Genomic DNA, 113039 nt, shown 5'->3' with positions numbered 1-113039 from the left:
CTCGTCGCTGACGATGTGCAGCCCTTCGGCGACCGCCGCCTCGCACGCCTCGCGGACGAGCTCGGGCGGGGCGACGGTGGCCGTCGGGTCGTCCACCACGGACAGCAGCAGGAGCCGGGGGGTGCCGCCCTCGGCGCGCACCCTGCGGACGGTTTCGAGCAGGGCGTACGGATCAGGGACGCCGCCGCACTCCGCGGGGGTCGGCACGTGGTAGGCGGGCCTGCCGAGAAGGCGTGCCTGCGGCGTCCAGGAGGCGGGGCAGGGGCGCGGCATGAGGACGTCGCCGCCGTGCGCCGCGATCAGCGCCAGCAGCAGGGGCTGGGCGCCGGGCGCGGCGGCGACGGCGTCCGGCTCGGTGTGCAGACCTCGGCGCGCCCAGTAGGCACCGGCCGCCTCGCGCAGGACGCGGCCTCCGCCGGGCGGCTCGGGGTGGGTACGGCCGGCGGCGGCGGCGAGCACGGCGGCGAGCTCCGGCAGCACGGGGAGGCCGGGGTCGGGGGCGGGGGGACCGTACCGGACGGGGCCGTGGTCCTCCCGCCGGTCGTGCGCGCTCCGCTGCATCGGGCCTCCTCCGCCGCCGGTCCCTGTATCGCCCTCACGGCCCTTTATACGGAGGTTTCCTTCCAGCCGCCCGCGCACGCGTCGCCTGCCGGTGGCGCGGCTGTGCGCGTCCGTGTCCAGGTGAGCGGGGCGGTGGCCGAGCGAGGCTACCTGCGGGCGGGCGGTCAGAGGCGCCGGCAGCCGGACCGGCAGGCGATCGAGGACGGAGACCTCAGCCCGCGAACGCCGTGCCCGGCAGCCCGAGCCCCACGTCCGGGAGGACCAGCAACGACCCGGAGAGCGGATGCGGCGCCGCCAGCCCCGTGCGGGCCGTCGACACATACAGGTCACGCAGCCCGGGCCCGCCGAACGCGCAGGCGGTCGGCCGGCGCACCGGCAGGGCGTACGTCCGGTCCAGCCGCCCGTCGGGCGCGTACCGCCGGACCGCCGCCCCGTCCCAGAGGGCGACCCACACACCCCCCTCGGCGTCGACGGTCAGACCGTCCGGCACACCGGCCCCCGCCTCGATCCGGGCGAACGGGCGCCGGCGCACGGCCCGCTCCCCGAGGAAGTCCAGGACGTCGACGCGTCCCGTGGCCGAGTCGATGTAGTACATGAGCTGCCCGTCCGGGCTCCACCCCGTGCCGTTGCTGCACGCGACGACGCCCAGCGCGTCCCTCGCCGTGCCGTCCCCCGTGACCCGCCGCAGCTCTCCGCCGACCTCGTCCTCGTCGTAGCGCATGGTGCCCGCCCACAGCGCCCCGTCCGGCGCCACGGCCGCGTCGTTGCCCCGCCGCCCCGGTACGGGGTCGTGGACCAGCCAGGAGAAGGCACCCGCGGTGTCGTACAGCCCGATGCCGTCGCGCAGGTTCACCACGAGCCCGCCACCGGCGCGCGGCTTGGCCGCCCCCACGTGCTGCCCGGTCGCCATGACCGTGCGCCGGCCGGTGCCGGGGTCGTACGTGTGGACACGCGAGCCGAGTATGTCGACCCAGATCAGCCGGCCTGCCGCCGCGTCCCAGGTGGGTCCTTCGCCGAGCTCCGCCTGCTCGCGTACCGCTGTCTCGACGGTGTACGTCACGCCTCCCCCTTGTGGTGCCCGAGCCGCGCGGACAGCGCGTCGGCGCCCTTCGCCGCAAGCCGGGCCAGCTCCGCCTCGCGCTCCTCGCTCCAGCGGATCATCGGGACGGAGATGGAGAGCGCGGCGACGACACCGCCCGCCCGGTTGCGTACCGGGGCGGCCACGCAGCTCACGTCCGGGTTGGACTCGCGGTGCTCCACCGCGATGCCGCGCCTGCGGACGACGGCGAGCGCGGTGCGCAGCTCCGCGGCGTCGGTGAGGCTGTTCTCCGTCATCGCGACGAGTTCGCGGCCGTCGAGCCGGGCGTCGAGTTCGGCCTCGGGCAGCGCCGCGAGCAGAAGCTTGCCCACGGACGTGCAGTGCGCCGGCAGCTTGCGGCCGGCCGCCGAGACCATCCGGACGGCGTGCGTGGAGTCCACCTTGGCGATGTAGATGACCTCGGTGTCCTCCAGGATGGCCACGTGGACCGTCTCCCCGCAGCTCTCGGCGACCTCGCGGGCCACCTGCTGCCCCTCGGCGGCGAGGTCGAGCTGTTCGGCGTACCGGCTGCCGAGCTGGTACGTACGGACTCCGAGCCGGTAGCGGCCGGGCTGCTCCGGGACCGTCACCAGGTAGGAGCGGGCGGCGAGGGTGGTGAGCAGCTCGTGGACGGTGGTGCGCGGCAGCTGAAGCCTGCGTGTGACTTCGGGGGCCGAGAGGTTTCCGTCCCCCTGCAGGAAGAGTTCGAGTACATCCAGCGCCCGGGTCACCGCTGGGACGAGTCGTCCCATGTTCTCCCACCCCTTTCGTTTGTTCGACACTCCGGCCAATGACCGGAATCACGAACGCAGGCTAACGTCAGCCGACTTGCCGGGGCAACGGCGAGGACCGGGGGCGGCGCCGGGATCATGGGTGGTGCGCAGGGGTTCGTAGGAGTTCGCGGTGTTTCGCGCATCCGGTATCACCCTGTGCGCGCCTCTTGATTCGATACGGCCTGACAGGGTATTGGCTGTGCCATGCCGTCATCGAGAACCATCTCACCCCTTCGCTCGCCCGTCCGCCTGGCGGCCTGGCTACGGCAGTGCGATCTCACCCTGTTCGAGAGCGTGGCCGGCCGGCACTGGCCGGGCGCGGAGCCACTGCTGCCGCGGCTGAGCCGCAGTGCGAACCACGGGGTGCTGTGGTTCGGGGCCGCGGCCTGCATCGCGACGTTCGGCGGCAGCGCGCGGGCCCGCCGCGCCGCGCTGCGCGGAGTCGCCTCGCTGGCCGTCGCCTCGGCCACGATCAACACCGTGGGCAAGGGTGCCGTACGCAGGGAACGGCCGGTGCTCGACGCGGTTCCGGTGATACGGAGGCTGAAACAGCAGCCGTTCACCACGTCGTTCCCGTCCGGGCACGCGGCCTCCGCCGCCGCTTTCGCCACCGGTGTGGCCCTGGAGTCGAAGCGCTGGGGGGCGGTGGTCGCGCCTGTCGCGGCGGCGGTCATCGCCTCGCGGGTCTACACGGGGGTGCACTATCCGAGCGATGTGCTGGCCGGTGCGGCGCTCGGCGCCGGGGCCGCGTTCGCACTGCGCGGGGTCGTACCGACCCGGGGGCAGCTGCCCGCGCCCGGCAGACCACCGACTGAGGCACCTGTGCTGCCGACCGGACAGGGTCTGGTGCTCGTGGTCAACCGGGAGTCGGGGTCGGCGACGGCCGCCTCCGCTCTGATCAGGGACGCGCTGCCTCTGGCCGAACTGGTGGAGTGCGCGTCGGCCGATCTGTCCGGGGCCCTGGAGGACGCCGCCGAGCGGTGCGTGGCACTGGGGGTCTGCGGCGGTGACGGGACGATCAACCGGGCCGCCGCGGTCGCCGCGGCGCACGGGCTGCCGCTGGCGGTGTTCCCCGGGGGAACACTGAACCACTTCGCGTACGACCTGGGCATCGAGACGGTGCGGGACACCGCCGTCGCGCTCGCTTCGGGCAGCGCGGTCAGGGTGGACCTGGGGCGCATCCGGCCCGGGCCCGAGGGACCGGACGGACCCGACGGCTGTTTCGTCAACGCGTTCAGCCTCGGCGTCTACCCGGAGCTCGTACGGACCCGGGAGCACTGGGCGCCGCGCATCGGAGGCTGGCCGGCGGGCGTCCTCGCGGCGTTCGAGGCGCTGCGCGGCAAGAGCCCGCTGGAAGCGGAACTCCAGGGCCGCAGGCGGCGATTGTGGCTGGTGTTCGTCGGCAACGGCATGTTCCAGCGGATGGGCCCGATGCCGGGCCGCCGGCACAACCTGGCGGACGGCCTGCTGGACGTACGGGTGGTGCACGGTGGCCGCACTCCGGGGCTCCGGCTCCTGGCGGCGGCGGTCGCCGGACCGCTGACCCGGTCGCCCGTCCACGCGGCGGTCCGCAGGCGGCGCGTCCGGCTCTCCGGTCTCGCGCCGGGCACGCCGTACGCGTACGACGGTGAAGTGGCCCGGTCCGGGACGGAGTTGATGATCGACAAGTTGCCGGAGGCGCTCACGGTCTACTGCCCGATGACCGCCGCCTGACCACATGGCGAGATGGGGATCTCATTATTCGACATGGCGACGTACCGTCTTCCCACCTGCTGTCGCAGGCGTTTCGGAGAGAGGACGTGCGGTCATGTCGAAGGAGCCGGCCGTGTACACCCACGGCCACCACGAGTCCGTGCTGCGCTCGCACCGCTGGCGGACCGCGCTCAACTCGGCCTCCTACCTGATCGGTGAACTCCGCCCGGGTATGGCGGTGCTGGACGTCGGATGCGGCCCGGGCACCATCACGGCGGATCTGGCCGCCCTGGTCGCGCCCGGCCAGGTGACCGCGGTCGACACGGCGGACGACATCCTCGGGCAGGCCGCCGAGGTGGCCGCCGAACGCGGCCTGCACAACATCGAGTTCAGGTCGGCCGATGTGCACGCCCTGGACTTCCCCGACGACTTCTTCGACGTCGTGCACGCCCACCAGGTCCTCCAGCACGTCGGCGATCCCGTCCGGGCACTGAGCGAGATGCGGCGGGTGTGCAGGCCCGGAGGCGTCGTGGCGGCGCGGGACAGCGACTACGCCGCGATGACCTGGTTCCCCGAGGTCGAGGGCCTGGCGCAGTGGCAGGAGCTGTACGGGCGGGTGGCCCGGGGCAACGGCGGCGAGCCCGACGCGGGACGGCGACTGCTCTCCTGGGCCCGGAAGGCCGGCTTCACCGACATCACCCCGACCGCCGCCGCCTGGTGCTTCGCCACCCCGGAGAGCCGCGCCTGGTGGAGCGGCCTGTGGGCCGACCGTACGACGGACTCGGTGTACGCGAAGCTGACGGTGGGGGGCGGCCACGCGAGCGCCGGACAGCTGACGGCGATCGCCGCCGCGTGGCGCACCTGGGGCGAGCAGGGCGACGGGTGGTTCATGGTGCCCCACGGCGAGATCCTCTGCCGGGCCTGAGGGCCCGGCCGCGCGGGAATCGATCACATCAGGCGGGGCGGCCAACTACCCTCGTGGGCATGGAAATCCTCGGAACCACGCTGCGAGTCTGCGTCGACGACCTGGACGCGGCGGCGGCCTTCTACGAGGGCCTCACGGGCGCCCCTGCGCTGCGCTTCGAGCGTGGCGGGGTCTCGGTGGCCGCGATCGGCTGCTTTCTCCTGATGAGCGGCCCGGAGTCGGAGCTGGAGGTGCTGCGCAAGGTCTCGGCGACGATCGCGGTCAAGGACGTCGACGCGGCCCACGCGGCCCTGACCCGGGCCGGCGCCCGGATCGTCGCCGGCCCGGTGCCGACCCCCGCCGGACGCAACCTGATCGCACTGCACCCCGACGGCTCGGTCTTCGAGTACGTGGACCGCAATCCGGTCGCCTGACGGCCTCAGCCGAAGGCCCCGTTCACCCGGATGGATCATGTGACTCCTGGGAACGGCAGCGGGCGCTCAGCGCTGAGTGACAACGGCTTGTGACATCGAATTCTCCGGAAAGCTCGTTCATGAGAATGGCTTTACCGCGTCAACCCCTGAGTACATCGCGCTGGATCTGGTGAGCGACAGCGCGGCGCACCGACGCTGATGCGGTGGCGGTGACCTTCGAGGGAAGGTCAAGACCGCGGCTGATCTCGTCATACGCGGCCTGGTGCCCCCGGACAGCTCTGCCCGGCGCAGTCTCAGGTCCTCCTCGACGAGACGCCGCAGCTCGTCGATATTCCGGGGCGTGAAACGCTTCTTGCCCCGGGTGAGCGCGTTGACGTAGCGGGTACAGTGCGCGGCTTCGTCGAGAGTCTCAGAGATCTCCTCAGCGAGGCCCCACAGCCGGCCTTCAAGCCAGGGGATGTCGCGCTGATCGAGGGACACCTCCATCGGGGTCCGCAGCTCATCGGTCCTGTGCTTCGCCATCTGTTTGGAGACGGCGGGCTGGCTCATGTCGGTGAGCTGCGCGATGCGTTCCTGCGTCCAGCCGAAGCCTGCGAACACCTTGATCATTTCGGCGCGCAGCTTGCGCATCTCCTCGCCCGCACGGATGACCTCGTTCATGCCGGCGAGTATCCGCTCGGCTTGTTCCTCGGTCAGTACCTCGGGGATCCGTTGCGTGCTCTCTCCGTCTGCCACCACCCGGTTATACACCAGAGCACGTCTTTCATAACCTGGTTGTACTACCAGGTTATGGCTGACAGGATCCGTCTCATGCCCACCTTCCCCGCGCCTGACGGCACCCAGCTCTCATACCGCGTGATCAGTGAGGGCGACCCAGTCGTCTGCATCCCGGGAGGCCCTACCGACTCCGTCTACCTCGGCGACCTCGGCGGCCTGTCCGCATACCGCCAGCTGATCGTCCTGGACCTTCGCGGCACCGGCCGGTCCGCGAGTCCCCAGGACACCTCCTCCTACCGCTGCGATCGCCTGGTCGACGATGTCGAGGCGCTGCGCGGGCACCTCGGCCTTCCGCGGATGGATCTGCTCGGCCACTCCGCCGGCACGAACATCGCGACGCAGTACGCGGCTCGGCACCCGGAGAAGGTCAGCAAGCTCGCCCTCATCGGTCCCAGTCCCCGAGCTGTCGACGTAGCGATCACGGGAGGGACTCGGCGCGAGCTCGCGCAGCTCCGGATGAACGAGCCGTGGTTCCCGGCAGCGTTCGCCGCCCTGCAAGCGATCACTGAGGGCACGGGCAGCGACTGGGAAGCCATCGCGCCCTTCTTCTGGGGCCGGTGGGACGCCACGGCGCAGAAGCACCACGCAGCCAGCCGGCCGAGCAACCAGGAAGCTGTCACTCTCTTTGCGGCCGAGGGCGCCTTCACCCCGAAGAGCACGCGTGCGGCACTCGCCTCCTGCGAGGCTCCCGTTCTGCTGCTCACCGGAGAGTTCGATATGAACAGCCCGCCTGTGGCCGCGGCCGAGTTCGCGGAAGCGTTCCCTGATGCCACGCTCGCGGTGCAGCCGGGAGCAGGCCACTATCCGTGGCTCGACGACGCCGACTGGTTCGTGACGACCATGACGGCATTCCTCCGCAGATGAGGTGCCTCGAGTTCGACTCCCGCTCACGACCACGCCGTTTCCTGGCTCGCCTCCGAAGCCGGAACCGGGGCAGCCGGAGCCGTCGCCGGCCAGGGCGGCGCTCAGACCTCACCCATCCAGGCGGAGACCATCGCGACCGGCGGCGAGGGTGGCGACGGCGGGAGCGGCGGCGGCGCCGGCGGGAGCGCCCGCGCTCCTGCCAAGACCACCGCCGAGCCCGCCACTTCCCCATGGATCTCCGAGTACACGTACCACTCCGGCACCCAGCTCACGCGGCGCGGCGACAAGGGGCGGGGTGTCGACGGCCAGGTGGGTCCCCATACCTGGGGAGCACTGCGCGGTTCGACATGACCTCGCTTCGCGGCACGACGACAACGGCCGTCGGCCGAGCCCATCGGGTCACAGCAGGCAGTAGCCGCTCTGCGACGGCCCCACGGCGTTCACCTGGCCGACCCCGGTTTGCGTCCGGCCGGGTCCGAGCGGGTAGCTCAGGCTGCCGATCACGCAGTACGTCACGCTCGTGGCGTTGGTGACTTCCGCGACCGTGAGCGCGGGAGAGAACTTGGCCGTGTCTCCTTCCTTCACCAGCACGGGCTGGCCACTGCCGAACTGGGGCAGGAGACATACGTACCCCCTGGGGCAGGCGACGGCCGCCGCGCCCGCCTCGGCCGCGGCGGCGCTCCCGACAGCAGCCGTACCGAGTGTTACGGCCAACACCGCGCAGACGGCGGCGAATCGTTGTGTTCTGCTCCGCATGACTGGACCTCCACGGACCGGTTGAGAGAGCTGACAGGCGGGCTCATCCTTGCAGCGGAGGGAGGGACTCTGTACCCGGATATGCGCCATTCCGCCGCGCGCCGGGGTTCGGTGCGCACTCGCGCGACGACGTGAGGTCAACGGGAGGCCCGGGTTGCGGCCCGCAGGACGGACGCTCCCGCCGGTGTGAGGGTGTGCAGCACGGTCGGGCCGTTCCGGATGGTGGTGATGAGGCCCGCGTCGCGCAACGCGGTGGCGTGTCTGCTGGCGGAGGACGCCGAGACGCCTGCGGCACGGGCGATCTCGCCGGTCGTGGCGCCGGCGGACGCGGCGTACAGAGCGATCGCCCGGGCGCGCCCGAGCAGGGTGGTCAGGGACTGTCCGGGAGCCCCGGCGCCCACGGAGTTGTCCGTGGCGTATCCGGCGTCCGGCTCGTGGAGCAGTGAGTACCAGAGCACGGGCGGCAGTTCCGGGTCGGCGAAGGCGACCGGCTCAGCCCAGTTGAAGTACGAAGGGACGAGCGTGAGCCCACGGCCGTTCAGATACAGGTCCCGGTCCTCGGTCTGCCTGGGGTAGATCACCTCCAGGACGGGAGGACGCCAGCGCAGCATGGGCCCGAGTCCCGAGAGCATGCCCTCGACTCCGCCGGCCAGGAAACCACGGGCGCGCGCCGCCCGCTCGGCCTCGATCCGGGCCTGCGCCTGCTCCTCGTGAGGGGCGACAACCGTCTCGTAGTACGCGCGCACCATCACCACCAGCTCCTTGCGCGCTTCCAGCCGGGCCAGCTGCCCGCCCCACGAAGGCGCTCCGACGGTCCGGTTGAGGAGGGCCATCTCCTTCAGGACCCGTTGCGGAGATGTGGCCAGAATCAACTCCAGTCCCGCATCCAAGTCACCCACGGCACCGGCCGGAGTCAGAAAGTCCGGAAAATACGCGGCCCTTGGATACAAGGGCAGGAAGACACTCCGCAGGACACGCTCCAGCCCTTTCTCCCGCAGCTGATGCCGTGTCGTGCGATACCACCCGACGTACGCCCACCGCCCCTTACGCGACTGCAGTCGGTGGAGACTCGCGGCGACTTCCCAGAGCGGATCGAGAGCGGCGGCGAGCCTGGTTCTGGCCAGGTCCGCGTCACGGAAATGAATGCGGAGCATGTCGTTCTCCCTCGTTGAGCACGGCTTTTGCTCTACAGCGCAACAGCATTGGTTCAACACGGTCAGCTGGGCGATCGTAGGTCGCGGAAATCAATACGCGATAAACGGGGGTGCAACGGGCATGAGGCGCATGTTCAGTTCGGCCTGCGCGAGTGTCGTGATCGTCGCCGCCACCACCGCCGGCTGCACCGGGGCGGCGACGGCCGATCCGGCCGGAGCCGACCGTCCACACAACGCCGCCGAAGCAGGGCGCCAGGGCCGCGAGTTGACCGACCGCGAGGAGATCCTCGTACGGCGTGCCGAGCAACTGCTCGTGAAGGAGTGCATGGAGAAGGCGGGCTTCACGTACTGGGTGGGGGCGCTGCCGACGGTCGACGACCTGAGCGGCAACGGTTCCTTTCTGACCGACGTCGGCTGGGCGAAGAGAAACGGTTACGGAAGCCGGCTTCATGCGAAGGCCCAGAACATCCAGCGCGACGACCCGAACAGCGCGTACGCCAAGACGCTCTCGCAGGAGCAGGGCGTCCGGTACAGCGACGCGCTCCTTGGCTCGCCGTCGAGCGGGATGCTGACGGCCGAGCTGCCCGCCGGCGGCGCCGTCCAGACACCACGAGACAGCTGCCTGGCCGACGCCAAGGGCCGGCTGTACGGGGACTTCGAAACCTGGTTCCGAGCCGAGAAGACGGCCACGAACCTGACGCCCCTGTACGCGGCGGACCTCGTCAAGGACCAGCGTTTCACGGGCGCGGTCAAGGAGTGGTCGGCGTGCATGCGGGCGGCGGGCCACGACTACGCCGACCCGTCGCAAGCCCGCGAGAAGTTGCCGGAGCTCACCGAGGGCCTGAGCGAGGAGAAGGGGTACGCCGTCGAGGTCGACCTGGCGGTCGCCGAGGCCACCTGCGCCAACAAGACCCCTTTGACCAGGAGGGCACGCGCGCTCGAAACCGAGTACCGGAGAAAGCAACTCCCGCATCACGGCGACCACATCGCCATCTACCAGCGCATGAGCCTCGACGCACTCGCCCGGGCGGAGGCGATCACCGGCTCGACGGCCTGACCCGCACTCACCGCCCCGGGCCCAGGCATCCAGACTTCCGCGGCGCCACCGCCGCGGAACCGCAACACCGCACCCACACACAAGGAGTGATCCACCATGCGCAAGATACTGGCCACGGCCGCAACCCTCGGCCTCGCGGGCCTCGGAGCCATCGTCCCGGCAACGAGCGCGCACGCCTCCACCGCCTGCAACAACGCGTGGAACGCCACCGCCGCCGGCAACTTCGTCGCGTACAACGGCACCAACTGCGGCGGCGACCGCCTCGGCATCACGGAGGGCCAGGACCAGGACTGGGGCAACAGCACCGGCTCCTTCCAGGGCAGCGACACCAACCAGGCGACGTCCCTCATCCACAAGGGCACGACCACCATGCGCGTCCAGCTCTTCAACGGAACGGGGGATGACTGGGCGGGCGGCCACACCTGCCTCACCCAGGGCGAGAAGTACATGGACACTCTCGACAATCAGTACTTCACCAGCGGCGTCGAGGTGAACAACCAGATCAGCTCCCACCGGTGGATCTGGAGCGGGTGCGGCGCGACCCTCAACTCCTGACCCGGCCACCCACCCGCACGGCTGACCCGTGTGCCCACCCCGTGGCCCGCCGCCTCCCGGCGGGCCACGGGCAGCATGCGAGACAAGGAGAGACCATGCGCAAAATCCCCGCCGCGTTCGCGACGCTCGCCCTCGCGGCTCTCGGCATCATCGTCCCGGCGACCGGCGCTCGGGCTTCGGCCGCGTGCGACAACGCGTGGAACAGCACGGCGCCGGGCTACTTGCACATCTACGCGAACACCGACTGCACCGGGCTCCTCGCCAGGACCACGACCGACGACTCGGACTGGGGTGACGCCTCCGGGCCCGTCCGGGGCGTCGACCTCGGTGAGGCGGGGGCCGTGCTCCACAAGGGGTCCTACGGCATGGCCGTCAAGCTCTACCAGGGTCGCAACCACACCGGTGACCACGCGTGCCTGACTCGTTCGGAACCCGTGAGCGACGCGTCGGAGCCGAAGTTCCCCGACGGCCGTTCCGTGAGCTCCGTCCGCTCCCACCGGTGGGTGTGGGCATCGGAGTGCGCCATCTGAACCCTTCGGTACGGCTCGGCCCGTGCCCCCGTCCCCGTGACGCAGGCGGCTCAAACTGCGGGATGGGCCACGGGCCGAGCTTCCGCATGCCTCAGCCCAAGTTCCCGAGGAAAACAGTGATCACCAGAAATGGCGTCCGTCACCATGGAGAGGCGGTCCACCTGGGCCCAGTACATTCCCCTTGTTCCAGAGCGCGACAACGGCGGCGTGTTCATCGGGGAAAGGAGATCGTTCTCCTCGGGCTCGGAGACGACCTGCCGAAGAAATACAGCGGGAATTTTCTCGGATCACTGGTATGAAGCCGAGGGCATCCTGTCCTACTTCCTGGTCCGTCCCCACGGAATCATTTACGAGGGCCGGGGCCGCCGGAGGGGCGAGGCCAACGGCGGCCGCCTCATCATCGTCGGCGGTCGCGAACTCGGCCGGAACACCGCCTTCCACTCGATCCAGGGAATGCTGGGCACCCAGGACGAGCCGAAGGCCGCGATGCCGACATCGACAGCTCGTCTCCACCTGCGGTACGCATTCCCGTCCGCGGGGCCGGGGAGCTGATCCTTCCGCACAGCGCCCACGGCTGTCCCAGCGGCGGAACCCGACCCGGTCCCAGCGCGCGCCCCACGAGTCCCTGACCACGGCCGACCACGAGGCGCGTCCAAGCACGGACGCGGCGGGCGCCCGCACCTTGTCCGAGGAAGTGAGGGGTCCGGCCGGAAGCGCTCATCCGATGTCTTGCCGCCGGAGCTCAGCCCTCTGGTTTCTCCTTGTCGTACTGGCGCCGCACTCATAGGGTTCACCGCATGAGTCATCCGATCTCTGGCCGCGAGTCCTCACCTACGCATACCGCCGCCGGGCACACCCTCTGGTACGGCGTTCCCGCGACCGACTGGGAGCGTGAGGCGTTGCCGCTCGGCAACGGGGCCCTGGGCGTCATGGTGTTCGGCGGGGTGGCCCGCGAGCGGCTCCAGCTCAACGAGAAGTCGCTCTGGACCGGCGGCCCCGGGAGCAAGGAGGGATACGCCCACGGGAACTGGCCCGCGCCCCGGCCCGACGCGCTCGCCGAGGTGCGGCGGATCATCGACGAGGAGGGGGCGATGGACCCCGGCGAGGTGGCCCGGCGGCTCGGTAATCCGGCGTACGCGGACACGGACGGGATTCCCGGCTTCGGCAACTACCAGGACTTCGGCGAACTCGTTTTCGACGTGCCGGACGCTCCGGCCTCCCCCGCCGGTTACCGGCGCGGCCTCGACATCGCGCAGGCACTCGCCACGGTCTCCTACGGGGACGCGCGCGACGGCGGCGAGCGGAGACAGGAGCCGCGGCAGGGTGGCGGCGTCCGCACCCGCTTCAGCCGTGAGTACTTCGCCAGCCACCCCGCCCAGGTGGTCGCCGGCCGGCTCGCCGCCGACCGACCCGGCCAGGTGTCGTTCACGCTGGGCTTCGCCGCGGCGCGGAAGGGGGCCTCGGTGACGGCCCGGGGCGGACGGCTGCTGATCCGCGGCGTGCTCGACGACAACGGCCTGGTGTACGAGGGCCAGGTGCGGGTCCTCCACCACGGCGGCACCCTGACCTACGATGACGGCCGGATCACCGTGACCGGCGCGGACAGCGCGACGTTCGTCTTCTCCGCCGGGACCGACTACGCCGACAGCTGTCCCCGGTACCGCGGCGAGGACCCCCACGCACGCGTGACGGCCACCGTGGACAGGGCGGCGGCGCAGCCCTACGAGGAGCTGCGCGCCGCCCATGTCGAGGACCACCGCGCCCTGTTCGACCGGGTGCGGCTCGATCTGGGCGGGCGGATGCCTGACATCCCCACCGACCGGCTGCTCCACGCGTACGCGGGCGGCGAATCCCCCGGCTCCGCCGGCCCCGCGGACCGTACCGGCCCCGCCGACCTGGCGCTGGAGTCCCTCTACTTCGGCTACGGCCGGTATCTGCTGATCGCCTCCTCACGCCCGGGCTCGCTCCCCGCCAACCTCCAGGGCGTCTGGAACAACTCCAACACCCCTCCCTGGAGCGGGGACTACCACACCAACATCAACATCCAGATGAACTACTGGCCGGCCGAACCGACGAACCTCGCGGAGACCGCCGAGCCCTACCAGCGGTTCGTCGAGCGACTGCGCGAGCCGGGGCGCGGGACCGCCGCGACGATGTTCGGTACCGAGGGCTGGGTGGTCCACCAGAACACCAACCCCTTCGGCTTCACGGGGGTGCACGACTGGCCCACCTCCTTCTGGATGCCGGAGGCGAACGGCTGGCTGGTGCAACAGCTCTACGAGCACTACCTGTTCCACCTGGACGCGGAGTTCCTGCGCGTGCACGCCTATCCCGCGATGGAGGAGGCGGCCCGCTTCTGGCTGGCGAACCTGCACACCGATCCGCGCGACGGGACACGGGTGGTATCGCCCAGTTACTCGCCCGAGCAGGGCGCGTTCACCGCGAGCGCGTCGATCTCCCAGCAGATCGTGTCGGACCTGCTGACGAACACCCTGGAGGCCGCCGAAGTCCTGGGCGGGGACGAGGCGTTCCGTACGGAGCTGAGGGCGGCGCTCGGCGCACTGGACCCGGGTCTGCGGATCGGCTCCTGGGGCCAGCTCCAGGAGTGGAAGGCCGATCTCGACGACCCGGCCGACACCCACCGACACGCCTCGCACCTCTTCGCCCTGCATCCCGGCCGCCGGATCGAGCGCGGCTCGGCCCACGCGGAGGCGGCCCGCGTCTCGCTTGCGGCGCGCGGCGACGGCGGAACCGGCTGGTCCAAGGCGTGGAAGATCAACTTCTGGGCCCGGCTGGGGGACGGCGACCATGCGGCGAAGATGCTCGCCGAACAGCTCAGGTCCAGCACCCTGCCCAATCTCTGGGACACCCATCCGCCGTTCCAGATCGACGGCAACTTCGGTGCCACGGCCGGGATCGCGGAGATGCTCCTGCAGAGTCACAGCCGCGGCGGATTCGTGGACGTCCTGCCCGCGCTGCCCGCGCGGTGGGCGGAGCAGGGTTCGTACGAAGGGCTGCGCGCCCGGGGGACTTCACCGTGGGCGTGGACTGGCGGCACGGCGCGGCGACGGAGATCCGGATCGTGTCCGGCAGCGGGATGACGGCGAAGGTGCGGAGCCCGCTGTTCGACGGGCCGTTCCGCGTCCGGCGGGCGGACGGGCGGCCCGGCGGTCACACGGCGCGGGACGGTGTGCTGGTCCTGCCGACGGAGGCGGGCGGGGAGTACCGGATCACCGCGCGGACCGGGTGATCCCGTCCCCTTGCGGTGTCACTCCCGCGCGGCGGGCGGTGGCACGAACTCGCACCACACCGCCTTTCCCTCACCCCTGGGCTCCACACCCCAGCGGTCGGCGACCGCCTCGATCATCATCATCCCCCGCCCGGAGGTCGCCGCCTCGCCCGGTGTGCGGCGGTGGGGCCGGACGCTGGAGCGGTCGTTGACCCACAGCCGGATGCGCCGGTCCGGCTCCAGCAGTACCTCCAGGGTGACGACAGCGCCGCCCTCCGTGTGCAGGAGGACGTTGCCGAGCAGCTCACCCGCCGCCACCTCCACATCGTCGGCGAGCGTGCCGAGACCCCAGTGTTCGAGGCTGTGCCGCAGCACAGCGCGGGCCTCGGCCAGCCCTTCGGGATCGGCCTGGTGGACGTACTGGTGGATGCGCGGGGCCTGCGCCGTCCCCAGGTCCGGGGATCTGCGCAGGACGAGCAGGGCGATGTCGTCGCCCGACTTCGCCCGCCCCCACAGCCCTTCCGTCACGTGGTCGGCGAGGGCCTCCGCCGCGGCGGGCCCGGTGCGCACGGCCTCGGCCAGGGCGTCGAGTCCCACCTCGATGTCGAGGCCCGGTGTCTCCACGAGCCCGTCGGTGCACAGGAGGAGGGTCTCGCCGGGCACCAGGTCGAGACGGGTCTCGGGGTACTCGTCGTCACCGAACACCGTCGCGAGCCCCAGCGGGAGCCCGCCGCGCAGCCGGGGCCAGCCGATCCGGCCGTCGGTGTGCCGGACCATCGGCCCCAGGTGCCCGGCCCGGACCGCCTTCACGGCTCCCGATGCGAGGTCGACCTGCGCGTACGTACAGGTGGCGAAGCGCTCGGTGTCGAGCTCCGCCAGGAAGCGTGAGGCGCGGGCCAGCACGGTGGACGGGGTGTGGCCCTCGGCCGCGTACGCGCGCAGCGCTATCCGGAGCTGTCCCATGATGGCCGCGGCGTGGGTGTCGTGCCCCTGGACGTCTCCCACGACGAGTCCGATGCGCCCTCTGGGCAGCACGATCACGTCGTACCAGTCACCGCCCACGTCCCGGCCGCTCCACGCGGTCCGGTAGCGCACCGCGATCTCGGCGCCGTCCACGTCGGGGATGTGGCGCGGCAGCATCGAGGACTGGAGGTCGGTCGCGAACTTGCGCTCCTCGTCGAAGAGGATGGCCCGCTGGAGTGACTGCGCGACGATACCCGCGAGGCCGACGCACAGAGTGCGGTCCTCGGCGGAGAACTCGGTGCGCTCGCGGAAGAAGAGTCCCAGCCCGCCGATGGAGCGCGCCTGGGCCACCAGCGGCAGGAAGGCCGCCGCGTCGAGGCGGCGGCGCCTGATGTAGGGGCCCAGGCGCGGGAAACGGTCGGCGAGCTGGGGCAGCGAGGCCACGAAGCGCGGCTGCTGGGTGAGGACGGCCTCGGCGAGCGGCAGCGAGTGGTCGACGTCGTCGAGCGTGAGTTCGCTGAGGATGGACATCGGTTCGCCCGCGAGGCCGATGAGTTTGAGGTCGCTGCCCTCGACCAGCCCCAGGACGAGTCCGTCGGCGCCGAAGCGCTCCATTCCCCCGGCGCCGGTGAGTGCGGCGGTGACGTCCTCGACGGTCACCGCCTGGGACAGGGCGTCGGTGGTGCCCTGGACCATGGCGGTCATGCGCTGCCTGCCCGCTTCGAGCGGGCTGACCACGCTGAACTCGGCGAGGTCCGATAGGGCGTTCCGTACGATGCCGAGTATCCGGAACGGCACGCCCCGCTCGTCGCGGACGATGTGGCCGCGCACGTGGGTCCACTGGCGGAGGCCGTCACGGCGCCGGATCTGGAAGTAGCCGCCGTAGGACGACTGCCCGGCGTCCACGGCCTTGCCGAGCGCGGTCTCCAGCCGGGCGCACTCCTCGGGGGGCACGCGCCGGACCAGCGAATCGGCCATGCCGTCGAACTCGTCCGGGCGCAGGTCGAAGACGGCCAGCCCGCCCTCGTCGAGCACGAGCGTGGACCGTTCGAGATCCCAGTCGAACGTGCCCATGCGGTTGAGGGCCAGCCGTTTCTCCGCACCGATATCCGGTCGATCACGTGCTGCCATGCGTACGCTCCGCAGGGGCCGGTATCACCGTGGCTGCTCCTGTGCTGTCCTGAGCATAACTTCGCGGGAAGTTCCGCGCGCGGCCGCAGACAGGGGCCTCATGGCGTCCGCGGTCCCTTCCTGCGGCGGCGCGACGCGCGCGGCCTCGTCTGACCGCCCCGGCCGCGCGATACCTCCATACGGGTGACAGACCGGCGCGCGGGGCCGGTCAGCCCGCCGGGACCACCGGAAGTTCCAGCAACCCCGTGTCCTCGGGGGCGCTCGTGACGGTCACAGGCTTGACACCCCGGTTGCCGAAGTACGCCGTGTCGCTCGCCGCGATCACGAACTCCAGCCGGTGCCCCGCCCCGTACCGGTGCACGGTGCCCGGCAGTTCGACCGTGAAGGGGCGGGTGACGTCGGGGACCCGGACCGGGGCCGCCAGGCGGTTCACCAGTTCCCTGCTGCCGTCCGGCGCCACGTCGTAGACCTTGGCGAACAGGACCAGCTTGTCGGAGGCGTCGCCGCTGTGCTGCACGCGCTCCGTCGTCGGCGAGACCACCCTCAGGGTGGCCTTCGGGGCGCCGACGACGTCGAGGGGCGCGGTCAGGGGTGCGCTGGTCCAGCCGAGATAAGTGCCCTCGGTGTCGTACGGGGCGCGGTCGGACAGTCCGGTCAGGCCGGCGAGCGAACTCTCGGAGTGACTGGTGGGCACCAGGCGGTTGCTGTACCGGCGACTGCCCCAGGCGACCTCGGAGCGGGCGTCGACCAGTGTGCCGTCGCCGGAGAGGTACATCGTCCGGGAGAGGGCGGGCACGGCGTCCGCCGTGCCGTAACCGCTCCGCCAGCTCCGGTGGTAGGCGAAGGCCGGACCGGTGCCGGTGTTCTTCTTCCGGAGGTAGCGGTCGAACCGGGCGAGCACGCGCCGGCCGACGTAGCTGGTCTCCAGATTCCCTTCCGTCAGGTCCAGTTCGCCGGGCCCCTGGCCACCGCTGTGGCCCCAGGACTGCCAGATCATCTTCGTGGTGGTGCCCTGCGCCTTGAGGGTCCTGTACGTGGCGGTGGCCTCGTTCAGGTTGAACAGAGTGTCGGCCTGTCCCTGCACGAGGAGGGTCGGCGCTTTGACCCGGCCGAGGTAGGAGGCTGGGGAGACACCGCGCAGGTAGGCGAGCATCGCCTCCGTCCCGGCCTTCGGGTAGCGCCCGGAGTTCAGCAGCCTGATGGTGTCGCACGCCTTCGGCGCGAAGTGGAGGCAGGTGAGGTCGCTGAACCTGGACGGGTCGAGGCTCGCGCCGAGCAGCGTCTGCCCCTCCCCCATCAGGTAGAAGCCGTTGGTCCACTGCCACTTGAAGACACCGGGGGTGCCGGAGGAGGCGCCCTGGCGCGCACCGGTGTTGTTGGGGGCGAGCGCGTATCCCAGGTCGTTCCAGGTGATGAGCGGGACGAGGGCGTCGACCCGGCGGTCGACGGCCGCGGTCGCGAGCTGCACCGCCCCGCCGTACGAACCGCCGATCATGCCGACGCGCGGATCGCCGGCCCCGTCCTGGGTGACGTAGTCGGCCTCGGTCCCGTCGTCGGCCGCGCGGGACCCGGCCAGGAAGTCGAGGAGCCCGGCGGCCGCCTCTCCGTCGACGGCGGGGTCGTCGAGGGTGATGAGACAGCCCGACCTGCCGAAACCGAGTCCGGAGTAGACGAGACCGACGTACCCCCTCGCGGCGAACGCCTTGCCGATGGTGTCCGTGGACCCGTCGGACTTGCTGCCGCCGAAGCCGTTGGTGGCGAGGACGGCGGGGGCGGGATGTGCGGCGTCCACGCCCGTGGGGCGGTAGAGGTCGGCGTCGACGGTGCACGACCGGTCGCCCGCGCGGACGGTGAACTTCAGCGGGGTGACGGTGTACGGCTCCGCTTCGGCCCGGGCCGGGTTGGTGAGGACGAGGGGCACAGCCAGCGCCGCCCCCGCCGCGAGGGCGAACGGTCCGCGGAACCGGGAGACAGCACCTGACACCAAGACCTCCACGACGAAAGCCCCTACCGGCCCCGGTAAGTACCGGGGCCGCGCTCATGCTGTGACATCGCCGTAGCCGTGTCGACGCCGGGACCAGGCTTCCCCGCATCGTCCCCACTTCCGCACGCGCCGACGGAATTCACCCGTCCGGGGAGACCGCCCGAGGCAGTCAGACGAGTGCGGGCACCTCGGCGGTGAGCGTGCACCGGCCGCCGTCCGCCGGAGCGTCCAGCACGGCCGGCACACCGAGCGGAACGGTCAGCGCCGACCGGCTGTGGCCGAAGCCCAGTTCCTCGACCACCGGTACGCCCAAGCCGCCGAGCCGGTCGGCGAGTACGGCACGCACCTGCTCGTACGGCCCGCAGTCCACCCAGGAACCGCACGCCACTCCGGTGATCCCGTCGAGGGCTCCGGCACGCAGGAGCTGAGTGAGGATGCGGTCGATCCGGTACGGGTCCTCGCCCACGTCCTCGATCACCAGCAGCCCGCCGCCGGCCGCCCGCCGGGCGTGCGGAGCGCCCAGGCCGGTGGCGAGCAGGCTGACGCAGCCTCCGTACGTGACGCCCCGGGAACGGCCCGGGACCAGTGCGGCCGCCGAGTCCAGCCCCAGGGTGCGGACCGACTCCGGCTCGAAGAGGGTGGCGCGCAGGTGCTCCTGGGTCGGGAGGTCCTTGAGGAAGGTGTCGGTCGCCACCATCGGGCCGTGCAGGGTGGAGAGCCCCGTACGCACCGCGAACGCCTCGTGGAGCGCGGTGATGTCGCTGTAGCCGACGAACACCTTGGGTCCGGCCGCCCGCATGGCGCTCCAGTCCAGCAGGTCGACCATGCGGTGGGCCCCGTATCCCCCGCGGGCGCACAGTACGGCGGCCACGGACGGGTCGCACCAGGCGTCCTGGAGGTCCCGGGCGCGGTCCTCGTCCGTACCGGCCAGGTAGTCCAGCTCCGGGTGGGCGTCCAGGACGTGGGGAGCCACGACCGGCTCCAGCTCCCAGCTCCGCAGCAGGTCGAGCCCGGCGCCGAGCCGCTCGGCGGGCACGGGTCCGCTGGGGGCCACGACGGCGACCCGGGCACCGGGCCGCAGCCGGGCGGGCCGGGTGAGGGGCGTGAGCGTCACGTGTGCAGCTCCAGTCGTGGTACGTCAGTGCGGTCGATGCCGAATGTCTGGGCGTACAGGGAGAGTTCGGCCTCAAGCGCCCGGATCAGGGTGTCCGCGCGCCGGAACCCATGGCTCTCCCCCTCGAAGGCGAGATACGCGTGCGGGACGGCCCGGCCCTCCAGTTCGGCCAGGAACCGTACGCACTGCACGGGCGGGCAGATCACGTCGTCGAGGCCCTGGAGCAGCAGGAACGGGACGGTGAGCCGGTCGGTGCGGTGGATCGGCGACCGCTCGCGGTAGCGCTCGGGGACTTCGGCGAACGGACCGACGAGCGATTCCAGGTACTGCGACTCGAAGTCATGGGTCTCGTCGGTGGCCCAGCCCGCCAGGTCGAGAATGGGGTACAGGATCGTCCCGCAGGCGTAGACGTCGGTGCCGGTCAGGGAGGCGGCCGTGGTCCAGCCGCCGGCGCTGCCGCCGCGCACGGCGAGCCGGTCGCGGTCGGCCGCCCCCTCGGCGGCCAGTGCCTCGGCGACGGCGGCGCAGTCCTCGACGTCCACGACGCCCCACTGTTCGCGGAGCCGCTCGCGGTAGACGCGCCCGTAGCCGGTGGAACCGCCGTAGTTGACCTCGGCGACTCCGATGCCCCGGGACGTGAAGTAGGCGATCTCCAGGTCGAGTACGAGCGGGGCGTGCCCGGTGGGCCCGCCGTGCGCCCAGATCACGTAGGGCGGCTTCTCGTCCTCGGGACCGGTGTGGCCGGGGTGGTGCGGCGGGTGGACGTGGGCGTGGATCTCGCGGCCGTCGGGTCCCGTGAAGACGCGTTCGCACGGCTGGGAGTAGTACGCGGGGTCGACGGCGTCCCGGTGGTGCGCCCCGATGATCCGGGTGTGGCCGTCGGCGGTGTCCAGCTCGACCACCTGGTAGGCGGTACGGGGACCGGCGGCGATGCCGATGACCCGGGTGTCCTGCACCGCGAGCGTCTCGGCCCAGGCGGTCCAGGGGCCCGCCACGTCGGCGAGTTCGCCGGTCTCCGGGTCGAGCACACCGAGCCGGGTGGTGCCCTTGCCGTGGATGACGGCGATCAGCCCGTTGTCCAGGAGCCGGAACCAGCGCAGTCCGATCCGCCACATGGGGCCGCCGAACTCCTCGTTCCGGCCGCCGCACAGCCTGCTGCTCGGCGGGGCGGAGCCCGCCGGGGCATCAGGGCGGATGCGCTGGAGCTCCCACCAGCCGCCGGCGTCGGAGACGAACAGCAGCGAGCCGTCCCGGTCCCACTCGACCTGGCAGACGGACTCGTCGACGTCGCCGACGAGCGGGCGGACCCCGCTGAAGGTGTCCTTGTCGGTGATGTCGGCGACCATCACCACCGTGCCGTCCCACGGCATCCGGGGGTGGTCCCAGGCGATCCAGGCGGCCCGCCGCCCGTCGTACGAGACCTTCGGCCCGGTGACGAACCGGTGCCGGTCGTCGGAGAGCTCCCGTACGGCGTCGCGGTCGTCGGCCGCCGAGCCGTCCAGGGGTACCGCCACGATCGCCCGGCGCACATCGGTGGGCGCCTCGCCCGTGAACTCCTCCATGACGCACCAGACCTCGCCCTGCACGCCGCTCCCCGTGCGGACCGGGCGGAGCTGCGGGTCGGCCCAGCGCAGCCCGTCCCCGACCTCGGAGACGGGGGTGAGCGGCCAGGGATCGCGGGTCCCGTCCGGTTCGTACGCGTACAGCCGCTGGTCGTCGAAGTGCACGAAGACGATGAGCGGGCCGCCTTCGGAGCGCTCGGCCCCGGCCCAGGGCTGTCCGCCGTACTCGATGACGCGGCTCCGGGCGTTCCACGGGGCGGGCAGCGCCGTCGTGGTGGTGCCGTCCGCGCGGCGGCGCACCAGGGCGCGGCGGCCGTCTTCGGCCGGGCGCGGCTCCGTCCACCACACCTCGTCGCCGACGGTGCCGACGAACTCGGGGCGGCCGTCGTGCGAGGCGGCGAGTGCCGCGTCGATCGGTGAGGGCCAGCTTCCGTAGGGCGCTGTGGTGACCATGTGGTTCCCCCGTGTCGGGTCAGGCGGTGCGAAGGTAGTGGTCCAGGACGCGGACGCCGAAGTGCAGGGCGTCGACGGGTACGCGCTCGTCGACGCCGTGGAACATGGCCTGGTAGTCGAAGCCGACGGGCAGCTTCAGTGGCGAGAAGCCGTAGCCGGTGATGCCCAGGCGGGAGAACTGCTTGGCGTCCGTGCCGCCGGACATGCAGTAGGGCACGACGTGGCCGTCCGGGTCGAAGCGTTCGACGGCGGCGCGCAGCTTGGCGTACGTGGGTGAGTCGACCGGGGCCTGGAGCGGGATCTCGCGGTGGTGGAACTCCCAGGAGACACCGGGTCCAGTCAGCCGGTCCAGGGTCTCCTGGAACTCGTCCTCGCCGCCTGGCAGCATCCGGCCGTCGATGAAGGCGGTGGCGCGGCCCGGGATGACGTTGACCTTGTATCCGGCGTCCAGCATCGTCGGGTTGCTGCTGTTGCGCACGGTGGGCTCGACGAGCGCGGCGGCCGGGCCCAGCTTGCCCAGCAGTTCGTCGACGTCGAAGCCGGGGGCCTCGGTGTCGACGGGGATGCCGTGCAGGGCGGCGATCTCGGTGAGGGCGGCCCGGACGGTCGGGGTGAGCCGCACCGGCCACGGGTGCGAGCCGATCCGGGCGACGGCCGCGGCCAGGGTGGTGACGGCGTTGGCCCGGTTGACCTTGGAACCGTGTCCCGCCTTGCCCTCGGCGGTCAGCTTGAGCCAGCCGGTCCCGCGTTCGCCCGCGGCGATCGGGTAGAGGGACAGACCGTGCCCCGCGTGGAAGGTGAAGGCCCCGGACTCGCTGATGCCCTCGGTGCAGCCGTCGAAGAGGCCGGGGTGCCGGTCGACGAGGAAGCCGGAGCCGTCGTCCGCGCTGGCCTCCTCGTCGGCGGTGTACGCGATGACGATGTCGCGGCGGGGGCGGACGCCGGCGCGTGCCCAGGCGCGTACGACGGAGAGGACCATCGCGTCCATGTTCTTCATGTCGACGGCCCCGCGGCCCCAGACGACGCCGTCGCGGACCTCCCCGGAGAAGGGGTGCACGCTCCAGTCGGCGCTTTCGGCCGGTACGACGTCGAGGTGCCCGTGGACGAGGAGGGCGTCGGCTGACGGGTCCGTGCCCTCGATCCTGGCGACCACGTTGGTGCGCCCGGGCGTGCGCTCCAGGAGCGCGGGCTCCAGCCCGGCGGCCGCGAGCCGCTCGGCCACGTACTCCGCCGCCGGGCGCTCCCGGCAGCCGCCGTCACCCCGGTTGGTGGTGTCGATCCGGATCAGCTCGGAGGTGAACGTCACCGATTCGTCGAGTGCCTGCTGGTCCACGGGACCGAGCGGGCGGGTGGCCTCAGCCATATTGTTCCTCCACGGCGGACGACACGATGGTCGTCACCGCCTTGAACGTGCGAATACCTTCGTACATCGTGCCGCTCGTGTAGGCGACCCGCCGCTCGCCGCTGGGCGCGACGCCGGGTACGACGGTGGCGGCGGCGGCCAGATGCTCGGCGTCGAACTCCAGCTCCACCGTGAAGGAGCCGCCCGTCACGGGTGGCCGGCGCACGGCGAGTGCGGCTGCCTCCCTGGCCGCGGCCCTGATGTCGGCGGCGGTACGGGTGGGGGTGCGGCACACCGCCGCGTACCGCGACACGTAGTCCTTCACCGCGACCGTGCGGGCGGCGGGCGCGTATCCCCCGGCGTCGGCGCAGGTCAGGTCGTCCCCGGTGACGAGGACGACGGGCACCCCGTACTCGGCGGCGACATGGGCGTTGAGCAGCCCCTCGCTCGCGCGGACCCCGTTGAGCCACACCCCGGTGATGGAGTTGGCGAGGTAGGTGTGGGCGAGCACGCCCTCCGTACCGGCTCCGGTGTGGTAGCCGACGAAGGCGACGGCGTCCACGTCCCCGTGCTGGATGCCCTCGACCATGGAGAGGGACTTGTGCTTGCCGGTGAGCATCTGCACCCGCTCGTCGAGCCGCTCAAGGAGCAGGTTGCGCATGCTCCAGTGGGCCTCGTTGACGAGCACCTCGTCGGCGCCGCCGTCGTAGAAGCCGAGGGCGGCCGCGTTCACGTCGGAGGTGAACATGGGGCGGCACCGCTCCCACTGCGGGGTTCCGGGCAGCACGTCGGCGGGCCACGTCACTCCCGTGGCGCCCTCCATGTCCGCGCTGATGAGGATCTTCATCGGCGCAACGTTACGCGTCGCCGGGGAGCCGGGCCAGAACCACAGGAAGGTTTAATGGTTCAGTCCTGTGATCGTCTGCCCGGGCGGTGTGCCGGAGCGCGGCCGGGCGGCCACAGGGGAGCACGGCGCCGCTCGGGGCTGACTGGTCGCCGCGCGGAGATGACGGCCGTCGGCCCGCTCAGGCGCCGCGCCGGACGTGCGGGGGCGGCGGGGAAGCCGCCAGCGCCTGTTCCGTCCAGATGACCTTGCCGTCGTCGGTGTAGCGGGTGCCCCACCGGTCGGCGAACTGCGCGACGAGGAAGAGGCCGCGGCCTCCCTCGTCCGTGGTGGCCGCCTGGCGCAGATGGGGTGCGGTGCTGCTGTGGTCGGATACCTCGCAGATCAGCGCGCGGTCACGGATCAGCCGTACCCGGATGGGGCCGGCCGCGTGGCGGATGGCGTTGGTGACCAGTTCGCTCAGGATCAGCTCGGTGATGAAGGACTCCTCGGTCAGTCCCCACTCGGCGAGCTTGCGGGACACGTCGGCCCGTACGGCGGAGACCGCCGAGGGATCGGACCGGACGTCCCAGTCGGCCATGTCCGCCGCGTCGAGCCGGTGCGTGCGGCCGATGAGCAGCGCGATGTCGTCGCGGGCCGGGTCGCTCACCAGCGTACGGACGACGGCCTCGCAGGTCTGCTCGGGCGGGTCGGCCGCGTGGTCGGCGAGGGTGCGGCGCAGGAGCTCCAGACCTTCGTCGATGTCACGGCGGCGGTCCTCGACGAGGCCGTCCGTGTAGAGCACCAGTTCGCTGCCCTCGGGAGGATGACGTCGAGGGTCTCGAAGGGCAGGCCGCCGAGGCCGAGCGGCGGGCCGCCGGGTACGTCGGCGAGCTCGGCGGTGCCGTCGCGGTGGACGATCACCGGCTGGAGGTGTCCGGCCCTGGCCATGGTGCAGCGCCCCGAGGCGGGGTCGTAGATCGCGTAGAGGCAGGTGGCCCCGGTGACCGCCGCCTCGGTCGGGTCGAACGCCTCGCCCTGGTCGATGCGGGCGACCAGTTCGTCCAGGTGCCAGAGGATCTCGCCGGGCGGGACGTCCAGCGTGGAGAAGTTGTGGACGGCCGTGCGCAGCCGTCCCATGGTGGCGGCGGCGTGGAGTCCGTGGCCCACGACGTCGCCCACGACGAGCGCGACCCGTGCGCCCGGCAGCGGGATGATGTCGAACCAGTCGCCGCCGACGCCGCCTCGCCCGGCGTGGGCGGGCAGGTAGCGGTAGGCGACGTCGAGGGCGTTCTGTTCGGGGAGACCGTGCGGGAGCAGGCTGCGCTGGAGGGTCACGGCCATGGTGTGCTCGCGCGAGTAGCGGCGGGCGTTGTCGATGCTCACCGCGGCGCGGGCGACCAGTTCCTCGGCGAGGGAGAGGTCCTCCTCGTCGAAGGGGGCGGGGTTGGCCGAGCGCCAGAACATGGCCACGCCGAGGATGGCGCCGCGGGCCCGCAGGGGTACCGCGATCTTGGAGTGGACGCCGTTGTCGACGAGCCTGCGGGCCCGTACGGGGTTCTGCTCCTGCCACCCGGCGAAGTCGGCCAGATCCGTTTCGAGGACCGCCTCCCCCCGGCCCAGTCCGGAGCCCATGGGCGTGCTCGGTACGAAGCGGAGGGTGGAGCCGACCGGGTGCAGGCCCATGTCCTCCAGGCCGGCGCTGAGGGCCGTGCGCCGCATCTCGGTGCCCTCGCGGATGGCGGCCGGTTCCTCGCCCTGGAGCACGGACTCGACGACGTCGACGGTGGCGAGGTCGGCGAATCTGGTGGCGGCGAAGCCCGCCAGTTCCTCGCAGGTGCGCACCACGTCGAGGGTGGTGCCGATCTCGGCCCCGGCCTCGTAGAGCAGGTTGAGCCGCCCCCGTGCCACGTCGGCCCGGCCCGTCAGGGCGCGGAGTTCGGTGGTGTCGCGCAGGGTCGTCACACTGCCCGGCGGGCCGCCGTTGCGGTCCGTGGACCGCTGGTTGACGGCGAGCAGGCGCTCGCCGACCGGGTGCAGTTCGTCGGTCACGGTACGGCCCGAGTCGAGCAGCTCCGTGGTGACCGGGTCGAGGCCCAGTTCCGGGACCGTGCGCCCTTCCACGTCCGGCGGCAGGGCCAGCAGCCTGCGCGCCTCGTCGTTGGCGAGCAGGAGACGGCCGTCGCCGCCGACGATGACCACGCCCTCCCGTACGGCGTGCAGGACGGCGTCGTGGTGCTCGTACATGCGGGTCATCTCGGTGGGTCCGAGACCGTGTGTCTGGCGGCGCAGGCGCCTGCTGACGAGCGCGGTGCCGCCGGTGGCCAGGAGCAGGATTCCGGCGGCGGAGCCGAACAGCAGGGGGAACTGGCCCTCCGCGGCGCCGCTCACGCGTTCGAGGGTGACGCCCGCGGAGACCAGGCCCACGACGGTGCCGTCAGGGCCGACGACGGGCACCACGGCCTGTACGAGCGGCCCGATGGTTCCGGTGATCCGCTCGACGACGACGCCTCCGCGCAGGGCGGGCCCGACGTTGCCGACGAACTTCCTGCCGATGCGGTCGGGCAGCGGGTGGGTGTAGCGGATGCTGTCGGTGCCCATCACGACTATGAAGTCGACCCCGGAGCGCTCGCGAGCCCGCTCGGCTCGCGGCTGGAGCAGAGCGGTCGGGTCGGGGCTCTTCAGTGCGGCGGCGGTGCCCGGAGCACTGGCGAAGGTCTCGGCCACCGCGACCGACCGGTTGCGGGCCTCGGTCTCGCTGTCGGCACGGGACTGGAGCACGAGCGCGGCCACGGCTGCGGCGACCAGCAGCACCACGATCGCCACTTGCAGGAGGAAGACCTGACCGGCGACGGTCCGCATCCTGAGAACCGAGCGCGGGCGGCCGTAGCGGGCGGCCATGCCCCATCTTTACACGCTCCGCATCCGCCGGGCGAGCCGCCCGCCCGCGCAGGGGACACGCAGGCATTCCCGCGGTGGCGTGCCCCGGCGGAAACCGCGCGCCGGCCGGGCGTCGCGGACACCGGGCGTGTCGCCGGGTCCGCGACCGCCGCGACCGCGCCGGGACGGCCGGATGGCACACTGGCCGCCCCGCCTGCCGCCTGAAGGAGCCCCCGCAGTGCCGATCGCCCGCAAACTACGCCACGCGGTACGCCGCACTCTCGGCCCCCGGGTGGATCTCAGCCACCCGGCGCGTTCGCCGCTGGGCAGCTCGGTCGTCAACTGCGTGCTGTACGAGGACGGTGTCCGGCATCCGGCCGCGTGCCCGGCGCGGGAGGCGCTGCACCGGGTCCGCCGCTCCGGCCGGGGCTTCGTCTGGCTGGGGCTGCACGAGCCGTCCACCGATGAGTTCGCCGGGATCGCCGAACTGTTCGGGCTGCATCCGCTGGCCGTGGAGGACGCGGTGACGGCTCATCAGCGGCCGAAGGTGGAGCGGTACGAGGAGATGCTGTTCGCCGTCTTCAAGCCCTGCGGTTACGTCGAGCACGAGCAGCTCACCGCCACCAGCGAGGTGGTGGAGACGGGCGAGATCATGGTCTTCACGGGGACGGACTTCGTGATCACGGTGCGGCACGGCCGCCATGGTTCGCTCGGCCCGCTCAGAGAGGCGCTGGAGGCGGACCCGGACCAGCTGGCCAAGGGGCCCGCCGCCGTGCTGCACGCGATAGCCGACCAGGTGGTCGACAACTACCTGCTGGTCGCCGAGGCGGTGCAGCACGACATCGACGTGGTGGAGACCGCGGTCTTCAGCGCGGAGGCGGGCCGGGGCGACGCGGGCCGGATCTACCAGCTCAAGCGCGAACTGCTGGAGTTCAAGCGGGCGGTGGCGCCGCTGAGCCGGCCGCTCGAGCACCTGGCGACCCGGCCGCTCGCACCGGCGGGACCGGAGTTCCAGCCCTACTTCCGGGATGTCGCGGAGCATCTGGCCCGTACCACGGAGCAGATCACCTCCTGTGACGCCCTGCTCGACTCGGTGCTCCAGGCCCACCTGGCGCAGGTGACCGTCGCCCAGAACGAGGACATGCGCAAGATCACGGCGTGGGCCGCCATCATCGCCGTACCCACCATGGTGTGCGGGGTGTACGGCATGAACTTCGAGCACATGCCGGAGCTGCGGTGGACCTACGGGTATCCGTTCGTCCTCGGGCTCATGGCCACCGCCTGCTTCGTCATCCACCGCGGCTTCCGCCGCAACGGCTGGCTCTGACGGGAGACGTCAGCCCGCCGCGAGGATCTCCTCGATCCGGGCCAGCTCCTCGTCGGCGAAGTCCAGGTTCGCCACGGCGCCGACGCTGCTCTCCAGCTGGGCGACGCTGCTCGCGCCGACCACGGCGGAGGTGACCCGGCCGCCGCGCAGCACCCAGGCCAGGGCCAGCTGCGCCAGGGTCTGGCCGCGCTCCTTCGCCACCTGGTCCAGGGCGCCCAGCCGGCGCACCAGCTCAGGGGTGACGGCGTCCGGGGTGAGGAAGGGGCTGTCGCCCGCCGCCCGCGAACCCTCCGGGATTCCGCGCAGGTAGCGGTCGGAGAGGATGCCCTGCTCCAGCGGCGAGTAGGCGATCGAGCCGGTGCCCAGCTCGTCCAGCGCGCTCAGCAGCCCTTCCTCGGGGCGGCGGTCCAGCATCGAGTAGCGCGGCTGGTGGATGAGCAGCGGGGTGCCGAGCTCGCGCAGGATGCGGGCCGCCTCGCGGGTCTGCTCGGGCGAGTAGTTGGAGATGCCCGCGTACAGCGCCTTGCCCTGGCGCACCGCGGTGTCGAGGGCGCCCATCGTCTCTTCGAGCGGGGTCTCGGGGTCGGGCCGGTGGGAGTAGAAGATGTCGACGTAGTCGAGGCCGAGCCGGGTGAGGCTCTGGTCCAGCGAGGCGCGCAGGTACTTGCGCGAGCCCCACTCCCCGTACGGCCCCTCCCACATGCCGTAGCCCGCCTTGGTCGAGATGACGATCTCGTCCCGCAGGTGGGCGAAGTCCGTCTTCAGGGCGCGGCCCATGGTGACCTCGGCGGAGCCGGGGGGCGGCCCGTAGTTGTTGGCGAGGTCGAAGTGGGTGATGCCGAGGTCGAAGGCCCTGCGCAGGATGCGCCCCTGGTCCTCCGGATTCCGGTCGCCGCCGAAGTTGTGCCACAGCCCGAGGGAGAGCGCGGGGAGCAGCAGTCCGCTGCGCCCGGTGCGCCGGTAGGGCATGGCGGAGTAGCGGTCGGCCGACGGGAGGTACATACGCGGGCTCCAGGGGAGAGGTTCCGGGTGCGCGCCGGGCTCGGCGCGCGCCACCAGGCTGGCGCAGAACGATCCAGCAGTCCAACAGGAGATTGCGGTCGCATTCATCGCTTACATTTCTCAATCATGGAACTGCGTCAGCTGGAGCACTTCGTCGCCGTCGCCGAGGAGCAGCACTTCACCCGGGCCGCCGAGCGCCTCGCCGTGTCCCAGTCGGGGCTGTCGGCATCCGTGCGCGCTCTCGAGCACGAGCTGCGGACCCCGCTGTTCAGCCGGACGACGCGTTCGGTGCGGCTCACCGAGGCGGGGCGGGCACTCCTGGTGGAGGCGGAACGCACGCTGGCGGGGGCACAAGCGGCGAAGGACGCCGTCGACGCCGTACGGGGGCTGCTGCGCGGCACGCTGACCGTGGGGGTCGAGCAGTGTGTGGCGGGGGTGAGCCCCGCGCGGCTGCTGGCGGCCTTCCACCGGGCCCATCCGCACATGGAGATCCGGCTGCGGCAGGAGGGCACGACGAGCCTGCTGGACGGGGTGGCGGACGGGCGGCTCGACATCGCCTTCGCCGCGACGGTCAGTCCCCTGGAGTGGCGCGGTGAGCTGGTGCCGCTGGCCAGGGAGCCGATGGTCGTCCTGTGTGCTCCGGGCCACCGTTTCGCGCGGGAGGCGGCGGTGGCGTGGACGGAGCTGGCCGGTGAGTCGTTCATCGACTTCCATCCGGACTGGGGTCCTCGGCGTGCGGCGGACGAGGCGTTCGCGGCGGCGGGGGTGCGGCGCACGGTGGCCCTTGAGGTGAACGACGTGCACAGCCTCCTTGAACTGGTGCACGAGAGGCTGGGCATCGCGGTGGTTCCGCAGCACTTCGCCCGCAAGCCGGAGGCCCGGCGGCTGGTGGCCGTGGAGCCGGGCCCGCACCGGCCGGTGTACGAGAGTGTCGTGGTGCTCCCGCCCGCTGTGGTGATGAGTCCCGGGGCACGGGCCCTGATGACGCTGGTGGGAACGGACGGCCGCCGCTGACACCCCCGCTCAGCCCTCGTGGCCGAGCTGGAGGTCGCGTTCGGTGGGACCGCCGCCCGCCATCCGCAGGACCGTCGCCACCGGCGGGTACCCGGCGGCGATCACCGTGTACTCGCCGGCGGACAGGTCGACGAACCGGAAGGTCCCCTCGGGGCCGGTGGTGAGGGAATCGACCACGTTGCCCGCCGCGTCGAGCAGGGTGACCCGGGCGTCCTCGACGGGCCGTCCGCCGTTGGCGCGCACGGTGCCGCGCAGGACCGAGCCGCCCGCCAGCTCGATGTCCTGCCGGGTCTCGCGGGCCGCCCGCACGCTGACCGGGAGGGCGGCGGGGCGGAAGGCCGGGGCGCCGGCGGCGAGGGTGTACTCGCCCGCCACCAGCTCCGTGATCACATAGCCGCCCTCCCGGTCCGTGCGGGCGGTGGCCACGACCTCCCCGCGTACGTCGGTGAGGGTCACCGCGGCGTCGCGCACCGGGGTTCCGTCCGCCGTCAGGACCGTACCGGCGAGCCTCCCCGCGCCGCCCAGGACCACGTCGAGCTCCACGGGCCGGTCGCCCACGGTGACGCTGACCGCCTGCGGCTGGTGTCCGCCCGCCGCGGCGATCAGGACGTACGCACCGGGTCCCGGCACGCTCAGCGCGTACCGCCCGTCGTCCCCGCTCGCGCCCCGCCCTGCCTGCTGCCCGTGGCCGTCGACGAGGGTGAGGGCGGCACGCGGGACCTTGGTGCCGTCAGGGTGCCGCACGAGGCCGCCGACCGGCACAGCGGAGGCGGGACCGACCGTCACGGTCACCGAGTCGGTGCGGGCGGCGGGAACGGCCACCGGGACGGCTGCCGTGTCAGGGGTGGGGTGGGACACCAGCGGTTTCTCCTTGAGGAAGAAGGCGAGGACCAGGCCGAGCAGGAGGACCGGCACCAGGTACAGGAAGATGTGTGGCATCGCGTCGACGTACGCCTGGATGTAGGCGTCGCGCAGCGCGGGTTCCATGGCGTGGACCAGCTGCGGGGTGATCGACTCCGGGTCGGGGAGTCCGGTGCCGGACGGGAGCCGTACGTCGAGGGCGTCCGAGAGCCGTCCGGCGAAGAGCGTTCCGAAGATCGCGGCACCGATGCTGCCCCCGATCTGGCGGAAGTAGTTGTGGGCGCTGGTCGCCGTGCCGAGGTCGGCGGGGCGCACGGAGTTCTGCACCGCGAGCACCAGCACGGACATCACCAGGCCGATGCCCAGACCGAGCACCGCCTGCCAGACGCCGTACTCGAAGCGGGACGTGCCGGCTTCGAGCCGGGAGAGCAGCCACATCCCGACGGCGGAGATCCCGCATCCGAGCAGGGGGTAGATCCGGTAGCGGCCGGTGCGTGAGATCAGGTGCCCGGAGACGACCGACGCGCCGACGATGCCGGCCATCATCGGCAGCATCAGCAGCCCCGACTCGGTGGCGGAGGCCCCGTCGACCATCTGGAGGTACGTCGGCAGATAGCTGGCGGCGCCGAAGAGCGCGACACCGATGACCGCGCCGACGAGACCCGTGACGTTGAAGACCGAGTCGCGGAACAGGTGCAGCGGGATGACCGGTTCGGGCGCGCGGTGTTCCACGGCGAGGAAGAGCAGAGTCGTTCCGGCAGCTCCGGCGGCGAGCCCCAGCACGGTGCGCGAACCCCAGGCGTACTCGGTGCCGCCCCAACTGGTGAGCAGCACCAGGCAGGTGGAGGCGGCGGCCAGCAGCAGCGCGCCGAGGACGTCGAGGCGCGGGCGCACGGAGGGCTTGGGGAGCTTGAGTACGACGGCGATGACGACGAAGGTCACCAGGCCGAACGGGACGTTGATGTAGAAGCACCAGCGCCAGGACGCGTGGTCGGTGAAGAAGCCGCCGAGCAGCGGGCCCGCCACGGACGCGAGGCCGAAGACCGCGCCGAGCATCCCCATGTAGCGGGCGCGCTCCCGGGGCGGGACGATGTCCGCGATGATCGCCTGGACGCCGATCATGAGTCCGCCGCCGCCGATTCCCTGGACCGCGCGGAACGCGATCAGCTCCTCCATGGTGCGGGACCAGCCGGCGAGTGCGGAGCCGGCCACGAACACGACGATCGCGAACTGGAAGACGCCCTTGCGGCCGAAGAGGTCGCCGAGCTTCCCGTAGATCGGCAGACCGATCGTGGAGGCGAGCAGATAGGCGGTGACCGCCCAGGACATCTTGTCCAGGCCGTGCAGCTCACCGACGATCTTGGGGAGTGCGGTGGCGACGATCATCTGGTCGAGTGCCGCGAGCAGCAGGGTGAGCATGAGGCCCAGGAAGACCATGCGGACCCGGACCGGGCTGGTCTCCGGGGACGCTACGGCGGGTGCGGCGGGGTCCCCGTCCGGCGGCGGCGGGGGTGGCACGGTCCGCGTCCCGGCTCCCCCCGAGCCACTCGGTCCGTCCTTCACCGGAGTGATCGCACCCGCCACCAAACGCTCCCCTCGTCACACCTGCGCCGCCCATTTCTCGCACCACGCGGCAGGGAGGGGCAAACGCGACCGGGAGTACGACCGGCGCGTTCGGAGGGCTTATGCGCCGGTCGGAGGCGCTACGGCGCACAACCGGCCGTCCCGGAGAACCACCCGTTCCGGTGAGGCCGGCCGACAGCGCCCGGAGGTTACTTCTCGACCTCGGCGGCGAGGTTCTGGAGCAGTTCGTCGTAGATGCGGCCGAGTCCCTTGGGCGCGAAGGTCCGCTCGAAGAATCCGCCGACGCCGCCGGCGCCGTCCCAGACGGTCGAGACGACGACACGGGAGGTGCCCTCGCCGGCCGGAGTGACGGTCCAGGTGGTGACCATCGAGGAGTTGCGGTCCTTCTCGACCAGCTGCCCGTCGGTCGGTTCGGTGACGTCCAGCAGGCAGTCGCGGACGCGCTTGCTCGTCGCCTGGAGCTTCCAGTGCACGAGGGTGCCCTCACCGTCGCCGCCCTCGCGCACCTCGTACTCACTGAAGTGACCGGTCATCACCTTGCCCCGGACCTCCTTGTAGTCCGCCAGTGCGTCGAACACCGCCTCCGCGCCCGCCGCGATGATCCGTTCCGTCGTTGCCTCGACCTGCGCCACAGCTGTTCCTCCACCACTCGACCATTCGGGGTGTGCTGAGCCAACCACCTCGGACACGCCCCTCAAAATCGGCCCCCGTCCCGATCGGACCCCGCTCCGCCCTCCAGCGGAATCGGTCGCGCACGATCAAGGGAACAAGTGTTCTATTCTTGGGGCAGTGCTACCAAGGAGGCGTCCATGCGCTGGGACAATTTGGCCGAGAACACCACAGAGGCCGGGAACAGCGCGCTCTTCGCCGCGGACGCGGTGACCACGCGCACGTTCGACACACCCGAATTCCGGGGCATCACCTTCCACGAGGTACGGGCCCGCTCCATCGTGAACCGGGTGCCGGGGGCGAGCCGGATGCCGTTCGAGTGGACCGTGAATCCGTACCGGGGCTGTTCCCACGCCTGCGTGTACTGCTTCGCCCGCAAGACCCACAGCTATCTGGACCTCGACACGGGGCTCGGCTTCGACTCCCAGATCGTCGTCAAGATCAACGCCGTCGAACTGCTCAGCCGCCATCTCGCCTCGCCCCGCTGGCACGGCGCGCACATCGCGATGGGCACGAACGTCGACTGCTACCAGCGCGCCGAGGGCCGCTACCGGCTGATGCCCGGCATCATCACGGCCCTGCGCGACCAGGCGAACCCCTTCTCCATCCTGACCAAGGGCACACTGATCCTGCGCGACCTGGAACTGCTGAAGCAGTCGGCCGAGGTCACCGAGGTCGGCGTCTCGGTATCGGTCGGCTTCGTCGACGCCGAGCTGTGGCGGACGGTGGAACCGGGAACCCCTTCCCCCGAGCGCCGCCTCGACGTCATCCGCGCCCTCACGGACAACGGGATCGGCTGCGGTGTCCTCATGGCACCGGTCATCCCGTTCCTCGGCGACAGCCCGGAGCAGCTGCGCGCCACGGTCCGCGCGATCGCCGCCTCCGGCGCGACCTCGGTGACCCCGCTCGTCCTGCATCTGCGGCCCGGCGCCCGGGAGTGGTTCATGCGGTGGCTCGGCCGGCACCATCCGCATCTCGTGCGGCGGTACGAGCGGATGTACGGGGAAGGGGCGTACGCGCCCACCTGGTACCAGCGCCGGATCACCCGCCGGGTCCATGAGCTGGCCGCCGAGTACGGCATCGGGCCCGCGCACCGGGGAGAGGCCCGCCGGATCTCCGCGCCACAGGCGGCCGTGCCGGCTCCGGACCCGGAAGGCGGACCGGGGACGGGGCCCACCCAGTTGACCCTGCTCTGACACCACGGCCCGGGTCAGCGCACGGGGCCTGCGTTTCACCCCGGCCACGCGTGTCCCACTCTCCAAATGGGTCAACTCTCGGCAGAACGTGTCCTTCCGGACCCGAATACGGGCAGCATGCGGCGGGGGCAGCGGCACCCTCGGCCGCGCTCCCTCCATCCCGGGAGGCCCGTATGACGAAACGTGCAGCAATTCTGGTCGCCGTCGGCGCGGCGGTGGCAGGTCTGGTGACCGCCGTGCCGTCCGCCGCGAGCGCCGGCGCGGAGACGAGCGCGCCGGGCGCCCCGCGGCTCAAGTGGACCGACTGCGCGACCTCGTCGTATCCGACGATGCAGTGCGCGAAGGTCCGTTCCCCGCTCGACCACGACCGGCCGTCCGGCCGTCAGGTCAGCCTGGCGCTGTCCCGCATCCCGCACACGGCGGCGACCTCACAGGGCCCGCTCCTGGTCAATCCGGGCGGCCCCGGTGGCAGCGGGCTCTCGATGGCCGGGTTCGTGGCGTCCGCGCTGCCGGCCAAGCTCGCCGCGCAGTACGACGTGATCGGCTTCGACCCGCGCGGGGTGGGGAAGAGCAGCCCGGCGCTCAACTGCCGTCCCAAGCACTTCGATCCGGTGCGTCCGGACTCCGTTCCGCGTTCGTACCAGGACGAGCGGGCCCTGCGGGCACGGGCCGCGGCCTTCGCCGACGCGTGCGGCGAGAAGCACGGGGACCTGCTGCCGTACATGGACACGGTCAGCGCCGCCAGGGACCTCGACGTGATCCGCGCGGCCCTGGGCGCGCGGCGGATCAGCTACTTCGGCTACTCCTACGGCACCTATCTCGGCGCCGTGTACGCGAAGCTGTTCCCCGAGCGCGTCCGGCGCCTGGTGCTCGACTCGGTCGTCGACCCCACGGGCGTCTGGTACGACGACAACCTCCGTCAGGACTACGCGTTCGACTCCCGCCACAAGGCGTTCGCCGCCTGGGTGGCGAAGCACCACACCACCTACCGGCTCGGCAAGGACCCGGCGAAGGTCGAGGCCGCCTGGTACGCCATGCGCGAGGCCGTCAGGAAGCGGCCCGTGGACGGCACGGTGGGCGGAAGCGAGCTGGAGGACACCTTCATGCCCGGCGGCTACTACAACGGCTACTGGCCGTATCTGGCCGAAGCGTTCGCCGCGTACGTCCGGGACAGGGACGAGGACGCGCTCGTCACGGCGTACGAGAACTTCGGCGCCACCGGCGCGGGCGCCGGCAACAGCTACTCGGTCTACACGGCCGTGCAGTGCCGGGACGCCGGATGGCCGCGGGACTGGAACACCTGGCGCGCCGATACGGCGACGGTGCACGCCAAGGCCCCGTTCATGGCGTGGAACAACACCTGGTACAACGCGCCGTGCGCCTCGTGGCCGGTGGAGCCGCTGAACCCGGTGCGGGTCGGCAACCACCGGATTCCGCCCGCCCTGCTGTTCCAGGCCACCGACGACGCGGCCACCCCGTTCGAGGGCGCGGTCTCCATGCACCGGGAGCTGAGGGGCTCCGCTCTCGTCGTCGAGCAGGGCGGCGGGAACCACGGCGTCACCCTGAGCGGGAGCACCTGCCTGGACGCGTATCTGGTGGACTACCTCAAGGACGGCACGGTCCCGCGCGGCAGGGGCGGCCGGGTGGACGCGGTCTGCGAGGCGCTCGCCGACCCGAAGCCGCTGCCCGCGGAGAAGGCCCTGCGGAACACGGACGGTGCCGTCGACGGCTCCGGGGGCAAGGTGCTGCACGGGCTCCTCGGCTTCCGCGGCTGACCGCCCGGGACTCCGGCCGGCCGGCGGTTCACCGGCCGGCCGGCAGCCGGCCGAGGGCTACGGCCGCCGCGCCGCCGAGCCGGGGATGGGGCAGGGCCGCTTCCAGGACCGGGCGGGCCGCCCGGTCACCCAGCCGGCCCAGCCCCTCCACGCAGGCCAGGGCCACCCGCCAGTGCGGTTCGTCCGGGGTCAGCAGCCGTTCCAGGGTGCTGACCAGGGCGGGCACCGACTCCGGGGCCCGCAGGTCGGTCAGCAGCCGTACGGGGTGCACCGCGTACGCGGTGCGCAGGGTGTTGGTGGCCAGCGCGGCGGCGGCCCTGGGGGTGCGCGGATCGCCGAGCCGCAGCAGGGCGTGGGCGGCGGAGACACAGCGTGGCGGATCGCGGTGGTTGAGGAGGAGGACCAGCGCCTCGAAGGCCCTGCGGTCGCCCGAACAGCCGAGCCGGAAGGCGGCGAGCTCCCGTGCCCACAGCGGGCGGCCCCGTTCCACGAGGACCCCGGCCAGTTCCTCGTCGTCCTCGGTGGTCACGAGCCGGTCGTACGACGCCGACTCCCCCGCCTCGTCCCGCAGCCGGTCCTTGAGTGACCGGAACTCCTCGTCCATGACGCTCAGCGTATCGGCGGTCACCGACCGTGCGGACCGGCTCGGGAAGCCCAGGGCCGGAAAGTGTGGTCCAGCGCACAACCGGCCAGGGCTGGCGCGCTCATTACCCGCCGGTTACTCTCAGCTGAGCGGGGCACAACCCCGCAGCTCCGGCGGCCTGGTGACGCAGCCGCCCGGAGTGCCTGTCGGTTCGGCAGCTCTGTGAGACGCGACTCGGGACGGAGTCCGTCGCCCTTCCCGGTTCCGGGCCCGCCTGTGGCGCCCCGGCCCCGCGCACCACGACACGCAGCTCACGCACGCCCCGCGCCCGGCTCTCCTCGCCCCGCGCGCTCCGTGCTTCCTCCTCAGTCGTCACTCACCCTGGAGTCCCGTGATGGACATCCCGCTCAGCACCATCGCCGTCGTCGGTCTCGGCACCATGGGAACCGGCATCGCCGAGGTCCTGGCCCGTGCGGGCCGCGAGGTCATCGGCATCGACATCAGTGACGAGGCCGCCCGCCGGGCCGTCGCCTCCCTGGCAGCCTCCACCGCCCGCGCCGTGCGGCGCGGGCGGATCACCGAGGAGGAGCGGACCGACGTCCTCGCCCGGTTCCGTACCTTCTCCGACCTCCGGGCCGCCGCCGCGGCCGAGCTGGTCATCGAGGTGGTGCCCGAGTCGTACGAGATCAAGCAGCAGGTCTTCCGCGACCTCGACGCGGTCGTCCCGCCCACCGCGATCCTGGCGACGGGCACCAACGCCCTGTCGGTGACCCGGCTGGCCGCGGAGTCGCAGTACCCCGAGCGGGTGCTGGGCCTGCACTTCTTCAATCCGGCGCCCGCGATGAAGCTGGTCGAGGTGGTCTCGTCGGTGCTCACGGCGCCGCCGGCCGTCGAGAGCGTCACCCGGCTGGCCAGGGAGCTCGGCAAGGAGCCCGTCGCGGTCGGTGACCGGCCGGGGTTCGTCGCGGACGGCCTGCTGTTCGGCTATCTCAACCAGGCCGCAGCGATGTACGAGGCGCGCTACGCCTCCCGTGAGGACATCGACGCGGCCATGAGACTCGGCTGCGGGCTCCCGATGGGCCCGCTGGCCCTGCTCGACCTGATCGGCGTCGACACCGCGCGTACGGTCCTGGAGGCCATGTACTCCGCGTCGCACGACCGGCTGCACGCCCCCGCCCCGATCCTCAAGCAGCTCAGCGAGGCGGGTCTGACCGGCCGCAAGACGGGCCGCGGCTTCTACACGTACGACACCCCGGGCGGCCAGACGGTGGTTGCGGACGCGCTGACGCCCCGGGAGAGCACGGGGACGGCTACCGGGCGCGCGGTGCGCTCGGTCGGTGTCGCGGGCTCCGGCACGATGGCATCGGGAATCGCCGAGGTCTTCGCGAAGGCCGGTTACGACGTGGTCCTGGCCGCGCGCGGCCAGGAGAAGGCGGAGACCGCCACGGCCCGGATAGCGAAGTCCCTGGAGCGCTCGGTCGCCAAGGGCCGGCTGACGGCCGAGGCCCGGGACGAGACCCTGGCGCGCATCACCGCCGCCGGGTCGCTGGACGCCTTCGCCGACGTCGACCTCGCGGTGGAGGCGGTCGCCGAGGACCTGGCGGTGAAGCAGCAGCTCTTCGCCACCCTGGACAAGGTCTGCCGGCCGGGGGCGGTGCTTGCCACCACGACCTCGTCGCTGCCCGTCATCGCGATCGCGCGGGCGACCGCGCGGCCCGAGGACGTGATCGGGATGCACTTCTTCAACCCGGCGCCCGCCATGAAGCTGGTCGAGGTGGTCCGCACGGTGCTGACGGCGGACGACGTCCACGCCACCGTCCGCGAGGTCTGCGCGAAGGTGCGCAAGCACCCGGTGGACTGCGGGGACCGGGCGGGCTTCATCGTGAACGCGCTGCTGTTCCCCTACCTCAACAACGCGATCAAGATGGTCGAGGAGCACTACGCGACCCTCGACGACATCGACGCCGCGATGAGGCTGGGCGGCGGCTACCCGATGGGGCCGTTCGAACTCCTGGACGTCGTCGGGCTCGATGTCTCACTGGCCATCGAGAAGGTGCTGCACAGCGAGTTCCGGGACCCGGGCCTCGCCCCGGCGCCCCTGCTGGAGCATCTGGTGGCCGCGGGCTGCCTCGGCCGCAAGACGGGCCGCGGCTTCCGCGAGTACGCCCGCCGCTGACCTCACAGGCGGACTGGGCGGGTCGCCGGACCGTTCCGGCGGCCCGCCCCCATGGGAGCGGCCCGCCGCGCCCATGCAGTACGTTCACACCATGTCCCAGCCCGCCAAGCCCCCGCGTACCTCAGCCGCGCCCGACGCCCCGGAGACCGCCGCGGGTACCCGCGCCGCCGCCCAACGGCTCAAGATGCGCCGCGAACTGGCGGCCGCCGCGATGGAACTCTTCGCCACCAAGGGGTACGAGGCGACGACCGTCGACGAGATCGCGGGTGCCGCGGGCGTCGCCCGGCGGACGTTCTTCCGGCACTTCCGCTCCAAGGAAGAGGCGATCTTCCCGGACCACGACGACACCCTCGTTCGGGCCGAGGCCGTCCTCAACGCGGCCCCGGCGCACGAGCACCCCCTCGACACCGTCTGCCGGGGCATCAAGGAAGTCATGCGGATGTACGCGGCCAAGCCCGCGGTCTCCGTGGCGCGCTACAAGCTGACCCGTGAGGTGCCCACACTGCGGGAGGCGGAGATCGCGTCGGTGGCCCGCTACGAGCGGCTGTTCACCCGCTATCTCCTGGGCCACTTCGACGAGCGGGACCACCACGTCGGCAACGACGACCCGTTGCTGGCGGAGGTCGCCGCGTCGGCCGTCGTGACCGCGCACAACCACGTGTTGCGCCGCTGGCTGCGGGCGGGCGGCCAGGGTGATGTGGAGGCGCAGCTCGACCACGCCTTCGCGATCGTCCGGGACACCTTCGGGTCGGGGATCGGGGCGGGCCGCACCGCGACGGCCGAACAGCCGAGGACCCCGGCCGCCACGGCGGCCGCGGAGGGCGAGGTACTGGTCGCGGTGGCGCGCACGGACGCGCCGCTCGACGAGGTGATGCGCACGATCCAGCAGGCGCTGAAGGACCGCTGAGAGCTGAGGGTCAGCGTCCGCCGTAGGCGTCGTCCACCGGGAGCGCCGCTTCCCAGGGCGGTGCCGCGTCGCCGTCGCTCCAAGCCCTGAGGGCCTCGTGGTCCACGCAGAGGATGCCGCACGTGTCCGCGTAGCCAAGGGCCGGGTCGGTGTACTCGCCGGTCGTCACGACGATCGCGACGTCGGCCTCGTGCACGGCGTAGCAGGTGCCTCCGAACCGCTGCACGTCCTGGGAGCCGACCTTGTTCTCGGAGCCGTACCGCTTGCACTGGATGACGACGCGCCGCCCGTCGCGGGCCGTCGCGACGACGTCGGCCCCGAGGTCCCCCGCTCCGCCGACGACCTCGACGTCCCGGCAGCCGTCGCGCTCGCAGAGTCCGGCGATGGCTTCCTCGAACTCGTACGGGTCCAGCGCCGCGTACTCCACCGGTTCCGGTGCGGTGGCCTCCTGCGGCGGACGCAGGGCCGCGGCCGCCTCCGCCAGCCCGGTGTCCACCAGGTCGTAGGTGACCTCGGTGACCGCCGCGGTGGTCCTGAGCGCCGCCCTCCGGCTGCGGCGGTGGCGCAGTACCGCGACCGCCCCCGTCACCAGGAGGACCACCACCACCGCGGCGACGGCCGGGTGCCTCCCGGCGCTCTGCCAGGCGGCTCGCAGGGCGGTGCCGCCTCCCCAGAGCAGCAGGGCGACGAGCGTGAAGCCCACGGCCGTGCGGCGGATGCTGAACGCGGGCCGGCCGTGCGGCGCGACCCCTGTGCGGGCGGCTATCGCCATCTTCGGTACCTCTTCCCCTCGACGCGTGTCGTCCAAGATCACTCGCTCTGCCACCTGCCCCGGCGCGCGGCATCGACGCGGGGGCCGGGGGCACGGAAACCCCGTTGCGCGCCGGAGGGGCGCGTGGTCGGGTGACCGGATGCGACCCACTCCACTGCTGACCCTCTTCGACCACGAGATGCGCGAGAACGCCCGCCCGGACGGTCCCGGGGTACGGGTCGAGCGGGCGGGTGACGTCGTACGCCAGGTCGGTGCGGCCGACGACTGGAACGGGGTCGTGTGGTCCTCCCCCGTCCTCGGCCCGGCGCGGGCGGACGCGGCGATCGCGGAGCAGATCGCGTACTTCACCTCGCTCCGCCATGGCGAGTTCGAGTGGAAGCTGTACGCCCACGACCGGCCCGCAGACCTGCCGGACCGGCTGCGGGCCGCCGGTTTCGTACCAGAACCGCCGGAGACCCTGCTGGTCGCCCCGGTGGCGGGCCTGCCGACCGCCGTCGTGCTGCCGGAGGGCGTCGAGCTGCGGACGGTGACCGACGCGGCCGGGGTGGCGCTGATGGGCCGGGCCCATGAGATGGCGTTCGGCACGGACTGGTCGCGGCTCGGCCACCAGGTGCTGGCCCGGCTCCGGGAGGACCCGGACAGCTTCGTGGGGGTGGTGGCGATGGCGGGCGACGAGCCGGTGAGTTCGGCCCGGATGGAGCTCTGCCCGGGGACGGGGTTCGCGGGGCTGTGGGGCGGCGGGACGGTGGCGCCCTGGCGCGGCAAGGGGATCTACCGCGCGCTCATCGCGCACCGGGCCCGGATCGCCGCCGGGCGGGGGTACCGCCATCTCATGGTCGACGCCACGGACCAGTCGGCCCCGATCCTGCGCCGGCTGGGTTTCTCGGAGCTGAGTACGACGACGCCGTACGTGTACCGCCCCGCGCGCTGACCGCTCGTCGGCAGGACAGACCAGGCCGTAACGCCCATGGTATTGCTCATGCGTGCCCTGCGGATGACAAGTGAGAGAAATTGTTGGCACTGGGTGCCTTGTCACGTGTCACGGAGTGCCATACGTTGAAGGTGTCCGGGCGGCCGGCGTGCCGGGACCTCACGTACGCCGGCTGTCCCCGCGGACCACGTGTCCGTGCGCCCGGACGCCTGCGTCACAGGCACATCCTCTGCTCCACAGAGCAGGCCGAAGCCCCACCCGCCGAACCGACGGCACACCTCCACACCGCACCGCACCCACTTCGATTCCAGGGACCGCCGAGCGATCCCTCGACGCCGCTCCGCCGGAGGCACACCGTGAAGGAAATCCTGGACGCGATCCAGTCGCAGGACAGCACAGCCGCGGACTTCGCGGCCCTGTCCGTCCCCGAGTCGTACCGCGCGGTGACCGTGCACAAGGACGACGCCGAGATGTTCGCCGGAGTCGCCGGCCGCGACAAGGACCCCCGGAAGTCCCTGCACCTCGACGAGGTGCCGGTGCCCGAGCTCGGCCCGGGCGAGGCACTGGTGGCGGTCATGGCCAGCTCGGTCAACTACAACTCCGTGTGGACCTCGATCTTCGAGCCCGTCTCGACCTTCGGCTTCCTGGAGCGGTACGGCAAGCTCAGCGACCTCAGCAAGCGCCACGACCTCCCGTACCACGTCATCGGCTCGGACCTGGCGGGCGTCGTGCTGCGCACCGGCCCTGGCGTGAACGCCTGGCGCCCGGGTGACGAGGTCGTCGCGCACTGCCTCTCGGTCGAGCTGGAGTCCTCCGACGGCCACAACGACACGATGCTCGACCCCGAGCAGCGCATCTGGGGGTTCGAGACCAACTTCGGCGGGCTCGCGGAGATCGCACTCGTCAAGTCCAACCAGCTGATGCCGAAGCCGCGGCACCTCAGCTGGGAGGAGGCCGCCGCCCCCGGGCTGGTCAACTCCACCGCCTACCGCCAGCTCGTCTCGCGCAACGGCGCCGGTATGAAGCAGGGCGACAACGTGCTGATCTGGGGCGCGAGCGGTGGACTCGGCTCGTACGCCACGCAGTTCGCGCTGGCCGGCGGCGCCAACCCGATCTGCGTCGTCTCCAGCGACCAGAAGGCGGACATCTGCCGGAAGATGGGCGCGGACGCGATCATCGACCGCAACGCCGAGGACTACAGGTTCTGGAAGGACGAGCACCACCAGGACCCCCGCGAGTGGAAGCGGTTCGGCAAGCGCATCCGGGAGCTGACCGGCGGCGAGGACGTGGACATCGTCTTCGAGCACCCGGGCCGCGAGACGTTCGGCGCGAGTGTGTACGTGACCCGCAAGGGCGGCACGATCGTCACCTGCGCCTCGACCTCCGGCTACAACCACGAGTACGACAACCGCTACCTGTGGATGTCGCTGAAGAGGATCGTGGGCTCGCACTTCGCCAACTACCGCGAGGCGTGGGAGGCCAACCGCCTGGTCGCCAAGGGCAAGATCCACCCGACGCTCTCCAAGGTCTACTCCCTGGAGGACACCGGCCAGGCCGCGTACGACGTGCACCGCAACCTCCACCAGGGCAAGGTCGGCGTGCTCGCCCTGGCGCCCCGCGAGGGGCTCGGCGTGCACGACCAGGAGATGCGCGAGCAGCACATCGAGGCCATCAACCGATTCCGGGATGTCTGAGATGAGCGGCCGTCGGAAGGACCGCCCGTGGCTCATGCGGACGTACGCGGGCCACTCGACGGCCGAGGCGTCCAACGAGCTCTACCGGCGCAACCTCGCCAAGGGCCAGACGGGCCTGTCGGTCGCCTTCGACCTGCCGACGCAGACGGGGTACGACCCCGACCACGTGCTCGCCCGCGGCGAGGTGGGCCGGGTCGGCGTGCCCGTCTCGCACCTCGGCGACATGCGCCGGCTGTTCCAGGACATCCCCCTGGAGCAGATGAACACCTCCATGACGATCAACGCCACCGCGATGTGGCTGCTGGCGCTCTACCAGGTGGTCGCCGAGGAGCAGGGGGCCGACCCGGGCAAGCTCCAGGGCACGACACAGAACGACATCGTCAAGGAGTACCTCTCGCGCGGGACGCACGTGTTCCCGCCGGTCCCCTCCCTGCGGCTGACGACCGACATGATCACGTACACGGTCGGCCGCATCCCGAAGTGGAACCCGATCAACATCTGCAGCTACCACCTCCAGGAGGCGGGAGCCACGCCGGTCCAGGAGATCGCGTACGCCATGTCGACGGCCGTCGCGGTCCTCGACGCGGTCCGCGACTCCGGACAGGTGCCTCCGGAGAAGTTCGGCGACGTGGTCGCCCGGATCTCCTTCTTCGTGAACGCGGGAGTCCGCTTCATCGAGGAGATGTGCAAGATGCGGGCGTTCGGCCGCATCTGGGACCAGGTGACGCGCGAGCGGTACGGAATCCAGGACGCCAGGCAGCGGCGCTTCCGTTACGGGGTACAGGTCAACTCGCTGGGGCTGACCGAGGCGCAGCCGGAGAACAACGTCCAGCGGATCGTGCTGGAGATGCTGGCCGTCACCCTGTCCAAGGACGCCCGCGCCCGCGCCGTCCAGCTGCCCGCCTGGAACGAGGCGCTGGGGCTCCCCCGGCCCTGGGACCAGCAGTGGTCCCTGCGCATCCAGCAGGTCCTCGCGCACGAGAGCGATCTGCTGGAGTACGAGGACATCTTCGCCGGATCGCACGTCATCGAGGCCACGGTGGAGTCCCTGGTCACCGAGTCGCTCGCCGAGATGGACCGCATCGAGGCGATGGGCGGCGCCATGGCCGCCGTCGAGTCCGGCTACCTCAAGTCCGAGCTGGTCTCCTCGCACGCCGCACGGCGGGCCAGGATCGAGAGCGGCGAGGAGAAGATCGTCGGCGTCAACATCTACGGGACGACGGAGCCCAGCCCGCTCACGGCCGACCTGGACGCCGCCGTCATGACGGTCGATCCGGAGAACGAGGCCGGGGTCGTCGCCGCGCTCCACGAGTGGCGCGCCAACCGCGACGAGGCACGGGCCGCCGAGGCGCTCGCCGCGCTGAAGAAGGCCGCGGCCGGCACCGAGAACCTGATGGAGGCGACCGTGGCGTGCGCCCGTGCGGGCGTCACGACCGGCGAGTGGTCCTGGGCCCTGCGCGATGTCTTCGGCGAGTTCCGTGCCCCGACCGGTGTCTCCTCGGCCCCGGTCGCGGTGTCGGCCGACGCGGGTACGCCGCTCGCCGCGGTCCGCGAGAAGGCCGCCCGTACCGCCGAGGACCTGGGCACCGGCCGGCTGCGCCTGCTGGTCGGCAAGCCGGGGCTGGACGGGCACTCCAACGGCGCCGAGCAGATCGCCGTGCGGGCCAGGGACGCCGGATTCGAGGTGGTCTACCAGGGCATCAGGCTGACGCCCGAGCAGATCGTCTCCGCGGCCGTCGCCGAGGACGTGCACTGCGTGGGTCTCTCGATCCTGTCCGGTTCGCACGCCGAGCTGGTGCCGGACGTGCTGCACCGGCTGCGCGAGGCCGGCGCGACGGACATCCCGGTGATCGCGGGCGGCATCATCCCGCCCGCCGACGCGGCCGCCCTGATCGGAGCCGGCGTCGCCGCCGTCTTCACCCCGAAGGACTTCGGCATCACGGAGATCATCGGCCGTATCGTCGACGAGATCCGCAAAGCGAACAAGCTCGATCCTCTGGAGGTCCCCGCATGACCACGCCCGTGAACCGTCTGCGTCCGCGCCGCTCCTGCCTGGCCGTGCCCGGCTCGAACCCGCGGTTCCTGGAGAAGGCCCAGGGCCTCCCGGCCGACCAGGTCTTCCTGGACCTGGAGGACGCCGTCGCGCCGCTCGCCAAGGAGGGCGCCCGCGGGCACATCGTCGACGCGCTGAACAACGGCGACTGGACGGGCAAGACCCGGGTCGTGCGGGTCAACGACTGGACCACGCACTGGACGTACCGCGATGTCATCGCCGTCGTCGAGGGCGCGGGCCCCAACCTCGACTGCATCATGCTGCCCAAGGTCCAGGACGCCCAGCAGGTCGTCGCGCTGGACCTGCTGCTGACGCAGATCGAGAAGACGATGGGCTTCGAGGTCGGGAAGATCGGCATCGAGGCGCAGATCGAGAACGCCAGGGGCCTGGTGAACATCGACGACATCGCCGGCGCGTCGCCGCGTCTGGAGACCCTGATCTTCGGCCCGGCCGACTTCATGGCCTCGATCAACATGAAGACACTGGTCGTCGGCCAGCAGCCGCCCGGCTACGGCGCGGACGCGTACCACTACATCCTGATGCGCATCCTGATGGCGGCCCGTACGCACGACCTCCAGGCGATCGACGGCCCCTTCCTCCAGATCCGTGACGTGGACGCGTACCGCGAGGTCGCGGGCCGGGCGGCGGCGCTGGGGTTCGACGGCAAGTGGGTGCTGCACCCCGGTCAGGTCGACGCGGCCAACGAGGTGTTCTCGCCCGCGCAGGAGGACTACGACCACGCCGAGCTGATCCTCGACGCCTATGACTGGTGCACATCCGAGGAGGGCGGCAAGAAGGGCTCGGCGATGCTCGGCGACGAGATGATCGACGAGGCCAGCCGCAAGATGGCGCTGGTCATCGCGGGCAAGGGCCGTGCCGCGGGAATGCGGCGCACCTCCAAGTTCGAAGCACCGGGGCCTGATCATGCAGTTCGGACGCACTTTCGAGGAGTTCGAAGTCGGTGCCGTCTACAAGCACTGGCCCGGGAAGACGGTCACGGAATACGACGACCACCTCTTCTGTCTGCTGACCATGAATCACCACCCGCTCCACCTGGACAGCAACTACGCCGAGAAGACGACCGACTTCGGCAGGAACGTCGTCGTCGGGAACTACGTCTACTCGCTGCTGCTCGGCATGTCGGTGCCGGACGTGTCGGGCAAGGCGATCGCGAACCTGGAGGTGGAGTCGCTCAAGCACATCGCGCCGACCTTCCACGGGGACACGGTCTACGGCGAGACGACGGTCCTGGACAAGACGCCGTCGAAGTCCCGGAGCGACCGCGGGATCGTGTACGTCGAGACCAGGGGCTACAAGCAGGACGGCACCGTCGTCTGCGTCTTCCGCCGCAAGGTCATGGTCCCCACCGAGACGTACACCAAGGAGCGCGGCGGAGAGCAGCCCGGCCGCCCCGTCCCCTCCAACTGACCGCGTGAAGCCACAGGAGAAGCAGTCATGACGCGACTCGCCCAGACCGCCGGTCTGACCGACATCCAGCAGGAAATCCTCTCGACCGTGCGGGATTTCGTCGACAAGGAGATCATTCCGGTCGCGACCGGGCTGGAGCACCGCGACGAGTACCCGACGGAGATCGTCGAGGGTCTCAAGGAACTCGGCCTGTTCGGGCTGATGATCCCCGAGGAGTACGGGGGCCTGGGTGAGTCGCTTCTCACATACGCGCTGTGCGTGGAGGAGATCGCGCGCGGCTGGATGAGCGTCTCGGGAATCATCAACACGCATTTCATCGTGGCGTACATGCTCAAGCAGCACGGAACCCAGGAGCAGAAGGACACGTTCCTTCCGCGCATGGCGCTGGGCGAGGTCCGGGGCGCGTTCTCGATGTCCGAGCCGGCGCTCGGCTCGGACGTCTCCGCGATCACCTCCAAGGGCGTACGGGACGGCGACGAGTACGTCCTCGACGGCCAGAAGATGTGGCTGACGAACGGCGGCACCGCCAACCTGGTCGCGGTCCTGTGCCGCAGTGACGAAGGCCACCCCGAGGGCACGGCCCCGCACAAGTCGATGACGGCCTTCCTCGTGGAGAAGGAGCCGGGCTTCGGCGAGGTCCGGCCGGGCCTGACCATCCCGGGGAAGATCGACAAGATGGGCTACAAGGGCGTCGATACGACCGAACTCATCATGGACGGCCTACGTATTCCGGCCAATCGTGTACTCGGCGGCGCCACCGGCCGGGGCTTCTACCAGATGATGGACGGCGTGGAGGTCGGCCGGGTCAATGTGGCCGCACGTGGCTGTGGGGTGGCACAGCGTGCTTTTGAGCTGGGTGTTTCGTACGCCCAGCAGCGCCAGACGTTCGGAAAGCCGATCGCCCAGCACCAGGCCATCCAGTTCAAACTGGCCGAAATGGCCACCAAGGTCGAAGCCGCTCATGCGATGATGGTGAATGCGGCACGTAAAAAGGACTCCGGGGAACGAAACGACCTGGAGGCAGGGATGGCGAAGTACCTCGCCTCCGAGTACTGCAAGGAAGTCGTCGAGGACGCCTTCCGTATCCATGGCGGTTACGGCTTCTCCAAGGAGTACGAGATCGAGCGCCTCTACCGGGAGGCGCCGATGCTGCTGATCGGCGAAGGTACCGCCGAGATCCAGAAAATGATCATCGGGCGCCGACTCCTGGAGGAGTACCGGTTGCAGGGCTGATGTCCCTTTCGGGGTGATTTTGCCGCGAAGAACATCACACCCTGTGATCCTGGGCCGGTGCCCGTGGGCGGTTCGACTCGACTGCTGGCTTGCCCAGTTGTGGCCCGCAACCGATAGCATCGCCGGAAAAGCCGCCGTCCCCCGTTGCCTGCGCGGCATCATCCGCTACGAAGGTCATCCATGCCCGACAGCCATACCTCCGCATCACGCGGCGGCGTCCGCATCGCCCGCGGAGCTTCGCCGTGGCTCCTGCCGACCCTCGCCACCGCGGCTCTCAGCCTCTCCCGGGCGCGCACGTCCGGGCGCTGGGCCGCAGTGGCCGTGCCCACCACCGCGCTCGCGGCGGGCATGCTCTGGTTCTTCCGCGACCCCGAGCGCGAGATCACCGAGGGCCGGGTCATCTCCCCGGCCGACGGCGTGGTGCAGAGCATCATGCCGTGGAAGGACGGGCGCACCCGCGTCGCGATCTTCATGAGCCCGCTGAACGTGCACGTCAACCGCGCACCGCTGGCGGGCACGGTGACATCCGTCGAGCACATCCCGGGCGGGTTCGTTCCGGCGTTCAACAAGGAGAGCGAGAACAACGAGCGCGTTGTCTGGCACTTCGACACCGAGCTCGGTGACATCGAGATGGTGCAGATCGCGGGAGCGGTCGCCCGTCGTATCGTTCCGTACCTCCCGCAGGGCACGAAGGTCGAGCAGGGCGAACGTATCGGCCTGATCCGCTTCGGCTCGCGTGTGGACATCTACCTTCCGGAAGGTATCGATGTCGCGGTCGAGGTCGGCCAGGCCACCACCGCGGGGGTGACTCGAATTGACCGTGATTGATCCTGATGCCCAAGCCGACTGGGTTCCCGAGGCGGCCGATGAGGACGACGTCGAGGACATGCCTCTGTCGATGAGGCTGTCGATAGCGGACACCCTCACGCTGGGTAACGCCACGTGCGGATTCATGGCGGTGTACTTCACCACCACAGGCATCCTCATCCCGCACCTCACGGGCAGCAACGAGAGCGGCATGGCGCGGAACTCCGCCGCCACCGCCGTGATCCTCATGCTGCTGGCGGCGATCTTCGACCTCTGCGACGGGCTGGTGGCGCGCAAGCTGCGCTCCTCGCCGATGGGCGCGGAGCTGGACAACCTCTCCGACCTGATCAGCTTCGGACTCGCTCCGGCGTACTTCGTGCTGGTCTACGGCATGGTCGCGGACGACGCCCAGCAGCGGGTTTCGGCGCTGGCGGCGATCGTGGTGCTGCTGGCGGTGGTCCTGCGGCTGGCGAGATTCTCCTGCGTGACCCTGAAGGACGGCATGTTCCAGGGCATGCCGAGCCCCTTCGGGGCGCTCACGGTCGTCTCGATCGTGCTCCTGGAGCTGCCCTTCGTGCCAACGCTGCTCGCCATCGTCGGCGTGGCGTGGCTGATGGTCAGCCGGGTCGAGTACCCCAAGCCGCGGGGCGTGCTCGCGGTGGCGATGCTCGGCTGGATCGTGGCCGCGATGGGACTCCTCGCCGCTTGGGCCTTCGACGCCCCGGGCGGTCAGCTGCTCCTCCAGACGGGCTGCGCGCTGCAGGTCGTGATGGGCGCGGTGATCCCGCTGTTCGCGACGGCACGCCGGGTGAACACCTTCCGTGGCAACCGGCGCGAGGCGCGCGCGGCTCAGCTGCCGTAGCTCCTGACGCGGCTCACGCACGACGACGCATACAGAGGGGCCCGGACACCTCCCCAGGTGTCCGGGCCCCTCTGCGTGCCGTGTGCGGGGTGCGCGGGTGGCAGGTGTGCAGGCGCCCGGGCGGCCTCCAGGGCCGCTGGGGCGGGGCAGGGCGGGGGCGGGGCCTCCCGGGCCGTGGAGCGGCCCCTCGCGCCGCTCCACGGCCCGGGAGGCCGCGCGGCGGGCGGGAACGGCTGAACGGGCCCGGCCGGTGGGCCGGGCCCGTTCAGGGGCCGCGCGGTCAGCGCTTCAGCGCCTCGGGTCCGTTCCCGGCTACTTCACCGTGAACGATTCGGCGGCCGGGGCCGCCGCCGCCGGGCGGACCACCTTCAGCCCGCCGGGGGCCGCGGCGTCCGGCTTCATGATGGCGCTCTGGCGCGTGGAGGGCGCCGCCGGGTCCGAGAAGTCGTGCGTGATCCCGAAGCCGTGGTCGTACGCGGTGAGGGTGAGCAGCGCCTTGTCGACGCCCTCGCGGGTGAGTTCCTTGGCCTCGCACGCCTTCTTCAGCGCCTCGCCGTAGACGGACGCCGCCGAGTATCCCGCGACGACGCCGTTGTCGAGGCCGTCCTTGGGGTACTGGGCCGCGTACTCCTTGGCGAGCTTCGCCGGGCCGGCGGCCGGGTCGCCGATCGGCAGGGTGGAGGAGGCGATGTAGTAGTCCTTGAGCAGGGCCGGGCCCGCCTGGGTCTTGAGGAGCTGCGGGGCGAACGCCGAGTTGTTGCCGATGACCGGGACGTCGAAGCCGGTGGCCGCCGCCACACCGACCAGGGAGGCCGCCTGGCGCGGGCCGGCGCTGATGACGACGGCCTTGACGCCCGCCTGCTTGAGCGCGGAGACCTGGGCCGTCATGTCGTTGTCCGTCGGCTTGATCTTCTGCTCGACGATGGTGAGGCCCGCCTGCTCGGCCGCGTACTCCGAGCCGGTCAGGGCGTTCTCGCCGTAGTCGCCCTCGAAGTAGACGTGACCGACCTTGTCGCCTTCGGCGATGCGCTTCTCGGCGAGCAGGTAGTCGATCATGTTGATCGTCTCGACGTCGTAGGTGGCGCCGATGACGCGGACGTACTCGGAGCCGAGCAGGTTCGCCGACCACGCCTGCGGCAGGACGAGGCCCTTGTCCTGCGTGTCGATGCGCTGCTCGACTGCCGCGACGAACGGGGAACCGATGAACTGGGTGAAGCCCAGCACGTCGGGTTCCAGTTCGGTGTAGGCGGCGATGGCCTTCTGCGGGTCGTAACCGTGGTCGCGGACCGTCAGCGCGACCTTGCGGTCACAGATGCCGCCCGCGGCGTTGGTCTGCTTCGCCCACAGCTGCTGGGCCTGGGTGACGCTCTTGCCGAGCGAGGCGTAGACGCCCGTCATGTCGGTCAGGGCGCCGAGCGTGATGGTCGAGGCGCTGACTCCCTCGCCGGTCTTCACTCCGCTCTTGTCCTGCTTGTCGCCGCTGTTGTCCGCGGCCTTTCCGCTGCAACCCACGAGCGTGAGGGTGAGGGCCGCGCATACGGCCGGGATCACTCGCAGTTTCATTTCTTCTCCCCTGGTTTCTTCAGACGCGTCAGGCCGCCGGGCAGGAACAGGACCACCGCGACCACCGCGGCGCCGTACAGGTAGCGCGATGCCTCACCCGGTGCGAGACCGCCCGTACCCGGGGCGGAGACCAGGGGGAGGGAGTCGCTGTAGTGGGTGAGCACCTGCGGCATCAGCGAGACGAAGGCGGCGCCGACGACGGCTCCCGCGACGCTGCCGAGCCCGCCGATGACGATCATGGCGAGGTACTCGAGGGACAGGATCATGCCGAAGTACTCCGGCACGGTCCGCTGGAAGACCAGCGCGAGCAGGACGCCCGCGAGACCCGCGTACATCGAGGAGAGGACGAAGACACCGGCCCGGTAGCGGGCCACCGGTACGCCCATCACTCCCGCGGCGATCCGGTGGTCACGGATCGCGTTGAGCGCCCGCCCCGGCCTGCCGCGCAGCACCCCGCGGGCGAAGAGCCCGCTGAGGAGGAGTGCGAGCAGCGCCACGTACCAGAGTTTCTCGGAGGACTGGAAGGGGACGGCAGCGACGAGGACCTCGGTGTCGTCGAAGGTGAACCCGAAGACCGAGAGCGGCGGCACCGGGCGGCCGTTGAAGCCGCCGGTGAGGGAGCCCGCGTTGAACAGCACGTGCTGGCCGATGAAGATCAGGGCGAGCGTGGCGATGCCGAGGTAGGCGCCCCGCAGCCGGCCGGCGATGGGGCTGAAGACTCCGCCGGCCACGCCCGCGAGGAGCACGGCGAGGATCGCCGCGAGCCAGGTGGGCAGGCCGAGGCCGGTGAGCGCGTGTCCGTTCTCGGTGCTGCTCTCCCCCGCCAGAACGCAGTAGCTGTACGCCCCCACGGCGAGGAAGAAGGCGTGTCCCATGGAGAGCTGGCCGGTGGCGCCGGTGAGCAGGTTGATGCCGATGGCGCCGATCGCGGCGGCCATCGCGAAGAGTCCCGCCTGGAGCCAGAAGCGGTCCAGGTAGAACGGGAACGCGAGGAGCAGGACAGAGCCGACGAGCCAGAGGTACGTACGGGGCCGGCGCAGCCGTTCGAGGGCGCCGGCCGGCGCGGGCGTCTTCTCCGGCGGGGTCCCGGGGGCCGCCGTGGCGGTTTCGACGGTGTCAGACACGGGCGAGCTCCTTCGTGCCGAAGAGTCCCGCCGGCCGGACGAGCAGGACGATCACCATCACCAGGTAGGGCGCGAGGTCCCCGATGCCGCGTCCCAGGAAGGACAGGTCGCTCTGGTAGCCGGTGGCCAGTGATTCGGTGACGCCGACGATGAGTCCGCCGGCCAGCGCGCCCGTCGTCGAGTCCAGGCCGCCGAGGATCGCGGCGGGGAACGCCTTGAGCGCGGCGAGCGAGGTGGCGCGTTCGAGTCCCGGCGTCGGGAACACCGTCAGGAAGAGCGCGGCGACGGCGGCGAGGGCTCCCGCGACCGCCCAGGCGGAGAGGGAGACCCGGCCGAGCTTGATGCCCATGAGCGCCGCGGTCTGCGGGTTCTCGGCCGCGGCCCGCATGGACACGCCCCAGGAGGTGAACCGGAACGCCAGCAGGAACACCGTGATGAGGAGTCCCGCGACGAGGAACGCGGCGATGCGCGTCTCGGCGAGCGTGACGCCGCCGATGGTGACGACGTCATCGCCCCACGGGTCGCCGAGCGCCATGACGTCGGTGCCCATGCGCCGGGTGAGTTCGGTGACGAGGATGATGTCCACGCCGATGGTGACGATGGCCAGGACGCTGTGGTCGCTGCCCCGGTAGCGGCGCATGACGAAGAACTCGACTCCGGCGCCGACGACCGCGGCGCCCGCGATGCCGACGCCGAGCGCCGGCCAGAAGCCGATGTCGTCGTGGAGCACGGCGGTGACGTACCCGCCGGCCAGCAGCAGGGAGGCGTGCGCGAAGTTGACGACCTCGGTGGCCTTGAAGATGACGACGAAGCCGAGCGCGATCAGCGCGTAGACCGAGCCGATGGACAGGCCGCCGAGGAGGAGTTCGATGAAGGTGGTCATTCCTGTGCCCCCAAGTAGGCCCGGACGACGGCCGGGTCGTTCTGGACCTCGGCCGGTGTGCCGCCCGCGATCCTGCGTCCGAAGTCGAGTACGGTCACCGCGTCCGCGAGCCGCATCACCACCCCCATGTCGTGCTCGACCAGCACGATGGAGATGCCGAGGCTGTCGCGTACACCGGCGACCACGGCCGCCACGCGCCGCCGTTCGTCGGCGGTCATTCCGGCGACGGGCTCGTCCAGGAGCAGGACCTGCGGTTCCATGCACAGGGCGCGGCCGAGCTCGACGAGCTTCTGCTTCCCGTACGGGAGGGCGCCCGCCGGGTGGTCCAGCTCCTTCTCCAGACCGATGAACTCGGCGATCTCCCGCACCCGTTGGAGGTGGCGCCTGGCCTCGCGCGCGGCCGAGGGCAGCCACAGTCCGGTGGACACGAACCCCGAGCGCGTGAGGCGGTGCCTGCCGAGCAGCATGCTCTCGGCGACCGTGGCGTGCGGCGGCAGCGCGAGATTCTGGAAGGTGCGGGCCACACCGAGTGCGGCGATCCGGTGCGGGGCCCGGCCGGTCAGTTCGGTGTCGCCGAGGTGCACGGTGCCGGAGGTCGCCCGGTAGACGCCGGAGAGCACGTTGAAGCAGGTCGACTTGCCTGCCCCGTTGGGGCCGATGACGGCGTGGACGCTGCCCGGTTCGACGGTGAACGAGACGGCGTCGAGGGCGGTGAGCCCGGCGAACCGTACGGTCACGTCCCGGACGGCGAGCGCGGCCGGTGCCGTCGTGGGCGCGGTGGTGGCGGGTGCGGTCCTCACGCGGACCACCTGCTCAGGGTGCGGGGGGCCCGGCCGGCCCGGTCCGCGTCCTCGGCCGCCGTCTCGTCGACGACGCCCAGGTAGCGGCGGCGTACCTCGTCGGAGGCGGCGAGTTCACCGGCCGGCCCTTCGAGTGCGACCTCGCCGACGTCCAGGACGTACGCCGTCGTGGCGAGCCGCAGGGCGATGGAGGCGTTCTGTTCGACGAGCATCACCGAGGTACCGGCCGCGTTGATCTCCTGCACGGTCTCGGCGATCTTCTGCGCCATCAGCGGCGCGAGGCCGAGTGACGGTTCGTCGAGCAGCAGCAGCCGGGGACCGGCCATCAGCGCCCGTCCCATGGCCAGCATCTGCTGCTCGCCGCCGGACAGCAGTCCGGCCCGCTGGTGCGCGCGCTGGGCGAGCACCGGGAACAGTTCGTGTACGCGGGTCAGCGCGGCCGCCACGGCTTTGCGCCCGCCGCGGGCTCCGAGCGCGCCCGCCCGCAGGTTGTCGGCCACCGTCATCCGGGCGAACACCTGCCGCCCCTCCGGCACCTGGACCACTCCCGCTGCCACCACCTGGGCGGGCCCCAGCCCCTCAAGGGCCTGGCCGTCGAAGCGGATGGTGCCAGTGCCCGTCCCGCGGTGGAAGCCGAGGGTCCGCGATACGGCCCGCAGCAGCGTGGTCTTGCCGGCGCCGTTGCCACCGAGTACGGCGGTGATCGCGCCGGCCGGCACGTCGACGGAGACGTCGCGCAGGGCCCGTACCGGGCCGTAGCCCACGGACAGTGCGCGGATCTCTAGCGTTGCCATGCGTCCTCCTCCTTCCGCCTTGTCGTTCTTGCTCGTCGTCTTGTCTTTGTCTCGTCTTGCTCTTGTCGTGTGGTGCGTCGCGCTGTCATGCGTGTGGTGCCACAGACCAGCACCGGGCGGGCCGTGCGTCCACGCCGTTCGGCCCAGACGATGCGGGTGACCAGCGAGCGAAGGGCGCGGTTGTGCACGCGCACAGAGGGGCGCCGTGCGCTGGTGCCCCGCCCCGGCCGGTGGCATCCTCACCAGCCATGAGCGGCCGCAGAGCCCGACGTGTCCGCGGAACGGGGAGCAGACCATGCAGCGGCGCAGTGACGAGCGGGTCCGGGCACTGCTCGACGCGCTGCTGGAGGGCCGGGTGTCGCCTGGCCTCGCGGAGCGGGTGGCCGGAGGGCTGGGGCTGCCGGAGCGCGGGCGGTACGCGGTGGCGGTGCTGCGCCGCGCCGGTCGTCACGAGCCGGTGCGGGCGGCCCTGGACGTGGGCGGCATGCGGTTCTGGTGGCGGACGCGGGCGGAGCGCGAGATAGCCGTGGTCGCTCTGGGTGACCGGGGTCCGGCCGAGCTGGCCGAGGTGCTCACGGCCCGGTGCTGCGGGCCCGGCGGGATCAGTCCGGTGGTGGAAGGGCTGGCCGAACTGGACCGGGCCCGGCGGCTGGCCGAGGCGGCGCTGCTGACGTGCGTGGCGGGCTCGACGCGGATCGTGCGTCTGGAGGAGCGGCTGACGACGGCGCTGCTGGTGAGTCAGCCGGAGCTCTCGGCCCGGCTGGTCACGGAGGTGTTCGGGCCGCTGCTGACGCTGGAACCGGCGGAGCGGGCCCTGCTCGTGGAGACGCTGGACGCGTGGCTGGAGTGCGGTGGGTCGGCGGGGCGGGCGGCGGGGCGGCTGTTCTGCCACCGGAACACGGTGTTCAACCGCTTGCGGCGGTTGGAGGCGCTCACCTCACGGTCGTTGTCGCGCCCGCGCGAGCTGATCGAGATGACGCTGGCGCTGGACGCGTTCCGCCTGACGGCGGCGGGCAGCCCGGCCGGACGGGCTTGACCGGCCACTTCAAGCCCGTCCGGCGATTGAGGAGCGGGGGTGCGGGGGCGGAGCCCGTGCCGTGGGGCTCCGCCCCCGCTCCTCGTCTCGTCTCGTCTCGTCAGGTCAGTTCAGGTCAGGTCAGGTCAGGTCAGGAAGTCGTGGCCGATCGACTCCGCCACCCGTTCCAGCAATGGTCCCGCCTGCGCCATGCACACCTCCGGGTCCGGTTCCAGCTCCGTCAGGGCGTAGGCGCGGCGGATGCCCGCCCGGCCCAGGGCCTCCGGGGGGAGTGCGAGGCGTCCGCACACGGCGACCACCTCCACGCCCGCCGCGCGCGCCGCCGCCGCGACACCCGCCGGGGCCTTGCCGTGCAGGGTCTGCTCGTCGAGCGAGCCCTCCCCCGTGATGACGAGCGTGGCCCGCGCCAGCGCGGGCGCGAAGCCGAGGACGTCGAGCATGACCTCGATGCCGGGCCGGAAGCGGGCCCCGAGCGCCACCAGGGCGCCGTACCCGATGCCACCCGCTGCCCCCGCGCCGGGCAGCGCCGCGTGCTCGGGGCCGAGGACCGACGCGTAGTGGGCGAGGGCCGCGTCGAGGTGCGCGATGTCGTCCTCGGTCGCTCCCTTCTGCCGCCCGTACACCTCGGGTGCGCCCTTGGGCCCGGTCAGCGGGTTGTCCACGTCGCTGGCCAGGATCAGGTCGATCTCCGCGAGGCGCGGGTCGAGCCCGGAGAGATCGGCCTCGGCCAGCTCCGCCAGGGCGCCGCCGCCGGGACCGAGGGGCTTGCCGTCCGCGTCGAGGAAGCGCGCGCCCAGCGCGGCGAGCATGCCCGCGCCGCCGTCCGTGGTCGCGCTGCCGCCGACCCCGAACACGATGGTGCGGGCGCCCGCGTCGAGCGCGGCCTGCAGCAGTTCGCCGGAGCCGTACGTCGTCGCCGTCAGCGGGGCGAACACCCCGTCCGGGAGCTGCTGGAGGCCGGACGCCTCCGCCATCTCCACCACCGCGGTGGTCCCGCGCAGCGCGTACGCCGCCGTGACCGCCTCCCCGAGGGGCCCGGTCACCCGCGCCTCCCTGCGCTCGAATCCGGCGGCCACGGCCGCCGCCACCGTGCCGTCGCCCCCGTCCGCGACGGGCAGGGTCTCGACCCGCACGTCCGGGACGGCGCGCCGCAGCCCGGCCGTCACCCGCTCCGCGACCTGTACGGCCGTGAGCGAGCCTTTGAACTTGTCCGCCGCGACGAGCACGCGGGCGGTCTTGATCACTGCTCCGTCCGTCACCTTGCATCCCTTGCTTTCGAACAGGCAGTCGCGCCGCCCCGACCCTATCCGCACCACCCCTGATCTGCCCATGGCTGTCCAGCGACCGGGTTCCGCGCCGCACTACGCTGCCCCGGTGACCACCACTGACTACGCCACGTACATCGCGGGCCTCCCCCGCGTCCTGGCCGCCGCCGCCTCCCTGTTCCGCGACGACCGCGGACGCGTCCTCCTCGTGGAGCCCAACTACCGGGCGGGCTGGGCCCTGCCGGGCGGCACGGTGGAGTCGGACACGGGCGAGAGTCCGCGGCAGGCCGCGCGCCGCGAGACGGCGGAGGAGATCGGCCTGGACCTGGAGCCCGGGCGGCTGCTGGCCGTCGACTGGGCACGCGGCAGTGCGCGCCCGCCGATCGCCGCGTACCTCTACGACGGGGGCGTACTGACGGAGGCGCAGCTCGCGACGGTCCGGCTCCAGGAGGAGGAGCTCCTGTCCTGGGCACTCGTCGAGCCCGCGGAGACCGGCCGCCGCCTGCCCGGCCCGCTCGGCCTGCGGGTGGCGGCGGCCCTGGCGGTGCTGGACTCCGGGGCGGGCACGGTGGAGCTGGAGGACGGCAGGCCCGTCACCGGCTGAAGCGGGGTCTCAGCGGCCGGGGCGCTCCAGCTCCGCCTGTACGCGGCGCGACGGCTGGAACACGTACAGGTCGAGGATGTCGGGCGCGTCCGCCAGGCCGGGACCGCCCCCGGCGACCCACGTGGCGATGTCGGCCACCGCGTCAGGATCGTTGACCAGCCCGAGCCAGACCGGCCGGCCGCCCGCTCTGCGGCCCTCGGACGAGGGTTGTACGACGATGACGTTGCCGTGCTCGCAGGCGTCCAGGCACTCCACGGCACGCACCGTTGCGGCCCCGCCCGCCGTCTCCTTGAGCCGGCGCAGCTGTCCGGCGTGGTCGACGCCGGGGATCTTCTCCGTTCCGCAGCAGCAGCCCCGGCAGACGCTGACGGTGGGGCGGGGCGTGCCCGGTTCGGGGGCGGCCTTGCGGGAGCGGCGGCTCATGGGGGAACACTTCCGGTCGAGGCGCGGACGATCACGGTGGGACTGTACCGAGCCGTCCCCCGTGTCGAACAGCTGATCCCCACTGCCGGCCGGATCGGGTATCGTTGACGGCTGCGAAGGGGAGTAGCCCCGCAAACCGGTCGTCGACACGCTGGAGCCCCCGGGTTCCCGGTGGCCGGGCTCGTAGACCGTTACGGGTGGGCGAGACCTTCGGTCAGGTATGACGCGCCCGCGCTCCGCGGGCGCCGACGTCATGCCGGGCCGAGTGGTCCTCCGGAAGCCCGAGTGGCGCTTCGTGAAGATCCGGGGCCCGGTTCCCACAGAAAGCCACCCGGCATGCATCTCGACCCCCTGGCGATCCTCACCGCCTTCGGGCTGATCTTCCTCGCGGAGCTCCCCGACAAGACGATGTTCGCTTCGCTGGCCATGGGCACGCGTATGCGCCCGCTCCACGTCTGGTTCGGCACGTCCTCCGCGTTCCTCGTGCACGTCGCCATCGCCGTCGGCGCGGGCGGGCTGATCGGTCTGCTGCCCGACTGGACGGTCGAGCTGGTCTCGGCCCTGCTCTTCGCCTTCGGCGCGTTCATGCTGCTGCGCGGCGGGGGCGGCGACGGGGACGAGGACACCGGCGGCAAAACCGTGACCGGCTTCTGGCCGGTCTGGTCGACGGCCTTCATGGCGGTCTTCATCAGCGAGTGGGGCGACCTCACCCAGATCACCACCGCCAACCTCGCGGCGGGCAACGGCCCCTGGCCGACAGCGGTCGGAGCGGCCGCCGCGTTGATGTCCGTCTCGGCGCTGGCGCTCCTGGCGGGTCGTTTCATCGCCAGGCGGGTGCCGCTGAGGACGGTGCAGCGGATCGGCGGGATCTGCATGCTGGGGCTCGCGGTCTGGTCGGCCGTGGAGATCTTCACCGGCTGAGCACCGGCTGAGCGGCACCCCGGGAGGCTTCTCCCAGGGGCCCCGGGCAGGGATCAGAAGAGGGCCGGTGTGTCGGCCCCCCTTCCGCTCTCGAAGGCCAGCAGCCGCTGCTTGCGGTCGAGTCCGCCGCCGTATCCGGTGAGGCCGCCGGACGCTCCGATGACCCGGTGGCACGGGACGATGATGCCGATGGGGTTCTTGCCGTTGGCGAGGCCAACGGCGCGGGAGGCGCTGGGGTTGCCGAGGAGGTCGGCCAGCTCTCCGTACGAGCGGGTCTCGCCGTACGGGATACGGTTCAGCTCGGCCCAGACGGCGCGCTGGAACGGGGTGCCGGCCAGCGTCATCGGGAGGTCGAAGGTGCGCAGCTCGCCCGCGAAGTAGGCGTCCAGCTGCTCGGTGACCGGCCCGAAGGGCCGGGGGTCGGGTGTGCCGAAGCTCTCCTGCGGCGGACGGTGGCGCTGGCCGACCATGTAGAGGCCGGCCAGGACTCCGTCCGTGGCGACGAGGGTGAGCGGCCCGTAGGGGCTGTCGACGACCGTGTGCTGTCTGGTCGCGAAGTGTGTCGCTGTCATGGGGGTGTCCTTACCCGGGCAGGTGGTTGATCGGATGGTCGTCGACGGTCCAGAGGTACTGCACGGCGTACGCCCGCCAGGGGCGCCAGCGGGCCGCGCGTGCGGTGAGCGCGGCGGGGGTCGCGGGAAGACCGAGCTGTGCGGCCGCCCGTCTGATCCCGAGGTCGGTGGGGAGGAAGGCGTCCGGGTCGCCGAGCGCCCGCATGGCGATCACCTCGACCGTCCACGGCCCGAAGCCGGGGAGCGCGGCCAGCTCGGCGCGGGCCCGTTCCCAGTCGGTGTCCATGCCCAGCCGCAGGGTGCCGTCGGCGAGGGCTGCCACGAGGGTGGTGAGCGTCCTGCGCCGGGTGCGCGGCAGGGCCAGCGCCTCCGGGTCGAGCCCGGCCAGCGCCTGTGGGGTGGGGAAGAGGTGGGTCAGTCCGCCCTCGGGGTCGTGGACGGGGGTGCCGTGGGCGGTGACGAGCCGGGCGGCGTGGGTGCGGGCGGCGGCCGTCGACACCTGCTGGCCGAGAACCGCCCGTACCGCGAACTCCGCGCCGTCGACGGTACGCGGAACCCGGCGTCCTGGGGCCTTGTCGACGAGGGGGGCGAGCAGCGGATCGGCGCGCAGCTGGGCGTCGACGGCGACCGGGTCGGCGTCCAGGTCGAGCAGCCACCGGCAGCGGCTGATGGCCCGGGTGAGGTCGCGCGGGTCGGTGAGCAGGAGCCGGCAGGTGATGTGGTCGGGGCCGGGTGCGAGGGAGACGATGCCGTGTCCGTGCGGGAGGGTCAGCGTGCGGCGGTAGGCGCCGTCGCGCCACTCCTCGACGCCGGGTACCGCGGTCGCGGCGAGGTGGCCGAAGAGGTTGCTGGGGTTGAGCGGGGCGCGGTACGGGAGGCGCAGCGCGATGACGCCGGGTGTCGTGGCAGGCCCGCTCCCCGGGCGGCGCGGGTCCGCAGTTCGCCGGGGGCGAGCGCGAAGACCTCGCGGACGGTGTCGTTGAAGGTGCGGACAGAGGCGAACCCGGCGGCGAACGCCACGTCCGCCATGGGGAGTCCGGTGGTCTCGATGAGCAGCCGGGCCGTCTGGGCGCGCTGTGAACGGGCCAGGGCCAGGGGCCCCGCACCGAGCTCGGCGAGCAGTTGGCGCTCGATCTGCCGGGCGGAGTAGCCGAGGCGGGCGGCGAGTCCGGTCACACCCTCCCGGTCGACGACCCCGTCCGCGATGAGGCGCATGGCGCGGGCGACGGAGTCGGCGCGGGCGTTCCACTGCGGGGAGCCGGGACTGGTGTCGGGACGGCACCGCTTGCAGGCGCGGAATCCGGCCTGCTGGCAGGCGGCGGCACTGGGCAGGAAGGTCATGTTCTCGACCTTGGGCGGCACGACGGGGCAGCTGGGGCGGCAGTAGATCCGGGTGGTCACGACCGCCGTGAAGAACCATCCGTCGAAGCGGGCGTCCTTCGACTGGACGGCCCGCACGCAGCGCTCGGTGTCGGTGTGCATGGTCCAAGGATGGAGCACACGGGGACCCTGGGGCTGGCGGAAATCCGACATCAGCCTTCGCCTGCCAGGGCCCCCCGGATCGGCCGGCACCGGACGGGGGCGGAGGCCGGGGTTCAGCTGTTCCGCAGTCGCCGCCAGACCGCCTTCGCCGCGTGGTGCCCCGACATGCCGTGCACGCCCGGCCCGGGCGGGGTGGCCGATGAACAGAGGAAGACCGCCGGGTGCGCGGTGGCGTACGGCACGCGGGCCAGTTTGGGGCGGATCAGCGTCTGGAGACCGGAGAAGGCACCGCAGGCGATGTCACCGCCCACGTAGTTGGCGTTGCGGGCGGCGAGTTCGGGGGTCCCGCGACGGCTCGGGCGAGGACCAGGTCGCGGAAACCGGGCGCGAAGCGTTCGAGCTGCCGCTCGATGACCTCGGTGGCGTCCCCCTTCCAGCCCGCGGGCACATGCCCGTACACCCAGAAGACGTGGCGGCCCTCCGGTGCCCGGGACGGGTCGACGAGGGAGGGCTGAGCGGTGATCAGGAAGGGGACATCGGGGTCACGGCCGCCGACCGCGGCGCGCAGGGCGCTGTCGATCTCTCCCTCGGTGGGTCCGATGTGGACGGTGCCGGCCCGCCTGGCGTCCTTCGCGGTCCAGGGGACCGGGCCGGACAGCGCGTAATCGATCTTGAAGGTGGAGGCCCCGTACCGGTAGCCGCGGTACGCGCTGCCGAGGCCCGCGATCCGGGCGAGGGCGGTCGGCGAGGTGTCGAAGACGTAGGCACGGGCGGGCGGCAGCTCGTCCAGGCGCCTGACCTCGGTGCCGGTGCGGATGGTGCCGCCCAGCTCCCGCAGGTAGGAGGCGAGTGCGTCGGAGATGGCCTGGGAGCCGCCGTACGGCACGGGCCAGCCGTTCTCGTGGGCGGCGAGCGCGAAGACGAGGGCGATGGCGCCGGTGGCGAATCCGCTGGTGGGAGCGATGGAGTGGGCGGCGAGCCCGGCGATGAGACCCCGCGCCCTGGGGCCGTGGAACCGGCGGGCGATCCAGCCGGCGGGCTGGAGGCCGACCAGCCCGAAGCGTGCGAGCCGGTACGGGTCCCGGGGCAGCCCGTCCCAGGGGGTGCGCAGGAAGTCGGCGGCCAGGGTGTCCCAGTGCCCGATGTGCGGTGCGACCAGACGGCGGTAGGCCCCCGCGTCCCGCGCTCCCAGTGACATCGCGCTCTCGCCCACCGACCGGGTGAGCACGGCGGCGGAGCCGTCCGGGAAGGGGTGGGCGAGCGACAGCTCGGGCTGGAGCCATCGCAGCCCGTGGCGGTCCAGCGGCATGGCCCGGAAGGCGGGTGACCCTATGCCGAGCGGATGCACGGCCGAGCACGGGTCGTGGCGGAAGCCCGGGAGGGTGAGCTCTTCCGTCCGGGCCCCGCCACCGATCGTGTCCCGGGCCTCGAACACCTCCACCGAGAAGCCCCTGCGGGCCAACTCGACCGCGGCGGTGAGTCCGTTCGGCCCCGCCCCCACGACGACTGCATCGAGCATCGACGGCACCTTGGGACTCCTTGTCAGCCGGGGGCCAGGGCACCCAGGATATTCCGGGCCGCCGGCACCAGGGGCGCGGGGCCTGGTCAGGCCCCGGTGCGCAGGGCCGCGAGAACGCGGTCCCTGGTGGTCTCGTCGCGGGCCGCCGTGAAGGGCAGGTCGTTGCCGCCGGTGATACGGAACGTGGCGCCGGAGAGCGTGGACTGCGCGCCGCCCGCCTCGGTGACCAGGAGCAGGCCCGCCGCGTGGTCCCAGGCGAACTCCCAGTTGAACGCGATCGCGTCCTGGGCGCCGCAGGCGACGGCGAGGTATTCCAGGCCCGCCGACCCGCAGGGCCGGGCGTCGATGCCTGCGGTGCGCAGCCCCAGCAGGGCGCGCTTCTGGGCGTCAGAAGTGAAGTCGGGGTGGGACATCGCCACCTTCAGGACGGCGCCGGGCGCGGGCGAGCCGGCGTGCAGCGGCTTCCCGTTCAGGGTGGCGCCACGGCCGCGTACCGCGATCGCCATCTCGTCGAGCGCGGCGGCGTACGTCCAGGAGGCGAGGACCTCACCGTGGTGGGCGAGGGCCACCAGGGTGCAGAAGCCCGGTTCGCCGCGGACGAACTGCCGGGTGCCGTCGACCGGGTCGACGATCCACACGGGTGCTTCGCCGCCGAGCTCGTCGTACACGCGTGGGTCGGTGTGGACGGCCTCCTCGCCGACGACGACGGAGCCGGGGAGCAGCCGGGTGAGGGAGTCGGTGAGGTGCTCCTCGGCGCGGCGGTCGGCAGTGGTGACCAGGTCGTGCGGGCCGCTCTTCTCGATGATCTCGTGGGAGGCGAGCTGCTGGTAGCGCGGCATGATCTCGGCGGCGGCCGCTGCGCGTACCGCCGCCTCGACCTGGGTCAGGTGTCCGGCGTTCCCGGCGTTCCCGGCGTTCTCAGCGTTCTCGGTGAGGAAGTCATCGATCATGTCTCCAGCTAAGCACGGCCGGCCGGCGTTGCCTCGGCCGGGCGGTCAGCGGCCGACCGCGTACCCCTGCATGCCGCGCGGGTTGGCGGCCGCCGACAGCACTCCGGTCCGCGGGCCGCGGGCGACGGCGCACAGGCGCCCCTCGGACCACGGCTCGCCGATCGTGACGTCGTGCCCGCGGCGGCGCAGCTCCGCGATGACGGCGGGGTCCATGCCCTCCTCGACGGTGACGCTGCCGGGGCGCATGCCTCGTGGGAAGAAGGAGCCGGGGAAGCTGTCGTTGTGCCAGTTCGGGGCGTCGACGGCGCCCTGGAGGTCGAGGCCGCCGCGGACCTCGGCGCGCAGGGCGACAGCCAGGAAGAAGTGCACCTGCCACTGGTCCTGCTGGTCGCCGCCGGGTGTGCCGAACGCCATGACGGGGACGCCGTCGCGCAGGGCGAGGGACGGGGTCAGGGTGGTGCGGGGGCGGCGGCCCGGGGTGAGGGTGTTCGGCAGGCCCTCGTCGAGCCAGGCCATCTGGAGGCGGGTGCCGAGCGGGAAGCCCAGCTCTGGCACGACCGGGTTGGACTGGAGCCAGCCGCCGCTGGGGGTGGCGGAGACCATGTTGCCCCAGCGGTCCACGACGTCGAGGTGGCAGGTGTCGCCGCGTGTCGCGCCGTCGGCGCGGACGGCCGGTTCCCCGGCGCCGTCCCTGGCGAAGGTCGGCTCACCCGCGCCGGCCGCCGGGACGCCCAGGGCGTCGGAGCCCGCCTCGCCGGAGGCGACGGCGCGGGCGTGCCCGCTGAGGACGGGGACACGACCGCCGGGGCTTCCTGGGCGCAGCTCGTAGGAGGCCGTGGCGGTGACGAGTGCGCGGCGGGCCGTGTTGTACGGCTCGGAGAGCAGGGCGTCCAGGGGGACGTCGGCGGCGTCGCCGTACCACGCCTCCCGGTCGGCCATGGCGAGCTTGCAGCCCTCGATGAGCAGGTGCACGTAGTCGGCCGAGCCGTAGGCGGGCAGCTCGGCGGGGAGCAGGGCGAGCTGCTGGAGGAAGGCGGGGCCCTGGCTCCAGCCGCCGGCCTTGGCGAGCGTCCAGCCGTTCCAGTCGTACGTGACGGGGGCCTCGTAGGAGGCGGACCAGCCGGCCAGGTCGGCGGCGGTGAGGGTGCCGGTGTGGCGCTCGCCGCTGGTGTCCGTGGTGGGGACGGCGGCCTGGCGGACCAGGGCCTCGGCGATGAAGCCCTCGCGCCAGACGGACCGGGCGGCGTCGATCTGTGCGACCCGGTCATCGCCGCCGGTCTCGCGGGCCTCGGCTATGAGGCGTCGCCAGGTGGCCGCGAGGGCGGGGTTGCGGAAGAGCTCGCCCGGCTGGGGCGCGGCACCGCCCGGGAGGTAGACCTCGGCGGAGGAGGGCCACTGGGTCTCGAAGAGTTCACGGACGGTCTCGACGGTCCGGCCGACCCGCTCCACGGGTGCGTGGCCGTCCTCGGCGTACCCGATGGCGTACCGCAGGACCTGCTCGACGCTCTTCGTTCCGTGGTCGCGCAGCAGCAGCATCCAGGCGTCGAACGCGCCGGGGACCGCGGCGGCGAGCGGGCCCGTGCCGGGGACGAGGCCGAGCCCGAGGGAGCGGTAGTGGGCGGCGGTCGCGCCCGCCGGGGCGGGGCCCTGGCCGCACACCACCTCCACCTCGCCGTCCTTCGGCGCCAGGATGATCGGGACCTCGCCGGCCGGGCCGTTGAGGTGCGGCTCGACGACGTGCAGGACGAAGCCGGCGGCCACGGCCGCGTCGAAGGCGTTCCCGCCGTCCTCCAGGACGGCCATGGCGGACTGCGAGGCGAGCCAGTGGGTGGAGGACACCATGCCGAAGGTGCCCTGAAGGGTCGGTCGGGTCGTGAACACAGGGCCTCGCACCTCGCTGTTGTCTACGCGTACCGGCCGGGATGACGGGCACTCGGGAAGGATGCCGGGGAGTATCCGGGGAGCTCGCGCCGGGGTCTCCCCCGTCGAGTTCTCAGAAGGCTGTCGACCGCCCTGCTCCACTTCTGCCCTGCCTCCGGCACCAAGTGGCCGAGGGTGAGTCCCGCATTCCCCTCCGCCTGCCACGAGACTCCTCCCGCGCGGGTCGAGACGGCGTCATGGGGTGGCAGGGACAGCAAGCGGCCTTCACCGCCGCCAACCGGGCGATGAAGGCCGCTGTCACGCAGGGAGACGGCTCAGCCGGCTGTGCGGCGGGCGAAGGCACGGGACTTCTCTCGCCGGTCGGGCGCGAAGGCGTCGACGGAGCCCGCTCCTTCACGGCCGGTCCCGGCGTTCCACCCCTCGATCTTCCGGGCGACTCCCTTGATCTTGGGGTGGCCGGGCTTCAGAGCGATCTCGAAGTGGGACTCCTTGGGCGTCGCGAAGTCGCCTCCCCACGCGACCGCCCCGTCGAGCTCCACGAGGATGTCGCGGATCACCACGAGCTCCTGCTCGTAGAAGTTGCCCTTGGAGCCGAGTGGATAGACCGGCCGCCTGATCTCGATCGCCGTACCCGACAGGTGGTTCGACTCGTAGGACTCCCGCACCTTCCTGGAGGTGCGGTGGCCGCGCACGTCGTCCGCCCGGAGCTCGTCGATCTCGTAGTGGAAGCGGCGCGCCACGTGCAGCAGGATCGTGGCCGCGTCGCCACCGGCCAGGCGGACGGAACGTCCGCTGCCCTCGATGCCGTACGACGCCGCCTCGGCGAGGATCTCCCAGCCGTTGGCGGACCGGCTCCCGGTCCACGTCCTGGCCGGGGCGTCCGCCGCCAGGGCGGGTGTCGCGCCCAGCGACCCGATGGCTGCGGCGCCGGCCAGGCCGGCGGTGGCGCCTATGATGTGACGCCTGGTCAATTCGGTCACTGCGTATCCTTCTTGGTGCGTTGTCGATGACGAAGGGCCGGCCTCGCGGAGTACACCAGGGAGGCGACGGCCAGTGTGGGGAGTGCGACCAGGGCCGGATTCACCCAGACCGGGACCAGGTCGTGGTCGGCGTTGCAGGCGTCGCGCAGCGGGAACCACCGGGTCTGCTCCTCGAAGTGCTCCCTGATGTACGCCCTGTCGTAGTTCTGCCCGACGGCGTGGCACGACTCCTCGGGGTCCAGCGATGTCCCGGCCATGGAGCCCACCAGGTAGGTGGTCCCGGTCGCCACGAGGAGCAGCACCGCCGTCCCGGCGAACCAGCCGGCGCTCTGCCGCCACCTTCCGGTGGCCAGCGACCGGCCCCAGAACCACAGCCCGGGGCCGGCCAGGAGCAGGAGAAGCAGCGCGAGGAGGATGAGACCCATGTGCTAACTCCGCGCGCTCTTCCCGTCCCTGGCGGCGGCCCGCTGGGTGGCCTGCTCGCGGTAGGTCTTGAGGTTCTGCCGGTACGTGGCGATCCGGCTGTTCTCCAGGCCGATCAGGGAGAGCTGACGGTCGGAGAAGCCCCGGCAGAAGGAGTTGAACTTGTCCCCGCCGCCGGGCAGCAGGACGTAGTCGCCCGGCAGTGCGGCGCCGGCGCCGGTGATCAGCTTGAGCAGGGCCAGGTCGATCTTGGCCTCGTCCCCGCCGAGCAGGATGTCCCGGCACGCCTCGTAGGCGTTGGTGGCGCTCTGGAAACGCCGGTCGAAGTGGTCGCGGAAGCGGGTGAGACCGCCTCCGTTGTTGTAGTGGTTCGTCACCCAGGTGACGATGTTGCCGCCGCCGGCGACGTACTTCGCCAGCAGGTATCCGTCGACGTCCTCGACCATGTCGGTGAAGCCGAAGCTGGAAACGGTGCCGGGAATGGCCAGCTTGGCCTGGCTGAAGGTGAGCGGGGAGGCGTACTCCTGCTCCGAGTTCCGCCAGTCCGCCCAGAAGGTCATGATGTCGCCACCCCAGCCGGCCACGTCCCCGCCGGTGGCGGAGCCCTTGGAGCTCGGGTCGGGGTTCTCCAGGAAGCCGTTGGCCGTGGCCATCAGGTGGGTGGCGTCCAGGCTGTAGCCGGTGATGGAGTCGGTGAACGACTCGCTCACCGACATGCCCCGGGTGTTGCAGTACTCGACGAAGTCACCGTCGTAGGCGTTGGCCAGCCACCACCAGGCGATGCCGTTGTACTTCTCGTGCCGGATGTACTCCATCACCAGGCGGCTGGCGTTCGTGGTGACGTTGTTCTCGGACTTGTACGCGACGGCATGGTTGTAGAGCCGGGAGACGTAGGCGATGAAGCCGTCGGCCGGTCCGGACGAGCCGTCCACGGCCCGCACGCCCGGCTCGCTGTTGGTGCGCCAGACGTCCCGGTCCAGGTCGAAGGTGTCCGAGCCGTTGGTGACCTTGAATTCCTTGATCTGGTTGATCGCCCAGTTCGCCGGCAGCGGATAGCCGAGGTTGCCGGAGAAACCCCAGGACATGCCGGAGACGAACGAGAAGCGGGCGCTGGTCCTCTGCGTGACGTTGATGCAGACGTTGCGGGAGCCGTAGACCCCGTGGAAGTACTTCTTGCCCTGGTTGGCGAGACCCGCCACCACCCCGTTGAAGTAGGGGACGATGGCTTGGTCGATCTCCCACTGCTGGGCGTCGTAGTCCACCGCGAAGTAGAGCGTGGTGCCCCGGTTGAACTTGTAACTGGTCGCCAGCGCGTGAGCGTTCAGGGCGTGCTGGTAACCCTGGCTGTAGGTGAAGTCGGCCAGCCTCCGCGCGTTGTCCTGGTAGATGGGGAAGACCCGCAGCCCCGCGTTGAAGATGATCTGGAGTTCGCCGGGCTTGATCTCCTTGTCGAGGGTGGACCCCGGCGGGTCGTACAGATACCGGCCGACGAGCCGGTAGCCGTTGTCGTACAGCCAGCGGGCGCGGGAGGCGGTGATCTCGAAGCGGGTGTCGGACCCGGTGGCCGTGCGGTCGGCGTTTCCCATGGAGACCAGCAGCTGCGCCCAGGTGTCGAAGTCGCCCACCCCGGACCTGTACAGCTGGGAGAACTCCTGGAAGATCTCGACGTACTCCTTCGTCTTGGAGTCGAAGGTGCTCTTGAAGGTGGTGCGCACCTCGGTGTCGTCGAGCCCTCGCATGACCACCGGCTCGTTGAAGACACAGGCGGCCGTGAACAGCTCCACGAACACCCCGGTGCTGCCCTCGCGCATCGGGCGCTGGCGCAGGCCCTCCTGGGTGGTGGGACCGAAGTTCCCGTTGGGGGCGCTGATCCCGAGCTCGTACTGGATGGCGATCACCAGGGACTTCTGTACGTCCCGTGAGTAGATGCCGTCGCAGGGGCCGATCGAGTAGGCGGACCGGTTCCAGTAGCGGCCGTTGAGCCACTGCTGGATGCTACGGATCTTGTCGGTGCCGCCGGCGACGACGACATAGGCGTCCATGTTGAGGATGCACTTGAAGATCCTCGGGGTGACGATGCCACCGGCGGTGCCCGAACCGGCGTCCGGCAGGCCCATGTCGACGCGCATCGCGTCCACCGCCTCGGTGGTGACCGCCCCGAACTCGCCGTACCCGTTGGCACCCCAGTAGCCCTTGCAGAACAGGCCGTGCTGGATGATCCGGACGATGTTCGCGTTCTTGTTCCAGCCGAACCCGATGTTGCCGAGCGCCTCCAGCCGTGCCAGCGTCGTCGGCCCGAAGCCGGCGACGACCGGGGAGATCCCCAGCTCGTGCTGGAGGCCCATCACCAGGGAGTACATGGTGGACCAGCCCGTCCGGCCGTCCTCCGGACAGCGCACGTAACCGCTCACGCCGCCGTAGGTGGCATTCACCCACCGCTGTGCTTCCTGGACTTTGTCGTCTGCCATGGGTGGCCCTTCGCTTGGAGTAGGCATCAGCCATGGCCTGCACCGCTCCGGATATCGGTCAGTGAGGGGCGATGTCGGCAACCGACCCTATAAGCACCCTCTCTTCGCATTCTCTCCGCCGGAATTGGCGTCGGGTGAGGTGGGTGACGTACCCCGGCGCGGCACGGGGGAAGTCGGCTTGATCGATGCGCGGACCGGTCTCCGGTACGAGCACCGCCTAATGTCGCCGATGCCGGGCGGGCACTCCTGGCTTCCGGGCCCGAGCCGTCCCGCCGGTCCGCGCGGCAAACCGGACACCACCTGCCCGCTTGTCCGCTCCTCCCGGGGGTAGCAGCGGAGCACTGGACGAAGAGAGGAGTTCGTGGTGTCCGAAGCTCGTGACGTGGTGGCCGTGATTCTTGAGGACCATCGCACCATGGAAGAACTGCTGCGGCGGATGAGGAGTGTCGAGGCGGACCGGGAGACGGCTCTCAGCGAGTTCGCCGCGCTCCTGATCGCCCACGGAGAGGCCGAGGAGGCCGAGGTCTACCCCGCGCTCAAGCGGTTCGCCAACGTGGACAACGAGGAAGTGGAGCACGGGGAGGAGGAGCACCACGAGGGCAACGAGGCGCTCCTGGCCCTGATGGAGGTGGAGGAGGTCGGCTCCGACGAGTGGGACGAGAAGCTGGAAGAGCTCGTATCGGCCGTGACCCACCACCTCGACGAGGAGGAGCGCACGATCCTCAACGGAGCCCGGGAGAGCGTGCCGGACCAGCGCCGCACCGAACTCGGCGCGGTCTTCCTCCGGGACCGGGCGAAGCACCTGAAGGCCGACTGCGGGAGCATCGAGAACGTCCGTGCGGTCGTCCGGGAGCAGTGAACCGCACAGCGGTACGCGGGCACCCGTCCGGCCGGACCGGACGGGTGCCGCCGGCCGGCGCCCCGGCCCCCGAATCCGGTTGAGCGCGGTGCGCGAGGCGTGTGACCACTGCCGGGGTCGCGAACGCCGATCACCTCGTACGTGACGGGGAGGCCGGCGGCGATGGCGCTCGGAGGAGTGGTGAAGCTGCTGGCGGGACCGACGAGCCGCCATGCCGCGCGAGCGCGGATGAGATCATGATCCGGTGTCCATAAATTTGCGTCGCACCGCCGCTGTCATCGTCCTGTTCGCCGGGCTCGCCCTCGGTTTCTGGGTCGTGTTCGGTTCGCCCCACGACTGGGTGGAAGGCATGCGGCTGGTCAAGTTCGCCCTGGGGCTGACGTCCATCTGCATGATCACCGCCAGCGCCTGGCTGATGTTCCCCCGCTCCCCCGACGATGACGACGAGGACGACACGTCGGCGGCTCCGATGACGGGCCCGCTGGACGCCCTGTAGCCGCGGGGGCGCTTACGCCACCGGCACCGCTCGCGGCAGGTCACAGGCGGTCGGCGGGAAGCGCCGCCGCCCGGTTCCAGGCCGTGTCGCGCAGCAGGCGCAGACCGTTGAGGCCGACGATGACCGTGGAGCCTTCGTGGCCGAGTACGCCCAGGGGCAGCGGCAGGTGGCCCGCCAGGTCCCAGATGACCAGGCCGGAGATGAACACGCCCGCGATGACGAGATTCTGTACCACCAGGCGGCGGGCGGCGCGGGAGAGGGCCATGACCGCCGGGACGGTGGCCAGTTCGTCGCGGACGATGACGGCGTCGGCGGTCTCCAGGGCCAGATCGGAGCCGGCGCGGCCCATCGCGATGCCCACGTGTGCGGCGGCCAGGGCCGGGGCGTCGTTGACGCCGTCGCCGATGACCAGCACCTTGCGACCGGCCGCCTCCTGCTCCCGTACGGCGCCGGCCTTGTCCTCGGGCAGCAGAGCGGCGCGGACGTCGGTGATGCCGACGTCGGTGGCGAGGCGGGCCGCGGCGCGCGGGTTGTCGCCGGTCAGCAGCATCGGCGTACGGCCGGTCAGGGCCGTCAGGGCCCTCACGGTCGCCGCCGCGTCCGGGCGGAGCCGGTCGGCGACGGCCAGGACCCCTACCGGGATTCCGTCGCGCTGGACGAGCACGGCGGTGCGCCCGTCGCTCTCCAGCTCGGCCGTCAGCGCGGCGGCGGCCCGGGCCTGGGCGGTGGTGACGGAGTGCTGGGCGCCGGCCAGGAGGCGGGGCGGGGAGCCGACCGCCACCGTACGGCCCTGGACCCTGGCCGTCACGCCCGTCCCGGGGGCCGAGCTGAACTCCCCGGCGGCCGGAACGTACAGGGAGCGCTCCCGGGCGGCTTCGACGACGGCGCGCGCCAACGGGTGTTCGCTGGAGTGCTCGGCGGCTGCGGCCAGGGCGAGCAGACCGTCCTCGTCGAGGCCGCTGCCGTCCAGCGGCCGGACCGCGGTGACGCGCGGGGTGCCCTCGGTCAGGGTGCCGGTCTTGTCGAGGGCGACCGCGTCGGCCTGGCCCAGGCGCTCCATGACGACGGCGGACTTCACGAGGACACCGTGGCGGCCCGCGTTGGCGATCGCGGACAGCAAGGGCGGCATCGTGGCCAGCACGACCGCGCACGGCGAGGCGACGATCATGAAGGTCATCGCCCGCAGCAGCGCGCTCGTCAGGTCGGCGCCGAAGGCCATCGGGACGAGGAAGACGGCGAGGGTGGCGACCACCATGCCGAGGGAGTAGCGCTGTTCGACCTTCTCGATGAAGAGCTGGGTGGGCGCCTTCGTCTCGGACGCCTCGGCCACCATGGCCACGATCCGGGCGATCACGGAGTCGGCGGCGTCCCGCTCGACGGTGACGCGCAGGGCTCCTGTGCCGTTGAGGGTGCCGGCGAAGACCTCGTCCCCGGCCTCCTTGGTGACGGGCAGGGGCTCACCGGTGATGGTGGCCTGGTCGACCTCGCCCACCCCCTCCACCACCCGGCCGTCGGCGCCGACGCGCTCCCCCGGGCGGATCAGGATCGTGTCGCCGACCCGGAGGTCCGCGGTGGCGACCGTCTCCTCGCCTTCCGGGGTCAGCCGGGTGGCGGTGGCAGGGGCGAGGTCGAGCAGACCGCGCACGGCGTCCTGCGTACGTGCGGTGGCGAGCGCTTCCAGCGCGCCGGACGTCGCGAAGATGACGATCAGGAGGGCGCCGTCCATCACCTGGCCGATGGAGGCCGCCCCGATCGCGGCGACGATCATCAGCAGATCGACGTCGAGTGTCTTCTCCCGCAGGGCGCGGAGCCCTTCCAGGGCCGGTTCCCAGCCGCCCGTGACGTAGGCGAGTGCGTACAGCGGCCCCCAGATCCAGGCGGGGGCGCCGGTCAGCTGTAGGGGCAGCGCGGCCAGGAACAGGGCCAGGGCGGCGCCTGCCCAGCGGGCCTCCGCGAGCGCGAGGACCCGGGTACGGCGGCGTGGTGGAGCCGTGGAACCGGCGGGCGCCGTCCGTTCCGGACGCTGGAGCAGGACATGGGGCATGACAAATCAACCCTTCACGGGCAGGTGGCCGACGATGAGCTCACCATACAGGAACATCTGAACAGGTCTTCATGTGTCATCGGTAGGATGGCCTCATGGGTCATGGAGCCGACGACACGAACGCCGCCACCACACGCGAACGCCTGGACGCCGTGGGGACCGCCGATGTCGCCGCGACCCTCCAGGCCCTCGCCACCCCGTCCAGGCTGCGTATCCTCGCCCGCCTCCAGGAGGGCCCGTGCGCGGTCGGTGATCTGGCGCAGGCGGTCGACATGGAGCCCTCCGCCTGCTCCCACCAGCTGCGGCTGCTGCGCAACCTCGGCCTGGTCACGGGCGAGCGCCGGGGCCGGTCGATCGTCTACGCCCTCTACGACCACCACGTCGCCCAGCTTCTCGACCAGGCCCTTTTCCACGTCGAGCACCTGCGCCTGGGTCTTCAGGACGCGCCCGTGGCGGTTGAGGCCGACTGACCGGGCCCACGCCCGCACGGTCACGAACAGACGTTCTCTTGCCCTCGGCGCCGCCCTTTCCCGTATGGGGACCGGTCCAGGTATGTAGTCTTCGGCCCTCATCAGCACCAATGAGGGGGGAACCTCACGTGCGTAAGCACCTTGCCGTCGCCACTGTCATATCCACCGGCATCCTGGCCACGCTCGCCGCCGCTCCGGCTCAGGCGGCCGAGTACGACTCGGCCCTGAAGATCCGCGCGGCCCAGTACGACGCGCCGGGCCGCGACTCCAACAGCTGCTCCTCGGGCAACACCCGCGCGGAGTACCTGACGCTCAAGAACTACTCGTCCAGGACGACCGTCAACCTCAGGGGATACGCGGTCAAGGACGCCGCCGGCAACAAGTTCGCGTTCACCGCGAACCACTACCTCCAGCCCGGTGACTCCATCAAGCTGCGGGGCGGGAACGGCACCGACTCCGACGCCGGCAACGTCGTCTACCGCGACAACTGCAACTTCATGTGGAACAACGACCGGGACACGATCTACCTCTACAAGCCCTCCGGCGCCCGCTCGGACGTGCACGCGTACTCCAGGTCGGCGAACGACCGGGACGGCAACGGGTACATCTCCTTCCACAGCTGAGGCCGCACGCGGCTGACCTCCTTCGTACGGGAGGAGGGACCGGTCCGCGCGGCGTGCGCGCCCGCCAGGGCCGCCGTCTCCCGCACCACCATCAGCCGCCCGCGGGCGGCTGATGACGCGGGCCCGCCCCGGCCGGGCAGGGAGCCGGCCGGGGCGGAGCGCTGTGCGGGAGTTCCCGCCGGGTCAGGCGAGCGTGGCGACGGCCTGGTTGAACGTGGCCGAAGGACGCATCACGGCGGCGGCCTTGGCCGGGTCGGGCTGGTAGTAGCCACCGATGTCGACCGGCGAGCCCTGCACCGCGATCAGCTCGTCGACGATGGTCCGCTCCTGCTCGGCCAGTGTCTTGGCGAGGGGCGCGAACGCCTCGGCGAGCTTGGCGTCGTCGGACTGCGCGGCCAGCTCCTGGGCCCAGTAGAGCGCCAGGTAGAAGTGGCTGCCGCGGTTGTCGATGCCGCCGAGCTTGCGGCTCGGCGACTTGTCCTCGTTGAGGAAGGTGCCGGTCGCGCGGTCCAGCGTGTCGGCGAGGACCTGGGCGCGCGCGTTGCCCGTGCTCGTCGCCAGGAACTCGAAGCTGGCCGCGAGGGCGAAGAACTCGCCCAGGCTGTCCCAGCGCAGGTAGTTCTCCTTGACGAGCTGCTGGACGTGCTTCGGGGCGGAGCCGCCGGCGCCCGTCTCGAAGAGACCGCCGCCGTTCATGAGCGGGACGACGGAGAGCATCTTCGCGCTCGTGCCCAGTTCGAGGATGGGGAAGAGGTCGGTGAGGTAGTCACGGAGCACGTTGCCGGTGACGGAGATGGTGTCCTCGCCGCGGCGGATGCGCTCCAGGGAGAAGGCTGTGGCCTTGACCGGCGCCATGATCTCGATCCGGAGACCGTCCGTGTCGTGGTCAGCCAGGTACGTCCTGACCTTCTCGATGAGCTTCGCGTCGTGGGCGCGGTCCTCGTCGAGCCAGAAGACGGCCGGGTTGCCGGTGGCGCGGGCGCGGGTCACGGCGAGCTTGACCCAGTCCTGGATCGGCAGGTCCTTGGCCTGGCACATCCGGAAGATGTCCCCGGCGCCCACGGCCTGCTCCAGCACGGCGTTGCCCTCGGCGTCGACGACGCGCACGGTGCCCGTGGCGGGGACCTCGAAGGTCTTGTCGTGGCTGCCGTACTCCTCGGCCTTCTGCGCCATGAGGCCGACGTTGGACACCGAACCCATGGTCGACGGGTCGAAGGCGCCGTTGGCGCGGCAGTCGTCGATCACGACCTGGTAGACGTTCGCGTAGCTGCTGTCCGGCAGGACGGCGAGGGTGTCGGCCTCCTTGCCGTCCGGGCCCCACATGTGACCGGAGGTGCGGATCATGGCGGGCATGGAGGCGTCGACGATGACGTCACTGGGGACGTGCAGGTTGGTGATTCCCTTGTCGGAGTCGACCATCGCCAGGGCGGGGCCCTCGGCGAGCTCGGCCTCGAAGGACGCCTTGATCTCGTCGCCCAGGTGGGGCACGGAGTCTAGGCCCTTGAGGATGCCGCCGAGGCCGTCGTTCGGGGACAGGCCGGCCGCGGTCAGCACCTCGCCGTACTTGGCGAACGTCTTCGGGAAGAACGCGCGGACCACGTGGCCGAAGATGATCGGGTCGGAGACCTTCATCATCGTGGCCTTGAGGTGCACCGAGAAGAGGATGCCCTCGGCCTTGGCGCGGGCGATCTGCGCGGTGAAGAACTCGCGCAGCGCCGCCTGCCGCATCACGGCGGCGTCGATGATCTCGCCCGCGAGGACGGGTACCGACTCGCGCAGGACGGTGGTGGTGCCGTCGTCACCCACGAGCTCGATGCGCAGGCTGCCCGGCTCGGTGACGACGACCGACTTCTCGGTGGACCGGAAGTCGTCGGCGCCCATGGTGGCGACGTTCGTCTTCGAGTCGGCCGTCCAGGCGCCCATGCGGTGCGGGTGCGCCTTGGCGTAGTTCTTGACCGACGCGGGGGCGCGGCGGTCGGAGTTGCCCTCGCGCAGGACGGGGTTGACCGCGCTGCCCTTGATCTTGTCGTAGCGCGCGCGGACGTCCCTGTCCTCGTCGCTCTTCACGTCGTCCGGGTAGTCCGGAAGCGCGTAGCCCTGCGCCTGCAGCTCGGCGATCGCGGCCTTCAGCTGAGGGATCGAGGCCGAGATGTTCGGCAGCTTGATGATGTTGGCGCCGGGAGTCCTGGCCAGCTCGCCGAGCTCGGCGAGTGCGTCATCGATACGCCGGCCGGCTTCGAGGTGCTCCGGGAAGCTGGCGATGATCCGGCCCGCCAGGGAGATGTCGCGGCTCTCGACCGTGACACCGGCCGTCGAGGCGTACGCCTCGACGATGGGCAGGAACGAGTAGGTCGCCAGGGCAGGGGCCTCGTCGGTGTGCGTATAGATGATGGTCGAGTCAGTCACCGGGTGCTCCGCTCCACGTCTGCAACATTGCTTGACATCAAGATATCTCGTGGCGGGTCCCCTCTCCACAGGGCCCCGCCCCCGATCTTGTGCACAGCCGTCACCTGCGTCGGGGCGTGGGGGTCAGTTTCCCGGCAGGTGCCTCAGCTGTCTGAAGGCCCGGTCGTAGTAGACGAGTGGCTCCCCCCGGCCGGGCAGGACGTGCCGGACGGCGCCGACGAGGATCATGTGGTCGCCCGCGGGGTGGCGGGCGTGCACCGCGCAGTCCAGGGTCACCAGCGTGTCCGCCACCGCGGGGAGCAGGCGCGGGGTGGTGACGGTGTCCTCCGCGCGGAACTTGTCCCCGCCGGAGCGGGCGAACCGGGTGGCCAGCGCGCTCTGGTCCTCGCGCAGGAGACTCACGGCGAAGCCCCGGCACTCGGAGAACACCTGGTAGGAGCTCGACGTCTCCGCGAGGCAGACGAGCACGAGCGGCGGGTCCATGGATACGGAGCAGAACGAGGTGGCGGTGAATCCGCGCGGCTCCCCCTCGGCGTCCTCGGTCGTGACGACGACGACGCCTCCGGCGAGCTGCGCCATGGCCGCCCGGAACGCCTCGCCGACGGGCGGGGCCTTTGGGAGGGCGGCGGTGCGGTGGTCGGTGCGGTTCACGGCAGGACCACCACCTGCGCGGCGTAGTTGAGTCCGGCGCCGAAGCCGACGAGCAGCGCCGTGTCCCCGGTCGACGCCTGCTGGGAGGCGAGCATCGCATCCAGTGCCAGCGGGATGGAGGCCGCCGAGGTGTTGCCGCTGTGCGCCACGTCGCGGGCGACCGCGGTGGCGCCGGTCAGACCCAGCCGCTCGGACAGCAGGTCGATCATGCGGAGGTTGGCCTGGTGCGGCACGAAGACGTCGAGCGCCGCGGGCGTCGTGCCCGCCTCGTCGAGGGCCCGCGCGGCGGCCGGGGCCACCTCGTCCATGGCCCAGCGGAAGACCCGGCGCCCGTCCATCCGCATCCACGGCCGTTCCGCCTGCCCGGCACCGGTCACGGCGCCCGCCCCGGCCCAGGGGGCCGTCATCCGGAGCGCTTCGGCGTGGGCGCCGTCCGCCCGCCGTACGACCGGGCCGATCCCCGGCGCCGGGGCGTCGCCGACGACCACGGCGCCCGCCCCGTCGGCGAAGAGGAAGGAGATGGTCCGGTCCGTGGGCTCCACGATGTCGGTCATGCGCTCGGCGCCGATGACCAGGACCCGCCGCGCGCTGCCGGCCCGGACCGCGTCGGAGGCCATGGCGAGGGCGTGGCAGAAGCCGGCGCAGGCGGCGGAGAGATCGACGGCAGCGGCGCCCCGCGCACCGAGCTCGTGCGCCACGCGGACGGAGAGCGGCGGGGTCTGCACCAGGTTGGACATGCTCGCCACCAGGACCAGGTCGATCTCGCCCGGCACCGTCCCGGCCTGGGCCAGGGCTTTCTCGGCCGCCGCGGTGGCCATCATCGGCAAGGTCTCGTCCGGGCCCGCGAACCGTCGCTCGACGATGCCGCTACGGGTCTCGATCCACTCCTCGGTGGAGTCGATCAGCCGGCAGATCTCCGCGTTGCCGACCACCCGGTGTGGCCGGTAGCCGCCGATGCCGAGCAGCGCGCTGTGGCGAGTCCCGGCCGTTCTGACGGTCCATGTCATAGCCGTCTCCCTCCCTGTCGGCTGCGGCGTCCTGATCCGGACGCTTGCCTCACCCAGGGTCGGTGCGGGCGGTGGAGAAGTCCTCGAACCCGGCTCAGGGCAGGGCGTGAGAAGGGTGCGGCGCGGCCCCGGGGGCGGACCCCGAGCGCATGCGGGACGATAGTTCCGCAAAACGCCGATCACCGGAACGCCCCTGATTAGTAGGCGTGTTCGACGTACTATTGCCGTCTCTGGGGGAGGGGCGGTTCGTGATACGGCTGGTCATTGCCGAGGAGATGCCCATGCTGCGCGGGCCTTGGTGGCCCTGTTACAGATGGAGCCGGATTTCCACGTCGTGGCGGAGGTGGGCCACTGGGACGATCTTCTTCCCACGGCCGTGGAGTTCCGGCCAGACGTCGCGGTCGTCGACATCGATCTGCCCGGCACCGACGGACTGACGGCCGTGGCGAAATTACGCTCCTGCCTTCCCTCGTGCCGGCTGCTGGTCATCACCAGCCTCGGCACCACGGCGACGCTGCGCCGGGCGCTGGCCACTCAGGTCGACGGCTACCTGCTCAAGGACGCGCTGCCGAGCGATCTGACCGAGGCGATCCGCAAGGTGGTGGCGGGGCAGCGGGTGATCGACCCGCAGCTCGCGCTGACGTCCTGGGACGGCCCGGCGCCCCAACTGACCCCGCGCGAGGTGTCGGTGCTGCGCCTGACGGCGGACGGGGAGGACGTACGCGTCATCGCGCAGGAGCTGCACCTGAGCACCGGCACGGTCCGCAACTACCTGACGGCGATCGTGCGCAAGCTCGGTGCGCGCAACCGGGTGGACGCGGTGCGCATCGCGCGGGAGCACGGCCTCATCTGACGGTCCGCGCCGGACCCCCGTGGTCCCGGGGTTCCTCGTCGGCGCCGGACCCCGCGGGCCCGGCATGATCCGATCGGCAGGCCCTACTCCTGGCCCTCCGTCAGTTCCCGCTCGTAGACGCGGAGGGTCTCGACGAAGGTGCGCCGCTCGGCGGGGCTCAGCGGCCGCAGCGCGGCCCGCCACGCCCGTACGCCGTTCTCCAGCCAGGAGCGCACCGCGTCCAGGTGCACGTCGGCGATGCCGACGATCTTGCGGCGCCGGTCGGACGGGTCGTCATCGCGGTCCACCACTCCGTACCGGTTCAGCTCGCCCACGAGCAGGCTCACGGTGGCCGGGGCGAGCTCAAGACGCGTCGCCAGCTCGTTGACCGCGAGCGGTCCGTCGAAGTACAGGTAGGCCAGCAGCGACAGGTGCCTGGGAGCGAGGTTGAACTCCTCCAGCTGCTTGGGCACCGGGGTGCGCTTCGTGCGCGCGACCACGCGCGGCATCAGGAGCAGCAGGGTGCGGACTCCGTCGTCGACGCTGGGCTCGGCTCCCCCCTCACCATCGCTTGACATGACACAGCCCCCCGCAATAGCTTTGCTTTGAAAGCAAAGCATTTAGCTCTGCTTTTCCATGCTGCTGCCGAGGCTACCGGAGGGCCGACTCATGACGGTGGAAAAACTGGCCGACTCACCACCACCGCCGCAGTACAGCCCCAAGCGCTGGGCGACGCTGGGAGTGACCCTGTTCGCCGTGTTCATGGACATGGTGGACAACACGGTCCTCAACGTCGCGCTCCCCGCGGTCCAGCGCGACCTGAACGCCTCGTCCTCGCAGCTGGAATGGTCGGTGGCGGGATACACGCTGGCCTTCGCGGCCGCGATGATCACCGGCGCCCGCCTCGGCGACCAGCTCGGACGCCGGCGGATCTACCTGATCGGCCTCGGCGCCTTCGTCGTCACCTCGGCCCTGGCCGGTGCCGCGGTCAACGTGGAGATGCTCATCGCCTCCCGCATCCTCCAGGGCGCCGCGGCGGCCCTGATGGTGCCCCAGGTCCTGGCGATGCTCCAGGTCGACTTCCCCAAGTCCGAGCGCCCCCAGGCGATGTCGATGTACGGCATGTCGCTCGCCCTCGGCGGCATCGGCGGCCCGCTGCTCGGCGGCGTACTGCTCCAGGCCGACCTCTTCGACCTCAGCTGGCGCCCGCTGTTCTTCATCAACGTGCCGGTCGGACTGATCGCGCTCGTCGCCGCCTACTACCTCACCCGCGAGTCGCGCGCCGACTCCCGCGAGACCTTCGACATCCGGGGCACCCTGCTCGCCACGGTCGCCCTGGTCAGCCTGCTCTACCCGCTCATCCAGGGCAGGGAGCTGGGATGGCCCTGGTGGACCTTCGCGCTGATGATCGCCTGCCCGCTCCTCCTGTGGCTGTTCGCCCGTTACGAGCGCCGGGTCGCCGACCGCGGCGAGTCCCCGATCATCGACCCCGACCTGCTGCGCCACCGCAGTTCGCTGGGCGGGCTGCTGGTCGCCGTCCTGTTCTTCTGCGGCATGGCCTACCAGGTGGTGATGACCGTCCACCTCCAGACGGCCGAGGGCTACTCCCCGCTGCGTACGGCGGTGGCGCTGGCCACCTTCACGGTGGGCGTGGGCATCGGTTCGGCCTTCGCTCCCAAGCTGATGCCGCTCGGACGCCGGGTGGTGCTGATGGGCTGCGCGGTCATCGCCGTGGGCATGGGGATCGTGGCGTGGACCGTCGACCGCTACTCCGGTGAGCTGGAGTGGTGGCACCTGGTGCCCGGCATGGTCATCTCCGGTATCGGCCTCGCCATGGTCGCCGGAACCCTCCTGACCATCGTGCTCGCCAAGATGCCCAGGTCCGCGTCGGGCGCCGCTTCCTCGCTGATCAACACGGCCATCCAGCTCGGTGCGGCCACCGGCGTGGCGATCGTGGGCACCGTCTACTTCACACTGCTGGAGGACCAGCACTCCCCCGTGGACGCGGCGGTCACCGGTCTGCTGACCGTCGTCGGTCTCTACGTCGCGGCCGGACTGCTCGCCTTCGTCCTGCCCCCGGGCCGGGTCGACGTGGACGGCCTGGAGCCCGACGAGGACGAGGACGCGCCCGGCGACCACGGCCCGGTCTCCGGCGCCGCGGTGCCCGTCGCCACCTCCGGGGCCCCCGCGGGGAGCTGAACCGTCCGCAGCAGAACGGACCCGGAAGCTCCCCCTTCCGCCCATGCCCCGCCGCGAGCGCTCGCGGCGGGGCACCGCTCCGTCGGCCCACCACCCCCGCACCGTTGTCCCGCCACTCCCTCTCTAGGGCGACGGGGCACGGTGAGCGGCACATCACCTTCCACAGAAGAGGACGTGCCTCATGCTCTCCGCATCTTCCAGCCGCTTCCGGCTCCGCGCGCTCGCCACGCTCGCCGGCGCGCTCGCACTCGTCACGACGGGCTCCATGACCGCCTGGGGACAGCAGGCCGCGCCCAGGAGCGGAACGAACGGCGCCGGCCCCATCACCGAGCTGGACTTCCTGCTCGGTGACTTCAGCTGCGCGTACACCGATCTCACCCTCGCCGAACCCGTCACGGTGAACGTCGACTGGAAGACGGAGAAGACGCTGGGCGGCGCCTTCTACGAGATGCGCCTGATAGGCACCACACCCGCCTTCGAAGGGCGCTGGGTGTTCGGCCGCAACGCGGTCGACGACGAGTTCACCTCGTTCTACTGGGACACCTGGGGCAATACCGGAACCGCGACTTCCCAGGGCTGGAACGACAACGGCATGCTCCGCTTCAGGGGGCCCTACGTCATCCCGGCGGGACACGTCGCCAGCAAGGACGAGTTCCGTATCGTCGACGGCGACCGGTTCACCGACGACGCATTCATCAGGTTCCCCGGAGAGGAGTGGAAGGCGATCAGCCACGTGGACTGCCGACGGAACTGACCCGGCTGACGCCATTCACGCCCCGGACCTGATCCGGACACCACCGCAAGCCCCGTTCCAGCATGTGGAACGGGGTTCTGTTACGTCCGGACCCCCCTGGATGAGGAATTCACGTCAGGTCAAATCGGCCACGCCCTCCCGGCCGTGGCGCATTTCACACTCAGCCGCCTGGATGACGTCGTCGTATCCGATCCATTAATTTTCAACTTGGCCGGATCCGGCCCCACCGTAGGCCCTCATCAGCCAAACATGATGAATTCATGGACGCTTTCATGACGGATTCACTGTGAAGATTCAAGTTCCTCTGCAAGGCTCCCGTTGAAATTTCCGAACAGGGGGCTTGGTTGTGGAAATCAAAGTATTGGGACCGCTCGACGTACGCCTTGACGGCACATCGGTCGTCCCGAGTGCCGGAAAGCCCCGGCAGATATTGGCTCTCCTCGCGCTGCGGGCAGGACGGATCGTGCCCGTTCCGGTCCTGATGGAGGAGATCTGGGGGGACCGGATACCCCGCAGCGCACAGACGACGCTCCAGACCTACATCCTCCAGCTCCGCCGCAGGATCAGCGCGGCGCGCCCGGACGCCCGGCGCCCCCAGGCCAAGGACGTGCTGAGCACGCGCTTCGGCGGATACCAGCTCAGCGAGCCGGTCCGCAGCAGTGACGTCGTCGACTTCCAGCGGCTCACGGCGGAGGGGGCACGGCGCTGGAGCGGGGGGACGCCGCCCGCGCGGCCGAGCTGCTCGGCCGCGCGCTCGGCCTGTGGCAGGGCCCGGCACTCGTCGACGTGCCGACGGGGCCTCTCCTGGACACCGAGATCCTGGGCATCGAGGAGGGCAGGGCCCGGGCGCTGGAACTGCGGGTCGAGGCCGACCTGCGGCTCGGCCGGCACGCCGACCTCATCGGCGAACTGCGCATGCTGGTGGCGCGGCACCCGCTGCACGAGAGCTTCCACGCGCAGTTGATGATCGCGCTGTGCCGGTCGGGGCACAACTGGCGGGCGCTGGAGGTCTACCAGCAGCTGCGGGCCACGCTCGTCGGCGAACTGGGGGTCGAGCCGTCCGGCCGCATCCAGCGGTTGCACCAGGAGGTGCTGAACGGGGACCAGGGCCGGCTGTCCGACTCCTCCCCCGAGCCCGAACTCCTGCTCAGGGCAGGCTGATCACCACCGGCTGATGGCGATGGAGCGGGACCCGGGGGGGTTCCGCTCCATCGCCGTAGAGGTGGTCAGCCGTGGTCAGGGCCGCACGACGACCCTGGTCGCGTCGAGCCGCATCCGGGCCCCCTGGCCGAAGAGCCGGTTCTCGACCCGGCTCTCTGGGTCGAGGAACGTCTGCTCCACGGGCTCGCCGGCCCGCGGATCGTAGTAGAAGTCCTGCCTGTCCTTGAGCCTGACCAGCGCCTTGCCGTCGGCAGCACCCGGCTTCGCGCCGTCCAGCAGACTGCCCAGGGCCATCCCGCAGCTGATCTGATGGAGCGTCAGCTCCTCCTCGGTCCCGCCGTGGTCCAGCGTCATGTACTTGCGGTCGAAGGCGCGCGTGCCGATCTTGTCGGTGCGCAGCTTCAGCGCACCGTCCACGTACCAGGCGACGCGCTTGCCGCCCTGGTCGACACGGACCTCCAGGTCGTGCATCTCTCCCGGCGCGGTCCTGGCGACCGGTATCGCGTAGCCGTACGCCGCGTAGTCCTCGGTCGCGCTCGGCAGCCGCTCGTAGATGGCGTACACGGCGTCGTTGGTCACCGAGAAGTCGGCGATCGCCTGCGACTCGAAGTCCGCCGTGATCAGCGCGATGGAGGCGAGCCGGATGTCGGACGCCGGGTCCGACACGGTGCGCCCGAACGGGTTCTCGGTGCCGTAGGTCCGGCCCGCCACCCGGTGCTCACAGCTGATGGAGCCGGTGTCCGGGACCTCGAAGCCAGGGGTGCCGTCGGCGGTGTAGCGGTTGGGGAAGGCGATCCACTTGATGTGGTCGTCCGCGCCCTCGCCGCCCTGCGGTCCGACGCTCCGCGCGTACGCGGGGTGGCCGGTCCTGGGGTTGACACCGGTCGGCTTCACGTCGAGCACGCCACCCGCGGTGGAGATGACGGCGTCGCCATCCGGCCATTCGGTGTCGCCGAGGACCATCCAGTCGCCGTTCTCGCCGGAGGAGAACCCGGTGCCGAACCCGTCCTTGAACAGGACCGTGCCGCCGGATTCCGCCGCCTTCGGCGCCGACTGTGCGGTGGCCGGCAGCAGAGCCGTCACCGCTGCCCCGGCCACCAGTGCGTACGCCAGCTTGCGTCTTGCCGTTCGCCTTGTCACAACTACCCCCTGTTTCAGCGTGCTTGCCTCCTCACACCGTGGCGTCCGTCACCGGATTTTCTCTGGAGTACCGCTGCGGCCGTGGCTTCGACGGCTGCTCGACCGGCGCTCCAGCGGGGGACCTGATGGTGGCCGAGCCAGTTCCCACCCATGAGGAAGGACCCCCGGACATGGAACGACAGCCCGATCCGCTGCTCGAGGTCAGCGAGGAGATCGCCACCGCACTGGCGGAGCGCCGTCCGGTGGTGGCCCTGGAGTCGTCGCTCATCACCACCGACCCCTCGTCCGAGACCGCGTCCCTGATCGAGAAGGCCGTGCGGGACGCCGGGGCGGTTCCGGCCACCATCGGGATCGCCGGCGGGAAGCTGGTCGTCGGCCTGACGGACGAGCTCATCGAGCGCTTCTCGGCCACCAAGGGCATCCCGAAGATCAGCGCCCGGGACATCGGTGCCGCGCTGGCGGGCGGCGGCCTGGGCGCGACGACGGTGGCGGGCACCATCGTGATCGCCGAGCGGGCGGGCATCCAGGTGTTCACCACGGCGGGCATCGGCGGGGTCCACCGGCGGGGGCAGGACACGCTCGACATCTCCCCCGACCTGCTCCAGTTCCGCCGTACCCGGATGACCGTGGTCTGCGGCGGCGCCAAGAGCATCCTGGACCACCGGCTGACCGCCGAGTACCTGGAGACCGCGGGCATCCCGGTCTACGGGTACCGCACCGGCAAGCTGCCGGCGTTCGTGGTGCGCGAGGCCGACGTGTCCGTGCAGCGGATGGACGACCTGCACACCGCCGCCCGTGCCGCCGAGGCGCACTGGGAGGTCAACGGACCGGGAACGGTCCTGCTGACCAACCCGATCGACGAGCGGGACGCGGCGGACAACACCGTGGTGGAGACCGCCATAGCCGACGCGCTCGCCCAGTGCGACCGGGACGGGATCGTGGGCAACGCGGTCAGCCCCTACCTGATGAAGGCGCTCGCCAGGGCGTCCGACGGCATGCTGCCGAAGGCCGGCCGGTCGCTGCTGCTGAGCACCGCCCGGGTCGCCGGGGAGTTCTCCGTGGCCCTGAGCGCCGTGCAGGCCGAGCGGTGACCGCCCCCGCGGCGACCCGCGGGGTCATCCTCGACCTGGACGGGACGCTCGCCGACACCCCCGCGGCGATCGCCGCCATCACCGCCGACGTGTTGTCGGCGGCGGGTACCGAGGTGTCCCGTCAGGCGATCCTGGCCACGGTCGGACGGCCGCTGGCCGCCTCGCTCGCCGGGCTGATGAACCTTTCCGTCGACGACCCGAAGGTCACCGCGGCGACCGAGGAGTACGGGCGGCGGTTCGGCGCCCACGTGCGGGCGGCCGGTCCCGCGCTGCTCTACCCCGGCGTCCTCGACGGACTCGAGGCGCTCTCCGCGGCCGGCTTCGGGCTGGCGCTGGCGACCTCGAAGGTGGAGAAGGCCGCGCACGCGATCGCGCAGATCACCGGTCTGGACGCCTGGCTGAAGGTCATCGCGGGCGACGACACCGTGGCACGCGGCAAACCGAACCCGGACATGGCCCTGCACGTCGCCGGGGCGCTCGGCCTCGCTCCCGGGCAGTGCGTCGTCATCGGCGACGGGGTGCCCGACGCGGAGATGGGCCGGGCCGCCGGGATGAGCGTGATCGGTGTCTCGTACGGCGTGTCGTCGCCGGACGAACTGAAGCGGGCCGGGGCCGACACGGTCGTGGACTCCTTCGCCGCCGCGGTCACCGCCGTACTGGAGGGCCACCGGTGAGCCCGGCCCCGAAACATCATCCGACGAGGAAAGGGGCGGCTCCCATGCCGCGCAGAACATTCGTCTCCCGGCACGCCCTGCTGCTGGCCGCCGCCGCGCTGGGCACCGTCATGGCGACGCCCGGAACGGCGACCGCCCGGCGGGACAGCCGCGACTACCGCATGGTCTGGGACGACTTCGCGGACGGCTTCCGCGCCGAGGGCGAAGACGCCCGCTGGTTCCACGTGGCCGGGGGCCCGTACCGGGCCGACGACGGCGTGGTCACCACCCGCAAGGGCGAACTGTCCGTACGGGCACGCGGAAGCCACCCGGTGACGGGCGAGCCCGCCTTCACCCAGACCATCCCCGCCGACAACCCGATCGGTATGCCCGGCTCGGGCGACCACGCCAAGTTCATCGCCTACACCAGCCACACCGCGACGAGCGGGCACCCTGGCTTCGACGCCGAGGACGGTTACGAGCTGCTCTTCGAGACCCGGCTCTCCGGCCGCACCTACGGCACCGCGGGGCACCCCTTCGGCGACGCGGTGAGCGACCCGGACGACGACCTGCGCCTCGCCTCCGCGATGATGCTGACCACGGACCCGGAGACCTCCGTCTCCTTCGACTTCGTGGTCACCAACAAGCGGATCTACGCGTGGTACGGCCGGCCCACCTTCATGCGCGGCGAGCTGGGCGACTACGCCTCCTTCGCCCACACGGTGCCGCTCGCCGACCGCGCTCCGGACGACACCCACCGCTTCGGCATCGCCTACGACCGCGCCGCCGGGGTCGTCCGCTGGCTGATCGACGGCCGCGAGGTGTTCCGGGTGGACCGCATCGGTTTCCGGCTGGACCGCTCGACCGCGACCCTGGACGAGGGTGGTGAGGAGACGCTGATCAAGCCCCGGCAGCTCAACGCCGGTCTGGGACTCCTCACCCTCCTGGACGCCTCATGGCCCACCGACAAGGGGCTCGTCCGGCTCTCCTCGCGGACTCACTCGACGTACTACCGGCCCTCGGTCGGCGCACCCGCCGAGCTGGAGTTCGCGGATGAGGAGAGCACCGAGGCCGGCCGCCTGTTCGGGCAGGGCGCGTCCTTCCGGCTCGGCCCCTACCGGGTCTCCAGCCGGCGCGTGCGATGACCCCGGACGACGTCGTCGGGGTCTGGCGGCTGGACTCGTACACCGAGGTGGACGAGTCGGGCTCGACGGTGGCCGGCCCCCTGGGCGACGCACCGGCGGGGCTGCTGATCTACACCGCGGACGGTCATGTCGCGGTCAGCATGATGAAGACCGGTCAGGGCCCGGCCCTGGAGACCTTCATGGGGTACTCCGGGCGGTGGCGGCTGGCCGGGGACGAGATGACGCACACGGTGCTCGTCAGCGCGCATCCGCGGATGGCGGGCACCGAGCAGGTGCGCCGTGTCGCGCTGGACGGCCCCGCGCTGTCGCTCCGCGGCACGGCCGTGAACCCGGTGGGCGGCCGCGCGCCCGAACGCGTCCTGACCTGGCGACGCGCAGAGAACGACGATCCGACACAGCAGGAGAAGGAGTAGACGTGCCCAGTTACGTGGACGCCCCGAGGGCTGGTGGCGCGAGTTCATCATGGCGGACCCGCCGAGGACCGCCAAGGCATCGGTGGTCCGCAAGGACGGCAGCCCGCACGTCGTGCCGGTCGGCGTCATCATGGACGGCGACGACATCATCTACACCTGCCAGAAGGACAGCGTGAAGGGCCGCTCCCTCCAGCGGGACGGCCGGATCGCCATGCTGTGGGACGACGAGCGGCCGCCGTTCTCCTTCGTACTGGTACGGGGCAGGGCGACCCTCAGCGAGGACCTGGACGAGCTGCGGACCTGGACCGCCCGGATCGGCGGCCGGTACCACGGCCGGGCGCGCGAGGAGGAGTTCTCCGACCGGTTCACGATCCCCAACGGCGTGGTCGTCCGGGTGAAGGTCGAGCACATCGTGGCCAAGGTCAATCTCTCGGAGACGGTCAACGTGAAGAACCCCTGACCGTCTCCCGGCGGCAGGTGGCGAAAGCCGAGGCGGCGGAGGGGCCAGGTGCCCCTCCGCCGCCTCGGCTTCCGTGCCGCCGCCCGCCTACCGCGCCGTCGTGTACTGGTCGTCGGCCGGGACGCGGCGCACCGTGGAGCGCAGGTCGTCGACCTGCTGCCAGCGGTCGCCGTAGATCGCGTTCCGCATCGCGGGGAAGCGGAGGAAGTCGTGCGGGAAGCCCGGCTCCACCCGGCTGACCTCGTCCAGGCGAGCCAGCCACTCGTCCTCCAGGACCGCATCGACGGCCGCGAGGTTGTCGGCGAGTTGCTCCTCCTTGGTGGCGCCGAGCAGGGGAACCACGTTGCCCGGCCGGGAGAGCAGCCAGGCGAGCGCCACCTGGGCGGGGCTGAGGCCCGCCGCCTCGGCGACCCGTACCGTCTCCTCCACGACGTCGTCACCCGGCCCCCTGCCGCCCTGGCCCCAGGCGACGTGGTCCAGCCTGCCGCCCTCGGACCGCAGGTACTTGCCGGTGAGCCGGCCGTCGGCCAGCGGCCCCCAGGCGAAGACCGGGAGGTCGAACGCCTGGGCCATCGGGAGGAGTTCGCGCTCGACGGTCCGTTCGAGCAGGTTGTACCTGATCTGGAGTCCGGCAAACGGCGACCAGTCGCGCAGCTCGGCCAGGGTGTTGGCCTGCGCCACCTCCCAGGCCGGCCAGTCGGACACGCCGACGTAGAGCACCTTGCCCGCGCGCACCTGGTCGTCGAGGGCGCGCATCACCTCGGGCACGGGTGTGAGGGTGTCGCGGGCGTGCACCCAGAGCACGTCGAGGTGGTCGGTGCCCAGGCGGCGGAGGCTCGCCTCCAGGGAGCGCACGAGGTTCTTGCGGTGGTTGCCCGAGGAGTTCGGGTCGCCGGGGTGCGTCTGCATCGTGTACTTGGTGCTCAGCACGAACCGGTCGCGGTGGCCGGCGAGGAGCTTGCCGAGCGTCGTCTCCGCCGATCCGTCGCCGTACTCGTTGGCGGTGTCGATGAAGTTGCCGCCGGCGTCGGCGTACTGCCCGAGAATCCTCTCGTGGACCGATCCGGGCAGCTTCCAGTCGTCGCCGAACGTCATGGTGCCCAGCGCCAGCCGCGAGATCCGGACTCCGGTCCTGCCGAGCAGCGTGTAGCGCACGGCTCAGTCCTTCCGGCTCAGGAGGACCAGCGGGATCTCCCGGTCGGTTCCGGCCTGGTAGTCGGCGAACGCCTGCACCTCGGCGGCGGCCTCGGCGAAGAGGCGGTCGCGCTCCTCGCCGGACGGCACCTGGCGTGCGATGGCGGAGTAGGTCTCGTCACCGGCCTCGACGGTCACCTGCGGGTTGACCTTGATGTTGTGGTACCAGGCGGGGTGGGTGGCCGCTCCGCCGTTGCTGCCGAAGATCAGCAGGCTGCCGTCCGCCTGTCCGAAGTAGAGCGTGGGCACCGTGCGGGCGAGGCCGGATCGGGCGCCCTTGGTGGTGAGCAGGATCAGCGCCGCGCCCTCGAAGGGGCCGCCGACCTTGCCGCCGTTCTCCCGGAACTGCTGGATGACCTGGAGGTTGTAGGCACCCGGGTCGTCGGCGGCGGGGGCGGTGGGCGCGGGGTCGAACTGCACTGAAGTCATGGTGACTTCCTCTCCGTCTGGACATGCGGGTGAACTGTTCGGCGTGGGCGTACGGCGAGCCTAAACGGAAAATCTTCCGCTTCGCAAGGAACGGCCTCGCGAGCCGCTTGAGCGGCCGGTCCGGGAGCGGTCGGTCTAAGCTCTCGGCCATGTCCGCAGCTCCCGAACGCGCCGACGCGGCGCGCAACCGCCACCGCATCCTGACCGCCGCGGCCCGCATGGTGGCGGCGGGAGGGGTGGAGCGCCTCGCGCTGGACGAGGTGGCCAGGGCGGCCGACGTCGGCGTGGGGACGGTCTACCGGCGCTTCGGGGACCGCGCGGGGCTGGTCTTCGCGCTGCTGGCGGAGCAGGACGAGCTGTTCCGGGCCCGGATCGCGGCCGGTCCGCCGCCGCTGGGGCCGCACGGCCGCCCCGCGGAGCGGCTCCGCGCCTTTCTCCACACGCTCGTCGACCTCTCGGTGGAACAGCGGCAGCTGCTGCTGCTCGCCGAGTCGAGCTCGCCCGCCGCGCGCTACCGCAACGCCTCGTACGCTTTCCAGCACGCGCACACGAGCGCGCTCGTGGCCGAGCTGCGCCCGGACGCGGACGCGGCGTACCTGGCGGACGCCCTGCTCGCCCCCTTCGCACCCGGTCTGGTCGACCACCAGGTGCGCGCGGGCGGGTTCACCCCGGAGCGGATCAAGGACGGGCTCGACCAGTTGCTGCGCGGACTGCTGCCGCCCGGCGACGGCTGACCCGTCCCCCACGGGCGGCGGGAAGAAGGGCCGCTGTCGAGCCGGTCTCCAGCCGCCTTCCAGCGCCGGGCGCAAGCGTGGCGGTGACGGGTGCGCGAACGCAGACCGCGCACGATGCGGTCCATGGGAGGCACGACGATGCTGGACACCGAGGAACTGGCCGGACAGGCCGCCGCATCAGCACGGACGGCGGAGGAAGCCCGCACGCTCGACCCCGATGTGGTCAAACTGCTGCTGCACGCCGGGTTCGCCCGCCATTTCGTGCCCCGTGCCCACGGCGGCACCGAGGGCACCTTCGCCGAGCTCACGGACGCCGTGGCCCGGGTCGGCGCGGCCTGTCCCGCCACCGCCTGGTGCGCCTCGCTGGCCGCGAACCTGGGCCGGATGGCCGCCTATCTGCCCGCCGATGGACAGCGGGAGGTCTGGGAGCAGGGCCCCGACGCACTGGTCGCGGGCTCGCTCTCCCCGTTCGGCAAGGCCGTCCCCGCGGCGGGCGGCCACATCCTGTCCGGCCGCTGGCCGTACGTCAGCGCGGTGGCGTACGCGGACTGGCTGCTGCTGTGCGCCACGCTGCCCGACGGGGCCGCGCCCCGGGTCTTCGCGGTGCCCCGCTCCGCGGTGGACGTGGTGGAGACGTGGGACAGCGCCGGGATGCGGGCCACCGGCAGCCACACCGTGGTCGTCGCGGACCTGTCCGTACCCGCTCGGCGCTCCTTCGCCCGCGCCGACCTGCTGACCGGCACCCCCGTCGCCGCCGGCGCCGCCTGTCACACGGTGCCGCTCGAAGCCTCCAACGGCCTGTCCTTCGCGGCGCCGCTGCTGGGCGCGACGGACGGGGCACTCGGCCACTGGACGGCGTACGCACAGGTCAAGGCACGGTCGGCGGTGCTGAACCCCAAGGCGCCAGGTCCCAGCCGTGAGGCGCTGGCCGGGGTGCTCGCGCACGCGGCGGGGGAGACGGACGCCGCCCGGCTGCTGCTGGAACGGTGTGCGCGCGTCGCCGACCTCGGCGCGGACGTGTCGCCGCAGGAGATCCGGCGCAATCTGCGGGACACGGCCCTGGCCGTGCGGATGCTGGCGTCGGCGGTCAACCGGCTGGTGGCGAACGGCGGGACGACGGGGTTCAGCGAGGACCGGCCGTTGCAGCGGTACTGGCGGGACGTCAACGCGTCGGTGACGCACATCGCGCTGCAGTTCGACGCGGCGGCGCTGGCCTACGCGGAGGGCCTGCTGTGGACCACGCAGACCAGCAGCCCGCAGGCGGCGCGGTAGCGTCCTGACAGCACCGGCAGGGCGGGCCCGGCCTCGGGGGCGGGGCCCGCCGGCGCGGCCGTCAGATGACCGGTGCTCCCGCCGCGGCCGCCCGGAACCCCGGGGCCCGGGTCGGTACCGGGCAGGAACGCGACCCGGACCGAGCGGAAGGTCAGCGGGTCGGCCGTCAGCGGGTTCCACGCCTTGTAGACCGCCTCCTTGACGCTGAACAGCAGCGTCTCCCAGGGCAGCCCCGCCACGGCGGGCAGCGCGGCGAGGTGCGCCAGCTCCTCGCCGGACGCGATCGCCGCCACCACCGCGGGCCGCAGCGGCACGGCGCGCTCCGCGTCGATGCCGAGGACGCCGCCGCGGCGGGCCGGGGCGGCCACCGCCGCCCGGTAGTCGGCGCTGTGCGTGATGCTGCCCGTGAACCCGGCCGGCCACAGCGGCTCGCCGCGCCGTCCGCGCCGCAGCGGGCCCGTGGGGTCGGGCGCGCCCGCCGCGGCGAGCGCCCTGCGGGCGCACCAGCGGGCGGTGGTGAACTCCCGGCGCCGCCGGTCCACCGCGGCCGCGCCGAGCTCGGCCTCCTCCACCGGGTGCGCACGCAGCCCGACCGGGTCGCCGAGGCAGTCCGCCGCGTGCGCCCGGTCGGGAAGCAGCCCGTCGAACAGCCCCGGCGAGGCCGTGGGGGCGGTCGCTCAGGCATGGGTGCGGGGCAGGACACCGCCGTTGTACTCGACCATCTCGCCGAAGATCCCGATCACGTCCAGCTCGTGGCCGAGGGGATCACCGGCCAGTTCGGAGTAGGCGCGGTGCAGGTTGGCCACCAGCCGCTCGGGATCGAGCAGGCCGGCGAACTCCCCCGGCCCGGCCTCGCGGGCGAGCTGGAGGGGTGTGAGCCCGGCGGCCCGGCCCTGGGCCGCGGTCTCCTGGAGCCGCAGGAAGTACTCCTCGGTGTGGGCCAGTGCCTCGGGACCGCTGACCGGTCCGTGACCGCCGACGACGGTCAGCGGCTCCAGCTCGCGCAGCAGGCGCAGCGTGTCGAGGCTGCCCGCGACGGACCCCATCAGGACGAACGGCGTGCAGCCGGGCAGTACGACGTCGCCCGCGAACAGCACGCGCTCGCGCGGCAGCCAGACCAGGGTGTCGTTGGTGGTGTGCGCGGGCCCCGGGTGGATCAGCTCGATGACCCGGTCGCCCTGGTGCAGGGTGAGTCCCTGACGGAACGTCAGCTCCGGCAGCATCAGCTGGATGTCGCCCCAGTCGACGGACGGCCACAGGCCGGTCAGCCCGAGACCGGCCGCCGCCATCTCCGTACGCGTGCGCTCGTGGGCGACGACGACGGTGTCAGGCCCCGCGAGTTCGGCGTTGCCGAAGGTGTGGTCCCCGTGGAAGTGGGTGTTGACGATCAGCCGGGGCCGTTCGGGGGTGAGGCCGTGCAGGGCCGCGCGCAGGGCGCGGGCCCGGGCCAGGGTGGCCGCCGTGTCCACGAGGACCGGCCTGCCGCCCCGGCCGGGTTCGAGCAGGATTCCGGCGTTGCTCACGCACCAGCCGCCCTCCGGCTGGATGTAGGCGTACGTCGCGTCGGCCACCTCCTCCAGCCGGCCGGGTGCCCGGGCCGGCGCCCCGGCCTCGGCGGGAGCGGTCACCGGCCACCGCCCGTGTCGCCGAGCCGGTCGCGCATCGCGCGCAGGGTGCCCCTGCTGTTCGCGCCGATGATGTCGCGGGCGCGCACCATCGCCTGAGCGGTGGTGGTGCCCGCCCCGAAGACCTCCTCGACGGCCTCGGGGTCGATCGCCACGGTGTGCCGGGCGGTGACCCGGGTGCTTTCGGGGCCCCGCGTCACCAGCCACTCGCCGGAGTGGGCCAGCAGACCGCGCGGCGGTGTCGTCTGCTTGTAGACGATCCGTTCGGTGCCGAAGCACAGCCGCACCGACTGGGTGAAGTGGGTGCTGCCGTCGGCGGCCGAGGTCTGCATGTCCATCGTCTGGACGTCGGCGCCCGCCGTCGTCTCGCCGGCGGGGACGGTCTCCACGTCTATCCCGGCGACGTGCGGCAGGTACTGGGGCCACAGGTCGGCGCGGTACAGGAAGTCGTAGACGTCGGCCGCCGGGGCGTCGACCGTCTCGTGGTCGCTGAAGGACACGATCAGGGAGTCCGGCTCCTGGGGCCGTTCCGCCCAGGTGCGCAGCGCCGCGATCTCCACGGTGCTGTTGGCGTCCAGCGCCGCGGCGATCCGGTCGACCGCGTTCGGTTCGCCTGACGTGCTCCAGCGGTGGCCGAGTTCCAGCCTGCCGGGCGGGCCGTCCTCGAACCGCCAGTGCCCGGTCATCGCCGTCAGCGGTGGTGCCGGGTTCTCCTGGGCGAAGTCGATACGCCGGGCCGCCGGGTCGAGTACCCGGCGCGAGGTCCAGCTGCGCACCTCCAGGCCGACCACCGCCCACAGCCTGATGCGCTGGACGTCATCGGTGCGCTCCAGCTCCTGGGACCAGATGCAGGGCGCGAAGAGCAGCGGCCAGCGCCCCACGTCCTCGATGAGCCCGTAGGCGCGGTCGGCCGGTGCGGCCAGCTCCGTGACGTGCTCGGCGGAGCCGGTGGGGCTGTCCGCGGTCCTCGGTTGCGTCGTGGTGTCCACGCGGTACTTCTCCTCAGTCCGGGTGTGTGCCGGGATTCGGGGCGGGCACGCCTCAGTAGTTTCCGAGACCGCCGCAGACGTTGATCGCCTGTGCCGTGACCGCCGCGGCCGCGTCCGAGACGAGGTAGGCGACCATCCCGGCGACCTCCTCGGGCTCGGTGTACCGGCCGAGGGGGATCTTGGCGTTGAACTTCTCGAGGACCTCGTCCTCGGTGGTGTCCCAGATCCGGGCGTAGTGCGCGCGCACGTTGCCCGCCATGGGTGTCTCGACGTAGCCGGGGCACACGGCGTTGACCGTGATGCCGCTCTTGGCGAGCTCCAGGCCGAGCGCCTTGGTGAACCCGACCACACCGTGCTTGGACGCCGAGTAGGGGGCGCCGAACACGACTCCCTGTTTGCCGCCCGTCGAGGCGATGCTGACGATCCTGGCGCGCTTCAGTTCCCGCATGCGGCCGGTCGTGAGCACCTGCTTGGTGATCAGGAAGACACTGTTGAGGTTGGTGTCGATGACGTCGTACCAGAGCTCGTCGGGTACTTCGGCGGTGACGCCGCCCCCGCTGCGCCCGGCGTTGTTGACCAGTACCTCCACCGGTCCGAACCGGTCGACGGCGGCCTGCACGAACTGGCGCACGGCGTCGGCGGAGGTGACGTCGCAGGACTGCCCGTCGACGGTGAGGCCGCTCTCCCTCAGCTCCTTGACGGTCTGGGCGAGCGCCTCCCCGTCCCGGGCGCAGAGGTAGAGCGGGTGCCCGAGGGCGCCCAGGGACTCGGCGACGGACCGTCCGATGCCACGGGTGGCCCCGGTGACGACGGCGGTGCCCCGGGTGGTCTGCTGTTCCTGCTCCATGGTGTCGGCCCCTTCCCTCAGGCGGCCTGGACGGCGGACTGGTTGACGAGGTCGAGGAACTCCCGGGGGGTGGTGATCTCGCTGACCTCGTCGTCGGAGAGGGTGACGCCGTAGCGCTGCTGCACCGTGGCCGCCGTCTCCAGCAGGGCGAGCGAGTCGTAGCCGAGGTCGGTGAAGGTGACGTCCAGGCTCTCGGAGGTCAGTACGACGTCCTCGTCGGCGCCTGCGCACTCGGTGAGCACACCTGCCAGATCGTGGAGGGTGATGACTGCCATGGGACAACTCCTCGTGTGTGGTGTCCGGCCGGCGCCGGGAGGCGGGGCCGGGTGTCGGGAGGGAACGGGGTGTCAGGAGGCGCCGGCGGCCCGTACGACCACGGCGGCGTTGAAGCCGCCGTGGCCGCGGGCCAGCACCAGGGCGGTGCGCAGCGGTCCTTCGCGGGGGGTGTCGCGCACCAGGTCGAGCCGGTGGCCGGCGACCGGGCGGCCGATGCCGGCGGTGGGCGGCACCACCCCGTCGCGCAGGGCGAGCAGCGCTCCGGCGACGTCGAGCGGGGCTCCCCCGCCGTACAGCCGGCCGGTGAGCGTCTTGGGGGCGGTGACCGGCACGCCGTACGGCCCGAAGAGCGAGCGCAGTGCCGTGGCCTCCTCCTCGTCGGCCGCGGGCGTTCCCGCGGCGTCGGCGAAGACCACGTCCACGGATTCGGGGGTCAGTCCGCTGTCGGCGAGGGCGAGGCGCGCGGCGCGTTCGAGGCCGGGCGGGCGTCCCGATCCGGGCCTCGGTGAGAAGGTGGCTGCGTATCCCGCGATCTCGCCGTACACCCGTGCGCCGCGCGCCCGGGCCGCGGTCGCGTCCTCCAGTACGAGGATCGCGCCGCCCTCGCCGGGCACGTGCCCGGCCGCGCGGGCGTCGAAGGGCAGGTACGCGGTGGCCGGGTCGGTGCCGCGCGAGAGCCGGCCGCTCGCGATGTGTGAGGTCAGCCCCCAGGGATCGAGGGAGGAGTCCATGCCGCCGGTCAGTGACAGCTTCACGCCCTGGCGCAGGGTGCGGCGGGACTGGCCGATGGCGTCGAGGCCGCCCGCCTGCTCGGAGACGAGGACGCCGCTCGGTCCGCGCAGCTTGTGGCGGATGGAGAGCTGCCCGGTGTTGACCGCGTAGAACCAGGCGAACGACTCGTACACGCTCACCTTCTGGGGACCCTCGGTCCACAGTTTGCGGATCTCCCGGTGGGTGAAGCCGAAGCCGCCGGTGGCGTTCGAGGTCACCACGCCGAGTGAGTAGTCGCCGTAGCCGTCCTGGCCGGCGAGTTCGGCCGGGTCGGCGCCGGCGTCGGCGAGCGCCTCGGCGCCCGCGACCAGGGCGAGGCGGGTCACCCGGTCGGTCTGCGGGAGCAGCCGTCCCGGGATGTGCTCGGCGGCGTCGAACCCGGTGATCGAGCCGACCAGCCGGGAGGGGTAGCGGGAGGCGTCGTAGTCGGTGACCGGTCCGATGCCGCTCTCACCGCGCAGGGTCGCCTGCCACCACGCCTCGGTACCGAGGCCGTTGGGGGCTGCGACGCCGATGCCGGTGACGACGGCGCTCGGCCTGGTGGTGTCCCCGGCCGTCCCGGGGGCGGGCGATGTGGCCGTCGCTGTCATCGCGCGGTCTCCTCTCGGGTGATCACCATGGCGGACTGGAAGCCGCCGAAGCCGCTGCCGACGCTGAGGACGTTGTCCACGCGGTGTTCGCGGGCCTCGTTGGGTACGTAGTCCAGGTCGCACTCGGGGTCGGGCTCGTGCAGGTTGGCGGTGGGCGGTACGGCGCTGTTCTCCATGGCGAGGGCGCAGGCGGCGATCTCGATGGAGCCGATGGCCCCGAGCGAGTGCCCGACCATGGACTTGATGGAGCTGACGGGGACCCGGTAGGCGTGGTCCCCCAGGGTCTCCTTGAACGCGGCGGTCTCGTGCCGGTCGTTCTGCTTGGTGCCCGAGCCGTGCGCGTTGACGTAGTCGACGCGGTCGGGCGCGAGACGGGCCTGGTCGAGCGAGTGCCGGATGGCATCGGCCATCTCGGTCCCGTCCGGGCGCAGCCCGGTCATGTGGTACGCGTTGCAGCGGGTCGCGTAACCGCCGATCAGCCCGTAGATGTGGGCGCCCCTGGCCCGGGCGTGCTCCAGCTCCTCCAGCACGAACATCGCGGCGCCTTCGGCCAGGACGAATCCGTTGCGGGTGCGGTCGAACGGCCGCGAGGCGTGCTCGGGGTCGTCGTTGCGCGGAGTGGTGGCCTTGATCGCGTCGAAGCAGGCGACGGCGATGGGTGAGATCGGGGTGTCGGCGCCACCGGCGATCATGACGTCCACGGTGCCCTCGGCGATGAGGTCGCGGGCGTATCCCACCGAGTCGAGCCCGGAGGTGCATCCGGTGGAGACCACCGTGGCGGGTCCCTCGGCGCCGACCGTCCACGCGACCTCGGCGGCCAGGGAGCTGGGGACGAAGGCGTCGAACAGATGCGGCGACACGTAGTCGCTGTCGACCTCCCACAGCTTTCCGCTGTCGCTGAGGACGAGGTACTCGCGCTCCAGGCTGGTGGTGCCTCCGACCGCGCTGCCGATGCTGACACCGGTGCGGTGCGGGTCGAGCTTCACGAATTCCAGGCCGCTGTCGGCCAGGCACTCCCGGGCGCTGACGACGGCGAACTGTGCTGCCCGGTCGAGCCGTCGGGCCTCCCGCGGGCTGAGCCCGTACCGCTGTGGATCGAAGTCGACTTCGGCGGCGACCTGGGAGCGGAAGCGGGAGGGGTCGAAGAAGGAGATCGTACGGGTGGCGGTGCGGCCCGAGACCAGCAGGTCCCAGAACGCCTTCTTCCCCACCCCACCCGGCGCGATGACGCCGATTCCGGTGATTGCGACACTTCGGTTCACTGTTCTGCCCCTCGTTCGGCTGCTTCCGACTGTCGGTGCCGCTCCTCGACCACCGCTCGAATACGACTGGCGCCCCGAAACGGCGGGTCCACCGCCGGTCCACTCCTCGTCGAGACGGCGGGGCGAGGCTCGGCCCGCCCGCCGGAGGAGCCGGCGGACGGAGGGGGAGGCACTGTGGAGCTACGCCGACGTGTGCTGCTGCTGCCGGGCCAGGGGGCGCAGCGTGAGCGCATGGCCGCCGGACTCTACGGCGGGCGTGCGGAGTTCACGGCGTCCATGGACACGTTCTTCGACCGGCTGGGTGGGCACGGGCCGGCGCTGCGGGCGGCGTGGCTGCGGCCGGCCCCGAATCCGGCCATGGACGACGCCACCGTCGCGCAGCCGTTGCTGCTGGGGGTGGGGTACGCGCTGGGACGGTCCGTGGGCGCTGCGGGCGGCGGTCTCGACCTGCTGCTCGGGCACAGCGTGGGCGAGCTCGCGGCGGCCTGCCTGGCGGGGGTGTTCGACGCGGCGGACGTCGGAGCGCTCGCCGCGGCCCGGGCCGGGGTCCTGACGGACGCGGGCCACGGCGCGATGCTCGCCGTGGCCGGCAGCCCGCGGGAGCTGTCGGCGGACCTCGGGCCCGGGGTGGCCGTCGCCGCGCTCAACGGTCCGCGCCAGACCGTGCTGGCGGGCCCCGCGAAGGAGCTGGCGGACACGGCGCAGCGGTTGCGCGCCGGCGGGCGGATCGTGCGCGCGCTGCGTTCCGGTCATGCCTTCCACAGCCCGGTCATGGAGAGCACGGCCCGGCGTTCCGGTGAGGCTCTGCTGGCCTTCGGGCCGCGGGCCCCCAGGGCGGGGGTCACGGTGGTCTCGTCCCGTACCGGCGCCCCGGTGACCGCGCGGGAGGCCCGGGACCCGCACTTCTGGGGTGGTCAGCTGGCCACCCCTGTGCGGTACTGGCCCGCCCTGGAGCATCTGCTGGACACCTGGGGGCGGCGGCCGGGGCTGCTGCTGCTCGACGGCTCGGCGGACGGCAGCCTGGGCGCCCCCGCCCGGCACCATCCCGCGGTGCGGGAAGGTGCCAGCGAGGTCGTACCCCTGCTGGCCCGGGGCCGGGACTGCGGTGGTCCGGGGGACGAGCGGGCCTTCGCCGAGGCGCTCGCCCGGCTCGCGGAGTGCGGGGGTCAGGCCGCGGTGAGCTGACCGCGGACGTGCTGGATGAGGGAGGCGGGGGTCTTGAGCTCGTCGAGCTCCTCGTCGGGGATGCTGACGCCGAAGTCGTCCTGGATGCGAAGGACGATCTCGTACACGGTCAGCGAGTCGAACCCCAGGTCGGTGAATTCGGTGTCCAGCGTGGAGTCCTTGATCTCCTCGCCGGTGGCTCCGCCGAAGCATGCGCTCACGACGTCGCGGAACTCTGTGATGGTGAAGTCGGCCATGCGGAACACAGTGTGCGCGGGCACTCGACGGGGGGTGGAGACCGGCTCGACACCGGCCGGACAGCCGCCGCTCCGCCGCCCCTCGATCCCGCCTCCAGCCGTGGCGCCCAGCATCGGTCCATGACCACTGACGAGACTCCCGGACCCAAGATCCCCTCGCCGGAACTGTACGTCGAGGTGACCCAGTTCTACGCCCGCCAGATGCACCGCATGGACGGGGGCGACTTCGGCGGGTTCGCCGCCTCCTTCTCCCAGGACTCGGTGTTCGCCCCCGCGGGCGGCGGCGGACTGCGCGGCCCCGAGGCCATCGAGACGGCCGCCCGGGCCGCGGCGGGCCGGTTCGGCGGCGCGCAGCCGCGGCACTGGTTCGACATGATGACGGTCGAGGAGGCGGACGACGGCACCGTCTCCACCAGTTACTACGCGACGGTGACCGTCGCGTCCTCGGACGGTTCCGTACAGGTGGAACCGACCTGTTTCGTCCGCGACGTCCTCGTGCGCGTGGCCGGCACGCTGCGGGCCCGGTCGCGGGTCATCGAGCGCGACGATCTGACGGCCCGCGCCCGAGCCGAGGGCTGATCCCCGTGTGGTCGGTGGTACTGCCGGTCAAGCCGTTCAGCTCGGCCAAGAGCCGGCTCGCGGCCGGACTCGGCCCGTGGCGCAGGGAACTGGCGCACGCCTTCTTCCTGGACACGCTGCGGGCGGTACGGGCCACGACGGGCGTGCGCACGGTCGTGGTCGTGACCTCCGACCCGCTCGCCGCGACTCAGGCCCGCACGATGGGCGCCGCCGTCTGCCCCGACACCCCCGGGCTCGGTCTGAACGCGGCGGTACGGGCGGGCGCCGCCCGGGCCGCGGCGCTGAACCCGAGGGGGCCGGTCGCGGTGCTCACCGCCGATCTGCCGGGGCTGCGCCCGCAGGAGCTGGCGGAGGTGCTGGCGCAGGCCCTGCGCCACCGGCGCACGTTCGTCCCCGACCACACCGGTACGGGGACGACCGTCCTCACCTCACTCGTGCCCGCCGCGCTCTCACCGAGCTTCGGTGCCGGTTCCGCGCGGTCGCACGCCGCGAGCGGGGCCTTCTCGATCGGTCCGGCGGCGGACAGCGGCCTCCGGCTCGACGTGGACACACCGGAGGACCTGGTCCTCGCGACGCGGCGTGGGGTGGGTTCGTTCACGACGGCGGTCCTGCGGCTGCGCGAGGCCCTCGATCCCACGGCCGGTCCGGCTCATGACGTCGCGGCGAGTGCTTCCTCGTAACCGTGGATGACGCGCACGACGGTGGCGCGCTCCTGAGGGCTGAGGCCGTCGAGTACCTGGTGCCACGCCCGGGCGCTGCTGGCCAGCCAGGCGTCGACGGCCCCGCGCGTGGCGGGGTCCTCGCTGATCGAGACGATGCTGCGCCTGCGGTCGCCGGGGTCGGGGCGGCGGTCGACGACACCCTGGCGCTGGAGGTCGCTGACCATCAGGCTGACGGTGGTCGGTGCGACTTCGAGCCGGGCGGCCAGGTCCTTGACCGGCGTGGGCCCGTCGAAGAGCAGGCAGGACAGCAGGGACAGGTGCCTGGGCGCCAGCCGCAGTGAACGGAGCTGCTCAGGCACCGGTGTCCGCTTGGCCCGCGAGATCAGCCGCGGCATGGTGAGCAGCATCGCGCGGACCGCGTCATCCGTGGTGAGACGGTCTTCCGCGCCCCGCTCCCCCGGCACCTCTTCGGCCTCTGCCACGGTCACCTCCAGTCCAGGTCGGACACGGTACCCGACCGTCCTCGCCCACCGGCTCTCAGGTCGTGGGCGGCACGATGACGCCGAGGGCGGGGAGCAGGTGCGTCTCCTCGTAGCGGAAGTGCTCCTCGAGGCCGGCCACGGTCCGCTCCAGTTCCTCCTTCAGCCAGGTGACGTCCTGGCCGTCGTCGGCCGCTACGAGCTTGCCGAGCCGTTCGAGCCCCGCGGCCACCTGCCGGTGCTCCTCGCGGAGCCGCTCGATGACGGGGGCGATCTCGGGGTAGCGCTGCTCGAAGACGGGAAAGGCGCTGTCCTCCATGGTGTGGTGGTGGTGCAGCCCCAGGCAGTACTCCAGGCAGCGGGCGCGCAACTGCTGGATGAGCGCGGCGTTGGCTCCGGCGTCGCGGACCGCGCCGGGGCCGCCCGTCTCGTCGAGGGAGGCCCGCAACTCCGCGAGCTGGGCGCGCAGTTCCCGGTGGCCGGTGAGCAGTTGTCGCCCCGCGGCCTGACTGTCGATGTCCTGGGGAACGGGCATGAGCGGCCTCCGGCGAAAGTTGGTTTGCTTCCAAAGCAAATGTACCTTGAGGTTACCGATGCCCGCGCGCCCCCGTCAATCGACCGCCGCGCGCCCGGCTCTGGCCCGGCGCAGCCTCCGGGGCGCGGAGTTCACGCCCGGGCACGCCCCCGGCCAGAGCTTCGCGGAGGAGTGCGAAGGAGGCGGGCGTGGCACGACAGCGCGGGACTCCTCGGCCGGCGCGGCCGGCGCCTTCTCCGGTTCTCCGGCCGGGAGGGCTCCCTGCTCCCCTCCGGGGCGGTGCGCGGCTCAGTCGGAGAGCGCGGGGATGACGACGGAGCCGTAGGCGTCGATGGTCGCCTCGCGCGCGTCGTGCATGTCGTAGAGGGCGAACTGGTCGACGCCCAGGTCACGCAGGACCCGCAGCTTCTCGATGTGCGCCTCGGCCGGGCCGAGCAGGCAGAACCGGTCGACGATCTCGTCGGGGACGAACGCGGTGTCCGGGTTGCCCGTGCGGCCGTGGTGGCTGTAGTCGTAGCCGGTCCGCCCCGCGATGTACGCGGTGAGCGCCCCGGGCACCAGATCCGAGTGCTCGCCGTAGCGCGCGACGAGGTCGGCGACGTGGTTGCCGACCATGCCGCCGAACCAGCGGCACTGGTCGCGCGCGTGGTCGAGGTCGTCGCTCACGTAGGCGGGGGCGGCCACGCAGACGGTGACGTCGTCCGGGTTCCGGCCGGCCTCGGACGCCGCCCGGCGTACGGCCTTGACCATCCACTCGGTGAGGTACGGATCGGCGAGCTGGAGGATGAAGCCGTCGGCCTTCTGTCCGGCCAGGGCGAGCGCCTTCGGACCGTACGCGCCCATCCAGACCGGCAGCCGGCCGCCCTTGATCCACGGGATGCGCACGGGCTGCCCGTCGACGGTCGCCTCGCGCCCCTCGGCGAGGTCGCGGATGACGTCGATCGACTCGCCGAGGCGGGCCAGGGTGGTGGGCCCGCGGCCCGCGACCCGCATCGCCGAGTCACCCCGTCCGATACCGCACACCGTCCGGTTGCCGTACATCTCGTTGAGGGTGGCGAAGGTGGAGGCGGTGACCTCCCAGGCACGGGTGGACGGGTTGGTGACCATCGGGCCGACGATCAGCCGCTCGGTGTGCTCCAGGATGCGGCTGTGGATGACGAACGGCTCCTGCCAGAGCACCGTGGAGTCGAAGGTCCAGCCGTAGCGGAACCCGTTGCGTTCCGCGCGGCGCATCAGGCCGACGACGGCCGATGCGGGCGGATCGGTCTGGAGGACGAGGCCGAAGTCCATGACGGGTGCTCCTAGTCCGGTGACCTCTGCGGGCGCTGCCCCCGAGTGACGTACTCCGGCAGATCCTTCCATACCGGGCCGCGCCGGACCGCGCACGGCGGCGCCTCCCGCGCGAGTCGAGGAGGACAATCGTGGACCGCTTCCGCGGCGTTGGGAACCCCTCTGCCGGGCTCCGGTCCGGTGCGGTGCCTACGGCCTTCGGCCGGTGGACCCGGCGGGGAGCGGCTCGTAGTACTCGGTGAACAGGTTGCCGACCAGCTCACCACGGCTGGACACGCCGAGCTTCTCGAAGATCGCCTTGATGTGGTCGCGCACCGTGTGCGGCGAGAGGTGGAGTTCCTCGGAGATCCCGGTGGTGGAGAGGCCGCGCGCCACGCACTGCGTGACCTCCAGCTCCCGTTCGGACAGTTCGTACGCCTGCACGATGAGCGCGGTGACGTCGGAGATCGGAGCACGTTCGATGATGACCGCGGAGACGCCGGGCCGGCCGTCGGCGTCCCGCAGGCAGGACGCGTGGCAGACCAGCCAGCGGCCCGTCAGGCTGCGCATCCTGATCCGCGCGGTGTCGCCGCCGCCGCTCTCCGCGATGGCCCGGGCCCGCATCGCGGTGCCGTGCACCCACAGCGGTATGCGGATGCCGAGGGCGGTGAGCGAGGTGGGGCCCGCGGGCATCTCCTCCAGATACCGCCGCGCGTCGTCGTTGGCCGAGATGAGGGCGCCCCCGGTGTCGAAGAGGAGGAGTCCGGGACCCGTCAGACCGCCGAGGGACGGCTCGGGGCGGTGTTTGGCGTACGACCTGAGCCGGCGCGCGATCGGCGTGCCCAGCTCCTCGATGAACCTGCGCTCCACCCCGGTGAAGGCGGCCCTCCCCTTCTCGCGGAACAGGCTGACGTAACCGTGCGGCCTGCCGTCCACCCGCAGGACCGCCCGCAGCTCGTCGTGCACTCCGCGCGGCGCCAGGAAGCCCCGGTAGAGCGCGCTGCGTTCCGGCTCGCCGCCCGTGCTCTCCCAGAGGCTCGCCACCGGCACCGGCGCCAGCGCCAGGTCGCGGAAGAGGTTGATCTTCTCCGTGAACAGTTCGTACTGCCAGTAGACGGCGCAGCTGTGGTCCTCGATGTTCTCCGCGAGGATCGGAGACGTGATCATCCCGGTGTCCGGGTCCGTGGCCCGCCAGACAGCGGCGTCGTAGGGAACCACCCTGCGCAACTGCGTGGCGAGCGTGCTGAACATCGTCTGCGGACTGTCGGCACGGCCGGCCCGTGAGATGAGTTCGTCGCGGCCGATCACAGTGGACATGCTCCGGCACTCCGTTCCGGGGTCGCCTGGGTGGAGGACGGGAAGGGCCGTGTCCGCTCCCAACCACGTATCACCGTACGCCTCTTGGGGGTTTCCGACCCAGGGGAACCGCCGCCGGCCGGCCGTGGACACGGCCGGCCGGTCACCACACCTCGTCCGGCAGCCACTGCGCGTGCCGCCGCACTCCGGCCGGCACGGGCCCGTCGTGGCGGAGGTCCACCGCCGGCATCTGCGGTCCGACGTAGAGCGGGTCGATCCGGACGTCCTTTGTCCCCATCGGCCGGAGCAGCGCCAGGAGCGCGGGCCGGGACAGGCGGATCCACCGCTGGGCGGGGCCCAGCGCCGCGTGGAGCCTCTCCTCGCGGGTGAAGGCGAGGCCGACCCGCTCCTGCCCGGGGCCCGGCCGGGCCGTCCGGATGGCGGCGACCTCACCGCCGAGGGAGCCGACCCGAACCGGGACGAACAGGAGCGCGTCCACTACGTCACGTCTCGAGGCAGAACTCGTCGAGCGGGTAGCCGACATGCCGGTCCTCCGTCGGCAGGAAGCCGAGGACCTTGTCGCCGGGCTTGAGCTCGGTGCTGTTGAGCACCGCGCCGCCCGGGCCGAGCACCCGTACGTGCCAGTCGTCCTGGAGGATGAGGTTGACCTCACGGCCGTCCGGGGAGACCGCGTTCACCGAGATCAGCGGCCTGGTCTCGATCTTGACCCGGCCGACGGTGACGAGCCGGGTGCGGCCCTCGACGTCGGAGGCCACGATCTTGCTGCCCGCCTTCAGCTCGCTGAGGTAGTTGGTGCGGCCGTCCTTGGACAGGGTGTACGAGTGGATGGCACCGGCGTTCACCCGGAACGGGCGCGTCGGCATGTACGGCAGCGGATGGGTCTCGCTGACGCACAGGATCATGCCCTTGGAGTGCGACCCCACCAGGATGCCCTCGTCCTTGCGGAAGTAGGTGCAGGTGTCGACGCAGGCCCGCTCGCCCATGCCGACGTGCTCGGTGCTGACGACCTCCAGCTCGACCAGGGCGAGGTCGGGGGTGTCGGCGTTCACCACGCTCTTCAGGGCCGTCGCGTCGCCGACCTTGCGCGGCGCCATCATGACCCCGTCCGAGCCGAGTTCGAGCACACCGAAGATGATCTCGGCCTCCTCGACGTCGGCCGCCACCGTGATCAGGCTGCCGCTGGAGGCGGCGGACGCCGCGATGACGATCTCCAGCGGGATCTTGGTGGGGTCTCGGAACTGGAGCAGGCTCCACCGCTCGGTGCGCGCCGACTGGCAGGCGTCCTCCAGTGTCTGCGCGTCCAGGATCTCCACGAACCGGCCGAACTCCACATCCGGGTGTTCGAGCGCCAGCTCGGCGGGGGTGACGTGGTGGAACGCCGGGTCGACGATGACCACGGTGGCCTCGCCGAAGTCCTCCGGAAGGGCCTTGCCGCGGGGGAAGAGCACCTTGGTGACGGTCGGGGGAGACCGGCGAGGCCGGCCGGATCAGCGGCGACGATGCCGTCGAGCCGCTGGTGCAGCGCCTCCTGGACTATGGCGTTCTTGGCCTCGGTGAGGTCCCGGATGTCCAGCCAACTGAGCTTCATTGCGTACGGCTCCTAAGAGGTCACTCACTGTGGATGAGGTCGGCCAGTTTCGCGGCCATGACGCCGGGGTCGGGCGCCTCGAAGACGTTGCGGCCCATGGCCACACCCGCGACGCCCGCGCTCAGCGCTTCGCCGACGTGGGCCAGGACCCGTCCCTCGTCGTCGTTGCGCGGGCCGCCGACGGTGATGACCGGGATGGGCGCGCAGGCGGTGATCTCCTTCATCGCCGCGACCGAGCCGGCGTACGGGGCCTTCACCAGGTCGGCACCGAGATCGGCCGCCAGGGACACCGCGTGCGCCACCAGCGCCGGGTCGTGCGGATCGCTGATCCTGGGGCCGCGGGGATACATCATGGCCAGCAGCGGGACGTTCCACCGGTCGCAGGCGTCGGCGACCGCGGCCAGATCGGAGATCTGCCGCTGCTCGCCGTCCGACCCCAGGTTGACGTGCACGCTCACCGCGTCCGCCCCCAGCCGCAGGCTCTCCTCGACCCCGGCCACGAGGTACTTGGCGTCCGGATCGGGGGCGTGCACGGTGCTGGCACTCAGGTGGACGATGAGCGCGGTACTGGTGAACCAGGCGGGGTCGACGTGCCGGAGGCTGCCCTTGTGCAGGACGATCGCGTCCACCTTGTTGGTGGCCAACTGGCCCACGAGCGCGTCGAGTCCCGCGCCGCCGGTGATCGGCCCCTGGCTCACCGAATGGTCCAGCGGCACGATCAGCAGCCGTTCGGAATCGTTTCGGTAGAGGCGCCGCAGGCGGAGCTGCCTGCCGAACGCGCCGTTGGAGATCATGGGGTTTCCTCTTTCTCCGTGCCGGTCTTGAATCAACCCTGAAGAGCGCGGGTATCTTCGGGATCTCGTCCGGATATCACGCACCCCGCGTCCGGATATCGACGGGAAACATCAGTGGTCGAGACTCGTGGGAAACCGGGTGAGAGAGGTGTCCACAAGTGACGACCATGAAGATTGACGGGCGCGGGCTGACCATCGGCCAGGCCGTGGCCGCCGCGTGCCGTGAGGGTTCGGAATTCTCGGTCTCCGACGACGCGTTGCAGGCGATGAACGCGTCCCGGAACCTGAAGCTGGAAATCCTCAGGACCGGAAAGCCCATTTACGGGGTGACGACCGGTTTCGGTGACAGCGTCAACCGGCAGATCTCGCCGGAGAAGACCGCGCGGCTACAGACCGAACTGATCCGCTACCACCTCAACGGCACCGGCCCGCTCGCCTCCGACGAGGTCGTGCGGGCGACCCTGCTGATCCGCGCCAACTGCCTGGCCCGGGGCAACTCCGGGGTCAGCATCCCCGTCGTGGAGCGGCTCCTCGACTTCATCAGGCACGACATCCTGCCGGTCATCCCCGAGCGCGGCTCGGTCGGCGCCAGCGGGGACCTGGTCCCGCTCTGCTACCTCGCCTACGCGCTCACGGGCGAGGGCAAGGTGCGCCACCGCGGGGAGACCCGCCAGGCCGCGGACGTCTTCGCCGAGCTGGGGCTCGAACCCGTGATGCTGGAGGCCAAGGACGGGCTCGCCCTGATCAACGGCACCTCCTTCAGCTCCGCCTTCGCCGTCCTGAACACCGAGGCGGCGGCCGAGCTCGCCGAGGTGGCCGACATCTGCACCGCGCTGGCCAGTGAGGGCATGCTCGGCAACCGGGGCCACTACGCGCCGTTCATCCACGACGAGAAGCCGCACGACGGCCAGCGCGCAAGCGCCGCACTCATCCACGACCTGCTGGAGGGTTCCGCCCTCGCGATGACGTACGACCAGGTCGTCGGTCTCAACGACCCGCTGGACGGCCGGCACTACCAGAAGCTCACCCGCAGCATCCAGGACCGCTACTCGCTGCGCTGCGCCCCGCACGTCACCGGGGTGCTGCGGGACATGCTCGACTGGGTCCGCACATGGATGACGGTGGAGATCAACTCCTCCAGCGACAATCCGCTCTTCGACCCGTCCACGGGTGCCGTGTACAGCGGTGGCAACTTCTACGGCGGCCATGTCGTCACCGCGATGGACGGGCTGAAGACGGCCGTCGCCGGGATCGCCGACCTGCTCGACCGTCAGCTCGCGCTCCTGGTGGACGAGAAGTTCAACAACGGCCTCACCCCGAACCTGATCGCCCGGGTGGACGACGACGACACCGAGGCCGGGCTCCAGCACGGTTTCAAGGGGATGCAGATCGCGTGCTCCGCGCTCACCGCCGAGGCGCTCAAGCAGGCGGGCCCCGCCAGCACGTTCTCCCGTTCCACGGAGGCGCACAACCAGGACAAGGTCAGCATGGCTCCGATCGCGGCCCGTGACGCCCGTACCGTCATCGAGCTGGCCCGTGAGGTCGCGGCCATCCACCTCCTCGCCGCCTGCCAGGCCGTCGAGCTGCGCGGTGTCGAGGAGATGAGCCCCCGCACCAAGGCCGTGCACGCGCGCATCCGCAAGGAGGTCTCCTTCGCCGCCAAGGACCGGCAGATGGACTGCGACATCACCGCGGTCGTCGAGATGATCTCCTCAGGCGCGATCACCGAGGCGGCGCGCGCCGGAGCCGCCCTGTGACCGTCTCCCTGACCACCGGACCGGCCGGCTCCGTCGGCGGGCTGCCGGCCATCGGCGACTGGACGACGTTCGACGAACTGCGGGCGCACCAGCGGGAGCGGATCGCCCCCGCGCTCCACCACGCCCGCCGCTCACCCTTCTACGAAGGGCGCCTGGAGGCCGGCCAGGCGCTGTCCGCGATCGGTCTCACCGGGAAGTCGGACCTGCGCGACAGCTACCCCTTCGGCATGCTCGCCGTGCCCAGGGAGCGCCTGTCCACGTACCACGAGTCCAGCGGCAGTACCGGAAACCCCACCCCCGCCTACTTCACCGAGGCGGAGTGGACCGATCTGGCCGACCGGTTCGTCCGCAAGACCGTGCCCATCGGTCCCGGGGACACCATGCTCGTCCGTATCCCCTACGGGCTGGTGCTCGCCGGGCACATGGCCCACTGGGCCGCCATGCGCAGCGGCGCGACCGTCGTCCCCGGGGACTGCCGCTCGCTCGCCGTCCCCTACTCGCGGGTGGTGCGCCTCCTGCGCGACCTGGAGGTGACTCTGACCTGGTCGACTCCGAGCGAGAGCCTGCTGTGGGTCGCGGCGGCCAAGGCGGCCGGCTACCCCGCGGACTCCTTCGCGGCGCTGCGGGCGCTGTACGTGGCGGGCGAGCCGATCAGCAGCGCGCGGCGGCGCAGGATCGAGGAGATCTGGCGTGCCCCGGTCATCGAGGAGTACGGCTGCACCGAGGTCGGCCCGCTGGCCAGTGACTGCCCGCACGGCCGGATGCACTTCTGGGCCGACCGCATCCTGCCGGAGATCTACGACCCGAAGACCGGTGAGATCACCGCCGACGGCACCGGGCAGCTGGTCATCACCCCGCTGTACCGCGAGGCGATGCCGCTGCTGCGCTACAACCTCGAAGACCTGGTGGACCTGCGGTACGAGGACTGCCCGTGCGGCTGGAAGCTGCCGACCGTACGGGTACTCGGCCGGCTCGGCCAGGGCTACACGGTCGGCGGGCTGCGGCTCGGACAGATCCAGGTGGAGGAGCTCGTGTTCCGGCTTCCGGCGGCGTACGGCGTGCTGTTCTGGCGGGCCAGGGCCGAACGGGACCGGCTGGTCGTCGAGATCGAGGTGCCCGGTGCGGACGGCGGGGAGGCCGCCGCGCTGCTCAAGGCGTCCGTCGAGGCGGAGCTGGAGGTGCGCTGCGCGGTGAGCGCGGTGCCCGAAGGCACGCTGGTGCCCAAGTCGTTGCTGGCGCAGCGGCTGGACGCCATGAAGCCGCGGAAGCTGTTCGGGCCCGGGGAGGACTGGGAGCAGGCCATCGTCCGGGGATGAGGCAGGGGCATGTGGTGAGCCCGGAGCATCCCGGATGCTCCGGGCTCACCGCGTCGTCCCGCCGGCCGTGACATCCGCCTCAAACGGGGGATGGTCCCCGGCCCTCCGCGTTGGCAGATTCCTCGCATCCCGACAGACGGACGGGTTCCGGGAGGACTGAGGATGACTACAGGCAAGAGCGTCGCGCGGTCGGCGGCGGCAGAGCTCTCCGAACGGCTCCGGGGGCGGGTCCTGCGTGCCAGGGACGTCGACTTCGCCCGGGAACTCGAGGGCTTCAACTCGATCACCGAGCACGACCCGGACCTGATCGCGCTCGTGAGCGGAGCGGCGGACGTGCGCGAGGCCGTCTCCTTCGCCGCGGCCCGGCACCTGCCGGTCTCGGTCCAGGCCACCGGCCACGGCCCCTCCCTCCCGGCCTCCGGCGGGCTGCTGATCAGTACCCGCAGGCTGCGGGGTGTGAGCATCGACCCCGTCGCGAGGACCGCGAGGGTCGAGGGCGGTACCCAGTGGTTCGAGGTGATCCAGGCGGCCGCGAAGCACGGTCTCGCCCCGCTCAGCGGCTCCTCCCCGCTCACCGGGGTGGTCGGATACACCATCGGCGGCGGGCTCGGCCTGATGGCGCGCAGATACGGCTACGCCGCGGACCTGGTCACCGCCGTCGAGATCGTCACCGCCGACGGGCGGTCGCACCGCGCCACCGCGGACCAGGACACCGACCTCTTCTGGGCCGTGCGCGGCGGGAAGGGCAACTTCGGAGTGGTCACCGCCATCGAGTTCCGGCTGGTGCCGGTGTCACGGCTCTACGGGGGCGGGCTGTTCTTCGCGGGCGAGGCGTCCGCGGAGGTGGTGCACGCCTGGCGTGAGTGGACCGCGACCGTGCCGGAGGAGCTGACGTCCTCGCTCGCTCTGCTGCGGATGCCGGACATCGAGGCGATCCCGCCCTTCCTGCGCGGCCGGCTGACGGTGCACGTCCGGATCGCGCACCTGGGCTCCGCCGATGACGGGGAGCGGCTGGTGGCGCCGCTGCGCACCGCGGGCCCGCTGGTCGTCGACACCCTGGCCGACATGCCGTACAGCCGGTCCGGGGAGATCCACCAGGACCCGACCGAGCCGATTCCGTACAACGAGCGGTCGATGATGCTCCGCGTGCTGGACGAGGCGGCGGTGGACGCGCTGCTCCAGCTGGCCGGGCCGGGGGCCGACTGCATCGATCTGACCGTGGAGCTGCGGCAGTTGGGCGGCGCGGCCGGCCGGGCGCCCGAGGTGCCCAACGCCGTCGGCCACCGGGACGCCGCGTTCGCGCTCTCGACCCTCTCGCTCCCCGACGACCGCCCCCGCTGGTGGTGGACGGCATGGCGGCGTGGGGCACGGGACTCCGCTACCTCAACTTCCTGGCCAGCCCCGACACCGCGCACCTCACCGAGAGCGGCTACGAGCCGGCCACCTTCGCCCGGCTGGCCGGGATCAAGGCCGTGGCCGACCCGGACAACCTCTTCCGCTTCAACCACAACATCCCGCCACGGCCGCCGCGCGGCTGAGTCCCCGCCCGGAGTGGAGCGGCGTCGGTCAGCCATGCCTCCACCCGGGCAATATCCCGCCGATACGCCCCGCTGGAAAGCTGGCCGGGGAGATTAACCGTTCAGTCATCGGTTGTCAATCAAAGGACGCAAATGAGACGACGTAATGTGATAAAGGGCATAGCGGGCACCGCTGTCGCGGCGGTGCCGGTCACCGTCATCCACGCGGGCCAGAGCTGGGTCGCCGCGCACGACGCGGCCCGGGACCAGGCGGCCGACGAGCCCCAGGACCTCTACACCGAGACGTACAAGGGCCGCACGATCACGGTCTCCAGGGCCGCCGGAACGGTGCGCATAGACGACAGGCCGCTGCACCTCATGAAGCTGGGCGAGGACGCCTATCTCAGCGCGATGTGCCACTACCGGATCGAGCCCACGCCGCTGGCCGCCGGGCGCCAGGCCGTCGACGAGCTGCGCGGGGCGAACCTCCTGCCCTCCGGCACCCACCACGCCTGATCCGCCCGTGACCCGAGAGAGAAGACACCCCATGGCGCACGTCCGGAAGAACCACCTCGACATGACCGCCGCCGAGAAGAGACGCTTCATCCGCGCGCTGCGCAGGGTGAAGGAGATCGGTGTCTACGACGAGCTGGTCCGGATACACATCCAGATCAACTCCGGCGACTACCTGGACAAGGACGGGGGTGTGGGCAAGCGCTGGGGCCACATGAGCCCGGGCCTGTTCCCGTGGCACCGCCAGTACCTCCTGGTCCTGGAGAAGGCGCTCCAGCGCGTCGACCCCACCGTCACGATCCCCTACTGGGACTGGACCAAGGACCAGAGCCTGGACTCGCCGCTGTGGGCCGACACCTTCATGGGCGGCAACGGCCGGCCCGGTGACCGGAAGGTCATGACCGGCCCCTTCGCCCGCTGCAACGGGTGGAAGCTCAACGTCAGCGTCGTTCCGGTCGGCGACGAGCACCCGGCGTTCAACGGCAACTACACCGCGGACGACCGGGACTACCTCGTACGCGACATCGGCACCGTGAACCCCGCCCTGCCGACGGTCAAGGAGCTGGCGGACACCCTCGCGCTGACGGCCTACGACACCCCGCCCTACAACTACACATCCGGCTACGGGAGCGAGACGCAGTCCCTGCGTAACCACCTGGAGGGGTACGCGAAGTTCCCCTGGGAGGAGAACCTGGGCAAACTGCACGGGGCGGGCCACACCTGGATGGGCGGCCACATGCTGTACATCGGGTCGCCGAACGACCCGATCTTCTTCATGCACCACTGCTTCATCGACAAGCTCTGGTCGATGTGGCAGAAGGCGCATCCGGACGTCCCGCACTACCTCCCGCTGACCGAGCACCCGGATGTCCCGTCGCTCCACACCGAACTGGCACCCTGGTATTCGATGTCACCCGCTGACCTGCTGGACCACACGAAGTTCTACGACTACGCGTAGGAACCGGCGGAACCAGAAGAGAAAGAGCTGCCGAGCAATCATTTCGTGACACCGGAGTAGTTGCCATCACCCTTTTCGGCATGGCGGATGGCAACTATACCGATGCACCCAGTGCATTCGTCACCGCGTTATTTCCGCACATCATCACCGGGGGGTAAAGATATGCGCCATGACTACGTTTTCCGAATACTCGGCCCGCTGCTCGTGACGGACGGCGACGAACAAATTGAAATCAGCGGCATAAGAAGACAGAAGTTACTGGTGGCGCTGCTGCTCCAGACGAACCAGGTGGTCACACTCGGGCGCCTGGTCGACGCGATCTGGGACGACGCACCGCCCGCCTCCGCCCACGGCCAGGTGCGCATCTGTGTCTCCGGCCTCCGCCGCCTGCTCCGGGGCGGGAACACGACAGCGTGATCGAGACGCACCCCTCCTGCTACCGGATCAGGGTGCGCGACGAGGACGCGCTGGACCTGTTCAAGTTCGAGAAGCTGGTCGCCCAGGGGCGGTCCATGGTCCGCGAGAACCGGCTTGAGCGCGCCGAGGGGCTGCTCAAGGCCGCGCTCTCGCTGTGGCACGGCCCGGTCGCGGCCGGGCTCGACAGCAGGGCGCTGGCCCCCCTCGTCGTCGGGCTCAACGAGGACCGGCTGACGGTGAAGGAGGAGTACTTCGACATCGCGCTGAAGCTGGGCCGCCATCAGCAGATCATCGGCGACCTGACCGGTTTCGTCGCCGAGAACCCGTTCCGCGAACGGGCCTGCGC

The 113039-nt window shown here is 71.6% G+C and carries 100 protein-coding genes and 9 pseudogenes (2 of these 109 only partly in view); 53 read left to right on the top strand and 56 right to left on the bottom strand.

The window, feature by feature from the left end:
• From Sfulv_RS24650 to Sfulv_RS24640, 3 genes are all read right to left on the bottom strand, one after another.
• On the bottom strand, positions 1–561 hold the start of the coding sequence (locus Sfulv_RS24650; RefSeq protein WP_173316691.1) for an aminotransferase class I/II-fold pyridoxal phosphate-dependent enzyme. It extends 666 nt beyond the left edge of the window; 561 of the gene's 1227 nt are visible here — the first part of the coding sequence; its start codon is at positions 559–561; its stop codon lies beyond the left edge, outside the window.
• Positions 562–772: 211 nt separating this feature from the next.
• Positions 773–1621: an SMP-30/gluconolactonase/LRE family protein gene (locus Sfulv_RS24645; protein ID WP_173316690.1), complete on the bottom strand. Its 849-nt coding sequence runs from the start codon at positions 1619–1621 to the stop codon at positions 773–775.
• Positions 1618–2391 carry an IclR family transcriptional regulator gene (locus Sfulv_RS24640; RefSeq protein WP_173316689.1) on the bottom strand — a complete coding sequence of 258 codons (774 nt, stop codon included), beginning with the start codon at positions 2389–2391 and terminating at the stop codon, positions 1618–1620. Before Sfulv_RS24640 ends, Sfulv_RS24645 begins: the two co-directional genes overlap by 4 nt.
• Before the next feature lie 225 nt (positions 2392–2616).
• Here Sfulv_RS24640 and Sfulv_RS24635 point away from each other — a divergent pair, with 225 nt between their 5' ends.
• The 3 genes from Sfulv_RS24635 (at position 2617) to Sfulv_RS24625 (ending at position 5442) form a co-directional block, all read left to right on the top strand.
• Positions 2617–4125 carry a bifunctional phosphatase PAP2/diacylglycerol kinase family protein gene (locus Sfulv_RS24635; protein ID WP_173316688.1) on the top strand — a complete coding sequence of 503 codons (1509 nt, stop codon included), beginning with the start codon at positions 2617–2619 and terminating at the stop codon, positions 4123–4125.
• A 94-nt stretch (positions 4126–4219) separates the two neighbouring features.
• Positions 4220–5029, top strand: coding sequence for a class I SAM-dependent methyltransferase (locus tag Sfulv_RS24630; RefSeq protein ID WP_173316687.1), 810 nt, complete (start codon positions 4220–4222; stop codon positions 5027–5029).
• Between the two features lie 59 nt (positions 5030–5088).
• The gene (locus tag Sfulv_RS24625; RefSeq protein ID WP_173316686.1) at positions 5089–5442 is read left to right on the top strand and encodes a VOC family protein; all 354 of its coding nucleotides are present in this window, start codon (positions 5089–5091) and stop codon (positions 5440–5442) included.
• Between the two features lie 117 nt (positions 5443–5559).
• On the opposite strand, the gene Sfulv_RS24620 is transcribed toward Sfulv_RS24625, so the two are convergent.
• On the bottom strand, positions 5560–6177 hold the full coding sequence (locus Sfulv_RS24620) for a sigma-70 family RNA polymerase sigma factor (RefSeq protein ID WP_256669095.1): 618 nt from the start codon (positions 6175–6177) through the stop codon (positions 5560–5562).
• A 75-nt stretch (positions 6178–6252) separates the two neighbouring features.
• On the opposite strand from Sfulv_RS24620, the gene Sfulv_RS24615 reads away from it, so the two are divergent.
• On the top strand, positions 6253–7083 hold the full coding sequence (locus Sfulv_RS24615; protein ID WP_173316685.1) for an alpha/beta fold hydrolase: 831 nt from the start codon (positions 6253–6255) through the stop codon (positions 7081–7083).
• A gap of 399 nt (positions 7084–7482) precedes the next feature.
• Here Sfulv_RS24615 and Sfulv_RS24610 read toward each other — a convergent pair whose 3' ends face one another.
• The gene (locus tag Sfulv_RS24610) at positions 7483–7839 is read right to left on the bottom strand and encodes a hypothetical protein (RefSeq protein ID WP_173316684.1); all 357 of its coding nucleotides are present in this window, start codon (positions 7837–7839) and stop codon (positions 7483–7485) included.
• A 137-nt stretch (positions 7840–7976) separates the two neighbouring features.
• Entirely contained in the window at positions 7977–8993 is a 1017-nt protein-coding gene (locus Sfulv_RS24605; RefSeq protein WP_173316683.1) for a helix-turn-helix domain-containing protein, read from the bottom strand.
• Positions 8994–9114: 121 nt separating this feature from the next.
• On the opposite strand from Sfulv_RS24605, the gene Sfulv_RS24600 reads away from it, so the two are divergent.
• The 5 genes and pseudogenes from Sfulv_RS24600 (at position 9115) to Sfulv_RS24580 (ending at position 14385) form a co-directional block, all read left to right on the top strand.
• Positions 9115–10050, top strand: a complete 936-nt coding sequence (locus Sfulv_RS24600) for a hypothetical protein (RefSeq protein WP_173316682.1) — start codon at positions 9115–9117, stop codon at positions 10048–10050.
• A gap of 96 nt (positions 10051–10146) precedes the next feature.
• Positions 10147–10605, top strand: a complete 459-nt coding sequence (locus Sfulv_RS24595) for a hypothetical protein (protein WP_173316681.1) — start codon at positions 10147–10149, stop codon at positions 10603–10605.
• A 95-nt stretch (positions 10606–10700) separates the two neighbouring features.
• Entirely contained in the window at positions 10701–11135 is a 435-nt protein-coding gene (locus Sfulv_RS24590; protein WP_173316680.1) for a hypothetical protein, read from the top strand.
• Between the two features lie 129 nt (positions 11136–11264).
• Positions 11265–11687: a hypothetical protein gene (locus tag Sfulv_RS24585; RefSeq protein WP_173316679.1), complete on the top strand. Its 423-nt coding sequence runs from the start codon at positions 11265–11267 to the stop codon at positions 11685–11687.
• Positions 11688–11932: 245 nt separating this feature from the next.
• Positions 11933–14385: pseudogene (locus Sfulv_RS24580) on the top strand (glycoside hydrolase family 95 protein).
• 18 nt (positions 14386–14403) lie between these two features.
• On the opposite strand, the gene Sfulv_RS24575 reads toward Sfulv_RS24580, so the two are convergent.
• The 7 genes and pseudogenes from Sfulv_RS24575 to Sfulv_RS24545 all read right to left on the bottom strand — a co-directional run bounded on the left by Sfulv_RS24575 (position 14404) and on the right by Sfulv_RS24545 (position 26637).
• Positions 14404–16458, bottom strand: a complete 2055-nt coding sequence (locus Sfulv_RS24575) for a SpoIIE family protein phosphatase (RefSeq protein WP_173316678.1) — start codon at positions 16456–16458, stop codon at positions 14404–14406.
• A 208-nt stretch (positions 16459–16666) separates the two neighbouring features.
• Positions 16667–18454 (bottom strand): CocE/NonD family hydrolase, encoded by a 1788-nt coding sequence (locus Sfulv_RS24570; protein WP_173316677.1) that lies wholly within the window; start codon positions 18452–18454, stop codon positions 16667–16669.
• Between the two features lie 157 nt (positions 18455–18611).
• Positions 18612–19556 carry a S66 peptidase family protein gene (locus Sfulv_RS24565; protein ID WP_173316676.1) on the bottom strand — a complete coding sequence of 315 codons (945 nt, stop codon included), beginning with the start codon at positions 19554–19556 and terminating at the stop codon, positions 18612–18614.
• On the bottom strand, positions 19553–21571 hold the full coding sequence (locus tag Sfulv_RS24560) for a prolyl oligopeptidase family serine peptidase (protein WP_173316675.1): 2019 nt from the start codon (positions 21569–21571) through the stop codon (positions 19553–19555). The genes Sfulv_RS24565 and Sfulv_RS24560 overlap by 4 nt, the downstream gene beginning before the upstream one ends.
• 19 nt (positions 21572–21590) lie before the next feature.
• Positions 21591–22934, bottom strand: a complete 1344-nt coding sequence (locus Sfulv_RS24555) for a M20/M25/M40 family metallo-hydrolase (RefSeq protein WP_173316674.1) — start codon at positions 22932–22934, stop codon at positions 21591–21593.
• Positions 22927–23760, bottom strand: a complete 834-nt coding sequence (locus Sfulv_RS24550; RefSeq protein ID WP_173316673.1) for a M55 family metallopeptidase — start codon at positions 23758–23760, stop codon at positions 22927–22929. Before Sfulv_RS24550 ends, Sfulv_RS24555 begins: the two co-directional genes overlap by 8 nt.
• 178 nt (positions 23761–23938) lie before the next feature.
• Positions 23939–26637, bottom strand: a pseudogene (locus tag Sfulv_RS24545) (SpoIIE family protein phosphatase).
• 172 nt (positions 26638–26809) lie between these two features.
• On the opposite strand from Sfulv_RS24545, the gene Sfulv_RS24540 reads away from it, so the two are divergent.
• On the top strand, positions 26810–27943 hold the full coding sequence (locus Sfulv_RS24540) for a magnesium and cobalt transport protein CorA (protein WP_173316672.1): 1134 nt from the start codon (positions 26810–26812) through the stop codon (positions 27941–27943).
• Positions 27944–27952: 9 nt separating this feature from the next.
• On the opposite strand, the gene Sfulv_RS24535 is transcribed toward Sfulv_RS24540, so the two are convergent.
• A complete protein-coding gene (locus Sfulv_RS24535) occupies positions 27953–28945 on the bottom strand; it encodes an aldo/keto reductase (RefSeq protein ID WP_173316671.1) in 993 nt (330 codons plus the stop codon).
• Positions 28946–29071: 126 nt separating this feature from the next.
• Between Sfulv_RS24535 and Sfulv_RS24530 the strand changes: the two genes are divergently transcribed.
• Entirely contained in the window at positions 29072–29959 is an 888-nt protein-coding gene (locus Sfulv_RS24530; RefSeq protein ID WP_173316670.1) for a LysR family transcriptional regulator, read from the top strand.
• A 9-nt stretch (positions 29960–29968) separates the two neighbouring features.
• Here the strand turns inward: Sfulv_RS24530 and Sfulv_RS24525 are convergent, their stop codons facing one another.
• Together Sfulv_RS24525 and Sfulv_RS24520 are read right to left on the bottom strand one after the other, a co-directional pair.
• The gene (locus Sfulv_RS24525) at positions 29969–32404 is read right to left on the bottom strand and encodes an MFS transporter (protein ID WP_173316669.1); all 2436 of its coding nucleotides are present in this window, start codon (positions 32402–32404) and stop codon (positions 29969–29971) included.
• A gap of 188 nt (positions 32405–32592) precedes the next feature.
• Positions 32593–33036 (bottom strand): SRPBCC family protein, encoded by a 444-nt coding sequence (locus Sfulv_RS24520; protein ID WP_173316668.1) that lies wholly within the window; start codon positions 33034–33036, stop codon positions 32593–32595.
• A gap of 177 nt (positions 33037–33213) precedes the next feature.
• Here Sfulv_RS24520 and Sfulv_RS24515 point away from each other — a divergent pair, with 177 nt between their 5' ends.
• Both Sfulv_RS24515 and Sfulv_RS24510 read left to right on the top strand, forming a co-directional pair.
• Positions 33214–34269, top strand: coding sequence for an Rv2578c family radical SAM protein (locus Sfulv_RS24515; protein ID WP_173316667.1), 1056 nt, complete (start codon positions 33214–33216; stop codon positions 34267–34269).
• 173 nt (positions 34270–34442) lie between these two features.
• On the top strand, positions 34443–36044 hold the full coding sequence (locus Sfulv_RS24510) for an alpha/beta hydrolase (RefSeq protein ID WP_173316666.1): 1602 nt from the start codon (positions 34443–34445) through the stop codon (positions 36042–36044).
• A 28-nt stretch (positions 36045–36072) separates the two neighbouring features.
• Here the strand turns inward: Sfulv_RS24510 and Sfulv_RS24505 are convergent, their stop codons facing one another.
• Entirely contained in the window at positions 36073–36648 is a 576-nt protein-coding gene (locus Sfulv_RS24505; RefSeq protein WP_218900456.1) for an adenylosuccinate lyase, read from the bottom strand.
• A 373-nt stretch (positions 36649–37021) separates the two neighbouring features.
• Between Sfulv_RS24505 and Sfulv_RS24500 the strand changes: the two genes are divergently transcribed.
• Both Sfulv_RS24500 and Sfulv_RS24495 read left to right on the top strand, forming a co-directional pair.
• Positions 37022–38803 carry a 3-hydroxyacyl-CoA dehydrogenase family protein gene (locus Sfulv_RS24500; protein WP_173316664.1) on the top strand — a complete coding sequence of 594 codons (1782 nt, stop codon included), beginning with the start codon at positions 37022–37024 and terminating at the stop codon, positions 38801–38803.
• Positions 38804–38894: 91 nt separating this feature from the next.
• Positions 38895–39710 (top strand): TetR family transcriptional regulator, encoded by an 816-nt coding sequence (locus tag Sfulv_RS24495; protein WP_173316663.1) that lies wholly within the window; start codon positions 38895–38897, stop codon positions 39708–39710.
• Between the two features lie 10 nt (positions 39711–39720).
• On the opposite strand, the gene Sfulv_RS24490 is transcribed toward Sfulv_RS24495, so the two are convergent.
• Positions 39721–40482, bottom strand: a complete 762-nt coding sequence (locus Sfulv_RS24490) for a restriction endonuclease (protein WP_173316662.1) — start codon at positions 40480–40482, stop codon at positions 39721–39723.
• Between the two features lie 139 nt (positions 40483–40621).
• Between Sfulv_RS24490 and Sfulv_RS24485 the strand changes: the two genes are divergently transcribed.
• The 8 genes and pseudogenes from Sfulv_RS24485 (at position 40622) to pssA (ending at position 49490) form a co-directional block, all read left to right on the top strand.
• Positions 40622–41413 (top strand): GNAT family N-acetyltransferase, encoded by a 792-nt coding sequence (locus Sfulv_RS24485; RefSeq protein ID WP_173316661.1) that lies wholly within the window; start codon positions 40622–40624, stop codon positions 41411–41413.
• Positions 41414–41769: 356 nt separating this feature from the next.
• Positions 41770–43107 carry a crotonyl-CoA carboxylase/reductase gene (ccrA, locus tag Sfulv_RS24480; RefSeq protein ID WP_173316660.1) on the top strand — a complete coding sequence of 446 codons (1338 nt, stop codon included), beginning with the start codon at positions 41770–41772 and terminating at the stop codon, positions 43105–43107.
• Between the two features lies 1 nt (position 43108).
• Positions 43109–45121, top strand: a complete 2013-nt coding sequence (locus Sfulv_RS24475) for an ethylmalonyl-CoA mutase (protein ID WP_173316659.1) — start codon at positions 43109–43111, stop codon at positions 45119–45121.
• Positions 45118–46074: pseudogene (locus Sfulv_RS24470) on the top strand (HpcH/HpaI aldolase/citrate lyase family protein); the annotation flags it as partial. The gene Sfulv_RS24475 and the pseudogene Sfulv_RS24470, both read left to right, overlap by 4 nt.
• A gap of 10 nt (positions 46075–46084) precedes the next feature.
• The gene (locus Sfulv_RS24465; RefSeq protein WP_173318193.1) at positions 46085–46588 is read left to right on the top strand and encodes a MaoC family dehydratase; all 504 of its coding nucleotides are present in this window, start codon (positions 46085–46087) and stop codon (positions 46586–46588) included.
• Positions 46589–46615: 27 nt separating this feature from the next.
• Positions 46616–47821: an acyl-CoA dehydrogenase family protein gene (locus tag Sfulv_RS24460; protein ID WP_173316658.1), complete on the top strand. Its 1206-nt coding sequence runs from the start codon at positions 46616–46618 to the stop codon at positions 47819–47821.
• 180 nt (positions 47822–48001) lie between these two features.
• Complete coding sequence (locus tag Sfulv_RS24455) at positions 48002–48649, top strand: phosphatidylserine decarboxylase (protein WP_173316657.1); 648 nt, start codon at positions 48002–48004, stop codon at positions 48647–48649.
• Positions 48636–49490, top strand: a complete 855-nt coding sequence (gene pssA, locus Sfulv_RS24450; protein WP_173316656.1) for a CDP-diacylglycerol--serine O-phosphatidyltransferase — start codon at positions 48636–48638, stop codon at positions 49488–49490. The genes Sfulv_RS24455 and pssA overlap by 14 nt, the downstream gene beginning before the upstream one ends.
• 312 nt (positions 49491–49802) lie before the next feature.
• Here the strand turns inward: pssA and Sfulv_RS24445 are convergent, their stop codons facing one another.
• Genes Sfulv_RS24445 through Sfulv_RS24425 form a run of 5 tightly spaced genes read right to left on the bottom strand, consistent with a single transcriptional unit; the run spans position 49803 to position 54654 of the window.
• Positions 49803–51053 (bottom strand): ABC transporter substrate-binding protein, encoded by a 1251-nt coding sequence (locus Sfulv_RS24445; protein ID WP_173316655.1) that lies wholly within the window; start codon positions 51051–51053, stop codon positions 49803–49805.
• Positions 51050–52177 (bottom strand): branched-chain amino acid ABC transporter permease, encoded by a 1128-nt coding sequence (locus tag Sfulv_RS24440; RefSeq protein ID WP_371874703.1) that lies wholly within the window; start codon positions 52175–52177, stop codon positions 51050–51052. Before Sfulv_RS24440 ends, Sfulv_RS24445 begins: the two co-directional genes overlap by 4 nt.
• Positions 52170–53060, bottom strand: a complete 891-nt coding sequence (locus Sfulv_RS24435; protein WP_173316654.1) for a branched-chain amino acid ABC transporter permease — start codon at positions 53058–53060, stop codon at positions 52170–52172. The genes Sfulv_RS24440 and Sfulv_RS24435 overlap by 8 nt, the downstream gene beginning before the upstream one ends.
• A complete protein-coding gene (locus tag Sfulv_RS24430; RefSeq protein ID WP_173316653.1) occupies positions 53057–53869 on the bottom strand; it encodes an ABC transporter ATP-binding protein in 813 nt (270 codons plus the stop codon). Before Sfulv_RS24430 ends, Sfulv_RS24435 begins: the two co-directional genes overlap by 4 nt.
• A complete protein-coding gene (locus tag Sfulv_RS24425) occupies positions 53857–54654 on the bottom strand; it encodes an ABC transporter ATP-binding protein (protein WP_173316652.1) in 798 nt (265 codons plus the stop codon). Before Sfulv_RS24425 ends, Sfulv_RS24430 begins: the two co-directional genes overlap by 13 nt.
• Positions 54655–54949: 295 nt before the next feature.
• Here Sfulv_RS24425 and Sfulv_RS24420 point away from each other — a divergent pair, with 295 nt between their 5' ends.
• The gene (locus Sfulv_RS24420) at positions 54950–55690 is read left to right on the top strand and encodes a PucR family transcriptional regulator (RefSeq protein ID WP_173316651.1); all 741 of its coding nucleotides are present in this window, start codon (positions 54950–54952) and stop codon (positions 55688–55690) included.
• 125 nt (positions 55691–55815) lie between these two features.
• Here the strand turns inward: Sfulv_RS24420 and Sfulv_RS24415 are convergent, their stop codons facing one another.
• Positions 55816–56931: a glycerate kinase gene (locus Sfulv_RS24415; RefSeq protein ID WP_173318189.1), complete on the bottom strand. Its 1116-nt coding sequence runs from the start codon at positions 56929–56931 to the stop codon at positions 55816–55818.
• 133 nt (positions 56932–57064) lie between these two features.
• Here Sfulv_RS24415 and Sfulv_RS24410 point away from each other — a divergent pair, with 133 nt between their 5' ends.
• Positions 57065–57559 (top strand): NUDIX domain-containing protein, encoded by a 495-nt coding sequence (locus Sfulv_RS24410; protein ID WP_173316650.1) that lies wholly within the window; start codon positions 57065–57067, stop codon positions 57557–57559.
• Positions 57560–57568: 9 nt separating this feature from the next.
• Here Sfulv_RS24410 and Sfulv_RS24405 read toward each other — a convergent pair whose 3' ends face one another.
• Positions 57569–57982 carry a (2Fe-2S) ferredoxin domain-containing protein gene (locus Sfulv_RS24405; RefSeq protein ID WP_173316649.1) on the bottom strand — a complete coding sequence of 138 codons (414 nt, stop codon included), beginning with the start codon at positions 57980–57982 and terminating at the stop codon, positions 57569–57571.
• A 336-nt stretch (positions 57983–58318) separates the two neighbouring features.
• Here Sfulv_RS24405 and Sfulv_RS24400 point away from each other — a divergent pair, with 336 nt between their 5' ends.
• Entirely contained in the window at positions 58319–58903 is a 585-nt protein-coding gene (locus Sfulv_RS24400; RefSeq protein WP_173316648.1) for a TMEM165/GDT1 family protein, read from the top strand.
• A gap of 53 nt (positions 58904–58956) precedes the next feature.
• Here the strand turns inward: Sfulv_RS24400 and Sfulv_RS24395 are convergent, their stop codons facing one another.
• The 8 genes and pseudogenes from Sfulv_RS24395 to Sfulv_RS24360 all read right to left on the bottom strand — a co-directional run bounded on the left by Sfulv_RS24395 (position 58957) and on the right by Sfulv_RS24360 (position 69178).
• Positions 58957–59475 carry a methylated-DNA--[protein]-cysteine S-methyltransferase gene (locus Sfulv_RS24395; protein ID WP_173316647.1) on the bottom strand — a complete coding sequence of 173 codons (519 nt, stop codon included), beginning with the start codon at positions 59473–59475 and terminating at the stop codon, positions 58957–58959.
• Between the two features lie 10 nt (positions 59476–59485).
• Positions 59486–60957 (bottom strand): annotated as a pseudogene (locus Sfulv_RS24390) (AlkA N-terminal domain-containing protein).
• A 113-nt stretch (positions 60958–61070) separates the two neighbouring features.
• Positions 61071–62485: pseudogene (locus Sfulv_RS24385) on the bottom strand (phytoene desaturase family protein).
• A 77-nt stretch (positions 62486–62562) separates the two neighbouring features.
• A complete protein-coding gene (locus Sfulv_RS24380; RefSeq protein WP_173316646.1) occupies positions 62563–63426 on the bottom strand; it encodes an inositol monophosphatase family protein in 864 nt (287 codons plus the stop codon).
• Positions 63427–63471: 45 nt separating this feature from the next.
• Positions 63472–65307 carry a gamma-glutamyltransferase family protein gene (locus Sfulv_RS24375; RefSeq protein ID WP_173316645.1) on the bottom strand — a complete coding sequence of 612 codons (1836 nt, stop codon included), beginning with the start codon at positions 65305–65307 and terminating at the stop codon, positions 63472–63474.
• Between the two features lie 314 nt (positions 65308–65621).
• Positions 65622–66287 carry a M15 family metallopeptidase domain-containing protein gene (locus tag Sfulv_RS24370; protein WP_173316644.1) on the bottom strand — a complete coding sequence of 222 codons (666 nt, stop codon included), beginning with the start codon at positions 66285–66287 and terminating at the stop codon, positions 65622–65624.
• Positions 66284–66712 carry a hypothetical protein gene (locus Sfulv_RS24365; RefSeq protein WP_173316643.1) on the bottom strand — a complete coding sequence of 143 codons (429 nt, stop codon included), beginning with the start codon at positions 66710–66712 and terminating at the stop codon, positions 66284–66286. Before Sfulv_RS24365 ends, Sfulv_RS24370 begins: the two co-directional genes overlap by 4 nt.
• A gap of 3 nt (positions 66713–66715) precedes the next feature.
• Positions 66716–69178, bottom strand: a complete 2463-nt coding sequence (locus Sfulv_RS24360) for a glycoside hydrolase domain-containing protein (protein WP_173316642.1) — start codon at positions 69176–69178, stop codon at positions 66716–66718.
• 364 nt (positions 69179–69542) lie between these two features.
• Between Sfulv_RS24360 and Sfulv_RS24355 the strand changes: the two genes are divergently transcribed.
• Positions 69543–70037, top strand: coding sequence for a hemerythrin domain-containing protein (locus Sfulv_RS24355; protein WP_173316641.1), 495 nt, complete (start codon positions 69543–69545; stop codon positions 70035–70037).
• 244 nt (positions 70038–70281) lie between these two features.
• Positions 70282–70533, top strand: a complete 252-nt coding sequence (locus Sfulv_RS24350; protein WP_173316640.1) for a hypothetical protein — start codon at positions 70282–70284, stop codon at positions 70531–70533.
• Between the two features lie 40 nt (positions 70534–70573).
• Here Sfulv_RS24350 and Sfulv_RS24345 read toward each other — a convergent pair whose 3' ends face one another.
• Positions 70574–72577 (bottom strand): heavy metal translocating P-type ATPase, encoded by a 2004-nt coding sequence (locus Sfulv_RS24345; protein WP_173316639.1) that lies wholly within the window; start codon positions 72575–72577, stop codon positions 70574–70576.
• Between the two features lie 95 nt (positions 72578–72672).
• Between Sfulv_RS24345 and Sfulv_RS24340 the strand changes: the two genes are divergently transcribed.
• Entirely contained in the window at positions 72673–73047 is a 375-nt protein-coding gene (locus Sfulv_RS24340; RefSeq protein ID WP_173316638.1) for an ArsR/SmtB family transcription factor, read from the top strand.
• Positions 73048–73175: 128 nt separating this feature from the next.
• Positions 73176–73670: a lamin tail domain-containing protein gene (locus tag Sfulv_RS24335; RefSeq protein WP_256669092.1), complete on the top strand. Its 495-nt coding sequence runs from the start codon at positions 73176–73178 to the stop codon at positions 73668–73670.
• Positions 73671–73853: 183 nt separating this feature from the next.
• Here Sfulv_RS24335 and Sfulv_RS24330 read toward each other — a convergent pair whose 3' ends face one another.
• From Sfulv_RS24330 to Sfulv_RS24320, 3 genes are all read right to left on the bottom strand, one after another.
• On the bottom strand, positions 73854–76076 hold the full coding sequence (locus Sfulv_RS24330; RefSeq protein ID WP_173316636.1) for an NADP-dependent isocitrate dehydrogenase: 2223 nt from the start codon (positions 76074–76076) through the stop codon (positions 73854–73856).
• A gap of 123 nt (positions 76077–76199) precedes the next feature.
• Complete coding sequence (locus Sfulv_RS24325; protein WP_256669090.1) at positions 76200–76727, bottom strand: flavin reductase family protein; 528 nt, start codon at positions 76725–76727, stop codon at positions 76200–76202.
• Complete coding sequence (locus Sfulv_RS24320) at positions 76724–77734, bottom strand: beta-ketoacyl-ACP synthase 3 (RefSeq protein ID WP_173316635.1); 1011 nt, start codon at positions 77732–77734, stop codon at positions 76724–76726. Before Sfulv_RS24320 ends, Sfulv_RS24325 begins: the two co-directional genes overlap by 4 nt.
• Positions 77735–77982: 248 nt before the next feature.
• Between Sfulv_RS24320 and Sfulv_RS24315 the strand changes: the two are divergent.
• A pseudogene (locus Sfulv_RS24315) lies at positions 77983–78587 on the top strand (LuxR C-terminal-related transcriptional regulator).
• A gap of 83 nt (positions 78588–78670) precedes the next feature.
• Here Sfulv_RS24315 and Sfulv_RS24310 read toward each other — a convergent pair.
• Positions 78671–79144: a MarR family transcriptional regulator gene (locus Sfulv_RS24310; RefSeq protein WP_173316634.1), complete on the bottom strand. Its 474-nt coding sequence runs from the start codon at positions 79142–79144 to the stop codon at positions 78671–78673.
• A 91-nt stretch (positions 79145–79235) separates the two neighbouring features.
• Here Sfulv_RS24310 and Sfulv_RS24305 point away from each other — a divergent pair, with 91 nt between their 5' ends.
• The 4 genes and pseudogenes from Sfulv_RS24305 to Sfulv_RS30750 all read left to right on the top strand — a co-directional run bounded on the left by Sfulv_RS24305 (position 79236) and on the right by Sfulv_RS30750 (position 82680).
• Positions 79236–80765, top strand: a complete 1530-nt coding sequence (locus tag Sfulv_RS24305; protein ID WP_173316633.1) for an MFS transporter — start codon at positions 79236–79238, stop codon at positions 80763–80765.
• A 181-nt stretch (positions 80766–80946) separates the two neighbouring features.
• Complete coding sequence (locus Sfulv_RS24300) at positions 80947–81519, top strand: C2 domain-containing protein (protein ID WP_173316632.1); 573 nt, start codon at positions 80947–80949, stop codon at positions 81517–81519.
• Between the two features lie 346 nt (positions 81520–81865).
• Positions 81866–82039: pseudogene (locus Sfulv_RS31280) on the top strand (AfsR/SARP family transcriptional regulator); the annotation flags it as partial.
• Positions 82040–82224: 185 nt separating this feature from the next.
• Positions 82225–82680, top strand: coding sequence for an AfsR/SARP family transcriptional regulator (locus Sfulv_RS30750; RefSeq protein ID WP_305961404.1), 456 nt, complete (start codon positions 82225–82227; stop codon positions 82678–82680).
• Positions 82681–82755: 75 nt separating this feature from the next.
• On the opposite strand, the gene Sfulv_RS24290 is transcribed toward Sfulv_RS30750, so the two are convergent.
• Entirely contained in the window at positions 82756–83820 is a 1065-nt protein-coding gene (locus tag Sfulv_RS24290) for a DUF6081 family protein (protein WP_173316631.1), read from the bottom strand.
• 170 nt (positions 83821–83990) lie between these two features.
• Here Sfulv_RS24290 and Sfulv_RS24285 point away from each other — a divergent pair, with 170 nt between their 5' ends.
• Genes Sfulv_RS24285 through Sfulv_RS24265 form a run of 5 tightly spaced genes read left to right on the top strand, consistent with a single transcriptional unit; the run spans position 83991 to position 87582 of the window.
• Complete coding sequence (locus Sfulv_RS24285) at positions 83991–84911, top strand: pseudouridine-5'-phosphate glycosidase (RefSeq protein WP_173316630.1); 921 nt, start codon at positions 83991–83993, stop codon at positions 84909–84911.
• The gene (locus Sfulv_RS24280; protein ID WP_173316629.1) at positions 84908–85585 is read left to right on the top strand and encodes an HAD family hydrolase; all 678 of its coding nucleotides are present in this window, start codon (positions 84908–84910) and stop codon (positions 85583–85585) included. Before Sfulv_RS24285 ends, Sfulv_RS24280 begins: the two co-directional genes overlap by 4 nt.
• Positions 85586–85629: 44 nt before the next feature.
• Positions 85630–86709: a DUF6081 family protein gene (locus Sfulv_RS24275; protein ID WP_173316628.1), complete on the top strand. Its 1080-nt coding sequence runs from the start codon at positions 85630–85632 to the stop codon at positions 86707–86709.
• Positions 86706–87122, top strand: a complete 417-nt coding sequence (locus Sfulv_RS24270; RefSeq protein WP_173316627.1) for a lipocalin-like domain-containing protein — start codon at positions 86706–86708, stop codon at positions 87120–87122. Before Sfulv_RS24275 ends, Sfulv_RS24270 begins: the two co-directional genes overlap by 4 nt.
• A gap of 49 nt (positions 87123–87171) precedes the next feature.
• Positions 87172–87582: a PPOX class F420-dependent oxidoreductase gene (locus tag Sfulv_RS24265; RefSeq protein WP_173316626.1), complete on the top strand. Its 411-nt coding sequence runs from the start codon at positions 87172–87174 to the stop codon at positions 87580–87582.
• 87 nt (positions 87583–87669) lie between these two features.
• On the opposite strand, the gene Sfulv_RS24260 is transcribed toward Sfulv_RS24265, so the two are convergent.
• Positions 87670–88737 carry an aldo/keto reductase gene (locus Sfulv_RS24260; RefSeq protein WP_173316625.1) on the bottom strand — a complete coding sequence of 356 codons (1068 nt, stop codon included), beginning with the start codon at positions 88735–88737 and terminating at the stop codon, positions 87670–87672.
• 3 nt (positions 88738–88740) lie between these two features.
• On the bottom strand, positions 88741–89205 hold the full coding sequence (locus Sfulv_RS24255; RefSeq protein ID WP_173316624.1) for a nitroreductase family deazaflavin-dependent oxidoreductase: 465 nt from the start codon (positions 89203–89205) through the stop codon (positions 88741–88743).
• A gap of 149 nt (positions 89206–89354) precedes the next feature.
• Between Sfulv_RS24255 and Sfulv_RS24250 the strand changes: the two genes are divergently transcribed.
• Positions 89355–89939, top strand: coding sequence for a TetR/AcrR family transcriptional regulator (locus tag Sfulv_RS24250; protein WP_173316623.1), 585 nt, complete (start codon positions 89355–89357; stop codon positions 89937–89939).
• A gap of 123 nt (positions 89940–90062) precedes the next feature.
• On the top strand, positions 90063–91211 hold the full coding sequence (locus tag Sfulv_RS24245; protein ID WP_246353220.1) for an acyl-CoA dehydrogenase family protein: 1149 nt from the start codon (positions 90063–90065) through the stop codon (positions 91209–91211).
• Here Sfulv_RS24245 and Sfulv_RS24240 read toward each other — a convergent pair.
• The 7 genes from Sfulv_RS24240 to Sfulv_RS24210 all read right to left on the bottom strand — a co-directional run bounded on the left by Sfulv_RS24240 (position 91154) and on the right by Sfulv_RS24210 (position 97571).
• A complete protein-coding gene (locus Sfulv_RS24240) occupies positions 91154–91783 on the bottom strand; it encodes a 4'-phosphopantetheinyl transferase family protein (protein ID WP_173316621.1) in 630 nt (209 codons plus the stop codon). The genes Sfulv_RS24245 and Sfulv_RS24240 overlap by 58 nt on opposite strands.
• Positions 91784–91888: 105 nt before the next feature.
• Positions 91889–92839 carry an MBL fold metallo-hydrolase gene (locus Sfulv_RS24235; protein WP_256669086.1) on the bottom strand — a complete coding sequence of 317 codons (951 nt, stop codon included), beginning with the start codon at positions 92837–92839 and terminating at the stop codon, positions 91889–91891.
• Positions 92836–93825, bottom strand: a complete 990-nt coding sequence (locus Sfulv_RS24230) for an aromatase/cyclase (RefSeq protein WP_173316620.1) — start codon at positions 93823–93825, stop codon at positions 92836–92838. Before Sfulv_RS24230 ends, Sfulv_RS24235 begins: the two co-directional genes overlap by 4 nt.
• 52 nt (positions 93826–93877) lie before the next feature.
• The gene (locus Sfulv_RS24225) at positions 93878–94672 is read right to left on the bottom strand and encodes an SDR family NAD(P)-dependent oxidoreductase (protein ID WP_173316619.1); all 795 of its coding nucleotides are present in this window, start codon (positions 94670–94672) and stop codon (positions 93878–93880) included.
• Between the two features lie 17 nt (positions 94673–94689).
• A complete protein-coding gene (locus Sfulv_RS24220; RefSeq protein ID WP_173316618.1) occupies positions 94690–94947 on the bottom strand; it encodes an acyl carrier protein in 258 nt (85 codons plus the stop codon).
• Positions 94948–95019: 72 nt separating this feature from the next.
• Positions 95020–96309, bottom strand: a complete 1290-nt coding sequence (locus Sfulv_RS24215) for a ketosynthase chain-length factor (RefSeq protein WP_173316617.1) — start codon at positions 96307–96309, stop codon at positions 95020–95022.
• The gene (locus Sfulv_RS24210; RefSeq protein WP_173316616.1) at positions 96306–97571 is read right to left on the bottom strand and encodes a beta-ketoacyl-[acyl-carrier-protein] synthase family protein; all 1266 of its coding nucleotides are present in this window, start codon (positions 97569–97571) and stop codon (positions 96306–96308) included. The genes Sfulv_RS24215 and Sfulv_RS24210 overlap by 4 nt, the downstream gene beginning before the upstream one ends.
• A gap of 174 nt (positions 97572–97745) precedes the next feature.
• On the opposite strand from Sfulv_RS24210, the gene Sfulv_RS24205 reads away from it, so the two are divergent.
• Entirely contained in the window at positions 97746–98756 is a 1011-nt protein-coding gene (locus tag Sfulv_RS24205) for an acyltransferase domain-containing protein (RefSeq protein WP_256669084.1), read from the top strand.
• Here the strand turns inward: Sfulv_RS24205 and Sfulv_RS24200 are convergent.
• Positions 98738–98992 carry an acyl carrier protein gene (locus tag Sfulv_RS24200; RefSeq protein ID WP_069739086.1) on the bottom strand — a complete coding sequence of 85 codons (255 nt, stop codon included), beginning with the start codon at positions 98990–98992 and terminating at the stop codon, positions 98738–98740. The genes Sfulv_RS24205 and Sfulv_RS24200 overlap by 19 nt on opposite strands.
• Before the next feature lie 120 nt (positions 98993–99112).
• Between Sfulv_RS24200 and Sfulv_RS24195 the strand changes: the two genes are divergently transcribed.
• On the top strand, positions 99113–99571 hold the full coding sequence (locus Sfulv_RS24195) for a nuclear transport factor 2 family protein (protein ID WP_173316615.1): 459 nt from the start codon (positions 99113–99115) through the stop codon (positions 99569–99571).
• Between the two features lie 5 nt (positions 99572–99576).
• A complete protein-coding gene (gene cofC, locus Sfulv_RS24190) occupies positions 99577–100251 on the top strand; it encodes a 2-phospho-L-lactate guanylyltransferase (protein WP_256669083.1) in 675 nt (224 codons plus the stop codon).
• On the opposite strand, the gene Sfulv_RS24185 is transcribed toward cofC, so the two are convergent.
• The 7 genes and pseudogenes from Sfulv_RS24185 to bagB form a co-directional block, all read right to left on the bottom strand.
• A complete protein-coding gene (locus tag Sfulv_RS24185) occupies positions 100221–100640 on the bottom strand; it encodes a MarR family winged helix-turn-helix transcriptional regulator (protein WP_173318176.1) in 420 nt (139 codons plus the stop codon). The genes cofC and Sfulv_RS24185 overlap by 31 nt on opposite strands.
• A gap of 130 nt (positions 100641–100770) precedes the next feature.
• Positions 100771–101247 carry a hemerythrin domain-containing protein gene (locus Sfulv_RS24180; RefSeq protein WP_173316614.1) on the bottom strand — a complete coding sequence of 159 codons (477 nt, stop codon included), beginning with the start codon at positions 101245–101247 and terminating at the stop codon, positions 100771–100773.
• A 288-nt stretch (positions 101248–101535) separates the two neighbouring features.
• The gene (locus Sfulv_RS24175; protein ID WP_173316613.1) at positions 101536–102537 is read right to left on the bottom strand and encodes a TIGR03842 family LLM class F420-dependent oxidoreductase; all 1002 of its coding nucleotides are present in this window, start codon (positions 102535–102537) and stop codon (positions 101536–101538) included.
• Between the two features lie 189 nt (positions 102538–102726).
• Positions 102727–103833, bottom strand: coding sequence for a LuxR family transcriptional regulator BagY/FevT (bagY, locus tag Sfulv_RS24170; RefSeq protein ID WP_173316612.1), 1107 nt, complete (start codon positions 103831–103833; stop codon positions 102727–102729).
• 142 nt (positions 103834–103975) lie between these two features.
• Complete coding sequence (locus Sfulv_RS24165) at positions 103976–104311, bottom strand: SAV_915 family protein (RefSeq protein WP_173316611.1); 336 nt, start codon at positions 104309–104311, stop codon at positions 103976–103978.
• Positions 104312–104315: 4 nt separating this feature from the next.
• Positions 104316–105421: pseudogene (gene bagC, locus Sfulv_RS24160) on the bottom strand (bagremycin/ferroverdin biosynthesis 3,4-AHBA synthase BagC/FevH).
• Between the two features lie 20 nt (positions 105422–105441).
• Positions 105442–106215: a bagremycin/ferroverdin biosynthesis DhnA-type aldolase BagB/FevI gene (gene bagB, locus Sfulv_RS24155; RefSeq protein ID WP_173316610.1), complete on the bottom strand. Its 774-nt coding sequence runs from the start codon at positions 106213–106215 to the stop codon at positions 105442–105444.
• Positions 106216–106382: 167 nt separating this feature from the next.
• Here bagB and bagA point away from each other — a divergent pair, with 167 nt between their 5' ends.
• The 8 genes and pseudogenes from bagA to Sfulv_RS24120 form a co-directional block, all read left to right on the top strand.
• Positions 106383–107972: a bagremycin/ferroverdin biosynthesis tyrosine ammonia-lyase BagA/FevW gene (gene bagA / locus Sfulv_RS24150; protein WP_173318174.1), complete on the top strand. Its 1590-nt coding sequence runs from the start codon at positions 106383–106385 to the stop codon at positions 107970–107972.
• Positions 107969–109288 carry a bagremycin/ferroverdin synthetase BagE/FevW gene (bagE, locus tag Sfulv_RS24145; RefSeq protein WP_256669082.1) on the top strand — a complete coding sequence of 440 codons (1320 nt, stop codon included), beginning with the start codon at positions 107969–107971 and terminating at the stop codon, positions 109286–109288. The genes bagA and bagE overlap by 4 nt, the downstream gene beginning before the upstream one ends.
• Before the next feature lie 90 nt (positions 109289–109378).
• A pseudogene (locus tag Sfulv_RS31580) lies at positions 109379–109924 on the top strand (FAD-binding protein); the annotation flags it as partial.
• Positions 109925–110640: 716 nt separating this feature from the next.
• The gene (locus Sfulv_RS31575) at positions 110641–110826 is read left to right on the top strand and encodes a BBE domain-containing protein (RefSeq protein WP_371874728.1); all 186 of its coding nucleotides are present in this window, start codon (positions 110641–110643) and stop codon (positions 110824–110826) included.
• Between the two features lie 132 nt (positions 110827–110958).
• A complete protein-coding gene (gene bagZ, locus Sfulv_RS24135) occupies positions 110959–111321 on the top strand; it encodes a bagremycin/ferroverdin biosynthesis copper chaperon BagZ/FevE (RefSeq protein ID WP_173316608.1) in 363 nt (120 codons plus the stop codon).
• 31 nt (positions 111322–111352) lie between these two features.
• Positions 111353–112276, top strand: coding sequence for a bagremycin/ferroverdin biosynthesis o-aminophenol oxidase BagH/FevF (gene bagH / locus Sfulv_RS24130; protein WP_173316607.1), 924 nt, complete (start codon positions 111353–111355; stop codon positions 112274–112276).
• 162 nt (positions 112277–112438) lie between these two features.
• On the top strand, positions 112439–112693 hold the full coding sequence (locus Sfulv_RS24125; protein ID WP_173316606.1) for a winged helix-turn-helix domain-containing protein: 255 nt from the start codon (positions 112439–112441) through the stop codon (positions 112691–112693).
• Positions 112690–113039 carry the 5' portion of an AfsR/SARP family transcriptional regulator gene (locus Sfulv_RS24120; protein WP_173316605.1) on the top strand. 388 nt of this gene lie beyond the right edge of the window, so 350 of the gene's 738 nt are visible here — the first part of the coding sequence; it begins with the start codon at positions 112690–112692; its stop codon lies beyond the right edge, outside the window. Before Sfulv_RS24125 ends, Sfulv_RS24120 begins: the two co-directional genes overlap by 4 nt.

It is taken from the genome of Streptomyces fulvorobeus (genome assembly GCF_013167895.1).
GTDB classification, from domain to species: domain Bacteria; phylum Actinomycetota; class Actinomycetes; order Streptomycetales; family Streptomycetaceae; genus Streptomyces; species Streptomyces fulvorobeus.
Note: the sequence above shows the minus strand (reverse complement) of the source record. Positions and strands in the feature narration are given on the sequence as shown.

Excerpts from the sequence above, each read along its gene's own strand:
- Sfulv_RS24640 (WP_173316689.1), bottom strand. The coding sequence starts at position 2,391 with ATGGGACGACTCGTCCCAGCGGTGACCCGGGCGCTGGATGTACTCGAA.
- Sfulv_RS24635 (WP_173316688.1), top strand. The coding sequence starts at position 2,617 with ATGCCGTCATCGAGAACCATCTCACCCCTTCGCTCGCCCGTCCGCCTG.
- Sfulv_RS24630 (WP_173316687.1), top strand. The coding sequence starts at position 4,220 with ATGTCGAAGGAGCCGGCCGTGTACACCCACGGCCACCACGAGTCCGTG.
- Sfulv_RS24625 (WP_173316686.1), top strand. The coding sequence starts at position 5,089 with ATGGAAATCCTCGGAACCACGCTGCGAGTCTGCGTCGACGACCTGGAC.
- Sfulv_RS24615 (WP_173316685.1), top strand. The coding sequence starts at position 6,253 with ATGCCCACCTTCCCCGCGCCTGACGGCACCCAGCTCTCATACCGCGTG.
- Sfulv_RS24610 (WP_173316684.1), bottom strand. The coding sequence starts at position 7,839 with ATGCGGAGCAGAACACAACGATTCGCCGCCGTCTGCGCGGTGTTGGCC.
- Sfulv_RS24605 (WP_173316683.1), bottom strand. The coding sequence starts at position 8,993 with ATGCTCCGCATTCATTTCCGTGACGCGGACCTGGCCAGAACCAGGCTC.
- Sfulv_RS24600 (WP_173316682.1), top strand. The coding sequence starts at position 9,115 with ATGAGGCGCATGTTCAGTTCGGCCTGCGCGAGTGTCGTGATCGTCGCC.
- Sfulv_RS24595 (WP_173316681.1), top strand. The coding sequence starts at position 10,147 with ATGCGCAAGATACTGGCCACGGCCGCAACCCTCGGCCTCGCGGGCCTC.
- Sfulv_RS24590 (WP_173316680.1), top strand. The coding sequence starts at position 10,701 with ATGCGCAAAATCCCCGCCGCGTTCGCGACGCTCGCCCTCGCGGCTCTC.
- Sfulv_RS24585 (WP_173316679.1), top strand. The coding sequence starts at position 11,265 with ATGGCGTCCGTCACCATGGAGAGGCGGTCCACCTGGGCCCAGTACATT.
- Sfulv_RS24575 (WP_173316678.1), bottom strand. The coding sequence starts at position 16,458 with ATGGCAGCACGTGATCGACCGGATATCGGTGCGGAGAAACGGCTGGCC.
- Sfulv_RS24560 (WP_173316675.1), bottom strand. The coding sequence starts at position 21,571 with ATGGTCACCACAGCGCCCTACGGAAGCTGGCCCTCACCGATCGACGCG.
- Sfulv_RS24555 (WP_173316674.1), bottom strand. The coding sequence starts at position 22,934 with ATGGCTGAGGCCACCCGCCCGCTCGGTCCCGTGGACCAGCAGGCACTC.
- Sfulv_RS24550 (WP_173316673.1), bottom strand. The coding sequence starts at position 23,760 with ATGAAGATCCTCATCAGCGCGGACATGGAGGGCGCCACGGGAGTGACG.
- Sfulv_RS24540 (WP_173316672.1), top strand. The coding sequence starts at position 26,810 with ATGGCACACTGGCCGCCCCGCCTGCCGCCTGAAGGAGCCCCCGCAGTG.
- Sfulv_RS24535 (WP_173316671.1), bottom strand. The coding sequence starts at position 28,945 with ATGTACCTCCCGTCGGCCGACCGCTACTCCGCCATGCCCTACCGGCGC.
- Sfulv_RS24530 (WP_173316670.1), top strand. The coding sequence starts at position 29,072 with ATGGAACTGCGTCAGCTGGAGCACTTCGTCGCCGTCGCCGAGGAGCAG.
- Sfulv_RS24515 (WP_173316667.1), top strand. The coding sequence starts at position 33,214 with ATGCGCTGGGACAATTTGGCCGAGAACACCACAGAGGCCGGGAACAGC.
- Sfulv_RS24510 (WP_173316666.1), top strand. The coding sequence starts at position 34,443 with ATGACGAAACGTGCAGCAATTCTGGTCGCCGTCGGCGCGGCGGTGGCA.
- Sfulv_RS24505 (WP_218900456.1), bottom strand. The coding sequence starts at position 36,648 with ATGGACGAGGAGTTCCGGTCACTCAAGGACCGGCTGCGGGACGAGGCG.
- Sfulv_RS24500 (WP_173316664.1), top strand. The coding sequence starts at position 37,022 with ATGGACATCCCGCTCAGCACCATCGCCGTCGTCGGTCTCGGCACCATG.
- Sfulv_RS24495 (WP_173316663.1), top strand. The coding sequence starts at position 38,895 with ATGTCCCAGCCCGCCAAGCCCCCGCGTACCTCAGCCGCGCCCGACGCC.
- Sfulv_RS24490 (WP_173316662.1), bottom strand. The coding sequence starts at position 40,482 with ATGGCGATAGCCGCCCGCACAGGGGTCGCGCCGCACGGCCGGCCCGCG.
- Sfulv_RS24485 (WP_173316661.1), top strand. The coding sequence starts at position 40,622 with ATGCGACCCACTCCACTGCTGACCCTCTTCGACCACGAGATGCGCGAG.
- Sfulv_RS24475 (WP_173316659.1), top strand. The coding sequence starts at position 43,109 with ATGAGCGGCCGTCGGAAGGACCGCCCGTGGCTCATGCGGACGTACGCG.
- Sfulv_RS24465 (WP_173318193.1), top strand. The coding sequence starts at position 46,085 with ATGCAGTTCGGACGCACTTTCGAGGAGTTCGAAGTCGGTGCCGTCTAC.
- Sfulv_RS24460 (WP_173316658.1), top strand. The coding sequence starts at position 46,616 with ATGACGCGACTCGCCCAGACCGCCGGTCTGACCGACATCCAGCAGGAA.
- Sfulv_RS24455 (WP_173316657.1), top strand. The coding sequence starts at position 48,002 with ATGCCCGACAGCCATACCTCCGCATCACGCGGCGGCGTCCGCATCGCC.
- Sfulv_RS24445 (WP_173316655.1), bottom strand. The coding sequence starts at position 51,053 with ATGAAACTGCGAGTGATCCCGGCCGTATGCGCGGCCCTCACCCTCACG.
- Sfulv_RS24435 (WP_173316654.1), bottom strand. The coding sequence starts at position 53,060 with ATGACCACCTTCATCGAACTCCTCCTCGGCGGCCTGTCCATCGGCTCG.
- Sfulv_RS24425 (WP_173316652.1), bottom strand. The coding sequence starts at position 54,654 with ATGGCAACGCTAGAGATCCGCGCACTGTCCGTGGGCTACGGCCCGGTA.
- Sfulv_RS24420 (WP_173316651.1), top strand. The coding sequence starts at position 54,950 with ATGCAGCGGCGCAGTGACGAGCGGGTCCGGGCACTGCTCGACGCGCTG.
- Sfulv_RS24405 (WP_173316649.1), bottom strand. The coding sequence starts at position 57,982 with ATGAGCCGCCGCTCCCGCAAGGCCGCCCCCGAACCGGGCACGCCCCGC.
- Sfulv_RS24400 (WP_173316648.1), top strand. The coding sequence starts at position 58,319 with ATGCATCTCGACCCCCTGGCGATCCTCACCGCCTTCGGGCTGATCTTC.
- Sfulv_RS24395 (WP_173316647.1), bottom strand. The coding sequence starts at position 59,475 with ATGACAGCGACACACTTCGCGACCAGACAGCACACGGTCGTCGACAGC.
- Sfulv_RS24380 (WP_173316646.1), bottom strand. The coding sequence starts at position 63,426 with ATGATCGATGACTTCCTCACCGAGAACGCTGAGAACGCCGGGAACGCC.
- Sfulv_RS24365 (WP_173316643.1), bottom strand. The coding sequence starts at position 66,712 with ATGGGTCTCATCCTCCTCGCGCTGCTTCTCCTGCTCCTGGCCGGCCCC.
- Sfulv_RS24360 (WP_173316642.1), bottom strand. The coding sequence starts at position 69,178 with ATGGCAGACGACAAAGTCCAGGAAGCACAGCGGTGGGTGAATGCCACC.
- Sfulv_RS24345 (WP_173316639.1), bottom strand. The coding sequence starts at position 72,577 with ATGCCCCATGTCCTGCTCCAGCGTCCGGAACGGACGGCGCCCGCCGGT.
- Sfulv_RS24340 (WP_173316638.1), top strand. The coding sequence starts at position 72,673 with ATGGGTCATGGAGCCGACGACACGAACGCCGCCACCACACGCGAACGC.
- Sfulv_RS24320 (WP_173316635.1), bottom strand. The coding sequence starts at position 77,734 with ATGACATGGACCGTCAGAACGGCCGGGACTCGCCACAGCGCGCTGCTC.
- Sfulv_RS24310 (WP_173316634.1), bottom strand. The coding sequence starts at position 79,144 with ATGTCAAGCGATGGTGAGGGGGGAGCCGAGCCCAGCGTCGACGACGGA.
- Sfulv_RS24305 (WP_173316633.1), top strand. The coding sequence starts at position 79,236 with ATGACGGTGGAAAAACTGGCCGACTCACCACCACCGCCGCAGTACAGC.
- Sfulv_RS24300 (WP_173316632.1), top strand. The coding sequence starts at position 80,947 with ATGCTCTCCGCATCTTCCAGCCGCTTCCGGCTCCGCGCGCTCGCCACG.
- Sfulv_RS24285 (WP_173316630.1), top strand. The coding sequence starts at position 83,991 with ATGGAACGACAGCCCGATCCGCTGCTCGAGGTCAGCGAGGAGATCGCC.
- Sfulv_RS24275 (WP_173316628.1), top strand. The coding sequence starts at position 85,630 with ATGCCGCGCAGAACATTCGTCTCCCGGCACGCCCTGCTGCTGGCCGCC.
- Sfulv_RS24270 (WP_173316627.1), top strand. The coding sequence starts at position 86,706 with ATGACCCCGGACGACGTCGTCGGGGTCTGGCGGCTGGACTCGTACACC.
- Sfulv_RS24265 (WP_173316626.1), top strand. The coding sequence starts at position 87,172 with ATGGCGGACCCGCCGAGGACCGCCAAGGCATCGGTGGTCCGCAAGGAC.
- Sfulv_RS24255 (WP_173316624.1), bottom strand. The coding sequence starts at position 89,205 with ATGACTTCAGTGCAGTTCGACCCCGCGCCCACCGCCCCCGCCGCCGAC.
- Sfulv_RS24250 (WP_173316623.1), top strand. The coding sequence starts at position 89,355 with ATGTCCGCAGCTCCCGAACGCGCCGACGCGGCGCGCAACCGCCACCGC.
- Sfulv_RS24245 (WP_246353220.1), top strand. The coding sequence starts at position 90,063 with ATGGGAGGCACGACGATGCTGGACACCGAGGAACTGGCCGGACAGGCC.
- Sfulv_RS24225 (WP_173316619.1), bottom strand. The coding sequence starts at position 94,672 with ATGGAGCAGGAACAGCAGACCACCCGGGGCACCGCCGTCGTCACCGGG.
- Sfulv_RS24220 (WP_173316618.1), bottom strand. The coding sequence starts at position 94,947 with ATGGCAGTCATCACCCTCCACGATCTGGCAGGTGTGCTCACCGAGTGC.
- Sfulv_RS24215 (WP_173316617.1), bottom strand. The coding sequence starts at position 96,309 with ATGACAGCGACGGCCACATCGCCCGCCCCCGGGACGGCCGGGGACACC.
- Sfulv_RS24200 (WP_069739086.1), bottom strand. The coding sequence starts at position 98,992 with ATGGCCGACTTCACCATCACAGAGTTCCGCGACGTCGTGAGCGCATGC.
- Sfulv_RS24195 (WP_173316615.1), top strand. The coding sequence starts at position 99,113 with ATGACCACTGACGAGACTCCCGGACCCAAGATCCCCTCGCCGGAACTG.
- Sfulv_RS24185 (WP_173318176.1), bottom strand. The coding sequence starts at position 100,640 with ATGCTGCTCACCATGCCGCGGCTGATCTCGCGGGCCAAGCGGACACCG.
- Sfulv_RS24180 (WP_173316614.1), bottom strand. The coding sequence starts at position 101,247 with ATGCCCGTTCCCCAGGACATCGACAGTCAGGCCGCGGGGCGACAACTG.
- Sfulv_RS24175 (WP_173316613.1), bottom strand. The coding sequence starts at position 102,537 with ATGGACTTCGGCCTCGTCCTCCAGACCGATCCGCCCGCATCGGCCGTC.
- bagY (WP_173316612.1), bottom strand. The coding sequence starts at position 103,833 with ATGTCCACTGTGATCGGCCGCGACGAACTCATCTCACGGGCCGGCCGT.
- bagB (WP_173316610.1), bottom strand. The coding sequence starts at position 106,215 with ATGATCTCCAACGGCGCGTTCGGCAGGCAGCTCCGCCTGCGGCGCCTC.
- bagA (WP_173318174.1), top strand. The coding sequence starts at position 106,383 with ATGAAGATTGACGGGCGCGGGCTGACCATCGGCCAGGCCGTGGCCGCC.
- Sfulv_RS31575 (WP_371874728.1), top strand. The coding sequence starts at position 110,641 with ATGGCGGCGTGGGGCACGGGACTCCGCTACCTCAACTTCCTGGCCAGC.
- bagZ (WP_173316608.1), top strand. The coding sequence starts at position 110,959 with ATGAGACGACGTAATGTGATAAAGGGCATAGCGGGCACCGCTGTCGCG.
- bagH (WP_173316607.1), top strand. The coding sequence starts at position 111,353 with ATGGCGCACGTCCGGAAGAACCACCTCGACATGACCGCCGCCGAGAAG.
- Sfulv_RS24125 (WP_173316606.1), top strand. The coding sequence starts at position 112,439 with ATGCGCCATGACTACGTTTTCCGAATACTCGGCCCGCTGCTCGTGACG.